The following is an 84,354-nucleotide window of genomic DNA, read 5'->3' on the forward strand; positions in this document are numbered from 1 at the left end:
TGTTTCCGGAAAATGCTGAAATGGATAGTGGGGGATTTTATGAAAGAAATAAAGATCAATTCGAAAGTCTATCTTTTGTAGATTATAGTAGGGAAGAAAATTACAATTATACTTATGATGTTATGTACTCTCCATATGGGGAAAAAGACATTGATATTAACTTGGAAAGCTTATCTACTAAAGTTGGGTATAGTGGAGACTATCAGAAAATTGATGATGAGAATACTCGCATTTACTTAGCAGAAGAGCAACAATTATTCGAGGAAGATGACCGTAAAAGAACAGTGTATCGTTTCTTTAGTTATATAGTGCCAAAAGGTGGGAATGTTGGTATAGAATATATTTATTCTTTTCATTGTTTTAATGAAAAAGAATGTAAAATAGATCCCAAGAAAGAAAAGGAGAAAGCTTTGATGCTTATGAAGTCGGTTGAATTTATAAAGAATGAATGATTGGGGTGAAAAGGGTGGATAATGAAGAATTACTGAATACAAAATTATTACGTGCAAGAATTATGAAAATAGAATATGACAATTTAAGTGCCAAAGAATTTAAAAATGAGGTTAAGCGTATTTACTTTGAAGAAACCGGAGAAGAATTGCCATCCGAACTAACCATTTATCGGTCGGATCAGGAGCTGAAAAAGGATCAGGAAAATAAAGTGGATTCGGGTTTTGATGGAACTGTAATACATTTTCACAGTGTCGACAACCAAATTAACCAGGCAATTACAATCACAAGAGGCAGTGAATCCAAGGAAAAGGATAACTGGCGGCCCCTCGACTGGGGCAATAACTTAATGGGAATTTATGTAGGTGCAGGGGATGGTCAATTTAATGATGCAGAAAAGTTTTATAAAACAGTCAATAAAAAAATAATGGCAAGTAATAAAGTGAGTCTTCCGGATTTAAAAAAAATAGGGTTTGGACATTCCTTAGGTGGTAATAATATTGTACTTCTACAATTAATGCCTCAGTCTGATGAAAATAGGTTTGATGAGGTTTATACTATTAATGCTGCACCACCAACTATTTATCAACTTGCGAATATTGATTCCGATTTTTATGATAGTTTAAAATTAAAATTTGATATTATCAACCGAACTGACATGTACAACTTACCTCCAGACCAGCTCAAATCCTTCACCGAAGAATACTACAAGAATAAAATTGATGAATCATCTATCCACATCGACACTTCTGAAGAAGATATGCTCTATGCTGCAAGTGTTGTCCGAGGCTTTATGGGTATTGGTGAACGCGAGGAGTTCATTGATACAAACCCTGATGTTACGACCATTCGTAATTTAATAGGAAAGATACCCGATAAAGATTTGCAGACAGTTCAAATGTTTTTGGCAGGGTTTTCGGATGATTATAATGAAGACGGATTCGATGGATTTATGCGAAGTTTAACCGGCTTTAATCCAGAAGTAGTGGATGATACATTGTCAGCAATAGATGAATTAAAAGGGTTGCATTTGAATATAGCGAATGCGTATAAAGATGTGGGTGAATCCATTGATGAAGTTAACCAAGCGGATTCATTTTGGGGTAAGCTTAAAGAAGTAGCGGGTTTTCCAGTAGAGTTGGCAGGGATTAACTTTAAGCTGCAAAAAGACAATTTTATTGGAAGTGCGAATCTTTCGAAGCATTCGTTTAATTCCATTTATAAAGGCGTCTACATGCTTTTGGATATGAAGGAAAAGGTGCCAGAATTACTTAGTAATGTTGAGGTGCTCTATCATAATTTAGGACCGATTGCTCAAGCTTTTGTAGATGTTGGATACATAACCCAAGAAGATAAAGATGACCTGTTATCGGCCGTTCATAACATAGAAACAGCATTAGAATCGATTTCTACGAAGTTGGATAAATTGAGTACTTTAACCCTAAATGATTTATTAACAGCTGTGAACCCTACATACTACCTAGGAGAACTAATTGAAGTGTTCGAAACACTTCGTTCTATTCAAAAAGACGTTGATACGATTATGGATGCCGTATCAGAGATAAAAGAGTTTGATACGAGTTTCCTAAAGAACTTTGAAGTGAGTGCCCATGCCCATGGATTAGAAGCAGTAATAAATGCATTGTCCAAGAATAAAGCTATTTCCTATTCTCATAATGATATGTATATGTCCAAAGGTGATGGAGCAGAAAAGATAAGAGTGAATATTTCTTCAGCTATTCGTATTTATCAGAAAGGCATGACGGTTATTGAAGACAAACATCACGCCATAGATAAAATGAAAAAATTATACGAATCAAAATTTGAAGATGATTATTCAGACAGACAACGAAATATCATGCGGAAGATTAACGATATGGAGGGTAATCCGAAGCAATATGATTACTTGCTCTATCGTACAGGGAATCCAGGGAGTAAAAAAATGCGAAGTATCAACGTTCAGGAAGATCTTCCTTCACTGCCTACCAGTTTTTCACTTTCATTTCAACAGCTGATTAACAATATGGAATACGAACTTGAGAAAGAGAAAGATTTAGTAAAGCGGATAAGAGATTCTATTGAAGATTACTTTAAAGAAGAGGAAAGAATAGCAAAAATGTTTGATTATGCATATGGGGGTTGATGGTTAGAATGAGCAGAATGCGTATGGTTTATAATTTTGCGAAATCTGTGAATCTAGATAATAATAGATACACTTTTTATAATCAGACAGATAAATTAAGAAGATTAAACACAGATATCGTATCATATATCAAAAATGAGTTAGAACACTCTGATGGAGATATCGTGGATAGTATAAAGAAGGAAATCATAGATCATCAGCAGCAAAGTAATATAAAAATTGATCATTTAGAAGATGACATAGATAAAATGTCTAGAGACTATACAGATCATGTGAATGATATGAGGAAACAAAATATCACTGTTTATTATGATTATGAAGAACCTTCCAGCTACTCCTATTCAAGAATATGGTGAAATTTAATGAAAAACATAAGAATTAGTGAATTCATGTTAATTGAATCCATCAATTCTTGTGTTTTTTTATTGTTATTCTATGCCTCTTTTCTACATACGAGGGTAGAATAATAGTAGTTAATAAACTATACTTTTTCCTATTCATCTAAGAGTTCAAATACTCCTTCCACTTTCTTTGCTATATGGGATGAAGGGGGCTAATGATGGATTGTAATTCCTATTAAAATGACCTAATGTTTTACAGTATAAATTTGTAAAAAATAAAGCTAGCTAAAAAATAATTTATGATTATAATAAAAATTGTAGGTATATATTTTTAGGAGGAATGGAACAGTTGAAAAGATTGGTCGTAGTTTTTATGTTAGTTACATTGATGGTAGGTATTAACCCGCTTCAAATCTTTGCGGCCCCAAATGAACAAGAGCTTACAACGTATTTAGATGAAATTAATTGGACAAAAGAAGAACTTATTGACTACTTAGAGTTTTACGAACTTACATTAGATGATTTTAGTACGCTAGAAGAGTTAACGGATTTTTTAGGAACAGCGATTACGGAAGAGAATTTAAATGATTTACTAGAGCAATACGAGTTAACACTAGAAGAATTGACGGATCTGTTAGTGAAAAATGGTGAACTAGAGCAAGGCCAAGCTATTGGTGATGTGTTTAAATTTATTGAAGATTTAGATGCAGTTATTTTTATTGAAACCCCAATTACGGACGAGAACCTTCAAGCGTTGTTGGATGAATATGAGCTTACTTTAGAAGAATTAGAAAGTCTATTGTTGGAAAATGATGATTCATTAGAGAACTATGAATATATCGAAGACCTCGACATGGCTATTTATTTATACCAAGATGTTGATTTAAGTGAGCTTGAAGCTGAGCTTCAGTCGCTATTTTCAGAGTTTGGTTTAACGGATGAAGAACTAGAAAGTCTTTTTGATCATTTTATGAATATTGATTTCCTTGATGTTGCTTTTGAAGAAAAACTATTGGAATTAGATGAGAGATTATCAGCATTTGGTGATTTTGAGAGTGCAGAAGAATTAACTGCAGAACAAATAGCTGAATTACTAGATATTTTTCAAGATTTGCTAGAGTTAATGGAATTAGATGCGAAGTATTATCTAGTGTCTGGTGATGAGAAAAACCCTATCTCTTTATCTACTCTAATGCAGATGACGGATCCGGATGGCTTTGATTTATTAATAGAATTGTATAACTTAGAAGGTGGCTTTTTAGCTGATGTGATTATTACGGCAGAAATGTTTGGCTCCGAAATATTAGACGGAGTGACAGAAGATATAAAAACGGTAGAAACGATTGTTAAAGAACAGCCACAACAACAAACGGTTAAAACGGTGAATGGTGCAAAAATGCCGAATACCGCTTCTAGTTATTTAGATAATGCTTTAATCGGATTATTCATTACTCTATTTGGAATCTTTGGATTAAGAAAGTGGAAAGAAAAATCGGCATGAGGAAAAGAAAGAAGAAAAAGAGAAGTGTGAAGTACTTCATTCTTCTCTTCCTCTGCTTTACCGTTATTGGAACTGGTTTGTGGTTCACTTCAACAAATACCTACAAGTTTTTAAAAGGCTACTTGCTCTTTAAAACAGAGTATGCAAACGAACCGATTGCTGAAGTTGCAGTAGATTCAGAAGTTAGTAGTGCGAGAGAAAATGATAACGACAAAACCTTATACCCTACGCGTCCAGAAAAAGGCGAGGAAATGGGTGTGTTACGTATTCCGAAAATTGATGCAGAGCTACCTATTTTTCATGGATCAGATGAGGATGAACTCGCTAAAGGTGTTGGACACTTTGCTGATAGTGTTCTACCTGGTGAAGCAGACAACGCAGTACTATCTGGACATAGAGATACCGTCTTCAGAGAGCTAGGAGAAGTCGGCAAGAATGATCTATTAATTGTTACAACATCAGCAGGTGAGTTTACGTACAAAGTGCGAAAAGTAAGGATTGTTGATGCAGATGATCGCACGGTTATCGTTCCTAAACCACGGGCAACGCTAACTGTAACCACGTGTTATCCATTTAACTTTATTGGTGATGCACCAGAGCGATATGTATTGGTGGCAGATTTGCAGAAGGAAGAGTTGGTTGATTAAGTTGATTCTACAAAGACTGTAAGAATCTCTCTTATAATCATCAGACTTAGTATTTATTTGAAGTAAAAGGGAAATAACCATCTCCATTATTATTAGAGATGGTTATTTCTTTTTGCATAATAGTATTGATCAACAAGCACAATTACAAGGTCATTCACAGCATATGAACTATCTGAGCATTGGTATATGAACCTGTTGATTTTTTATATGGTTAACACGATGCTTTTCACACTATAAAAGTATTAGAACTTGGAACATGCTGTAATTAACATCTTCATTTTTATGGATTTTTTTGAATATTCTTTAACCTTAAAATATAATATTATGTAAAAAATCACATTTTTAAGGAGGAAGTTAATTGTGAGGAAAGTTGTTTCAATGTTAGTGTTAAGTTTATTAGTAATAATTACTCCACTTTTTTAGAGGAGAAAAAGATGTAAGTGCATCTTGTTATAACCCTTGTAGTGTAGAACAAACAAGTGACTCCACTGAAAATAATACTATTAATAAGGATAGTAATATAGATAGATCAGTAACTATCCAGTGTGGTGGTGGAGCTCCTGTTGGTTGGAGTACTGTTAGAGGTGGGAGATCGTATAGTCATACAACTAAGGCTGGAACTAAAATTTATACTAGATCTGGCGGTAATACTCGCAACAATTCAGATTTTCATAATACTATAGCTCCTGGAACTTCCTATACAAAATACGTGAAACCTGATGGATCAGTAACATTTGTCAAAAAAAACAACGCAAGGTATGTTAGCTATTATAGAAGTCACAGCGGAAGTGAACCCACACTTCAATTTGGTAAGGAAAAAATCCGTTATTGTTAAGAGGTGAAATACTATGGGAAATTCAAATTGGAAAATTTGGAATCCATCAAAATACAATCATGGTAAATACTTAGAAAAATTAGAGTTAACCGAATCGCAAAATGGTTTAGTAATTAAAGTCGAGAGTGATAGACACATTTTCAGTTTTATATATGACCACTTAGAATGTGGTAATTACGTCGAAGCCTTTCGTTTTGTAGATGAAATGAAGGGTAGTTATTTACTCAAAGAATTATCTTTAGCAAGGGAAAAGTATCTAGAGGAAAGTAATAAAAAGTGGTATTTATATAAATCTACTAACTCTGATTTTATAAACTGGTATAACAATCTACCTGGACCAGGAACCGATATTTATAATATTGAACATCAAGTTATTTTAACTTCAGAAACAACATTTGAAATACTAAGTAAATATGAACCTAAAATAATAGTAGAATATAAAAAGTAAATAAATTTGGCTCATATGCCAAATTTATCTACTTTTTTTCTACCAGAAGTGACGATGTACTCGCAAATTAGCAATTATGAGAATTGGATAAAATCATTAATGGGAAAGGGTGAAATGGAAATATAGAAAGTGTCGTACCTTGAATCTTGTGGAATTTGGAAGTTAACCATTGGAACATGCTATAATTAAATCGATCAGTTCAATCTTCACTATTATTTAGTGAAGTAGTGAGGAAGGAAGGGGATTTCTGCCCCTAACCTTCGTTGTTGAGTTAAGAATCCTTATCAGAACGCTTCCGACGTTTCTGTTTAGGATTCTTTTTCTTTTTGTAGCAAGGATTCCGGTGGTAGCTTATCATACTTATTGCTTCAAAGTGTCATGGAAAGAAAAAAGCTACCCTTTATCAGCTTTGTTGGGCTAACTTTGTGCAGTTGAAAAATATCGAAAATACGAGGTTGTGAGAGCGTTTTATTGTTTTCGGGTATTAAAGTCTAGTAAACTAGCCCGAAAGTTACAAACCAACTTTCAGACTAGCCTGATCACGCCTTAAACAACTGCTATTTATTAATTGCTATTTCATTTAAAACGAATTTTTCAACAACTTTCGCAACACCATCATTCATATTGGTATCTGTAACATAATCGGCTATCTTTTTAATATCATCTGGTGCATTTCCCATTGCAACACCGAGACCAGCAAATTCGATCATCGCTTGGTCGTTATAACTGTCCCCTATAGCAATAACCTCTTCTCGTTTGATTCCCAACTCTTTGATTAAGTGGTTTAGACTTGTCCCTTTTGTTACCCCTTTTTCTGTAAATTCAAGAAAATAAGGTTTGGAACGCATCACGCTATATTCATTTGCTAATTCTGCTTGAAGCTTTGTTTCAATTACCTTGAGCTTGTCTGGATCACCTACCATTAAGGCCTTAACGACTGGTACTGAAATGCTTTCTACAAAATTTGTTACTAGTTTTATTGGCAGACCTGTAATTTCTGACTCAATTTTTGTATAGGGATTATCGTCTTGTGTAATAATTTCGTCTCCTACATAGGTGTGAATAAAAATGTCTTCACGACGGCTCAGTTCATACAGTCTTTGAACATCCTGAACAGACAAAGTACTACTGAACAAGTCTTCATTGGAGTGGCAATTGATTATTTTTCCGCCATTAAAGGAAAGAATACAGCTACCATATTCCGCCAAAGAGAGTTCCTCTGCAATGGCCTTCATACCAAATGTAGGACGGCCTGATGCTAATACCACTTTTATACCATTCTCTTGTGCCTTCATCAAAGCTTGCTTTGTGCGACTTGATATCGTGTGATCATCACGAAGCAACGTATCATCTAAATCTAATACAATCATTTTATATGACATTTATATTAATTCCTTTCTATTTACAATCTTGACTTTAATTTTACTAAATTTTATAAGCAAAAGGGAGCAAAAATCGAAAAAAGTATTAAGCAATAATATAATAGGATGAATAATTTTGACTTTAAGAAAAGGGTGGCTCTGGCTTCTACTAAAATATTGCAAGTAGGTAAGGTGTGAAGTATTTATTTATATATCCAGTAGAAAACTATGATTTGTCACTAACCCGTCCACAGTAAATATCGTAAATGGTAGACCGATTTTCACAAAAATATTAACAACTTTGAATCGAAAAACCAAACTTCTGCTTCTAGTACTAATTATTTGTAGTGTCACTATTTTCTAAGTGAATGAGCCTATAAAAATAAAAATGGGATAGTACAATTTTACTGATTTTAACAATTATTGTAATTATTTCTTTAACGTATGTTTAAAGTATGGTATTGGTATATTATGGGATGTAACGTTTAGGATTAAAATGTAGGCTGACAGACTTTGTCTTCTTTTATTCTAAGCAGGTAAGTTATAAGCATAACAACCCAAAAAACTAATTAGACAGGGGAGAGTAATTTATGGCAGGAAATATTCGTGTGACACCAGCCGAGCTAGAAGCTATGGGAGATCGTTACGCAATGGAAAGTGGTCAAGTGGAAGATCAGATTGGACGTCTTGATCAAATGATTGGTAATTTGAACGATATGTGGGATGGCCAATCAAGTGAAGCGTTTAGTGATCAATATCAAGAACTACGCCCTTCTATTGATCAAATGAAGATACTACTTTTGGATGTATCTAATCAATTGAAAAAGACATCTGCTGCTCTTCAAGATGCTGATGCACAAATCGCAGGTCAAATTCGAGGTTCTTAATTTACCCCCTTGCGAGACAATCATTGTAAAAGGAGTGCTTATAAAAAGCACTCCTTCCTAATCTGAGGTGAGTGCAATTGTATATTAATATCACCATTGACCTTCAACGGTATAATCAAGAAAAATTTGATTTGAGACTATCAAACTATCACTCTATTAAAAAAATGATTGATATCGTTTGGCAGACAAAGCAGCTTGGTTACCTACCTAGAGAAGGGTGTTGGGTCAGAGTGGTCAATAAGCAAAAGATAGTTTCATCGACGCAACGTTTAATTGATGTAGGTATTACAACAGGAGATCGAATTGAAATACTATGAAGGAGTTAAATAGTATGTCGGAAAATGCAATTTCCTATTTAGAGAGAAAGTTAGAAATGAGTATAAAGAAGAATGACAATGTAGTTACCTTTGTGTTTCAAAGGGAAAAAATAAAATTGGATGAGCCATCAGAGATAGCCTTTTTAAAGGATTTAAATAATCAGTACACAAAGCAAATCGAAATGATGGATGATAAATTATATATTCATAATTACTTACCTGATTCTTATGTTGATTTTTATCAATTACTTGATTTTGATGTGAAAGACAGATTGGTTACAGCATACCAGTTAATAGAAAAAGTTAAAAACCATTCTTTGTCTCGTGCTCATGCAATTGTTTGTCCTGAGAACCTCATTTTTGATCAAGGTCTAACTCCTTACTTTTTACATTATGGAGTAAAAGAAAGTCTTCCTCCCTACGAAAAGGACCCAGAGCAATTAATCGCGGAGACGAAGGCAACCGTTGCAACCATTGTTGATAATCAATATACATTTGATCAGTATTTAAATTATCATGAAACTTTAAAGTTAAGTCCAATTGCATTGTCTATACTGTCTGCGGAAGATTTGATTGATTTAATTAATATTATCATTGATGAAATTAATATTGAAACTGAAAAATTAACACAAGTAGTAAAAGTAACCAAAAAGAAACGGAAAGCAAACCGTTACATATTCTTTGCTATTTCATTATGTTTTACAACTGCACTTATTTATAATATTTACTCCTTATTTTTTCTTCAACCGAAGCAAGCAGATGCGATTGCTTCACAGGAATATTTTATTTCTAATGAATATGATGAAGTTATTAAAAGACTTCAATCCTATGATATTGAAAAAATACCAAAAGTAGTTAAATATGAATTAGCATTATCTTATGCATATAATGAATCCTTAACCAATGAACTAAAAGAAAAGGTAGGGACTACAGTTACGCTACAAGCTGACCCGTTACACTATGATTATTGGATAAACATTGGACGAAATAAAGCGAGTGAAGCTATAGAAATAGCAAAATTCTTAGAAGATGAGGCATTAATTGTATTTAGTCTGCTAAAATACCAGGACCAGTTGAAAGCCAACCAGGAATTGACTGGTGAAGAGAGAGAACAAGAGTTAGATAAGATTGAGAGAGAATTAGAAGAAATTGAGAAAGAATCCAAGGAAGCAACTGAAGCATAAATGTAATTTTAAAACTTATAACTATTTATGTAAACCATAAAACAATGATTCGTAGTTGTGCAATAACGTTAGAGGTGGTGACAAGATGGACGCTTTGTGGTTGTTTTATCAAGACACGTATCAGCAGGTGTTCCTTCATTCAGATAGAAAAATAACAATCGGTTCTGAGCTGGAACATACATTAACTATATCAAAATTCCCAGCATCTCATGATCCGTTTCAAATCGAGTATGTGGACGGTGTCTACCACCTCATACAGGATAGTATGAGAGGAATAATCATTGAGTTAGATGAAGCCTATACAATCACTGCAGGCGATTTAGAAATAACTATTTTTGTTTCTCAATCTCCAACTTACAGTTCCTCCTATTACATAGGACATAAAGAAGAAGTGAATTTTTCTATTGATACAGAGAATAGCGATTTGCAAAAAGACCCATTTCTTGTCGGAGAAAATGGTTCTTTTATCATTTATAAAACAAATGATACATGGGAATTAGAAACAAAAAATAATGTATTTATTTATAAAAATGGGCATCGAATCGTTGGGAAAACTAAAATTAGTGTTGGTGATATTTTATTTTGGCCACTAATGACGATTACATTTACAGAAATTGATGTTATCCAAGTGGAAAGTAATCGGAATATTGACTCTAAGCTAATCGAAACGAAGTTGCCTCAGTCGGAAATGCAAAAAAAATATCCAATTTACCGTAGAACTCCTCGTATGTTACATGAGTTGCCCGAAGATAAAGTGCAATTATCTTTTCCAAGTCAAGAGACTGAAGACAACAGAAGAAGCCTATGGTTAATTATATTACCTCCTTTAATGATGATTATTGTCATGGCAATTGTTGCCATCGTTATACCTAGAGGGATATATATTATTATTTCAGCGGTTATGTTTACAACAACAATTATCACATCGACTGTTCAATATTTTAGGGAAAAAGGAAATCGTAAACGTTCTGAGGAGAGGAGAAAACGGGTTTATACACTTTATTTAGAAAATAAACGAGAAGAACTCCAGAAACTTTCTGATAGACAAAAAGAAGTTTTGAATTTTCGTTTTCCTCCCTTTGAACGAATGAAATATCTAACTGAACAAATATCCGATAGAATATGGGAACGGACACCGGAGAGTTCTGATTTTCTTCAGTTTAGACTTGGTGTAGGTACAGTTCCAGCTAGTTATAACATTTCCGTGAATGCTTCCGATATGTCCAACAGAGAAATGGATGAGTTATTAGAGGATTCTCAGAAGTTAGAACGTACATATCAAGAAATTAAAAACCTTCCAATAACTGCAAACCTTGCGGAGGGTGCCATTGGGCTTATTGGAAAAGAAGCTATTTACAAAAACGAATTACATCAATTAATTGGTCAACTTGCTTTTTATCACAGTTATCACGATGTGCGTTTCGTTTTTATTTTTAATGAAGATGAGTACAACGATTGGGAATGGTTGAAATGGCTTCCTCATTTTGAACTGCCACAAACGTTTGCCAAAGCATTTATATATAATGAAAGTACGAGAGATCAGTTGCTTTCGTCTATTTATGAAGTTCTTAGAGAACGAGACTTGGAAGAAGATAAAGAGAATTTACGCTTCTCACCACACTTTGTCTTTTTTATTACTAATCAGCAGTTAATTTCTGAACATGTGATTTTAGAATACTTAGAACGAGAACATCAGCATCTAGGTATCTCCGTGGTTTTTGCAGCAGAAGCGAAAGAGAGTTTTTCTGATAATATTCATACGTTGATTCGTTACATAGATGACTACCAAGGTGATATTTTAATTAAGCAAAAAAAAGCAGTGCGAATTCCTTTTGAATTAGATCAACACCATCAAGAGAAGAACGAAAATTATGCGCGGATGTTACTTACGCTAGACCATCAGGTTGGGATGACCAATTCTATTCCATCTAGCGTTTCCTTTTTAGAAATGTTAGATGTAAAAGAAGTTGATGATTTGGCTATAGGAAACAATTGGTTAACTCACGAATCAGCAAAGTCTCTAGCTGTTCCAATTGGTTTAAAAGGAAAATCGGATTTGGTTTATTTGAATTTGCACGAAAAAGCGCATGGTCCACATGGCTTGCTCGCGGGAACAACAGGATCGGGGAAAAGTGAGTTCTTGCAATCCTACATCCTGTCCCTTGCAGTTCATTTCCATCCACATGAAGTTGCCTTTCTACTGATTGATTATAAAGGTGGAGGAATGGCACAACCCTTTAAAAATATTCATCACCTCCTAGGGACAATAACGAATATTGAAGGAAGTAAAAACTTCAGCGCTAGAGCCTTAGCATCTATTAAAAGTGAATTGAAAAGACGTCAACGCCTTTTTGATAAGTACGAAGTCAATCATATTAATGATTATACAAAGTTATATAAACAGAGGAAAACGGACGATCCGCTTCCTCACTTATTTCTTATTTCCGATGAATTTGCTGAATTGAAATCAGAAGAGCCAGAGTTTATCAAAGAATTAGTAAGTGCAGCGAGGATTGGTCGAAGCTTGGGAGTTCATCTTATCTTAGCTACACAAAAACCTGGTGGAGTTATAGATGAACAAATATGGAGTAATGCGCGTTTCCGCGTTGCTTTAAAGGTGCAAAATAATGAAGACAGCAGAGAGATATTAAAAAATGGAGATGCTGCTGCAATAACTGTTACAGGTCGAGGGTATTTGCAAGTTGGAAATAATGAAGTATATGAACTTTTTCAATCTGCGTGGAGTGGTGCTTCTTATCAAAAAGAATCATCCTTTGATGAAGAAGAAGTTGCGATAGTAACAGATCTTGGTTTAATTCCCTTGTCAGAAGTAGCTGCTGAGAATAACCAAACAAAAGATGCTGTAAGTGAGATGGAAATTATTGTGGATAAAATAGAAAAAGTCCAAAGTGAGATGCAATTAAGAAAGCTATCAAGTCCTTGGTTACCACCTTTATCCGACCGTATGTACCAAAATGATTTTGTGGAAGAAGAAGAAAATACTATTTCTTTTTCGGTCATTGACGAACCTGAAAAGCAAAGTCAAACCGTATATAGCTATAAAGTGTTAGAAGATGGCAATGTCGGTATTTTTGGTTCATCTGGATATGGGAAGACACAAACTGTCATAACTTTATTATCTGGGCTTGCCAACCGCTTCGAGCCAGAAGCAATCCATTTTTACTTACTTGATTTTGGGAATGGTGGTTTACTACCACTTAAACAATTACCTCACACAGCGGATTATTTCTTAATAGATCAGGAAAGAAAAATTGATAAATTTCTGAGCTTTATTCGTAAAGAATTATCAGATAGAAAAGAGCTATTCCAGTTTGAAGAAGTAAGCTCTATTAAAATGTATAATAAGATAGCTGGAAAAGCATTACCGTTAATATTTGTTGCCATTGATAACTTTGATGTTGTCAAAGAGGAAATGTTTGAATTAGAGACTCAAATCAACCAACTTGCTCGTGACGGTCAGTCTTTAGGAGTTTATATGATTATCACTGCAACAAGAGTAAATGCAGTGCGGCAGTCAATCATGAACAATTTAAAAATGAAGGTCGTACATTATTTAATGGATCATGCTGAAGCAAGCGGTATTATAGGTCGTACTCCTTTTGCTCCAGAAGCAATTCCTGGTAGAGCAATAATCAAAACGGATGAAGCATATTTCTCACAAGTATTACTGCCTACTAATGGTGTAGATGACTTTGAACAGTTAGACGAATTAAAAGAAAATGTTAAGCAGTTAATAGAAACGTATAAAGATGCTTCTAAACCTGAACCAATTCCGATGTTACCTTTGACATTAACTTTGGATAGTTTTGATGATTATATAAAGGATACGGAAACAACTGGGTTACTTCCAGTTGGATTAGACGAAGAACACGTAAAGCCCCTATATGTTGATCTCAATAAAATGATGCATTGCCTGGTCTTAGGTCAAGCACAAATGGGAAAATCGAATGTTTTAAAAGTACTCATTCGCCAGGCTATAAAACATGTGGACCATCCTATTGCTGTTTTTGATTCTATTGATCGAGGATTGTCGGGTTTAATGGGAGAAGAAGCAGTACAGTTTGTTAGTAAAAATGAACAGATTTTGTCATGGCTTGACAAAACAGAAGAAATTCTATATCAGCGGGTAGAAGAATATCAACTCGATATCGAACATGGTGGAGCACCCTCCACTTATACACCAATTCTATTTGTGATAGACGGTTATGCTAGGTTTGTCCAGACGGTCGAAAAGGGGATACAAGATCGACTCCTTAAATTCATGAAAGATTATGGACATCTGGGCTTTAATCTAATTGTTTCGGGAAGTAATAATGAACTGTCAAAAGGTTACGACCCTTTAATACTAGAAATTAAGCAAATACGACAAGCTATTGTATTGATGAAGAAATCAGAGCAAACCCTATTCAACCTACCATTTGATAGAAAAGAACCGGATCTAGAAGTTGGGTTTGGTTATTATGTAGAAAACGCTAAAGAAAAGAAAATAAAGGTTCCACATATGGTTACCGAAGCAAAAGTAGAAGCTTGAATGGATTAATATTCTACCTGAATGGTGCCATTTTGTAATGCAAATGCAAAGTGGCATTATTTCTACGCTGATAGATTGTTTATTTTCGGCTTAGTAGTGAAATGCTCGACAGGATATATAGTCGAAAAACCTTAAAGGGGTGAAAGTATGAGCTTTTGGTCAACTATTATGGGCTTACAAAATGATATAAATCAACGAGCAAATAGTGTAGAAGAAAAAATATCAAGATTACGGGATGCAAACGCAAAAATTCAAAGAGAACAAGAGTCAATGTTGCACGAAATTAAGATGATTAAAAAACCAAACTTAGGAACAAACTGGCGTGGTGAATTTGCAGATCAATATGAAAACGAACGAGAAGATGCGTACGACATTATGTGGAGGACGGGTCATTTTAAATACGAATACTATCAGACCTTAATACAAACTAGACTTGTCTCGTTAGAGGTGGAAAAAAGTTCACTCGATTTTCTGAACGGTATGGCCAATCAAGCAAGTAATCTACTAAGTTACGGGGAAGAAGCTTATGATAGGGTAGAAGATAAAATCAGTAATATTAGAAGGGGGCTCTTCTAATGGTAAGAATTAAGTTAAATCATGCAGAAATTATGAGGAAATTAAATCAAATCCAAAATACAACTAGAACACTTCGACTAAAAACTCCCCCCTCTTCGAAATTAGAAGACAATCGCCTGGAATTTACAGACAAGTGGGAAAAACGCGAAGCCAATCTCGTTCAGCTTATAGATGAATATGTGTCAATAGTTGAAAAGAACGTGGTTGATACTGAGGCTAATGTGACATCATTGAAAGATCAGGATGAAGCTATAACAAGGTGAAGTAAGATAATCTGGATTCCAGAGATAGAGCGAAAACGAAAACCCTTGATTAGTATATTAATCAAGGGTTTTTTAAAACTTACTTGACAAGTTACTGATAATATAAGCTGCAGAATATAAAAGGAATGAATTCGTTTTATCCCCCCAAGTTAAAGATGTAAAAAAAAGCTAAATAAAGTAAATATTTTATCACAAAAATTGTATGCTATATGAGATAATGAAAGCGCTTGCTAATCTTTAGAGTGATGGATGTTGGTTGATTTGAAGGTTTGAGACATCCTTAAATATGCAAAGGAGGTTTTTTATAAAGATTAATTAAGTTATTCAAGGTATTCATCTCCCTAGAACTCCACCAGGACATACATAAACCTCTATGAATTCATCTGCAAAAGTGCAAATTCAACTCTAAAATTGTTCAAAAGAACGAGAACTAAATAAAGAAAGGATAGGTTATAAACATGATAATAAAAAGAAGAAAAGCTAAGGCCATTATTGGCTATCTTGCTGTTTTCTCCATACTGTTTGCCTCACTTGCACTTATGGATATAAATGAGTCTAAAGCAGAGGTGATTACCAAAACAATTACGATTGATGGAAACGATGTAGATGAATTTAACCGGTTCAAAGGTTTCGGGACGGTCTCAGGGAATAATACCTCTCGTTTACTGCTAGATTATAAAGAAGAGCATCCGGATCAGTATTGGGAAATTATGAATCAATTATTTAATACAGAAACAGGGGCGGGGCTCGCACACGTGAAAGTAGAGCTAGGCGGTGACATTAATTCCTCTTCAGGAACGGAACCGGCAACGATGCGTTATCAAGATGAGCCAGCAAATGTGCTCAGAGGAGCTGGATTCCAATTTGCGGCAGATGCAAAATCAATCAATCCGGAAATCACAACCGAAATTTTGCGTTGGGGTGAACCACGCTTTTCGTGGAATGGTGTGGCATCTGGGGATTATGAAAACCGTTACCAATGGTATAAGCAAACGATTGATGCCGTTTATGACGAGTATGGTTTTAAACTAGATTATGTTGGTATTTCTCAAAATGAAAGAGCACAGAATGGTAATAACAGAGTAGAAGTGGATTGGCTAAAATATTTCACTTCAAAAATTAAACAAGAGACCAATTATGAGTCAGACTATGAACATATTAAACTAGTAGCGGCAGATGGCTACCGCGACACCTCATCTATTAGCCGTGTGCTACTAGATAACCCTGATTTAATTGATGAAATTGATGTGATCAGTGGGCACTATGATTTAAATGGGTCAAGTGAGCTTACACAATTACAAAATAAGTTGAAGTCTGAAGGTAAAAAAACAAAAGAGGTTTGGGTATCAGAGGGTGTATCTCCAATGATCAATGCCAGGTACCGTGAGAATATGCAACCAAGTTATGATGGAGTTGGCGGTCCATATGGGGTTGTCGATATAATTTCTAGAATAATTTCCGTTTATTCTTGGACGGGAGAAACCGAAAATCCGCTGCATGCAGTTTCATTTGATTTCCAACCATCTGTAGCAGCTTTTTATCAAGGTTCTCAATATAATCCTAAACACCTCATTAGTGCGTTTGATCCATGGTCTGGTTTTTATGAAAAAGATGCTGGTGTACAAGGTGTTCGTCACGTGATGAACTTTGTTGGATATGATGACCACACTACACCTGAAAACGAGCGTTGGATGTATGTAAAAGGAGCGACATATAGTGATGGTTCTGAGGGAGATGGTGGTGTTCAGGTTGACACGAGTACACATAACTATATGACGTTAAAAGATCCTGAAACGGATGACTATACAACCGTGTTTACAAATAATACAAATGATACACGTAGTTATACAATGAATGCTGAAAATTTAAATGGTAAAGAGAATGCGACCGTCTATGCTTGGGAGACGCGAGGGGCAGATGCGGGACAAGCTTATGATGCGAATTGGTTTAAGAAGGTTAACGAAATTACACCAGTTGATGGTGTATATGAAGTGGAAGTGAAACCATATTCGGTTGTAACCATATCAACCCTAGATAAAGAATCTGAAGTGAACGATTTTGAATATCAATCACAACCTGTTGATGTATCTGAAGACACAATCCTATCCTTACCATATACGGATGACTTTGAATACGATGAGTATCCTGTCGATAATGAAGGTAGAGATTACGTCGATCGTCGGGGAGGTACACCAAGATTCACGACAGATCAGGTTGGTGCTTTCGAAGTTGTAAAAAAAGCAACGGAACAGGTAACTAGTGGAAGTGCAGCACGTACAGATTTAGATATTCCAGATGCAAATGCGCATGGAAATATGCTTCAACAAAAAATGGCCCACGATATTATTGGAGCTGAATGGGCAGTTTGGGGTGGAACGGATGGAGCTGCATCAAACAGTAACCCAAACACAACGCTCGGTGATTTCCGCTGGGTGAATTATAAGGTTTCATATGATTTTTTGCTAGATACACATACACCTGAAGTAGAAGGTAGAAGTAACTATGCATTGATTGGTGTAAGGCAAGTAAAAGCTGGTGGAGAAGATTCCCATGCACCGTATAATGCACGTGTTTATTCAAATGGGAAATATGAAATTCTAAAATTGGGTAGCGTTGTGAAAGAGGGAACGGTGGAAGACTTTAATAATAAGATTTGGCATAATTTAGCGTTTGAAGCGAAGGAAAATGTTTTCACACTTTATCTTGATGGTGGAGAAATAGATACCTATACAGATGAAGATTCAACTGTAATGGCTGGACGAGTTGCATTAGGTTCAGGTTATTATGAGACACTGATTGATAACTTAAGAATAGATCCAATTGAGGGATATGCATATGAATCTGATAAATATGACAGTGCTCAAGGGAAGTACTTTGATACAGAAGAACAAGCATTAAATAATACGGACACATTAAACCCGATTGGTTACGTTGGTAATTGGAGTTTTACACAAGCAGGATATGCACATTTCAATCGTACACAAATGACTGCTAGTGCAGATTTTCCTGTGTGGAATGGAGTAACGATAGGACACCAGGACACAACGGATGAACAAGGGACGTTAAATAAAGTATTTTATTCAGGTAGCTGGGGATCAAACAGTGGAAATGCTTGGGGAAATGACGGAGATTCCTTGGAAATTACATTTAAAGGAAATGAAATTAGACTCTATGGTGAAACGAATCCATCAAATGGAACAGCAGATGTATATTTAGATGATGAGCTAGTAGGTGAAGCAAACTATTTGAATAACAGTTCGATTGTGAAGGAAGTTTTCTCAATAGAGAATCTAGAAGAAGAAGAACACACCCTAAGAGTTGTGGCAAAAGAAAGCTATACTAGTTTTGTAAGAGCAGAAGTAGAGACTACCGAAGAAACTTCTCTTGAAGCGGTCACTGGTTTAGCTCCAAGCAATATAGTTACTATAGCAAATGATTCCGAAGTGGGCGACTCGGAAAATACAGTATATGCCTATAGAGAAAATGGGAATGCGTGGGGCTCTAATAGTACCAACGCTTGGGCGGACTTTAACGATAATCCATATATAGTAGTTAATTTCACTGGCACAGGTATTGATTACCTTGTGGGGTCTGGAAATCAGACAGACTATAAATTTGAACTTGATGGTGAAGAAGTCGGCAATTTTGGTCCAGGTTCTGACGACGTGAGATATTCTGTAAGAGATCTAGAAGAAAAAGCTCATACGTTAAAAATTTCATTGGGAGACAATGAAATAGAAGAACAATACATGGATTACCGAGGTGTTACTATCTACAGTACGTCTGAAACGGAAAGTTCAAACAACAGTATGATTTTCAATTTTTCTGGCACAGGTTTTAATTTATTCGGAGCGACTCCGGATGCATTACTAGACGTATATATCGATGGTGAATTAGTTGATGAAGAATTTAGAGTCCATTCTAGAGGAGACAGACAAACATCCTACACGATTCGCGGACTGGAAGATACAAATCATACTGCTAAAGTAGTGGTTAAAGGCGGAACTTTTGTATTTGATGGAATGGATATAATAACTGGTATTAATGATGTGGAAGATGGTGGAGACGAAGAAGATGATCAAGATGATACAGAGCTTGCCGAGGGTGAAACAGGAGAGGTATTCCCTGGTTATACCGTATTTGTGAAAAATACAGATACTAAAATAAAGATGCCTGTTGATTTACCTAAAGGTACGACACTTAAGGTTGAAAAAGTCGAAGCAGATAGTGCAAGCGAACAAGGACTTGAGGTAGCTGGTGATGTGTATAACTTTGACTTTAGCGAGTCACACGCTGGTAAATACCTATTAACTCTGGGATATAATCAAGCTTCCTATAATGCGGATGAAGTATCCATTTACTATTATAATGAGTCAAGTGAAGAATGGGAGCTCCTTGGTGGAGAGGTTGCAGATGGTACGATAACATTGGAAGTGAATCATTTCTCTACGTATGGTGTTTTTGCTGAGACTGAGATAGAAGACGAAGACGGAGAAGACGGCCAGGACGGTGAAGACGGTCAGGACGGTCAGGACGGTGAAGATGGCCAGGACGGTGAAGACGGTCAGGACGGTGAAGATGGCCAGGACGGAGAAGATGGCCAGGACGGAGAAGACGGTCAGGACGGTGAAGATGGCCAAGGCGGAGAAAATGGCGAGACCGGAGAAGATGGTCAAGACGGAGAAGACGGCCAGGACGGAGAAGACGGTCAAGACGGAGAAGTTGACAAGGATGAAGAAACTGGCCAAGGCGGGGATGGTGATACAAATTCGGGTAAAGGTGATGGATTACCTGAAACAGCTACATCAACCTTTAACTTACTAGTATTAGGCTTATTACTACTTGTGTTAGGAACGCTAGCTATTTGGTTTCAGAAAAGGAAAAGAGCTTAAAAAAAATAAAAAGCTGAGGCTGTCCTATAGGTGACAGCTTCAGCTTTTCCTTTTGCCAATCTTTAGTGCTCCATTAGATGAACTTAGATTCTATTATAATGTTAATGGATTAAGAACTGTTAGTGTAAATCAATGGACCTATTAGGGCTTGTTTTATTATGTTTAACAATATTTTATATCAAAAGGATAAGTATCATTTTATATGATATTTTCGTTTTGAGCTTGTTCCTCACCATCTATTATTTGATAGAAAGCGTTTCTCATAGCTGTTTCATCTAATCCCATATTTATACGGTAGTTTTCTGGATCTAAAATACGGTAATGTTCAGTGAATTCATGTTGTTGTAATTTAAAATCTTTCCGAACGTCTAAGGTGCTCCAAAAGACGGGATCACCATGGGTACGTGCCCGTGAATATAAGGATGACATATTTTCACCTTCCTTTCACAATATGTTACCATTATGCCCACGTTAACAAGACAATAAACATCATGCTGTTGGTTGTTAGAAAATTGTAATAGTTTGCTTCGATTGGTTCAGTTAATGGTTGGTTTGTTTTCTATATAGTTTTTATATGGACAAAAAATAACCAGCCTAAATATAAAAAATGATTGTTATAGTTTTAAAAAAGTAGTAATATTTTACTATTATAATGAAAAAAATGAATAAGGTGGAATTGGACAACTATGAGAAAACTGACTATGCTTTTTTTGCTTATTTTAATTAGTGGATGTGGTATGAAAGAACAAACAGAAGATGAGTCCCAACGAGCAGAAGCCATTGTGGAAGAGACTTCAGAAGCAGTTGAAGAAGTGAAGGAAGAAAAGTCTAGTCGTTCCAATGAATCGTTAGAAGATCTCCTAACCGAAGTGAATTTAGAAGCTAAGTTAACAGAAGTATGCTCTAATTTAAAAATTGAAATGACCACAGCTTTCCTTGAAGCGGATAGCCATCGACCTTCAATTGTCGGTTTTTGTCATAACAATGGTGATGTTTCATTAGAACAAGAGCCATCCTATATTGCTATTGCTAACTATGATGAATCAACTAAAGTATGGGCTGTTGATGTACGAGAACATGAATTTATGTATCAGCCATCTCGGTTTGCGGGTATTTTGCAACTTGATGATACAAGTGAGCGAGTTGTCATCCAACTTTATGAGGATCCAGCAACATTTGGCGGAACAAGTGCTATAGTAGTTTCATCTGAAAATAATAAAATTGTAATCGAAAGAATCAATAGTACTGTTACACAATTTGGGGAATTTCGTACAGAAGGAAATGAAGTTATTATAGAGGACGACCATACAACGGAAAGTTATACGTATTCTGAAAACAGTGTTACACATACAACTCATGTAAATGAAGTGACAACTGATGCAGATATTAACATTACTTATAACAAAGTCAACGATACACCTCTCTTTGCTACTTTTCAAAGCGGAAAGATATTAGATGTTGAAGTCGGTGACATTATTAGTTTTCAACCGGATAAACCACTTTCGCTGGTTGACTTCCAAATTAGAACATCCTTGAAAAAGTTACCTGACATCCCCGATACTTTCGTTGTGGGTGAAGGTGATATTGGTGAAACAATAGAGTTTGGTGAATATCCATATGATGAAATGATTGTATATTATGTAGGTGATCCATACTGGTTTACATCACATGAATACCTAGCAGAATTAAATAAAGGAAATATGCCAGGTTCAAAGGTGCAATTATCTACTCCTAATTCAGAGATTAAAACAATACTTGGTGATGAGAATTTATTAAGTGAATATGGTCTATCTGGTGCGATGAATTTGGAATATGAGCAGTTCGTTTATGCAATTCCGTTTTTAGAGGAAGAGGGAGATGTAATTTACAGTGTCATTCGTAAACTTCCTTTTGGCACGAATTTAACTGGAGATGATTTTATCGAAAGCTGGGGAGAACCAACTAGTACAATGACCAATATGGACTCTGTAGATGAATCTTTGATTTTACATTATGCGCTTGAAAATGACCATTATGTTCATATATATCTTCATGGTCCATCGACAGATGCTAAAGCAGAGAAAATTAACCTATATTAAAGCTGAGGAGAGGACGAGGTTAAAGCTTGTCCTCTTTCTTATGTGAAAATGGTATGATATTAAGTAGGTAGGGGGAATATCATGGATACAATCATTTTTGATGTAGATGATACGTTGTACGATCAAGCATTAACTTTTAAAAAGACATACAAGAAAATGTTTCAAAAACCACTTTCAGAGGAAGAATTGGACAAGTTATACATAACGAGCCGGAACGTTAGCGATGCATTATTTGATAAATGTGAAGCGGGAGAGGTTTCTATTTTAGATATGCAAATTCGCCGTATTACGGAGGCTTGTGAGTTATTTGATATCGTTTGTAGTGAAAAAAAAGCGCTCGAATTTCAACAAGCATATTTAGAAGAACAACAAAAAATTAATTTGTTCCCTGAAATGGAAGCATTGTTGAATTTTCTGCTTAAAGAAAACAAGCAGCTCGCTCTCCTTACAAATGGCGAGGGTAAGCACCAATCGATGAAAATAAAGCAACTTGGTTTAGAGCAATGGATTCCTGCAGAACATCATTTTATTTCTGGAGACCTAGGACATGCTAAGCCTGATCGAGAGGTCTTTCATATTATTGAAGAAAAGCTTCAACTAAATAAAAAGCAAACGGTTTACATTGGTGATTCGTTTGACAATGATATCATCGGTGCCAAGCAAGTAGGGTGGCAAGCGATATGGATGAATCATCGAAAAAGGGCCAAGCCTGAAGGTGAAATTGAACCAGATAGAGTAGTATATAACGTAAAAGAATTATTAGAGGTATTTTGTTAAAGAAGCGAGGGAAACATTTTCCTGCTTCTTTTTCTTTTGCGTAAAAGTTTAATCGATGGCTTGCTGTTTTCATAATAATTATGTAGGAAGCAAAGAACCGTTTTTTTACTTCTTTGGGTTGAAGTTTTTTAAGATATAGTATAAAATCAAAATTATTAATTAATTGAAATCGATTGCGCAATATTAACTGAAGTAATAATGGTAATGCGGTTTATTTTTTTGTTAATTTGTGCAAACGATTTCACAAATAATAAGGAGGATGGTTAATGATGAGGAGGAGTACAAAACGTAAGTTGTCCATGTTCATGATTGCGATTATGTTTGTTAGTTTGTGGACACCTTATTTACAGGTTCAACAAGTAATTGCTGCAGATTCTTCTAGCACAAACGAAGTTAATGATTCAGTTACGAATGATCGCACTGTACGTGTGACTTATATTCGAGAGGATCAAACGTATGACGGCTGGAATATATGGGCTTGGAATACAGGAGTAAAAAATGATCAGCTTTATTTTGATTCATACGAAGACGGTGTTGCCGTAGCAAATATTGCCGTAGCGCCTGAAACAGAACAATTCGGGATGCTGATTCGCAGTACAGAGGACTGGGAAACGGCTGAAAAGGAATTTGCTGAAGACCGTATTATTCAAGTAAATGAAAACGACTCCCTTACAAAGGCTTACATAACGAGTGGGGAAGAAGAGATTAGAATTATACCAGATGGATCGGCTCCAGTTATTGACCAAGGAAATGCGACTTTCTTTTATCGTGATAAAGAACTTTTTAAGAACGATGATATGGATTCAATTGAAAAGATAGAGTTAAAGTTTAATGGAGAAACACACGAAATGACATATGAGGCAGACAGTGAAAGGTTTGTATATCAGTATCAAAATATTCCTAATGGAGAAAATGCCTATACGTACCTTGTTACAAAAGATGGGGAAACATCGGAGGTCAATGATCCTTATAATACTATTGGTGGAGTATCAACCATTGATTTTCAGAAGGCTTCATTAACAGTTTCTGGTTCCGTTACTCCGGCAGCTATTGACTATAATGAAAACGCTGTCTTATCTGTCGATGTTGATGGGTTATCAGAAAATCTTAACGTTTCTAAAATTATTGCAGATACAACTGCGTTAGGTGGGACGGATAAACTAGAAATTGATCCAGAGTTAAACGAAGTTACGATTGCTGTGGATGACAATGTAACTGCTGGAACAAAGCGTATCCCTCTTACAGTCGTTGATTCATATGGAAATTACTATGAAGGAACAACACAGGTAGACATTAAAACAAGACAATCTGTGGGCGAGTCTGATTTTGATTGGGACGAGTCTATTATTTACTTTATGCTAACAGACAGATTCTTTGATGGTGATTCATCTAATAATGATCCATATAATCTAAATTATAATACAGATTTGCGTGGCACCTATCAAGGAGGAGATTTTAAAGGTATAACGGAGAAGTTGGATTACCTTGACAATCTTGGTGTAAATACGATTTGGATAAGCCCTATTGTGGAAAATATAAAACATGATGTCGGAACGGATGTAGATGGTCAGCCATATTATGCTAACCATGGCTACTGGGCAAGTAACTTTGGTGAATTAAATCCACATTTCGGAACGATGGCTGATTTTCATGCCCTAATTGACGCGGCACATGATCGAGATATAAAAATAATGGTGGATGTGGTATTAAATCATACGGGGTATGGTTTAAAAGATATCAATAGTCTTCCTGAAGGGGATCGTCCTGCGGGCTATCCTACGGATGCTGAGCGTAGTGTATTTAGTGACTTACTGCGTCAAGGTTCGGATGTTGGAACGGATGAGGTGGTTGGAGAATTAGCAGGCCTTCCTGATCTGAAAACTGAAAATGCGGAGGTGCGGAAACAGATTATTAATTGGCAAACAGATTGGATTGATAAGGCAACAACAGCAAATGGAAATACTATTGACTACTTCCGTGTCGATACGGTTAAGCATGTGGAAGATACAACTTGGATGGCGTTTAAAAATGCTCTGACAGAAAAAATGCCTGAACATAAGATGATTGGTGAAGCATGGGGAGCAAATATGAACAATGATTTTGGATTCCTTGATTCAGGTATGATGGATTCTCTTCTTGACTTTGGGTTCAAAGATATTGCCCATTCTTTTGTGGATGGTGACTTAACTGGAGCGAATGATGATCTAGCTGTTCGTAACGGTGAAATCGATAACACAGCTACACTAGGTCAATTTCTTGGAAGTCATGATGAAGATGGATTTCTCTATTCATTAGGTGGAGATGAAGGAAAGCTGAAATTAGCTGCGTCTCTTCAAGCGACGGCAAAGGGACAACCAGTTATTTATTACGGGGAAGAGCTTGGCCAAAGTGGAGCTAATAATTATCCGTATTATGACAACCGTTATGACTTTGCATGGGATGATGTAGAGGGCAATGATGTTTTAGAACATTATACGAAGATACTAAACTTTAGAGGAGCACATGCTGATGTGTTTGCTAAAGGGGATAGAGGTTTTGTTGGTGGCTCTAATAACGACGAATTTTTACTTTTCTCACGTAATTATGAAGCTGAATCAATCTATGTTGGTTTAAATGTCGCAGACGAAGCAAATGACATTAAATTGATCGCTGATTCAGCAGATGCTGTGATAACAGATCATTATTCTGGTCAAGTTTACCAAGCTTCAGAAGCGGGAGAAGTATCGATTTCGATTCCTGCTAATGCGGATGGTGGTACAGTATTGTTAACCGTAGAAGGTGGTGCGATTACAAACGCTGTCTCCGCTAGTGAGGGAGATGACGGAGGGGGTGAAAATGGAGTGAATCCAGTTCCGGATAACAACATTCGTATTCACTACAACCGAACAGATGATAACTATGAAAACTTTGGGGCTTGGCTCTGGAATGATGTAGCCTCACCATCAGCTAACTGGCCAACCGGTGCCACGATGTTTGAGAAAACAGACAGTTATGGATCCTACATCGACGTACCACTTGCTGAAGGTGCAAAAAACATCGGGTTTCTAGTGATGGATATCACGAAAGGGGATGCTGGTAAAGATAGTGGTGACAAAGGGTTTACTATTGCATCACCTGAAGTGAATGAGATATGGATTAAACAAGGTTCAGATGAAGTTTATCCGTATGAACCAGTTGATTTACCAGAAAATACTGTTCGTGTACATTACGTTCGTGATCAAGCAGACTATGACAGTTTTGGACTTTGGAATTGGGGCGATGTCGTAGCTCCTACTGAAAACTGGCCAACAGGTGCAACGGATTTATCAGGTGTGGACCAGTACGGCGCATATGCGGATATAGAACTCACAGAAGAGGCAAAAGAAATTGGTTTTATTGTTCTTGACGAGTCCAAAGGTGATGCTGGTAAAGATGGTGGAAATAAAACATTCAATCTACTAGATAAGTATAATCGTCTATGGGTGAGACAAGGTGATGATACTGTTTATGTTTCTCCTTATTGGGATGTTGCATCTGGTCTAACATCTGGTGAGGTAGTCGCTGAAAATACAATTCTATTAAACTTTACGATGACAGAGGGTTTAACAGAAGAGGGCTTACTTGCTGACTTATCCATCAAAGATGCAGATGAATCAGTGGTTGAATTAGAGAGTGTTGAAATCACAGGAGACAAAACGGTGGAATTAAAAGCAACCTTTGATCTGAATAAACTTCCTTTATCGATTACCTATGCAGATAGAACTGTTACGGCTAATAGTGGCTGGCGAATGCTTGATGAAATGTATGCCTATGATGGTAGTGACTTAGGGGCAACGTATAATAATGGGGGAGCTATACTAAAATTATGGGCTCCAAAAGCAAGCCAGGTAGTTGCGAAACTATATGATAAAGACGATGCGGCTACACAAATTGGCAGTATCCCATTAACACTTGGAGAACAAGGAATTTGGTCAGTAGAGATTGATCCAAGTGACCTTGAAGATGTTTCTGATCTTGACGGATATTACTACCAATATGAAGTAACCAATGATGGCGTAACAAAAAAAGTTTTAGATCCTTATGCAAAATCAATGGCAGCCTTTACCGTTGACACAACAGGTGAACCAGGTCCTGACGGAGACGATGTAGGTAAAGCAGCAATCATAGATTTGAATGGTACTGACCCTGAAGGATTTACCCATGCAACCATTGATGGTTATGAAAAACGGGAAGATGCAGTCATATATGAAGTTCATGTTCGTGACTTTACTTCCGATCCTTCTATACAAGGAGATTTAAATGCAAGATGGGGTTCTTATAAAGGCTTTATTGATAAGCTAGATTATATTAAATCACTAGGAGTTACACACGTTCAATTACTTCCTATTATGGCGTGGTATTACGGTGATGAGACAAACATGAACGAAAGAGAACTTGATTACTCAGCTGGCGGTAATGAATATAACTGGGGATACGATCCTCATAGTTACTTTTCACCAGATGGTGCGTATTCTGAAGATCCAACAGATGCTGTACTACGAGTAAAGGAAACAAAAGAATTAATTGATGCCATTCACGAAGCTGGAATGGGTGTTGTGCTTGATGTTGTCTACACACATATGGCTCAAACAAGCACATTAAATGATATCGTTCCAAATTATTATGCATTCCAAGATAGTGCAGGTAACTTCCTGGGCGGTTTTGGTAACAACCTTGCTACCAATCACAAAATGGCTGAGAAGTTGATGATTGACTCGGTTAAATATTGGTTTGACGAATATAAAATTGATGGCATGCGTTTCGATATGATGGGTGATGCAACCTATCCTTCTATCCAGAATGCTTATGATGCGGCTGAAGCAATCAATCCTGACGTGCTATTTATTGGTGAAGGCTGGAGAACATTTGCTGGTGAGGAAGCTGATCCAACGCTTGCTGGTATGGGAGCAGATCAGGATTGGATGGATAAAACGGATGATGTTGGCGTATTTTCTGATGAAATTCGTAATGAGTTAAAATCTGGTTTCGGTTCAGAAGGGGAGCCAAGATTCCTTACAGGTGGCGCAAGAGATATTGACACAATTTTTAACAATATTAAAGGTCAACCATCTAACACACCAGCTGATGATCCTGGCGATATGGTCCAATATATTGCAGCACACGATAACTTACCGTTATATGATGTAATCGCCCAATCTATAAAAAAAGACCCTGCTATTCCTGAAAATGATTTAGAAATTCATAAACGGATTCGAATTGGAAACTCGATGATACTAACGTCACAAGGTACTGCTTTTATCCATGCTGGTCAAGAATATGGCAGGACAAAGCAATGGTTAGATGAAGGTGTACCTGAACAAAAATACCATGAATTATTAGATGAAAATGGCGATCCATTTGAGAACCCTTATTTCATCCATGATTCCTATGATTCTTCGGATGTAATCAACAAGTTTGATTGGGAAAAAGCAACGAACAAAGAAGTATATCCGGTTAATACAACAACGAAAGCTTATACAGAAGGATTAATTAAATTAAGAAAATCAACCAATGCTTTCAGGTTAGGTGAGAAAGACCTTGTAGATCAAAATGTATCATTACTTGAATTTCCAGAGATCGATGATTCGGATTTAGTCATCGCTTATGAGAATGTATCTACCGATGATACTGGTGTTTATTCCGTATTTATAAATGCGGATAACAAGGCACGGACTTTAACGCTTGGAGACTATGATTTTTCCAACAGTATGGTTGTAGTAGATAGTGATGAAGCTGGAACAAAAGCTGTTTCAGAAGAATCTGGTTTTACATTAACTGAGAACTCGCTAACATTAGATCCTTTAACAACGATTGTTTTTAAAACAATAGAAGAGCCAAACACAGAAGAACCAGGCGAAGAAAAACCGGAGCCGGAAGAAACTGAAACAGAAGAGCCAGGGACTGAGGAACCGGAAACAGAAAAACCTGAGAAGGAAAAAACAAACAAAGAAAACAGTAAAGTGGATATAATTGATAAGGAAGCAGATTTAGTTCGAAATGATACAAATAAGGTTTATGTTTATCAAAAAAATACAAACCTAGTGATGATTAGCAAAGAAGTGCTAGCTAACTTAGAAGATGATTACTCTATCGAAATATCAGATGGAAAAGTAAAGGTTAAGATTCCACTTACTCTTTTACCAAAAGATAAAGATGTCACTTTCGAATTTGGAAAAGTAACGAAGATAATCTCTAAGAAAAACAAAGATGCGTTAAGTGAATTAATTGATTTCACTATAACTGCTGATGCCGAAGAAATAAGTGATTTTGGTGAAACTCCTGTCACGCTTACCTATACAGTGAATCCGAATAAGGTGACAAACTGGGAAGATTTAACCGTAGTCTATATGGACGAAAATGGAGATCGAAAAGAAATGATTAGTCCAGTTTCTTATAATAAAAAGACTGGTGAAGTAATAGCTAACGTAACACATTTTAGTGCTTACGGTTTATTTGAAATAGCTAGTAAAGACATTGAGGAAGCTGGAGTGTTACCTGATACTGCAACAAACCTATTCAATTGGCTTGTATTGGGTTCACTATTATTAGTTGCAGGTATCGCTATTTTTTATGTATCAAGAAAAAGGACCGAGCGCCCCTCTAATTAATAGTAAATACAACTAGTTAGTATGATATAGAAGTTACTGCAAAATTGTAAAATTGTATTTCCAGAAGAACCTCCTAATTGGCAATTGCCGTAGGAGGTTTTCTTCGTCACTAAGAAAACTGTAATACTGCACATGAACATCCACTCTTTTTTCTATAGTCAAGGTTATAAGAAGAAGCGTCTGTTTCTTAAAAATAATACACAAACCTTTTATGAATAATTGTAGTATGAATTTTATTATAAAATCTATGAATTTGCAGGTGATTCAGTGGAAACTACTCTTTTGATAAAAAATGCTAGAAATATAATTACCAAAGTAACTTATCGAAAAAGTCGACCGAAAAAATCAATAATCAAAGAATGGAATTAGATAGTTAAGATAACGTATTTGGGTGTCTGTGCCTGAAGAATCTAGAATGATCTTCTCTGGCCAGACACCCATTTAATTTCTAAAAAGTATATTAAAATCTCTTGAAAGCTAACTTTAAAGGACTTTTCTTACTCGTTTCTGGTTCCTTGTTAATTTTAGAGAATATTTTATTAAATATATTCTCAATTTCAGGGTAATTAGCTTCCTCAACAGGGTTTACTTTTACTAAAGAGCCATTCTCAACGATGCCTTCCACGATGACGTATTGTTTGTCATCTTTGTCTTTACGCTCAAGTGCCAAAAATTGACGATGGTTCCTAACGAAATTACATACTACCATGTACTTTCCATACGTATCCGGTTTGCTAGGATCCCCAACTGAAATGTTCACTGGTTCATCAAAAATCGGTCTATCTAATCCATTTCTTGTTCGTTTATAGTCGTTGAAATCAATCACATTGGCTTTCTTTGACATAGTAAACTCTCCTCGCTTTTTGGATTAGTCGTAATGAATATTGCGATCTAACAGAAGGTAATGAGAAGGCTTATGTTGATTATACCACTTTAGCATTTAAAAAAGGATAGCCGTATGTTTGAATTTTTAGATAATGATTCCAATAGTACTATTTTATTTAAAATATCTGGCCTTAGGCAAATGAAAAATAGAGAGAAACTCTCTTGTAAGTTATATTTCCATCGTGTTTAATGACTGTTCCAATAGGGTATCTTTTTATAACAAATTATTTGAAACAAAATAATACATTTTTCGAGGTGGACATATGACAGTAAAAGAAAGTTACTTACTAACGAAAGAAGACATGGTTAATCCTGATATTGTCCCTGACTGGGTAATTAGAGAATATAATACATTTCATAATGTCGTAACAGACAAAACGTTTCCATGTTATTTCGGAATGGGCGCGGAAAAGAAAGGGGAGTTACGGTATTCTTATATTTCACAAGATGATTGGTCACAACTCCCACAAACATTAAAGGAGTTTAATGGGCTATTTGATGAGTCTAAACCGTTTATCCGTCACGGCTTTTTCTTATTTGTTGAGCCAGAACAAGAAGAAAAGTCACTCGAATATTATCGTGATTACTTTTGGAATATTCTACAATATCTACATGAACAGGACGATAAGCCATGGCCAGCTGACTATCCAAAAGATCCAGACCACCATCTCTGGGCATTTTCATTTGCAGAAGAACCTTACTTTGTGTTTGGTAATGCACCGGCGTATAAGCAAAGAAAAACAAGAGACCTTGGCAACAGCTTAGTATTAGGATTCCAACCAAGAAAGATTTTTGAAGGATTAGAAGGTACTTCAAAGGGAGGTAGCATGTCTCGTGAAAAGGTAAGGGAGCGCGTCGAGAAGTGGGACAACTTACCTAAGCATCCAAATATTAGTCATTACGGAGATTATGAGCATCGTGAATGGAAACAGTATTTCATTGGTGATGACGTGAAACCAATCGAAGGAAAATGTCCTTTTCATCATAAAGATAAGTAGTGAGAAAAAGCAGCAGATGCGCTGCTTTTTTTAGTGTGAGACTTGGACAAACTGTAAGTGGACAGGTGTTTGGGATTGATAGCACAAGAAATCAATTATATTTATTTCTGGGGTTTCCACTACACATGATAGGGAAACCTGACAATTGTTTAATGCAGCTTTTGTAGAGGAACTTCTGTGGGAAGTTGACTAGTCAATGAGAATTTTTTCGGAAATTATTAGGAAAATGTATGATGAGTGTTGTTCAATGTATGAGCAACCAATACTAGTTATTGGTGAAACAAATGTTTCGGGGATACATATATATCACAAATTATAGAAACATATAAATAGCTGGGAGTGGGCTTCATGATTATCCATGTATCGGAAATAGGTGAAGGGGAGATTAACAGTGATGAGTAACTTCAAATATTTAATGAATATGGCTCCAAAGGTGTTTCAAACTATTTTAAATGTTTCTCTTATTTACTTAGCGGGCATTATCTCATTTTTATTAATACAGGAATTGGTTATTTTTTCTATGATACTGTTTTCGGAAAGTGCAAATGATTATAAGGAATTCCTTGCTAGAATTCTTATTTTGTTTTTATATTTTGAATTTATAGCCATGATTGTAAAATACTTTAAAGAGGATTATCACTTTCCACTGAGGTACTTTATGTATATTGGAATTACTGCAATGGTTAGGTTAATTATAGTTGACTATGATAATCCACTAGATACACTATTGTATTCACTTGTGATTTTAGTGCTCATCATTGGTTATTTTATTATGAATATCACACCTCTTGAAAGACCTGAAATTAAAGGTTTAGTAAAAGAAAAGAAAGAAGAAAATTAATTGTGAAAAGGTTAGTTAGGATATAGCACCTATTGCATCTACGAACATAATTAACTACATTATCCTAAAATGACTTAGGTTAGGAAGCAAGAACCGTCCCCTTGCTTCATTCATACCGTTTAAACTTAGTCATTGAAATAATCCCGAGTATGGGACCTATGGCTAGGGCGGCAAAGGTCCATTCCCATCCAACAAAGTTTTGCAAAACTGATATGAGGTTGATGGAGAAGATAGTGATGAGAAAGCCAACACACATTTGGAAGGTTAATGCTGTTCCAAGGTATTCAACATCTGCAAAATCTGAAACGGCTGCTGAAAATTGTGCGGAATCAGATATAACAAATATCCCCCAAATAATCGATAGCGTAAAGGTTAACCAAACAGAATGACCGAACGTAAAGCCAATCAATATGGAGGAAGCCGCACTGATAGCCATAGAAACAATCGTTAATCGTGCTCTTCCAATTCTATCCGCAAGCAATCCTCCAACAATACAACCAATCGCACCCGCAATTCCAATCGAAATAAAAGAAGTTAGCCGCATGAATCCTGAAGAAAGTCCAGGAGAGTGGCTTTCGAAACTAGCTGCTAGAAAGAGAGGGAGCCATGTCCACATCGCATATAGTTCCCACATGTGTCCAAAGTATCCATAGTTTGCTAGCATAACTGGTTTATTTGATGTTACTTTTTTTAATAGTTTAAAAGAAAAGGTAGATTGATTTGCTGTACCAGGTGCATCTGTTAGTAAGCCATTTACAATGGCAGCTGCCATTAAAGCTAAAATAGAACTTGTAATGATGATTAGTTGCCAATTTACAGACGCAAAAAAAATCATAACAACATGTGGTAAGGATGACCCGATCGTTAATGCCGCAATCAAGATACCAATCGCAAGTCCACGTTTTGTTGGAAACCATTGCGATAGCATTTTTACAGCTACCGGATAGACACCAGCAAGTATTACGCCTGTTAGAATTCTTAGTATTATACCTACTAAGGCAACATCAACAAAGATGAGAAGTCCATTTAAAATTGCTCCAGTTAACGCTGACAGAGCAAATATTTTTCTAGCGTTATATCGATCTGCTAGACCGAAATAGGAACTGATTAATGCGCCAAAAACAAACCCGATAGGAACAGCTACAGATAGCCATGCTTCCGATTTTGAATTTAGGCCCCAATTGTTAGATAGTTCTGGTGCAATAACCGTCGCACTAAACCATAGGCTTAATGCGAATAATTCTGAAAGTCCAATCCATAGTAATGCTTTCCAAGCCCCTGGATTCATTGTTGTATCACCCTTATAGAAATCGGTATTGTTTGTATAACTTAAAAAATATCCATATACAGCCAGAGGTTAGAAAAGGTTTTAGTAAGTCTCTTATTATTCTAAAGCATAGTATAATTTTGTTTATAAGTGTAGTCAACTGTAACTGACACGGGGATTAATGTTGAAACAAGTGCATAATACTTTATCTTTTTAGCAAAAATGGCAATAATGGTTCTATTATGAAGTGAGGTGTTAAAAATGAAATGCAAAATAAATAGAAATGCAGCAAAGGTTCTAAAAGGTTGGCTTGAAAGTGACGGGGTAGAGGGTAAAATGGTTCGTGTCTACGTCACAGAAATGCATGGAAATCATGCTCACTATGATGTGATGTTAGATGAACCGACAGAACACGATGAAATTGTTAAGACAGACAAAGATATTGACGTGTTGTTAGATAAAAGAGAAGATTTCCTTGATGGCGTTTGGGTCCAATATTTTTATATTCCTGAAGAAGGATTTATGATTAGTAATTCTTCTAAAGGACATCCACCACATCATCACCATTAACAAAAAAGCAAGGGGACGGCAATCATCTCCTTGCTTATCTTAGATCAAACATAGCAACTGTAGAAGTGGGGTCTTGAAGTAATGGATAGTTTCCACTTGCCAATAGAGTCGGCGGGATGTTTGGACATGCTTCAACAAACTTGTTTTCTTGACGGAGGATCATCGCATATTGCATTTGTTTGTGAATTTCTTTAGGTGTGTTTCCGAGAGGATATTGTTTTTTCTTTAGTGATCTTTTTGCTAGCTTAATTGCCTGAGGTAATGGAGAGCTATCTAAATACCAGCTAGTGGTTGGAACGATCATCGACATGAAACCAGCTATTAGGATGAATAGAATAAATAGCATGGTTGCTATTGTCATTGGTTGAAAAAAAATCAATACGAGTGTAGCACTAAAAAAAGTAAACATAACTGGTTTTTCATATTTATAAAACACGGCAACACACCCGAAAATAGTAAAAACGCTCATAACAATGTATTGGATTTCACGGGTCCAAACATTATTGAATACAAAGTAAATTAACATTCCAAGTGTCGCGAATATGAGAAAGAAAGATAATAAATAGTAGGGAATATAAGGTTTTCTAACCTTTTTAAATGAAGATTTTTCATAGACAAGTTGACGCCATTTAAGGAAATTCTGTTTGAATATATGGTTGGCTTTCCATTTTTCTGAGCGGCTTTGAAATTGTCCTTCACAATGTACAATCGATTCGAGCAAAAAGTAAAAACCTTGTTCATCCTTCTCTTTAAATAACCATTCTTTTATAAATTGATCGCTCTTTTCTAGCTTTGCTGGTGGTCTTTTCCATGTGAAGCGGAACGTTTCCCCTGCATTAATCCTTGACGGCACTTCCTTGATTGAAATTAAACCGCGATGCTGTAAAGAAAAGAGACTTGTGATGATGTCTTCTTCATACAACTTCGCATCATTGCCAACAAAGCTTACAAGTAAAGGATCTGTCTTTTCCATAAATGAGAGTAGAGCTTTTTTATCCACTGCTCGCTTGCTTCGGTTAGGGTGAAAATAAATCAACCCAGCTCCAAGCCCTATTGTCATTAAGATAGCCATGACTAAAAAAGGAACTTTACTATTGTAGTTATCGTCTAGGTTGTTATAACGCCACTGTAGGGAGCTTTCTGAAACAATCAGTTTTTCTTTTGCTTTTTTCTCTTTATCAACTGGCCGATTAGTTAATTCTTCTGCTGGAAAAAGTAGTCTGAAGTTATGAGACTCTGTTGTGGAAGCAACATTATAGTGATAATGGATGGCGCCATCAACTTTTTGAATACTTGGTTGTTTTTTGGAATGGAAAAAGAAAAAGGTTGCCTCTGATATTTCATTAGAAGGTGTATAAAGCTTCATTGTAAGATTGTGTAAATCCTTTGGGTTACTATTTTCAAAAAAAGAATAGTTTAAATCTGCGACGTCATTATACTTAGTAATCGCACCATCAATTTCATAACTGTAGACGACTTTCTTTGGTTCATTTTCAGCAGAAAGGTTAATGTAATATTGATTGTGTGCCTTTGTTACATTTAATGGTTTTAATTTATCAGAGCCTAATACTATATTATCTAACTCGCTCGCATCATAGGCTGTGAAGTTTTTTATTTTTGAATTCCTTGAATGTGTGATTCTTTGATGAACACCATTAAAAGTGTAGTTGTAAATTTCTTGAACTTTAATTATTCCTTCTGCGTCAATTCTAGCCTCGATATCAACATGATCCATAGTGAAAGAGCCTTCTTTATTTGAACAGCTAACCAAAACAAAAACAGTTAGAAGCAAAAATAAAACTCCAACTATTTTATTCAATTTTTATCACCCTTTTCGGTCCCTTATGAATGGATTGAGGACTTGTACTAATCCTTTTCTTTTATAATTATGATTAAAGAAGGGTTATCATGTGTTATTTCTTTCATCTTTACAGTAATATCCAAACGTAATCGTACGTAAGATTACTAGTAAGCGAAAGGGTGGATGAATGATATGAAAAATGCAGGGTTAGCTGCGGTATTATCTTTTCTAATATGTGGGCTTGGTCAAATTTATAATGGTCAGATTGGTAAAGGGATTGGATTTATCGTAGTCTACGCGATTTCTTGGGCGTTAATGGTAGTCCTAATTGGGTTTATCACAACGCCAATTCTATGGATTTGGGGGATGATTGATGCGTATAAAGTAGCTGAAAAGATTAATCAACAACAACGTGTGACTTCTACATCTGTTTGATTCAGAGCTTGTTAAAAAGCTTTAGTTGTTTAAGTTAATGGATGCTATTTAAATGTCATAGCAATGGAAGGTAATATCTGCGAAGATGTTAACCGTTATTTAAGTTATTTTTTGGTTAGCACTACTATAGGATTTCAGGTGCATTAATTTTCATTATCAATATAAAAAAGGAGTGGATGTCCTGTGACATTCACTCCTTTTAAACAATCTTTAAATTAAATTAGTTTTTCAATTTCACTTTCTTCTTTTAAAATTTCAATAACAGAAGCAAGTTTACTTTGTTGTTTTTGATTTGCTATTTGGTTTCTAATTTGTTGTTCCACTTCTTCTAACGCTGGAGCTTCTCCTTCACCTTGTTGACTTACTAGTTGGTCATAGTAGGATTTAACTTCTTCATCTGTTACTTCTACTTCTGGAACTTCCTGTTCAATATATTGATTTAATTTAATTTCATATGCTAATTGATTTCTTAGTGATTCTTCTGTCATTTCTAGCTCTGTAAGCTGTGTCTGGAATTGATCTTCACTTTTAAACTGAGACTTGATTTGCTCAAACCTTTCATCAACCTGTGAATTAGGTGCTTCAATTCCAAGTTCTTCCGTTTCTTGACGTAGTAACTCTTGTTCTATTAAACTACTTAATGTTTGTTCCTGTACTAAGTCGGCATTCGTTCCGTCCTGTCCACTTTGATTAAACATCATTAACGTTTGATTATACATAGTATTATATTTACTTCCCATAATCTCTTCACCATTAACTGTAGCGACAACTTCATCTTCTGCTACCCTTTCTAACTCTGTGTTATCAGAAGAGCTACTTTCTTCAGCTGTTTGTTGTGTATCATTTTCTGAGTTTTGTGCATTATCTTCATCATCACTACAAGCAGCTAGAAGCAGGCTTAAAGAAATAATCACTATAATAAATAAGAATTTTTTCTTCATAAAATATCCCCTCTTTCTTTATTATTTATATCTAAAAAAATTTTTCCTCATTTAGTAAATGTATAAACATGAGAATCATACGAATGTCAAAAAAGCGTCTACCTATTTTTTAGTAGACGCTTTATAAAAAAATATTCAGATGGTGCTTCGCTTGAATTAGAATTATACAGTGTCCTGTTTTTATAACTTTCAAAAGTTTCGCATTGACTTTCTTAATGATTGAATATTTTTTTGAATATAGGTTCTACAACTGTATAATCACCCTCAGCAACTGGTGTTATCTCAACTAGACTTTGATTTTCAACAATTGCTTCGACCAATAAATAAAGTTCTTCTGTTTTGTCACTCCGCTCTAAAGCAAGAAATTGACGATCGTCATGAACTAAGTTACAAACTACCACGTACTTACCTTGTGAAAAGGGATTATCTGGTTCTCCGATTGTAATAGTTACTGGCTCATCAAAAATCGGTTTGTCTAATCCATTTCTTTCCCGTTTATAGTTGCTGAGACTAATCACATTACAACGCTCTGACATCATATAAACGACCTCCGCCTTTTTTTGGATAAGTGATGGTATAACTTTAAATGGCTACTTAGAAGGTATGAAACAGTAGATCTAAATATTACCAATTCGGAAAGGAGAACGTTTTTGTCTTTTTCTATTATTGATTTAATCAATTTCATAATACTAATTTTATCGTCACCTACAACAAGATATAGTTTGATAAAATCACTTCTAAACTATATCTTGCCGCAGATGATTGAATAAGGTAATTATGAAATTAATTCAATTAGCATTGGTTATTAGATTAACTTATCGTACTATTGATGGATATAAATAAGCTACTTTTGTAGGAATATTAGTTAAAAAATAACAAATTCTTCTATTTATCCTTTGAATTTTGGTATAGTTGTTATTAAAGATATTGTAGCAATAGCGAATGGAGTTGAGATAATGAAATCAAATGAATTAGCTCTTAAGAGATGGCAAACGATGCCAAGTCATATTAGGAAGAAACTTGAAGACAATGTCTATTGTTCAACGTGTGGAGTAACAACAATTGTAGATTATTATGTAGATTTTGCAGACTATGCCATCGTTTTAAAAGGCAATTGTAAAAGTTGCAATCATAGAGTTGCAAGAGTTATTGATTAGTAATCGGCTAAATAGTCTAAAAAACTAAAACAAGAAGTAGTCCTTCTGTTTTAGTTTTTTAATTGGAATAGTATTTATTGGTTACTGGCGCTTAGGTTATTATGAACATAAACTTAATAAAACTAGTATTAAAAAATTACAATTCTATGACTTGGCGCTTCATGTCTGAACCTAAGTTGGAAGTAAAATACGAATTGTCGTACCTTGATCCGGTTTGCTTTCCACATTAATAGAGCCACCATGTAACCGTATTAATTGTTTTGTTATTGCCATACCAAGCCCAGTTCCCATAGTAGAATCATTTGTATTTGTACCGCGATAATAACGCTGAAATAAATTTTTAAGTGTTTCTTTATCCATTCCTATCCCGTTATCTTCAATTACAATAACAATCAAGTGCTTTTCTATAAGTGAAACTGATATCGTAACTGTAGTTCCAGCTGGATTATGCTTGAGAGCATTAGCGATTAAGTTATCTATGATTCTTTGAAACCATTTAGGGTCTATAGATGCTAGAATAGTTTCAAAATATGGATTGAAATTAATCTCAAAATTATTATTGGCTGGGTCATTGATAAAGTTTATAATTGTACGGCGTAAGCAATCGTTGATGTCTACTTTTTCTCTTATAATTGGTAGAGCTTGATTTTTTAATCGATAGGTTAGTGTTAAGTCGTCTAAGAGTTGTTTCATATAAATTGATTTATCTGCAATGATTTTGGCGAAATCTCTTGTTTCTGCTTGATTCCAAGTGTATTTTTCAGATTCAAGCATTTGTGCATAGCCTGATATGGAAGCGAGTGGTGTCTTTAAGTCATGAGAAATACCGCTTATCCATTCTTCTCTAGTCTGGGTTATCTTACTACGTTGTAGCTCATTTTCTTTTAAAGTATCTGTTAAGTGAGAAAGTGTAGTGACAAAATCTTTATATAAACGGTAGTTCCTTTTTAACTTACCTTTTTTATTCAACATAATAGGACGCTGAACATTATCATGTGGTTGTTCATACACACCATTTCCAAGGTTTTGAACCCATCTCATCATAGTGATTAAAGGTACTCCGAACTTACGTGCATACCAAAAGGTACCAATAAGTAATAGAAGAAATAAGAATAAAAAAATAATTAGAACACTATTATTCATAGTGTTGAACAGGTCTTCTTCTAAAGTGTAATTATAATTAGGACTATAAGTACCTACAATCATCGTTTGTTCGGTACCATAATCAGTATGAACAGCAACAGAACTTTCAGTGTTTATTGTAAAAGATAGAATATCCTGAATGGAGTATTGATTTGGTTCTTTACCGGCACGGTATTCATCCAATACCTCTCCTGTTGAATTAATCAGTTGAATCCAACCATTTTCTTTTTTAATTTCTTGAAGCATAGCGGTGGAAAGATCAAGAGAATGATTTTTCCAGTCTACCTCGGATTTAACTTCATTAAGTATCCTTGTCTTTTTATTATCTCTAGCGAATATTACTAAAGGGGATTTTGAATCCAGTTCATCTAATTGCCAATATGTATATTCTGTATTTTGATTTTTATTTAGTAATGTACTGAGTTCGCTTTTATTAAACTGTTCAGGGATTTCTTCCGGTGTATTATGGGATCCGATGACTTCCCCATCTTGTGTTAAAACAAGTAGCCAGCCATTCTGGTTGTTAATCAATGCTATGAATTCGTCATCAAACGAAGCCTTTCTATCTGCTACTGTAATCCTACTAGAAAGGTAGGCACTACTCGCTTCAGAAATATCTTTAGAAATCTCATTTCTGTGTTCTGAAAATCCCAAAAATGCAAAAACACATAAAAGTAGAAGAGAGCAAAGGGTGAAAATAAGAATAAGCTGAATGAAGAATTGTACAATAAAACGTTTATGTATGTTCATGATTTTCACCATTTGAAACCAATTTATAGCCAAGACCTCTTACGGTAATAATGTGAAGTGGATTACTAGGGTTAGTCTCAACTTTTTCTCGAAGCTTCCGAATATGTACCATAACCGTATTATCCTCACCAAGAAATTCTTCCCCCCAAACATTTTCATAAAGTTGACTTTTACTGAAAACCTGATTTGGATGTTTACAAAAGAATAGTAAGAGCTGAAAAACTTGAGCTGGTAATTCGACCTTTTCACCTTTTACAATGACCTCGGCGGAAGTGGTATCTAAATGGATTTGTCCGTATTGGTAAATAGTATGAGACTGAATAGTTCCCAGTCCTTTTTGGCGACGTAAATGTGCATGTATCCGAGCGACTACCTCCAGTGGATTGAAAGGCTTGGTAATATAATCATCGGCGCCTAGGGCAAAACCAGAAAGTTTATCAAAATCTGTTGATTTAGCTGTAAGGAAAAAAATCGTTGCATTGGTGTTTTCCCTTATTAATGGGCAGATTTCAAAACCGTTACGGTCTGGAAGCATAACATCTAATAAAATCAAATCATAGCGCCTCGTTCTACACAATGAAAGAGCCTCTTCAGCAGTCGATGCTGTATCAATATATTGGAAGTCTTCTTTTACTAAAATTGTTGTAAGCATATGTAAAATTGCAGTTTCATCATCTACTATCAATAACCGTGCCGCTTGCATTGGGACACTCCTATCATTTTTTATTATAATTATATTAACACTTTTTTGACCAAATAATAGGATTTAAGGAAAAATTAAGGTAAGCTTTCAATCAAATTAAGAACGATAATCTATAATAATAGTTAATCGATAAAAGAGGTGAAAGAATGAAAAAGATGTTTAAATCGGTCGCCACTATTATAGCGTTTTTGATGATTGGAAGACATGCCGCTGAGTTTGTAAATACCTATTATTGGTGGTTTGCTGCGCTGTTTCTTGTAAGTCTTACAGGGCAGTTATTCACAAACATAATAGAAAATAAATCAAGTCAGTCCTAATTAAAAACATCTATTATTTGAACAAGAATGGGGAGAAATTATATGTATGTACTAGGTAAAAATGAATTTTATGGCTTATTCAAAGGTGTAAAGTCAATTATAATAATTGCGATTTTATTAGTAACCTCATATTATTCAGCAAAATTTTCAGAATTACTAATGTCAGGAATAGAACTTACAGCAAGAGAAGCAAAAAGTATTCATACTGCAGGTCTCTTAGCGCTAATAATATTTTTTGGCCAGTTATTTGTTATGAGTATTTCACACGATACTATAAACAGGGAAACACATGAACGAACAATTCGTTTTTTGGTAACAAGAACGTCAAGATCAGCTATTTTGATGGGTAAGTTTTTCGGAAGTTTGCTCTTCTGGTTTGTATGTTTAGCTGTTTCTTTCTTACTGATTAGTATCTATTCTCACAAATTAGATTTGTTTATATTTTCTCAGACTATGAGCTTATTAACCTACCAACTAGCACTAACAATCCTACTTTCTGTTCTTATTCCCAGACCAGGAGTTACAATGTTTCTTGGTGTTATTATTGGAATAATATTTCCTATTATAGGATTCTGGATCACCTTCACCTCGAATATATGGCTAACTTGGATGAAGTTTATGACGCCATTTTATTATTTGGAACGAGATGACTATACTTTTTTTGTGATTATTTTACTGGCGGGCATGATGCTCTTTATTGCTAATTTGATTTTTAGAAGGAGGGAATGTTAATGCTTGCTATCGAAACTAAACAGCTAAAGAAGTCATATGGATCGTCTCTAATTGTTAAAGGAATTGATTTAATTGTGGAGCAAGGAGAAATTTTTGGTTTTCTCGGCCGGAATGGAGCAGGTAAATCAACGTTTATTAATATGCTAACTGATATTAGTAAGCCAAGTTTTGGCACATACGCACTGTTAGGTGAAGAAGGACCAAATGATCAAGTGAAGAAGCGGATAGGGGTAATGCCGGACTATTCCACTTTTTATAGTTCTTTGACTGCAATCAAGCATTTGAAATTCCTATCATCTTTATCTGGAAAGCACGTAACAAGTGACAGGTGTAAAGAAGTTCTAAAGTTTGTAGGTCTGGAATCTGATATGAACAAAAAAACTTCTAAATATTCATTTGGAATGAAAAAAAAGCTTGGTATTGCACAAGCCATTATTCATGATCCAGAGCTCATTTTTCTTGATGAACCAACTTCAGGTCTCGATGCTGAATCCGTTATACATATTCATCAATTAATTCATAATCTAAATAAAAGAGGGAAGACAATTTTCATGACTTCACATAATTTAGATGAAGTACAAAAGCTGTGTTCGAGAATTGCAATTATGAAAGAGGGACAGATTGTTAAAATTGGATCGATGGATGAATTAAGGTCCTTTTATCAGTCGACGATTACAGTGAAATTAAAACATTCTCCAATTCCAGAGTCTGAAGAGATGCATTTGCTACAGTATTTGAAGGCAGCGGGTTCCAATTTAGAAATAAGCAACTCTTACATTATGATTGATGTAGAGAATGAAAACAAAATTTCCCAGATTATTCGTGCCTTTACTAGGTGTAAGGTGGATGTATTTCGTGTTGAAGTAGAAGAAGCATCGCTAGAGGAAATTTTTTTGGAAGAATAAAAATAGTAATTCTTATAACTGTTATAAATTTATAAAGAGGTGCTGTAAGTATTACACTTGCAGCACCTTATATCTTTTGTAGCAGCTACTAAAAAATGGGGTGGAAAGTAATAAAACGATTAATATATTTATAGTACTTACACAAACCATCTAACTTTGAATGAAAGTAAATTGCTCTTATCTTAACATGTATTCATCATTACGAAGAGATTTGGTTTCTTCCATCTAATTTCGCTTGATATAAAGCATGATCTGCTTGTCTTAAAATAGCATCCATCGTAGTGGTTTCACTTGGAACAATAGAAAATAGCCCAATACTCACTGTTACATACTTAGAAACAGATGAATTTTCGTGTGGTATTTTCAATTGTTCAATTCGTTGGTGAAGCTCCTGAGTGAAGTTTAATAAATCAACTTTGTCCGAATTTGGTATAACACAAACAAATTCTTCACCACCATACCTGGCTGCGATTCCTTCTGGTAACTCTGCCACTTTTTTGTTAATCGATTGTGCAACTAGTTTTAAACATTCGTCACCTTGTTGATGTCCGTACAGATCGTTGTACTTTTTAAAGTAATCAATGTCTATAAATATAATAGATAATAGAATCATTTCTTTCCAACAAATCTCAAATTGTTTTTTATAGTATTCGTCGAATTGTCTTCGATTGGGTATATTGGTGAGTCCATCAACTAGTGCCATTTTTTTAAGTTGGTCATTAAGTGTTTCTAGTTTCAAGTGAGAATGCATAATTTGTCGAGTTCGTTGTTCCACCTTGGTTTCAAGTTCACTATTTAGTTTCGATAAATCTTTGGTCAAATCCTCGGAAAGATCTAGCGAAGAGGAGAGTCTTTTCGATAATAATAAAGAAAAACAAAGAACAAAAATAGCTATTCCGATAGGATAAAAGTTCAATTCAGGATATTTTAGAATGAAACCGAATAAATCAAAGAGAATGGAAGCCATCAATATCACTATTCCGGTAAGGACGTAAAAGCCCTCTTCACGCTCTCTTCTCAGCGCCTTAATGATAACAAATAGTACATAAGATACACCTATTATCATGAAAATTTGAAAATATATTAAAAAAGAGTAGTACGTTTTTGCTTCGGTAACAATGGTGATTATATCGTAAAAGATAGCCACATAGATACTTAATAACGTAAACCATTTGTAACTATCTTTAGGATATAAGCTATATAATACTATGGCCACTAAAGGTACATGACTGTATAGGCTAATGTATTCTAATTTCATGGCTAGCTCCCAATTAATGTTGGGGAAGATTTTTGTTAAAAAGACATCACCAACCATTAAATAACGAAAAGCTGCGACTAAACAAAATGCTCCAAAATAGAAGAAGTAAGATTCAGTTTTTCTAAAAAAACCTAGTCCAATGTGATAAATTCCAGATAAAATTAGAACACCAAGTAAGATAGATTGGCTGATGATTTTTCTGGAATGACTATTATGAATTTTCTCATAATCTCCTATAGTTATTGGCTCCCACATACCCCCAGCATAATTGTGAAAGTTGGATATCTGCAATGTCATTGTAAATTCACTATCATCTGGTGAAAAATAAACAACTTTAGGATACTTTTGGGCGATACTTGTTTCCTTATTTGTTCCAACTTGGCCGGTTTTAGCTACCAATTGGTTATCAATCCATAAATTATAATTAGAATACATAATAGGAAGTTTTAGTCCTAGTACACTATCTGTATGTGGTAAAGAAACTCTTAATCTAAAAGTAGCAAACCCTTCTTTGGGAAGGGGGTTACCGTTTACATTGTAAGTGTGCCAATTACTAGGCAAATATATGGTTCCGGTTTGTTTAGTTGTTGTATTTGTTTGGAAATCAATAGGATTAAGTAGTTGATTCCAATAAAAGTCCCATTGTCCATTTAGTTCAATTAATGTTTTTTCTTCATTCCATTCAGTAAGATCTAACTTACCGTTATCCGCGAGATAGTTGTCCTCATCAGATTGACTGGAGCATCCTTGTAGAATGATAATCAAAAATATAGACCAGCATATAAATTTTAACTTCATATCGATTCCTCTTCCTATTGGTAAGATTGACCAATCTTTAAATCTAGGGACATATGGTTATGTAATAGTTACCTAGAAGGAAGAAGAATAAAAGTTGAATGAGTGCTAGAATATTCACTTCCCGAAAATAATATTGAACGTTAGAAACATTTTCCGTCGATAGGATAATAATACCACAAAAAAGAAGCAAGGAACCGTCCCCTGCTTCCAATTTACCTAGTTTGATATTTGCTCACAGACAGAACCCACCATATTAATCCAAATTGCATAGGTAACCTAATCCATAGGGCAAGTGATGGCAAATTATAATCTTCGGGGGTAAGTGCCATATAAATATTGACTGGAAAAATGAGAACTAAAAAAATCGCGGTATAGATACCTGCTTTTCTTCTTGTTGGCAAATAAAGCAGGCATAGGGCTAATAAGATTTCAATTATCCCAGAAAGATAGACAATTGCTAATGGAAAGGGTGTCCATTCTGGCAGGGCGTTTATGAAAAAATGATCTAAAAGAAAGTGACCTAGTCCAGCCGAAATAAACAATCCAGCAAATAAGTATAGGCCAATACGCTTGTACATTACACATGCTCCTAATTAAGTGAATTAATCTTCTGAATCTATAATTCCATCTTAAAGCGCCTAATTTTAGCTTGCAAGTTTTGTTGCTTGTCGATAGATTACCCTATACTGGCATAGGAGCGATAACAATGGAAGGATGTAATGGTATCACACTAAAAAAAGTAAAGAAGGAAGCAAGGAGGATATTCCCCTGCTTCCTTCTTTTTAGTCATCTAGGTCATCGAGTGAGATGGTCATTATCTCCCCAGTGTAAGCATCAATTTCGATATCGACTTCATTTTTATCGGTTATCATTTCAATTTCATAGTACAGATAACCGTCATCTTCGTCTAATTCGAATTCGATAATCTTCCCGTCGATTTCTGCTAGTGCAATTTCTTTTGCTTTATCGGCTTTAATTGGTGTGTTTTTATCTGTAGTTGATTTTGTTTCAACTTCTTCTTTATCATTGGCGCTATCGTCAGCGTTATCTTTTAAGTCATCACTACTATCATCTGGAGTAACATCATCTTGTTGGTCATCTGTTTTTGCATCGTCGCCTTGGTCATTCTTAACAATCGTTCTTTCTTTTTCATCTAAATGCAGAATCTCACCAGTATTCGCATCCAACTGTATTTCGTAACTACGATCGGACCCTTCAATTTCAATCTCGTAAGTTGGTTTATTGCCATCATCGTTTAATTCAATTTCCGTCACTTCTCCGGGAAATTGGATTTGTGCTTTCGTTTGTGCTTCTTCCTTTGAAAGGTTAGCAGATACAGGTGAAGCTGACAGTTGATAAATAGCTAATCCAGCCCCGATTAGGACTATCGCACATACAATGGCTAGAAATGTTTTATTTTTCATTTCTTTTTCCTCCTTTTATTTGTTACTTATAGCATAAGCAACTTATATGAGGGGACGATGGGAGAAAGATTAGAATTTGATGAGAATTATATTAAATTTTCCCATTAACGAGGTAAATGAACAGTGAAAACAGATCCTTCCCCTTGTTTACTAGTCACTTTTATAGTACCCCCGTGTTTATGAATAATATCAAGTGCAATCGATAAACCAAGACCACTTCCTCCTGTATGTCTGCTACGTGCTTTGTCAACGCGGTAGAAACGGTCAAATATTCGCTTGGATTCAGCTTCACTTAAACCTTCCCCAAAATCTTCGATGGCGATTTGTAGTTCTTGGTCGTTATAATTAACCGTGACATGAACGTCTTGTTCACTATATTTACAAGCGTTATCGGTTAAGATGTAAATCGATTGGCTTATTTTTTCTTTATCAATACTAATGTGTAATGGCGCGTTATCAGTCATCATAATAATTTTTCTGTTATGCGCTACAGATAGTGCTCGGACCACTTCCTGTATCAATGAAATAATGTTGGTATTTTCAAATGTAAGATTCTCACTCTGTTGATTTTTTGCAAGTACAAGCATTTGTTCCGTTAAATGTTTCATTCTTTCTGATTCAGAGCGGATGGCTAGAACAGCTTCTTCAAACACTTCAGGCTTTTCTTTTCCCCAGCGTCCTAGCAATTGTGTGTAACTACTGATGACAGCAATTGGTGTTTTTAATTCATGAGAAGCATCGGAAACGAATTGTTCCTGACGTTCAAAGCTTTCGGTCAATCTACCAATCATTTGATTATAGGTCGTTCCCATTTGATATAGTTCATCCTTGGAACGGTTATTTATCGTGATCTTTTTCCATTCTCCCTGTCTAGGGTTATTCGTCATGGCTTCGGTAAGTTGGTGAATTGGTTTTAACACTAAATTACTTAACCATCGACTAGCGATAATGGCGGGAATAATCATAATTAAGGAAGCGAGTAATAAGACAATTAAAAGCGTGTCCATTGTTCTATGGAGAGAGACTAAATGTTCTGTTACTTGAAGTGTCATTACATCCCCGTTTCCCCAAATAAATGGTATGGAAATGACCGCATGCCGTGTGCCATCTTCCGCTTTAATTAGTTCTGTTGATTCTGCACGAACAAAGGAAAATGGTAAGTTGTAAAAGTCGGCTTGTTTGGAAACGGATTGGACTACATCCCCTTGTTCATTGATGATGCGAACCATCCCGTTAGCAGGAATGTAGGCTTTTAACAATTGATGCTGATCCGCTTGCTCTTCTTGGTTATTAGCGAAAGCCTCCATCATACTGTTCGCTTGTGTTTGGACACGGTCAATTTCTGCATCTATGGATGTTTTGTAAAATAAAAAATAGATAGCTGTGTTTATTAATATGATAACAATTACCATGATAAGCGTTAGAAATAGTTGCATTTTTGTTCGAATTTTCATAGTTTCTTATCCTTCAATGAATAACCAACTCCACGAACGGTATGAATATAGGATGTGGCAAAGGGGGTGTCAATTTTTTGCCGCAAATAACGAATATATACATCAACAACGTTTGTGTCTCCAACATAATCATAACCCCAGACATGTTCGATTAATTGATCACGCTGTAATACTTGGTTTTCATTTTTCATTAAGTAGATGAGTAAGTCGAATTCTCTTGGAGTTAGTTCTACTGATTGTCCTTCTCTCGTCACTTCACGTGTTTGTATATTTGCAGAAAGATCCCCAACCGATAACTGTTCTGAGGGTTGGACAGACATATTCCGTAAATGCACCCGAATCCGTGCTAAAACTTCTTCAATTTGAAACGGTTTTGTTATATAATCGTTTGCGCCTAAATCCAACCCAGAAACTTTGTCGTGAACTTCATCACGGGCTGTTAACAAAATGATGGGTGTCGTCTTATCTTTATTTCGCACTCTTCTGAGCACTTCTAAACCACTTAACTGTGGTAACAAAATATCTAATAAGATAAGGTCCCAAGATTGAGCTTTAATGTTAACTAAGGCATCATTCCCATTATTAGCAATCATCGTTTGATAACCTTCATAACCTAATTCCAACTGAAGCACCCTTGCGAGCTTTTGCTCATCTTCCACAATGAGTATGTTGGGCAATGTAATCAGCTCCTCTGCTTCCTTCTTTTCTTTAAGTGTATAATAAAAAAGAAGAAAAACGATAACCCAAAAGTAGTATTTAAGTTAGAAGTTCTAACTTGTTCATCTTCTATTAAGGCACTGTTAAAGTTAGTTTAATGTATTAGCTATATATCTAAGCGAGGAGAAAGAGTTATGAAAAAGTATAAAACTTTAAAGTTTCCAAGAAGTTTGTTAATGAAGAAGGTATATAAAACTAAATCAAACTCCCGATGTCAATGATGATTATGGGTTAATCAGCTACGGTTCCATTGCTGATGAATTAAATAGATTTTAGTGCCATAATCCTATTAAACAACCGTTCCCTTGAAGAAGACAATTGTTAAATAGAGAATCCCTATAACTGGAAGTGTTATTTTTACTGCTAATACTAACATTAAATTTTTAGAAAACAGTCCTTTCTTAAAACGTCTTTAAAAGGATAGATGAAGCAAGAGTCCTAATGTCTTTTTTTTATCAATCCAACTATAAAGAGTAAGAGAGGCAGTATTATCCCAAAAGTAATCGAAACGGAAATCCAGGTACTGTTTAAGAATTGACTTGTTGCAATCACGTTCTGTGTTACGTGAGCAGCCGATACTAACAGCAAATAAGTTAGTGGAATCGTCAATGTTTTATAACTCTTTAATTGGAGTGTTTGGCTGAGACCTATAGCTAAAACATAAAAACAACTCGTAATTTTAAAGAATATAGTGAAAAACCAAATAATAGCAACGAGAATCTCAATTCTTTCTAAAAAATCAGCAATACTGATTTTCTTACCTAGAGCATAAGTCGGATAAGCATTCCTGGTCGTTATATCAGGACCTAATACGAGTACACACATGATGGTGATCAGTGTAAGTAGTAATCCGCCAATAAATACACCAATTAAAAAGTTTTTAGGTGCTTTTCGGTTTGTAACATTGTTCATAACGGCTAATAAAATGACTATTTCCAAAAAGGGATATCCCATTAGAGGAAGTGCTCCAGCTAGTGTGCTAGAAATATCGGTTTGAAGGACGGGTTGTATATTCGTTATATCAGATTCAGGCATAACTAAACTGATTAACAATAAGATTGCTATGACAACGTAAGGGAAGAATATTTCGGCTGTTCTGGCTATTACTTCTATTCCCAATCGTATTGCTGATAGGCATGTAATAATGGAAAGTATCATAATTACTTCCAGTGGAGTCTCAATGAGCATTTCCGTTGTAATAAAGTCCCCCATTACACGCAAATTGCCAATCGCAATTTCAAACACATAAATCATAAACAAAATGGAAACTATTTTGCCAATCCATTTACCGAATAAATATTCCATCTGTTCGTATAAATTTTTATTCGGATTTTGTGTGTAGATGCGATTGTATAATAACACCATAATCATTGTGAAAAAGGTGATTAGTAATACGGAAGCCCATCCATTTTGTTTGCCATAACCTGTTGCTATTGCGGGAACAATGATAACCGCTGTTCCTAAAATATTCATAATGATGAGAATAGTAAATTGTCTACCGCTTATTTGCACTGATTGATTCAACGTAAATCCCCCGATGAGATAAAATACCTATCTGCCTATAGATCACTTAGGTTGAAAAGTTTTTAGTAGATTAGCAATGGGCTTTGTAACTGGTTGGAATACTTGATCAAGTATTTTACTTGAAGAAGGAATTGGCAACCCTATACTTAAACTAATAACTAAATAAAGAGCAACAATGCATCCTCCAATAAAGACTAGTTTGTCTTTTTTTGACTTGTGTTTTTTTACTTGTTTGTATTCCACTCGAAATAGGATAAGAGAGAGTAAGGAGACAGATATTGCCATTAGCATCCTTTATTCATCCTCATTTTTATTCTTTTTAATATCATTAACAAAGCTATCTGTTGTCGTCCCAGTTCTTATAATCTTCATATCAGTGTTTACAACAATTTCAAGATTTATAAATTCTTCTTGCCAATTTTTTCCCCATGTTTGCCAACGTTTTGGTTCGAAACGTCCTAATACTTCACCAAAACCAAATATGTCACTGTTTAACTCTTGTGCCTTTTCTATACTTCCGTTCACAATATCAACTAATTTCTTTTCTATTTTTTTTTCTATGTCTTGAATCGTCTTTTCATCATTAATATCGATTGTACAGGAGATCTCCGCAATATTTGCTTCACTTTTTACATCAATAACAATTTTTGGTTTTTTATCTTCCTGATATCCTGACAATTCAGTATTTGTCTTTGTAATTTCTAAGGAAACTGTTCCTTCTTTGTCACATTCTACCCAGCCCACTGTATTTGTGATGTTATCCGTAATGTAGTTAAAGCCTTTACTTTCACTTTCGTTTAACCAACCAACGAGTTGATCATTGTGGAACACACCTATATTATCAACGTGGAGTTGTGTAGGTGGATGAATGGTCTCTACATTTTCAAGACTAGAACCGGTGTCAGGATCACCTGTAATGTATAAGCCAGTTAATACCGGTTCTTTACTCTTACTACTTAAGGTGGCAATAAGTTCGTCTAATGTGACAACTTTTGTTGGCGCCCAGTTATTTTGTGAGGTTCTAAGACTAGAAACAATTTTGTTTGCTGGTGATTTTTCTAATGGAGTTAATACGTTCAATAGGTCTTCGGCGCGCATGTCTTTTGCTACCGAAATGGAAAAGTCAGTTCGCATTTCATGATCTCGAGAGATGAAATCCAAAGCTGGTGCAAGACCTGCTTCAGCTAACTCTTGTCCGAAAACAACCATCCGAATATGTGATAAATATAATTTTCTTGGTGTACTTTGCGTTAATCGTCTTAGTGCTTCAAAAATAGTTTTTCCATTTTCGGAGTACGTAGAAACAGGTACTCTAGAAGAAAGTTGGTCGCCGGCAATTTCACCAGGGTTCATCACTTGGGCGGTGACTCTAAACCCTTCTTCATGCTTATCAATTCCGAGTGCAGTTGTAATTGCTAGGTCGCTAAGTTCACGTGAACTCCAACATCCTCCTAAAAAAATAGACATAGAAAAAACGAATAGAATAGTTATCCATTTGTATTTCATATTCCATAACCTCTTTACTTTATTATCTAGTCGGTCTAGGTTCCTCCGTATTTGCTCGCTGTTTATCATTCTGGTTAATTAATTTTGGTCTGCGATTTTGCATCCACAAAGGCATTCGGATAAGTGCATCTTTTTGATCACTAATTGACAATGGAGCCATGGGTGACAAATAGGGTATCCCAAAAGAACGAAGGCTAGTTAAATGAAGAACCATTATAATTAATCCAAGTATGATGCCAAACAAACCAAAAGTACCTGCTAATATGATGAATATAAATCGTAACATTCTTACGGAAATCGCCATGTTATAGGTTGGTGAAACGAAACTACTTATGGCAGTAAGTGACACGACAATTACCATGGTTGATGAAACAATCCCTGCTTCCACAGCTGCTTGTCCCAAAATTAATGTTCCGACAATTGATATTGCTGAACCAACAGCTCGAGGTAAGCGAATCCCAGCCTCTCTTAATATCTCAAATGTTACTTCCATGATTAGAGCTTCAACTAGTGCTGGAAAAGGTACACCTTCCCTTTGAGCAGCTATACTTATTAACAGTTCCGTTGGGATCATTTCTTGATGAAAGGTTGTTAAGGCGATATAAGCTGATGGTGTAACTAAAGCTAAAAAGAAACAGAAAAAACGAAGAAGTCTAATTGCACTGGATATGTCACTTCGTTGATAGTAGTCTTCACTCGATTGGAAAAAATCAATAAATAATGCAGGCACTAGTAAAACGAAAGGTGTTCCGTCAACTAAGATCGCAACTTTTCCTTCTAACAAACCTGCACAAATCGAATCTGGTCTTTCCGAGTTATACATAACAGGAAATGGGGTGTACGTTTCATCTTGAATAAGTTCTTCAATGTAACCACTTTCTAATATCGCATCAATGTCTATTTTATTTAGACGTTGTTTTACCTCTTTGACAATTTCCTCGCTGACAATACCATTAATATAGGCAATGGCTACATCGGTGTTGGTTCTTTTTCCAATCTTCTGGGTTTCCATCCATAAATCCGGGTCCTTTATTCTTCGTCTGATTAAAGCGGTATTGGTCTTTAATGTTTCCGAAAAGGCATCCTTTGGTCCCCTTACAACTTGCTGAGAACTAGGTTCTTGAACCCCCCTATCCTGCCAACCTCTTGATCCAATCCCAAAGCCTTTTGAAAATCCGTCTAGCAAGACAATCGTATCCCCTGAAAGAAGCTGTTCAAATATAGCTTTATAAGTAGTAACTTCATTGACCTCAACACTGGTTAGTGAAGAGTTTTTAATGAGGGCAAATAATTCATTTTCATTTGATATAACTTGTCCCGTTTTAGCTTCTCTAATGTCAATCATCAACGTATGCATAATAAAATCATTAACAATATTTTTATCAACGAGCCCGTCGGTGTAAAGCACAGCAGCTTTAATGGAAGTATTGCTACCAATGTTTATTTCTCTGATTACAATATCATAGCTGTTTCCTACGGTTGCCTTTATGGCAGCTAAATTTTCTTTCAATGTTTTATCTAATTTTTTGTCATGTTCTGAAGAAATATTTTCTACTGCTTTTCTTTTGTTTTTGTTGCCCTTGATAAGTTTAGACAGTTTAACCATACCGAAATCCCACCTACTGTTTCTGAACGTGAAATAATTATATAAGTAATGATTAGTAGTCTTTACATAAGGTGTTTTTTTATCCAAGGAAACAGCAGAGCAATTCTTTTGCTTCAACAATTTTTTTTTGTCTTTTTTTTCGACAATTGACATTAGGTTCGATTGCTAGTATGAAAAAAAGTAAAAATTGATTTAAATCAATTTCTTAAATACAAAGAAACTTTAAGATAAAAGTACAAATAAAAAGGAGGAAAACGATATGTCAAAAGCAGTATTCCAATTAGAAGCTTTAACTTGTCCATCTTGTATTAAGAAGATAGAAACGACACTTAACAAAACAAAGGGTGTAGAATTCGCGAAGGTATTGTTTAACTCAAGCAAAGTAAAAACAGAGTTCGATGAAAGTCAAATAGAAGTGAGTGAAATAGAAGGAAAGATAAGTAAATTGGGTTACCCAGTATTGTCAGCTAAAATTTCATAGAAGAACAAAAAACTGTGCTTCATTTTAAAAGGAGGAGAAAGGACATGATTCCATTTGTTCATAAACATAAAAATCATATTACCGCAATCACAGGGATTTTAATTGTATTGGGTTTTATTAGTGGATTAATTTGGAACGGTGAAATCAAAAATGTAGCACTCGTTATAGCTACGATTATTGCAAGTACTCCTATTTCGATCAAAGCTTTCCAAGCACTTAAAATGAAAGCTTTTAGCATTGAATTACTGGTTACAATCGCTGTTATAGGGGCACTCACCATAGGAGAATACGTGGAATCAGCAGTTGTTACTTTTTTATTTTTATTTGGTGGATATTTGGAAGCCAGGACATTAGAAAAAACTCGTTCGTCATTAAAGGGTTTAGTTGATATGTCACCCCAAGAGGCAAGCGTTATGCGAGACGGAAGACAAATCAACTTAGCTATTGAAGAAGTAGTGGAAGGGGATCGCGTCGTAATTCGTTCGGGAGGAAAAGTTCCTGTCGATGGGGAAATTGTTGCAGGGAACGCATCCTTGAATGAATCAGCGATAACAGGTGAGAGTAAACCCTCAACAAAAAATGTAAAGGATAACGTGTATAGTGGAACAATAGTAGATAGTGGTTATATTGAAATTGTTGCTGAAAAAGTTGGAGATGACACAGCATTTGCAAAGATTATTGAACTTGTTGAAGAAGCACAAGAATCCAAATCCAAAACAGAAAAATTCTTGGACAAATTCGCTAATATTTATACACCAGCTGTTGTTGTGTTATCCATATTCGTTTACGTGATTACAAGAGACCTTCATTTGGCAATCACATTCCTAGTTATTGCATGCCCAGGTGCTTTAGTGATTGGTGCTCCCGTTTCAACCGTTGCCGGTATTGGCAATGGTGCTAAAAATGGTGTGCTTGTAAAAGGGGGAGAAGTGATGGATAACTTCTCTAAAGTCGATACGCTTGTATTTGATAAGACAGGTACGCTAACCAAAGGAAAACCGGAAATCACTGATATTAAGACATTTGCTAAGCAAGATTCTAATGAATTACTGAGATTGGTTGCTGAAGCAGAAAGGATCTCAGAACATCATTTAGGTAAAACAATTGTAAATGAAGCACATGCGAGAGGAATTTCACTTACGAGTGAAGCTATCGAGGGGGAGGTATGGAAAGGAAATGGAATTGTTGCAAGTATCGATGGACACAGCTTAATCGTTGGAAATCGTAAGTTGATGAATACAAAAAGTATTGCTATTTCTGCAACTGTAAATACTTATGCAGAAGCTCGCGAAAAACTAGGGAATACTGCAATTTTTACGGCGATAGACGGAGAAATTGTGGGTATCTTCTCTATTTCAGATCAAATCCGCGAAGATGCGAAAGAGGCACTTGCTGAAATGAGAGAGAATGGAATTAAACGAATTATCATGTTAACAGGTGATAATAAGTGCACAGCTGAACTAGTTGCTAATCAACTTGGAATAGATGATTTTCATGCAGAATTGCTGCCAGAAGACAAAGTAAAGTTTGTGAAAAAGTTAAAAGAAGCCGGTCACGTTGTTGCGATGGCGGGAGATGGAATTAATGATGCACCAGCAATTGCTACTGCTAATATCGGTTTAGCGATGGGCGAAGGTGGTACAGATATTTCGATGGAAACAGCAGATATAGTTCTGATGGCTGATAAATTAATGCAATTCTCGCACGCATATTCACTTTCCAAAGTAACGATACGAAACATGAAACAAAATACGTACTTTGCAGTAGGAATTGTATTGGTACTTTTAATTGGCGTTCTTATGGGATCTGTTCATCTAGCATCCGGTATGTTTATCCATGAAGCGAGTGTTTTACTTGTCATTGTTAATGCAATGAGACTAATGAAATTTAATGAAAAGAAAGTCAAAGTCCAGAAAAAGTTGCAAACTATTCATGTTTAAAACAACAGGGACTAAGTATTAAATGTTAAAATTTAAATAGCTTAGAATATTGGATTGCGAGGTGAAGGAAATAGAAAATAAGGAAAGCCAACAGGCATGTAATCATACGATCGGTTCACACAAATCCTGTATTTCTTTAGTTCCTATTTTTAATCATTTAGAATCAGAACAAATGGATGAAATATTAATGACGGCACAGTCTGTATCGTATAAAAAAGGTGAAATCATTTATCAAGCAGACAATCAATCAACCTCCCTTTATATTGTTAATAGTGGGAAAGTTAGAATTTTTAGGCTATCTGAATCAGGCAAAGAGCAGTTGGTACGAATTCTAAATCCAGGTGATTTTACAGGTGAGTATGCTTTGTTTAGTGAATCAACCCATGAATCTTTTGCCGAAGCAATGGTTGATACAGCTGTTTGTATGATTAATCGTACCGATTTACAAGCGTTTCTTTTAAAGTACCCATCTATTTCTTTAAAAATATTAGCTGAGTTCTCTACTAGACTAGAACAATCAGAAAAACAAAGTACCTGGTTTGCGACCGAGAAAGTAGAAACAAGGATTGCCCATTACTTAATAGAAGGTTTAGCCGGTGGTAATCACTCAGAGGTACTAGAGTTACCGATGAGTAAAAAAGATTTAGCTTCTTATTTGGGAACGACTCCTGAGACCATTAGTCGAAAATTAGCTGATCTCGAAGCTCAAGGCCTAATCAAATTAAAGCCACATAAAAAAATAGAGATTATAGATGTAGAGGGACTACTTTTAGTTTAGCGATTATAAACTGGAAGTAGTTTTTTTCTAACCACACCAAGTATAAGGAAGGTAAAATAGTATGGAAGAAAAAGTCGGGGTGTGTTTCATTTTCAATACACCAATCTATTGCTCAAGTGGTTTTCTTGTAGCATAGGAAATTATAGATTTAGTGGCCTGTGGATAACTGACTACCAGCATGTGCCACGTCCAGCTACAGCGCCTACCCGAGACAAACATCTTTGTGGTAAATAGCACCACATAGCTGTTTGTCTTAATTGCCCTAGGGTGAGTAAGGCGCTCCGAGCTTTTGTTCAGGGTGTATTTGCCAAAGATAAGAAGCTGTATTGTTTTAAGTGTTACGAGGAAAAGGGCTAAGAGATTAACATATGTCTAAAACGCATTGTTGCATGAATCAATTTCATAATACTAATTTTGATGTTATCTAAGACAATATATAGTGGGATAAATCAATTTCTAACCATTGTCTTAGATGACGGAATAAGGTAATTATGAAATGGACTCACATAAATATTACAGCTAAGAAGTAGCAAAAACCTCCCAAATGATACCTAAGTGATACAAGTCACTACATTCCTAATTGATAATGGTTATCATAGGTTTATAACGATTTGGAGGTGTTAGGTGATGAATGAAAAAAGTACGGTTGTAGAAGTCGATGTGCGTGAAGATATTAAGAACAACATCGAGCCTTTTAAAAAAATAATGGATGCAGTGAAAACATTAGAGCCTAATCAACAACTTATCCTACACGCACCATTTAACCCGTTTCCTCTTTATAAAGTGTTAGGAAAAAAAGGTTTTACACACCAATCTGAACAATTAGAAAAGAAACATTGGAAAATTATATTTACGAAAAAGGAAGTAGATAGACAATGATTTTAGATAATCGAGGAATGCAACCACCACAACCAATGATGCGGACACTAGCAGCGATAGAAGAACTTGAATCTGGTCAGCAGCTGACGATCATCAATGACCGAAGACCAATGTTTTTATTTCCGGAGTTAGAGGAACAAGGCCATGCATATGAGGTAGAGGAACAAGCAGACGGAAGCTATGCCATTACAATTACGAAGCATGGTGTGTAAGGATGAACGGTTTAAGTGTTAACAAAAAATCGGAAACCAATATTAAGCTCCCTCTGTCTTTTATCTTTTTTGGCTTAATAGCTTTCGTCGTTTCTCAATTCATTTTCTTTATTAATAGTGACGCATTAACAAATGGGGTCTTTCGGTTGCCGGAAATTTTAATGGGAGCTCATTTTTTACTTTTAGGTTGGATAGTTATGGTGATTATGGGGGCGATGTATCAATTAGTTCCCGTTGTCTTTCTTACCCCAATTTGGAGTGAAAAGTTGGGGGTTGTACAGCTGATTATTACAACAGTTGGTATTATTTCATTTTCTTTATTACTAGGGTTTAATATCAGTATTGCCGTATATGGTGCGGTGATTTTAATCATTGGTATCCTGTTATTTTTATGGCAAATGATTATGACTTTAAAAGGTCAAGAAAATAAAAATATCTTAACATTATTTGTAATGGCAGCTTTAGTCTGTTTCTTGATTACGATTAGTGCTGGATTAGCATTGTCATGGACGATTGGATTTGGATCATCTATTAATTATACTGCTATATTACACTCTCACATTCTGCTAGGTGTGGCAGGTTGGTTCACATTATTAATATTTGGGTTTTCATATAAGCTTGTGCCAATGTTTAGCCTAAGTCACGGTTTTAAAATGAAAGGTTCCAAGTGGGCGTTTTTTAGTTATATATTAGGTTTAGTTGTTTTAATCGTTTCGTTTTGGTTGGAACTACCTGCACTTGCTACCGTAGGCTGGTTCCTATTGTGGATTGGGTTTACATGTTTTTGTTTAGATATAATCGAAATTATAAAAAAACGATTGAAAAGAAAGTTGGATCGTCCATTTATATTTTCATTAATAGCGATTGGATATGGTTGGCTGATCCATACACTGGTTGTTATATTTCGGATAATCGGTATTCATCAAGATGGAATATGGGGTTGGATGATTTTCTTATACATTATTTGTTGGATTATGTTTAGCATCTTAGGTTACTTGTATAAGATTGTTCCTTTTTTATGGTGGACGTATAAATATTCAGCACAAGTAGGAAAAGGTAACGTACCATTATTGAAAGATATGGTGAATGAAAAAGTAGGTGTTATACTTTTTAGTTTATTTTCGATTGGTACTTTCGGTCTAGCTTTTTCTGGGATAATGCAAGTTAGTATAGCTGTTCAATTATTTCAAGGTTTAATGCTTTTAACATCTATTGGATACTTAGTATCGATTGTCGATGTAGTGAAAAAATAAGGAGGTATGTGAGATGAGTATTGCAAATCAAGTAAAAGAAGCGCTTTACAGTGTAATTGACCCAGAACTTGGTATTAACATTGTTGACTTAGGACTTATCTATGATATTGAAGTAAATAAAACGAACGATGTATTTGTAACCATGACATTAACAACTCCCGGGTGCCCACTTCACGATAGTATTGTAGGTGGTGTTGAAAGTGCAATTTACTATATTAATGAAGTTGGGAAAGTAGATGTACAGCTCGTATGGCAACCAGCATGGACACCTGAAAAAATGAGCGATCAAGCGAAGGCAATGTTGATGGGGTAATGATGGTTTAAAAAATAGATACAAAGCAAAAGAGGTAATCTTTCTAAAAATAGGGGATTACCTCTTTTTACTTTTTATTGTTAATCAAACGTTTGTACAATATTATATAACCTCCTTCGCTGTGGGGAAGTTAACTAACTAACACTATTTATAATTGGAAGTGCTAGCTATTCTATTAACATATCTATTAGTTTTATATACAATAACTTTAGTACAAAAAAACAGGATTTTCTACAAAAACTTCATAAATCCCCCCTAAAAATTTAACATGCATCCGTAATAATAGTAGATTACTAAATTAAATATAGATAAAGGCAAAGCCATTGAAAGGTGGTCACGCAAAGCTAAAGGGACTAAAAGGTGCATGAAGCCTATGTCAGCCAGCTGTCATATTTAATACTTTATGGTCTAAAGTAATTATTTTATTCAGAAAAGGGAGAGATTATTTTGAAAATGAAGCAGATGTTAGTAACAAGTCTTTTTGCAATTGGTTTATTGTTTACGAGTAATTCTGTATATGCTGCAGTTGACACAAATGAAATTAATGAACTGGACAATGTAAATATAGAAGAGTCGGAAGGTACTGCAGGTTTAACACCAGACAGTTTTTGGTACTTTTTTGATCAAGCTGTAGAAAACTTTCAATTATTAATGACGACCGATTCAGAAAAAGAATCAGATCTTTTGCTACAACTTGTTAAAGAACGTTTATTAGAATCAGAACAAATGGTAGACGAAGAGAAAGACGAATATATGAATGAATTAATCGATGATTATTTATCTACTTTGGAAAAAGCACAAGAAGAAGTGGCAGAAGTGATAACAGATGAAGCAATCGACGATGAAGTGAAAGAAGAATTATCAGAGCAATTAGAAGATTCTACTACAGTAACAGATGAAGTAGCTGAAAAAATTGAAGAAGAAGAAAAAGAAGAGTTTGAAGAAAAACAGCAAGAAGCTTATTTAGTAGCAAACGTAGTAAAAGATATTGATCCTGAAAAGGTAAAGAGTTTACGTGAACAAGACCTTGGATTCGGACAAATTGTTAAAGTTGTAACTTTAGCTGAGGAAAGTGGCAAAACAGAGGATGAAATCATTGCTTTACTACAAGAAGGTAAAGGGTTTGGTGAAATTGCAAAAGAGCTTAACATTCACCCTTCACAAATTATGAAAAAAGTAATCGATAAGAAACAAAAAGAAATGGAAGAAATGATGGAAGAGGCAGTAGCAGCTGGCGATGAAGAAACTATCAATCAACTATCAAGTTCACTAGAAAATGTGGAAAATCAAAAGATTGCTTTCAATATTTCAGAAGAATATGCTGAAATGGAAGAAGAAGTTAAAAAGGAATTAACTGAGATAGAAGAAGAATTAGCCTCTGGTGAACTTACACAAGAAGAAGCTGATGAGAAAATTAGAGAGCTTAACCAAGAATCAGAAAAAGAAATAGCAGAGTTAAAAGAGGAAGCAACAGAAGAGCTTGCTGAAATGGAAGAAGACGAAGAAAAAACAGAAGCAGAAAAAGAAGTGGCGGAAGAAGCTAAAAAGGTAGCAAAAGAGGCTAAAGCGGAAGCGAAGGAAAAAGAATTAGCTGCGAAAGAAAAAGCCAAAGAAGCACGAGAGAAACAAAAAGAATTAGAAAAAGAAAAACGAGAGCAAGCCAAAGAAGCTGAGGAAGAGGCAAGAGAAGCAGCAAAAGAACAAGCTAAAGAAGCACGAGCGAAACAAAAAGAGTTAGAGGAAGAAAAGAAAGAAAAAGCTAAAGAGGCTGAAGAAAAGACTAGAGAAGCAGCCAAGGAAAAAGCTGAAGAAGCACGTGAAAAACAAAAAGAATTAGAAGAAGAAAAGAAAGAAAGAAAAGCCAAAGAAAACCGTGAAAAGGCTAAAAATGGACAAGGAAATAAAGAGGAAGACCAAGATTAATTTTAGTTAAGAGTCCCGGGATGGGACTCTTCCTTTATATTTAGCGAAGAGATAAGATTTTCCGGATGTGGATAATATGTAGAAGGGAGTGTAAACAAAAATGTTCAGCTCCAGTGCCTTCGCTTTTGTTATTTTATTAACAGTTTGAATTAATAAAACCCATGTTTTGGTTCTTTACCCCTCATTAAAAAAATCGTATGCTTAGTTTATTAAACAACTGTTTGATAAGGGGGGATACTATGAAAGAGACAGAAGTAACAACATACATATTATCGGCAGCAAATGGTGATGAGATTGCTAGAGAAAAATTAATTAATCACTATAAGCCCTATATTATCAATACAGTTGGACACATATGTAAGAGATATATTACGTGGAGCGATGAAGAGTCTAGTATTGGGTTACTAGCTTTTAATCGTGCGATTGAAACCTATGATGTGAACGCTAATAAAACATTTTTAAATTATGTCTATTTGCTTATAAAACGAGAATTAATCGACTACTTTCGTCGCGAGCAAAACAACGCGCATATACCGATAGAAGTTGATGCAACAGATAACCAGCTCACTACAAATGTATATGATATTGAGAAATCGATGAATTCTTATAAAGAAAGTGTTCAAAGAGAAGAGTTAATAGAAGAAATCCTCGAGCTTAAAAATACTTTACTTCTGTTTCATATTGAATTTGAAGAACTAGAGAAGTTTTGTCCCAAACATCGAAAGACTAAAATGAATCTATTGAAAATAGCAGATGACTTCATACGCGACTCAGAACTAGTGGAATCTTTTTCAATGAAAAAACGATTACCAGCAGCGAAGTTAGTAGAGAAATATGGACATCGTCTGAAAACAATAGAGAGGCACCGGAAATATATCATAACGCTTATCATCTTAAAATTACATCCTGAATGGCAGCAACTATCGCAGTATATTGAAATACCACTTGAAAGTGAGGACAAATCATGAAGTCAAAAACGTATAAAGGCATTGTTGTAAACGTAACGGATGAAAAAATTTCGTTGTTATGTAAAAATGGCGACTTCAAAAATGTGCCTCGCTCTAAAAGTGAAATACCTAGAATCGGCCAATCTTACACACATATAGAAAAACAGAGTTTTCAATTAAACAGAAGTGTAAGGTATGTGTCGCTAGTTGCCATCGTGTTTTTAACGTTAATTGGTTACTATATGAGTACATTTATTAAAGAAGAGGAATCCTATCTATTTGCTGTAGATATTAATCCAAGTATTGAGATATATACAGACGAGAACTTTCAAGTAACTAAGATGGAATTTTTAAATAAAGATGGAGAGATTGTTGTAAACGAGCTGCGTAATAAAGGCGCAAAAATTACTAGTATCTTAGAGGAGATTATTACGGTTGCTATTAATGAAAATTACTTATCAGAGACAGAAAATGGATTGGTCAATTTAACGGTTATTCCATTAGAAAATAAAAATGAACTTAAATTAGATGAAATAGAAGAGACTGTTCGTAACTCATTGCGAACTAACGTCATAACTGCTGATGTATCTGTTGATAATGGAAGTAAAGATCTAATCGAAGAGTCTAGAAAGGTAAATCTTTCTATTAATAAGTATCAATTATACAAACAATTTAGACAAAAAGGAATCGATGTAGACGTAGACAACTTGAGAGAAAATCCTATCGCTTCGTTTATGGACAAGTTTGATGAAACGAACACAACTATTCAGCAAGACGCAGATAATAACGAAAACGAAGATAAGAGTGAAAATATATTAAACTCGAAAGACAATCCTACTCAAAAAGCAAAACAAGAAGATAACAAAGAAAAAAGTAACAAGAGTACTATTGATCAAGGAAAACAAGAAAATAAACCGAGTGAAAAAATAGAAAAGAATAAAAAACAGAATAATCAAAGCGAAAACCAAAAAAGTACTAACAAAAAAGTCACAGAGAATAAGAATACTGGTGTAAAAAAAGAGCACAAACCTATTGATGCTTCACAACAAAACAATAAAAATCGTCATGAGAAAGATAAAAAAACACAAGAAGCCGTTAATAATGAAAATGAACGAAGTAATGCAAATAAAGATAATCAACAACCTCAAGAGAAAATAGCTAGTCCTGATAGTGTAAATGGAAAAGAAAAAGCGAACGAGGTTAATGAGAATCAAAAAAATGTAAACAAAAAGACAGAAGCTGGTAATCAAGAACAGAGTAAGAAAAATGAAGAAAACCCTAAAGAAGTGGAAGTAGAAAAAGGTAAAGGGCGAGACGATGAATAAGTAAGAATTACCTTTGGAAGTGTTTAAAAGTAAAGATAAGCGGATGGTTGCCTACGTAAAGCAATACAGTAAAGCTTACGTAGGCGACCATTTTTATTTTTTGATATTTACTTAACTCCTTTGCCAGTATAGATCGCCTTAGCCCACCTTGATGAAGCGGTTGCTTTAACTATTCTCCAGTTAGATAAAAAGTCAGAAATGAAATCGCACGCAGAAAAAGTGTTGTTCTTTTTCCAGGAAACGTTCTTTGTGAGCGAGGAGGCTAAGGTGCTGCCCACGGAAAGGGAGTATTTTTCCGTAGCGCTCGATTTAACACTTATCTTAGATAGAATGCAAGGAAGTTACGATAAAGTAAGTGCAGACTTTATATTTTATCTGTCGAAAACAACAAGCTCTTTGAAAAAAGACTTAAACAAAATGATTGTCAAGATGCTTTTGCTATTTACGATAATTCAATTCCCAGGTTATCCCATAAACATCCTTTACGACACCATAAGTAGCTCCCCAAAAGGTATGCTGTAAATCCATTTTCACTTCGCCATTTTCAGATAACTGTTCATATACAGATTCGATTTCTTGTTTGGATTCTAACTCAACTACTAGCCATATATTGTTTCCTTGTTTAATCGGCTCAAATACGTCTGCGAAATAAATGACACAATCCTCATTAATATGAAGCTCAGCATGAATATATTTTCCATCATGCCCCTTGAACATTTCTACATCATCAGCCGTTTGTGTATTCTTAACTTCTCCACCAAATACGTGGTGATAGAAAGCTAAAGGTTCGTGGCAATTTCTTAAGTATATATGAGGTAATAATTTTTTCATGTTCACTCGCTCCTTTTTTACGGATTTTCAAAATTTATCCTTATCTATATAATAGCTGACCATTCTATAGATAGTAAGTCTATCAATGAATATATTTACAAATTTTTAAGAAACTTCAGATACATTATCTGTTAAATTAAAGTCGAATCTTGTTGAAAAATGTAAAATAACAGAGTAATATAATAAATAGTAGTTCAATAGATCATAAATTGAATAAAGGATGATAAAGGCAAACTATTCGAAAGAGTAGGACGCAAAGCTAAGGGTCTAAAGTGGATGAAAGTACTACTATGATCGCCTGGCTACCAATCTTTGCCTATAACTTGTCATGGGCATTTTTCGGCGATCCTTTGCTTCACAGGATCGTTATTTTTATATTCGAATCTTCAGAATTTATTTAAAATCATCGAGGTGAAATAATGGATAAAACAACAATTATCGGTTTGTTATTAGGGGTTATTGCTATTGGAGCGGGGATGGTTTTGAAAGGTGTAAGTGTATTAGCATTATTCAATCCAGCAGCACTTTTAATTATTTTTGTGGGTACTGCAGCATCTGTTTTAATAGCCTTTCCAATGAGTACGATCAAGAAAGTCCCGGCTCTATTTAAAATTATATTTAAAGAAGAAAAAAGCAATGATATGTTTGCCATTATTGATTTATTTACGAAATGGGCTGAAACTGCAAGGCAAGAAGGTATTCTATCATTAGAGCAAAAGTTAGATGATGTAGATGATCAATTTTTAAAATCCGGGCTACAACTAGCAATTGATGGCCAAACACCAGAATTTATACGAGATGTTCTATTAGAAAAAGTTGATGCGATGGAACAAAGGCATCATAAGGGAGCTGCAATTTTTACACAAGCAGGAACTTATGCACCAACTTTAGGTGTACTTGGTGCTGTAGTTGGATTAGTTGCAGCACTCGGCCACATGGATGATATAGAAGCATTAGGTAAAGCGATATCGGCAGCTTTTATTGCAACTTTGTTTGGGATATTTACTGGATATGTATTGTGGCATCCCTTTGCGAATAAATTAAAGGAAAAATCTAAAAATGAAATACTTGTGAGACATATTATGATTGAAGGAATATTATCTGTAGCCAATGGTGAATCACCTGTTGTAGTAAAAGATAAATTAGGTTCGTACCTATCACAATCTGAACTAGCAAAAACTAAATTTAATGAACAGGAGGGAGAAAGTGCGTAAAAAGAAGCAGCATACAGAAGAGCATGTTGATGAATCTTGGTTAATTCCATATGCGGATATGTTAACTCTTTTATTGGCACTATTTATTGTATTATTTGCTATGAGTGAGATAGATGCGCAAAAATACAAGGAATTATCTCAGGTTTTTAAAAGTGAGTTTGCTAGTGGAAATGGTACGGAAGGAGAGGGGGTGGGAAGCTCGACTGCTCCTAGTGAAGACGTAGAAGAAACAGAAGTATCAAACGACTCCGAAGTAGATAAAGGTATAGAAGAACTATATCACCTTCAAGTTTTGCAGGACGAGATTAATCAATATATTGGTGAGAATAATCTTGCAAAAGTACTCGGGACGGAATTAACAGATGAAGGTTTGTTGATTGTAATTCTAAATGATGTTTTTTTCGATTCGGGCAGTGCCAAGGTTAAAGCGGGTGGAAGGGAGATTGCTGATGAGGTTGCACAGTTTTTATATACGGATCCTCCCCATCAAATTGTGGTAAGTGGTCACACGGATAATCAACCAATTCAAAGTAGTGAATTCTCGTCTAATTGGGAATTAAGTGTCATGCGTGCAGTTAACTTCATGCAGTTATTATTGGAAAATGAAAACTTGGGTCCTGAACGATTTAGCGCCAAAGGCTATGGAGAGCAAAAACCAACTGTCTCTAATAGTGATGAAGCCAATAGAGCAAAAAACAGACGAGTGGAAGTCCTAGTTCTTCCAAACTATGAAATTAATACTGGAGGAATAGAAAAAGAATAATATGTAAGTGTCCAAAAAGAGCCTATACAAGGCTCTTTTTTTATAGCGTAGGAAGATTATAGATTTAATGTCCATGTCTAGTGGACGCTTGACTATTAGCATGTGCCGCGTCCAGCTACAGAGCCCTACACTTTTTTCTGGACTCCGAATTACTATACGTTAACTTCATATCCGCTTTGGGTATAATTGAAGTATACGAATCAGATAATAATATATCTAAGAAAAATTAGATGGAACTTTGAAAGGGTCCAATAACATAGTTGATAACGGACATATGGAAAGGAATGTTTTAATTGAAAAAAATAGCAGTTTTGACTTCTGGTGGAGATTCTCAAGGGATGAATAGTGCGATACGTGCTGTTGTGCGAACAGGTATTGCTAGTGGATTTGAAATGGTTGGAATTAAAAGAGGGTATAAAGGTCTTATGGAAAATGATTTTATTACATTAGACTCAAGAGCAGTTGGTGATATTCTTTATAGAGGCGGGACTTTTCTGCAATCTGCCCGGTCAGAGGAATTTAAAACGGAAGCAGGACAATCTAAAGCAATTAACAATCTAAAAGAAGCGGGAATTGATTATTTAGTTGTTATTGGTGGTGATGGAAGCTATCGAGGTGCCGCAGCCCTTCAACAACAGGGTATTAAAACTTACGGACTCCCTGGAACGATTGATAATGATATCCCGTTAACCGATTATACGATTGGGTTTGATACGACATTAAATGTTGTCACAGATGCAATTGGTAATTTAAGAGATACAATGAGTAGCCATGAACGCGTAAGTGTAATTGAAGTAATGGGAAGAAGTTGTGGTGATATTGCTCTTCATGCCGGGATTTCAAGTGGTGTTGATGCAGTCATTATTCCTGAAATGAAATGGGATATAGAAGAAATATCAAAAAAACTTGTACAAGGTTTTGAAAATGGTAAAACACATAGTATTGTAATGGTAGCCGAGGGTGCAGGAAAAGCGGAAGATATAGCGACTATAATTAAAGAAAACACAGATCTTGATACAAGAGCTACCGTTTTGGGACATATCCAAAGAGGTGGTACACCGTCTGCATTTGATCGTGTATTTACGAGTAGAATGGGATATAATGTGATTGAATTAATTGAAAAAGATATATCTGGTGTTGCTTTAGGAATGGAAACCAATGAAATTACATACCATACGTTTGAAGAAATTTTTAATCATGAAGATAAGGTGGATAAAACCTTATATAAAATCTTTAAAGACCTTGTTTGATTTAAATAAAAAAGAAAATACAGACAACAACTCGGTAAAAGACGAGTGTTTGTCTGTATTTTTGTATGAATACGACCTAGGCACTTTTGTTCTCATTTAACTGCATGGTAGTAATGCATGTGTTATCATTTTCGAATGTGGAAACCTCAGACTGTGCCGTTTTTCCGTCATGCGTAAAAGTTACACGATACGTTTTATCGCGTGGTAACCATAAATCGACAAACCCATTTGATTGGGATTGTGTTGTTTGATCAAGGATTACGTTTCCTTCTGTATCTTCAATATATACACTAAATTCTTCATTAACCATTTCTCCTTGGCAACCTGTCAGGCTATGGACTGCACAAGGGTGTGTATTCTCTACATATGGAGCAATCGAGACAAAAAATTCATCTTCAGGTAAGCTATAGGTTGACTCGTTTGCGTCTTTATCGGTTACAACAAGTTCTTGTGATGTGATAGAAGCGTTTTCGTTTTCTTTCTTACCTACGCTATAATCATGCACCAATTGCTTAATGTCTTCTGTCTTGGTTTCGGTTTGTGTATTTGTTTTACCGTTTACTGCAAACAAATAAGCAACTAGCGCTACGGCAACTAAACCAGTTATTACAAAAAGCTTTCTTTTCATCTTGTATGCATCTCCAGTCTCTCTTTTAATATATGATTTTATAATGTTTCAAAAGCAGGATATAATTAATATCTAACAAATCACGTGTATTTATTCACAAACATTATTTTACCACATTATCTAAACAATTTTCTATTGATTTTAAAAATATTTTAGTAGCATTTTAGAGTAAGTCATTTTAAATCGTCTTCGAAGTTAAAGAAGCAATAAAACTAAACTTTAAAAAAGAAGATATTCTGATTTAATACCTGCCAAAGGACTCATAAGACTTCTATAATAGAAAGAAATGAAATATAGTAAGGGATAGGCAAATAATTAGTTACTCCTATATTAATTTAGGGTACACAACCTATCTAACATTATTTTAAAAATATAATCATAGATTACGGTTTTTTGAGTAGGCAAAAGGAGAGGTTTCTTTGGAAAGTAGATGGGAAAGTGCAAAAAAGTCTTTATCGAACATCTCTATTTCAGCAAATCCAAACAATCAACCGGTAACGATAAATGGAAGCTCTGATGACCTTAAATGTATTGGTGTCGGTACGGATGCGGCAGTGTTCCAATATCTATATGCACCGGAATATGCGTTTAAAATTTATGCTGATGAGAAACTAGCTAAAATTAGAGCTGAGGAAAGTGTGTATGATAAGTTAAGGGATTCCCGTTATTTTTCTACATGTTTTGCTGCGTATCCTAACTATCTTGTTTTAAGTTTTGAGGAAGGAACAACATTGTATGATTGTCTCCTGCAAGGAATTCATATTCCAGAACTTGTTGTTCAAGATGTAGAGAAAGCTAGAGAATATGCGCGAGAAAAGGGATTGAACCCACGTGATATTCATCTGAAAAATATTCTATTACAAAATGGTAGAGCGAAAATGTTGGATGTCTCCGAATATATACAACCAGGAAATGACTACAGGTGGGAACATCTAAAAAAAGCATATGATTCTTACTATCAACTAATTGATGGTAAACCAGTTCCGTTTTGGTTACTGGAGACGGTTAGAAAATGGTACAACCAATGGAATAAGTATTCCACTTCATTTGATGATTTCATGAAAGGTGTCCTCAAAAATACAACGTTCAAAAAATAGAATGTCCTTGGATGGACACTCTATTTTTCATTGTTATTTAACTTAACTTTTATTAAAAAAATAGAATATTAAGCTCACCACATTTCCCCTACGGCTTCTCTTACCATCACAGGTTTTAGATTTTCTACGGCCTTTGTGAACCCTTCATCAACAGATTCTCTACCTCCTTTTTCAAATTTATAGTGAATCTAGTTGTCTACCATGGCTTCTCTCCACATAGTTTTTGTTGCTAAATCATAATAGTCTTTAAAAGGTTTTATTTATGATTTCGAACTTATCAATTATTATCTCAAACATTTCGTCATAACCGCAATTACTTTCAAATAATTCTAATTATTCGTATAATTAACACAGGATCTCATTTTGAAAGGGGGATTCAAAAGTTAAATGATTGGAAAAATCTAATTTTATTGCATGAAGTATGTAAAAAATGTAAAAACTACTAGGTAGTAAAGCCAAAAACATCAGAAGATAGTCTTATAAAGAAATTCTATTATGCAATAAGAAGGGATGTTTTTATGAAATATTACGGATATCCTACTCCTCAGGGATTATATCACCCGGAAAATGAACATGATGCATGTGGTATTGGGATGATTGCCAACATTGATGGTACTAAATCTCACAATATTGTTCAGCATGCCGTTACAATCCTTTGTAACTTAGAACATAGAGGTGGACAATCAGCTGATATTAGTACTGGAGATGGTGCTGGGATTTTAACACAAATTCCACATGCCTTTTTCCAAGACAAGTGTGAGGATTTAGATATTGACCTTCCGCCTGAAGGGGAATATGGCGTGGGTATGGTTTTTCTCCCTCAAGATCCAGGAATTAGAAGGAAGAGTGAACAGGAAATACAAAGCTTGATTGAAGCAGATGGTCACCAGTTCCTCGGTTGGAGGACAGTACCGGTAAATGATGCATATGTTGGAGATCTTGCTAAGAAAAAGAAACCGTTTATTAGGCAACTGTTCGTTTCTCCAGGAAAACAAATCAAAGACCAAGAAGAATTCGAAAGAAAGCTTTATGTCATTCGTAAGCAAGCTGAAAAAAAGTTGCAAGGTTTACATGAAACGGAACAAGACCAAAACACGTTTATTTGTAGCTTGTCAACGTCAACCATCATTTATAAAGGCATGCTAATACCGGAACAATTAGACTCTTTTTACATTGATCTTAATAACCGTGACTTTAAGTCGGCACTTGCTATTGTGCATTCACGTTTTAGTACAAACACATTTCCTAGTTGGGAACGGGCACAACCTAATCGTTATATTGCACATAACGGGGAGTTTAACACGATAAGAGGTAATGTAAATTGGATGAGAGCAAGAGAGTCTCTTTGCAAATCAGCATTTTTTCCAGAAGAAGACATCAACAAGATTCTACCAGTCATTGATACAGATGGCAGTGATTCAACGATGTTTGATAACTGTTTTGAATTTTTACATTTGTCCGGTCGTTCGCTTGCTCATTCTGCAATGATGATGATTCCAGAGCCGTGGGTAAATGACGAGAGAATGGATAAAGAAAAAAGAGCTTTTTATGATTATCATAGTACGTTAATGGAACCATGGGACGGTCCAGCGGCTATCATCTATACAGATGGCAGAAAAATAGGAGCTTGTTTGGACCGAAATGGATTAAGACCTGCACGATATTATGTAACGAAAGACGGTATGATTGTTTTAGGATCGGAAGTTGGCGCTTTAGATATTTTACCAGAGGATGTCCAGTATAAAGATAGGTTACAACCAGGTAAAATGCTACTTGTTGATTTGAAAAAAGGGACGATTATTCCAGATGAAGAAATTAAAAATCAAGTGGCGACTGAAAAGCCTTACCAAGAATGGTTATCCGATTACAAGCTTAATTTAGAGGATCTAAAAGTTCCAAAGCATACTAGTCAGCCGATTAGTAAGGATGAATTAGTTGAGCAGCAAATTGCTTTTGGTTACACAACCGAAGAGTTAAATAAAATTTTAAAACCGATGGTTACAGATAAAAAAGACCCAATTGGTTCCATGGGATATGATTCACCACTAGCCGTCCTATCAAACCGGCCACAACTACTATATAACTATTTTAAACAGTTGTTTGCCCAGGTGACGAATCCGCCAATTGATGCAATTCGTGAAGAGATTGTTACGGCTGTGGAAACAACCATTGGAAAAGAAGGTAATCTAGTAGAACCGCAACCAAAGAGCTGTAGGCATATTCGTTTAAAAACACCGATACTTACAAATACAGAGTTAGAACAATTACGTCAAAATGAATTGGAAGCTTTTCAGTCTAAAACAATATCGCTCCTATTTGATGTAAAAAAAGAACAACAGGATCTCGACAAAGTACTAGACGAGCTCTTCGCGAAAGCAGATGAAGCGATTGATGAGGGTACTACCCTACTAATTTTATCTGATCGTGGAATTAATGGAAAACAAGCAGCTATCCCAGCTTTACTTGCTGTTTCGGGTTTACACCATCATTTAATTCGCCAAGGGATTCGTACGAAAGTCAGTATCTTAGTAGAAACAGGAGAGGCGAGACAAGTTCACCATTTCGCTACTCTTTTAGGGTATGGAGCGGAAGGGATAAATCCATATTTGGCGTTTAGAACGTTAGAAGGTTTAATTGAAATGGAAGATCTTCGTGGTGTGACATTAGCCGAAGTAGTGGGGACTTATATTAAATCAGCTACAAATGGTGTCATAAAAGTTCTATCAAAAATGGGGATATCAACCATTCAGAGTTATCGAGGTGCTCAAATTTTTGAAGCAGTTGGTATTCAACCCGATGTTATTGAAAGATACTTCACAAGAACTGCTTCTCGATTAGGTGGAATTGGCTTAAGCACCATTGCAGAAGAAGTAGTGATGCGACATAAAAGCGGCTATAGAAGGGACCGTGGCGGCGAAAAAGGCTTGGAATCTGGTGATGACTTCCAGTGGCGCCAAAATGGTGAAGACCATCAGTATAATCCACACACGATTCATTTGCTTCAATCATCTTGTCGTTTAAATAGCTATAAGTTATTTAAACAGTATTCCAGTATGATTGATGACATGGACAAAAACTTACAATCATTACGCGGATTGTTAGGTTTCAAAAAGAGAAAATCAATACCAATCGAAGAAGTCGAATCAATCGAAAATATATTCAAGCGTTTTAAAACAGGGGCCATGTCTTATGGTTCGATTAGTAGTGAAGCACACGAAGCACTAGCGATTGCCATGAACAGAATTGGTGGAAAGAGTAATTCAGGTGAGGGCGGGGAACATCCTAATCGCTTTACACCGGATGAATTTGGCGACTTAAGGCGGAGCTCTATCAAACAAGTAGCCTCAGGGCGCTTTGGTGTTTCTAGTCACTATTTAGTAAATGCGGATGAGATTCAAATTAAAGTTGCACAAGGGGCAAAGCCAGGAGAAGGCGGCCACCTTCCAGGTAAGAAAGTTTATCCGTGGATTGCTGAGGTAAGAAATTCAACTCCGGGAGTCGGATTGATTTCACCACCTCCACATCATGATATTTACTCGATAGAAGACTTGGCAGAACTAATTTACAACTTAAAGATTGCTAATCCCAAAGCACGGATAAGCGTTAAGCTTGTTTCTGCAGTTGGTGTTGGAACGATAGCTGCTGGGGTAGCAAAAGGACGAGCAGATCTTGTTCTAATTAGTGGGTATGACGGTGGAACAGGTGCTGCGCCACGCACGAGTATTCAACATACAGGAATGCCTTGGGAAATAGGACTAGCTGAAACCCATCAAACGTTACTAATGAATAAATTGCGTGACCGGATTGTAGTAGAAACGGATGGGAAAATGATGACTGGTCGAGATGTAGTTATTGCTGCCTTGCTTGGTGCAGAGGAATATGGTTTTGCGACCGCACCACTGGCTGTTGTAGGTTGCATTATGATGCGTGTCTGTCATTTAAATACGTGTCCAGTCGGTATCGCTACCCAAGACCCAGAACTAAGAAAGAAATTTGCAGGTAAACCGGAGCATGTCGTTAATTTCATGCGGTTTATTGCCAAGGAAGTCCGTGAATTGATGGCACAATTAGGCTTCCGTACGATTGATGAAATGATTGGTCGAACAGACGTATTGGAGAAAAAAGAAGCGATTGACCATTGGAAAGCAAAAGGTGTTGATTTATCTGCCTTGCTCTATCAACCGGATGTGCCGAAAAGTGTTGCACGTCATCAAACTGTCGAGCAAGTTCATGGATTAGATAAAACACTTGATCAGCAGGAGTTAATTCCATTATGTAAAGATGCGCTTGAAAGTAAACAACCGATAAAAGCATCTCTAGGAATCAGGAATATTAATCGAGCAGCGAGTACGATGCTAGGAAGCGAAATCACCAAAAAGTACGGAATCGAAGGTTTACCAGAAGATACGATTCGTTTGAAATTCAGAGGTTCAGCAGGGCAAAGTTTTGGTGCGTTTATTCCGCGTGGACTAACGATCTATCTTGTTGGAGATGCCAACGATTACGTTGGAAAAGGGTTGTCAGGTGGTAAAATTATTGCCAGACCATCGCGTAAGTCTTCGTTCACACCGCATGAAAATACGATTATAGGTAATGTTGCTTTTTATGGTGCTACCGGTGGCGAAGCCTATATTTATGGCCTTGCAGGTGAACGTTTCTGTGTTCGGAATAGTGGTGCAAAAGTGGTTGTCGAAGGCGTTGGTGATCATGGTTGTGAATACATGACTGGAGGGCGTGTTGTTGTCCTAGGTGCAGCTGGGAAAAACTTTGCAGCTGGAATGTCCGGAGGTATCGCTTATGTACTTGATGAGGCTGGTTCTTTTCGGGAAAAGTGTAACCAGGAATTGGTTCAACTCGATTCCATTACCGACGAAAAAGAGGCAAAAGAACTTTACGACATGATAGAAAAACATGTGGACTATACACAAAGTACCAATGGGCAACGAATCGTTGAAAATTGGAATTCTGTTTTACCAAAATTCGTCCGAGTTATACCAAATGATTATCTAGAAATGAGAGAAAGAATTCTTTTACTAGAAGCAGATGGATTAACGAAAGATGAGGCGGCAATGAAAGCATTTGAACAAGGAAATGAAATTGTTGAAACAATAAAGTAATGGAGGGAAACGATGGGAAAGATAACTGGTTTTAAGGAATATAAACGACAGTCAACGCCCGAGCGTGAACCTTTAGAAAGATCAAAAGATTGGAACGATTATAAAGTTCCAATGTCTGACGAAGAGGCGAAAGTGCAAGGAGCGCGTTGTATGGATTGCGGCGTGCCAACGTGCCATACCGGAACGGATATAAACGGTCAAACTTCGGGTTGTCCGGTGTACCACCTTATTCCTGAGTGGAATGACCTTGTTTATCAGGGACAATGGAAGCAAGCATTGGAACGTGAACTTAAAATGAATAACTTTCCGGAGTTTACAGGGATTGCTTGTCCAGCTCCATGTGAGGGAGCATGTGTACTTGGCATTAACGAGCCTCCTGTTGCGATTCGATCGATTGAAAGGTCAATTATCGAAAAAGGCTTTGATGAAGGCTGGGTTCAGCCAGAACCACCAACAATCCGAACAGAAAAGCTTGTTGCGGTTGTTGGTTCTGGGCCTGCTGGTTTGGCTGCTGCTGCACAACTCAATAAAGCTGGTCATAACGTTACCGTGTTTGAACGAGATGATCGAATTGGTGGTCTATTAACTTATGGAATTCCGGAAATGAAACTATCTTATGATGTGGTTGAACGTCGTGTTGATATACTCGAAAAAGAAGGAATCACTTTTCGGACGAATGTAGAGATAGGTAAGGATTACCCGGTGGATGAACTCCAAGATGATTTTGATTCGGTTATCCTTTGTGGAGGAGCTACTAATCACCGAGACTTACCTGTTGAAGGGAGAGAGCTAAAAGGTGTTCATTTTGCAATGGACTTTCTTCATGCCAACACGAAAAGTCTCTTGGATTCTAATTTGGAAGATGGAAATTATATTTCAGCCAAGGATAAAGATGTTATTGTTATTGGTGGGGGCGATACTGGGACAGATTGTTTGGCAACCAGCATTCGCCACAATTGCAAAAGCTTGACTCAATTTGACTACAATGAGAAAAAGCCTTCCGTGCGAGAAGATAACAACCCATGGCCTGAATGGCCGGTGATTCATCGCGTGGAATACGGACATAAAGAAGCTGAAGCTGTACTCGGATCGGATCCTCGTGCGTATACAGTTGTAACGAAAAAGTTCGTAGGAGATGGGAATGGTCACGTAAAAGAGGTTCACACGATAGAAGTGGAGCAATATGTTGATGAAGATGGGAATAGAATTAAAAAAGAAATACCAGGAACAGAAAAAATATGGCCTGCTCAGCTTGTTTTATTGGCGATTGGTTTTACGGGTCCGGAACAAAGTCTTATTAAAGAAATTGGTGTAAAGACTGACCCAAGAACAAATGTGAAAGCAGACTATGGTCAGTACAAGACGAGTGTTGACGGTGTATTTGCTGCTGGGGACATGCGTAGAGGTCAAAGTTTAATTGTTTGGGCAATTAACGAAGGTAGAGAAGCTGCAAGAGAGTGCGACCGTTATTTGATGGGGTCAACACAATTGCCTTAATTTAGAAAGGCCTACTTGGGGTATGTTAGACTCCTTGAGAAAGGAATAGTTTAAATAGAAATACTTAAAAAGATGTCAGGAAACAATCATGTGTTAACCATGATTGTTCCAGGCATCTTTTTTTGGTGGTTTCAAGGCAGGGATAAAGCCATCACATAGCGAAATTGTTTAAGTGAAAAAATTCATGCGTGAAAATAGAAAAATTGTTGAAAGTCTGGTCGGAAAACTATGAACCTAAGGATAATTCTATGGTAGCTGGGTTGCCCAAAGCATTTTTCCCTAGAGTGAGATCGGTCGCATGGAGTAATGCACTTATTTTCCATTTTTATCCAAAATATATGTGCGATATCGTTTATGTGGATTATGTGAGTGGAGGGAATACGTAATGAGAAAGTATTTGAGATTTTATTTAGTATTTTTTTTAATTGCATATATTTTTTTAATTAGTGTTACTGGATGTCAAGGAAGTACGGAGTCAATGAAGAATAATGACTCAGAAATGCCAGTACAAACGGAGATTGAACAAGAAAGCAAAGAAACGTATAAAATTTTACATGTAATGAGTTATCATACGCCTTGGGAATGGACAGAAACACAATTACAAGGATTTAAGGATGCAATGGAAAATGAAAATATAGAATACAAGGTATTCGAAATGGATACGAAAAATTTTAGCACGGACGAACAGAAACAGAAGAAAGCTCAAGAAGCGATGGAACTGATTGATTCATGGGAACCAGATTTATTATTTACTGGAGATGAGGATGCACAAGAATATGTTGCACGCCATTATGTCGGGACCTCTTTGCCAATCGTATTTAGTGCTGTAAATAGAGAACCAAAAGAATACGGTTTTGATGGTGCGGAAAATGTAACTGGAGTCCTAGAACATGAACACTTTATCCAGAATATTAATTTATTAAAAGAAATCGTTCCAGATGTACAAGATATTGCTGTTATATTTGATGACGATCCAATTTGGCAACCAACGGAACAAAGAATGAAAGAGTCTATCTCGGAAGTCGAATCAGTTACCCTTCATTCTTGGGATTATATCGGTTCGTTCGACGTATATAAAAGTCGCATCAAGGAATTACAAACAGAAGTAGATGCAATTGCATTAATAGGAATTTTTACGTTTAAAGATGAGAATGGTGTTAATGTTCATTATCGAGATGTATTGAAATGGACTGCTGAAAACAGTAACCTTCCTGATTTCAGTTTTTGGAAAGACCGTGTTACGTTCGGTACGTTGTCAGCAGTGAGTGTTTCTGGTTATGAACAAGGTCATGCAGCAGGACTTTTGGCAAGACAAATCTTAGTAGAAGGAAAAAGCCCAGGTAGTTTACCGATTCTTCCCTCAATGACTGGGGAACCACTAATAAACAAGGCTCGTGCAGATGACCTAGGATTAAAAATTAAGAGCAAGTCTTTGTTAAGTTCAGAGGTTATCACTGAGTATGGCTGGATGGTATCTAATGAATAAGTTAAACAATAAGATTTTATTGGTTCTGATTACGATTTTATTAATAACGATTGGCACAAATAATCTTGTTAGTGGGTTGTTTTTTAATCAAGAATATGGGAAGGCCATAGAGAAAGAAATGTTTTATATTGGTGGTGGAATCAAACAACAATTAGAACGTATCTTATCTTTAGGAATAAATATGGAGGACATATTTAAATTTGATGAGATTTGTCGAGATGTGGTTAGAAAAAATCCTGAGGTCTCTTATGCTTTTGTATTTGATAGGAACGGAAATATGCTATTTCATGGTGATGAGGAAAAACCTACGATTACTGAATGGAACGAAGAGGAATACGAGCAAGCTTTGCGAAGTAATCATGAGTCTCAAATGGAGATTAGTGTTGACGGGAAAGATTATAATTCCGCGGTCGTACCTGTTGTAAATGAAATGAATACGGTTCAAGGTGCTATTATTATTTCTGTTTCAAATGATTATATTGCAGATAAGACAAAGAAACTTATCTATTACTCGATTCTACAGGCAGTTTTATTTTTTGCGACTTCACTTATTTTATTGGCTACAATTCTTAGGCGGTGGGTTACAAGCCCCCTACACAATATTACGACCATTATGAATAATGCAGGTGCTGGTAATTTAAATGTCAGGGTGAACATCAAATCAAATGATGAATTCAGGCTATTAGGTAATACATTAAACCAAATGCTTATGAAAATTAAAGAACTGATGCATGCACAAGAAAAAGCTACCCAAATTCAGATGGAATATGTATCTGAACAGGAACGAAGTCGAGTATCGGAATTACTAAGAGATGCTATGTACACACTAAGTTCGACATTAGATGTACACAAAGTACAGCGTTTTGTATTAGAGCATCTAAAGGAATTTGTTAAATACGACCGTGCAAGTCTGTGGATGTATGAAAATGATAGATTGGTAATGCAGACATGGATGGATGTTGACGATAGTTTACCTGAAATTAGCGATGCAGATTTATGTTCTTACTCAGAGCGCTTAGAACGAGGAGGCCAATCAATCTTGTTAGAGTGTGATAATCAAGATAATTTTATGTTGGTCACGCCACTTCGCTTGCGTGGAAATTTGATAGGTATCGTATTGTTGGAAAGAGAAGGGTTTGAATTTGAGCAAAATGAAGTGGATTTAGTACTTAGCTATATAAGCCAAGCTATTGTTGCAATGGATAATGCGATGATGTACTTTAAGATGGAAAAAATGGCAGTTACGGATGAGTTGACTGGTATGTATAATCGTCGTTATTTTTATAAGTTAGTACAAGAAGAATATGAAGTAGTGCAAATGAGTAAAGAGCCAATGGCAGTTATCTTATTCGATATTGATTATTTCAAAAAAATTAACGATCGATATGGTCATTTCGCTGCCGATGAAGTGCTTCGAGGATTGGCAACTATCATGGCTGATACAATAACTTCCTATCATAGCATAGCTCGTTTTGGAGGAGAGGAATTTGTCCTGCTTTTAGCGAAAACAAATGGACAAGGAGCAGAACAAGTTGCAGAAACAATAAGAAAGAAAGTATCTGAACACACATTTTCTACTATGCAAGGGGATATAAATATATCGGTTAGTTTAGGAGTAGCAGAACTGAAAAGAGAAGATAATGTGCAGTCATTTCTTCAAAGAGCAGATGAGGCTCTATATATTGCTAAAGAAGATGGACGAAATCGTGTAGTCTTTAAAAGGTTCTAAAACAAATAGAATAAGAAATTTATTAAGATGTCTTAAATGCGAAAGATAGTGAGTTATCTTCGGGTTTTTAGACATCTTTTTTTGTAAATTTAAAAGAAAATATGGTTTATAGAAAACGGCTGTTAATGCTTTGGTTAATGGGAGGATTCTAAAGGTTGTCAGAGAAAATACTTTGATAATTTTGTTAAATATATTTAAATTTTATTAGCTTTCTATGAAGTGTTTGTAAGTTTATGGTAAAAGTGATTTTTTTCTATGGAAATTATGATTAAATGTACGTAGTTCTACAAGGGAGGTAAATTTAGGTGAAACAAGTAGAGTTGATGGATGTTTCAAAAGCTTACGAAAAGCAACAGTATGTTTTAGATGAAATTAACTTATCAATTGAAGAAGGAGAATTCTTTGTACTTGTTGGACCATCTGGTTCTGGAAAAAGTACGTTACTTCGGATGATTGCGGGGCTTGAAGATATTACAGATGGCACACTGAAAATTAATGATAAAGTTGTTAACCATCTGCCTCCAAAAGATCGAAATCTTTCGATGGTATTTCAAAATTATGCTTTATACCCACACTTAACCGTCGAACAAAATATTCTATTTGGTTTAAACGCAAAAAAAGTGAATAAAAAAGAACAGCAGAAAAGACTAAAAGAAACTGCAGAAATGATGGGCTTACGTAACTATTTAAAACGTAAACCAAAGCAGCTTTCCGGTGGTCAAAGACAACGTGTAGCCTTAGCAAGGTCTGTTGTTAGTGAATCACCTTTATGTTTAATGGACGAACCGCTTTCCAATTTGGATGCAAAACTTCGCGCGCATATGAGAATTGAAATCCGTCGCCTGCAAAAACGGCTAGGGCTAACCATGGTCTATGTAACGCATGACCAAGTGGAAGCGATGACTATGGGGGATCGCATCATGGTACTCGACAACGGAAAGATTCAGCAAGTAGGCGAGCCTATTACTTTGTATAATGAGCCAGCTAATTTGTTTGTAGCATCCTTTATCGGATCACCAAAAATGAATATGGGCAATGCGGCAATTATTGATCAAAAACTTGTAATTGAAGGTGTACTTAAGATTCCAGTGGATCCAGCTGATGTCGCAACTTTAACTAAGAACAATGGTCTTACTGTAGGAATTAGAGCTGAGCATATTTTTCAAGGAACAAGTGAAAATACAACACACGAGCTAGAAGTGATAAATGTGGAACAATTAGGCAATGAAACACTACTTACGTTTGAGATTGGTAAGGAGTTATGGACCGCAAAATGGCTAGGTCAATGGCGCGTCGACGTTGGTGATAAAGTACCTGTACATATATCAACGAAAAATATTAGCTTCTTTGACACAGAATCGGGCCAGTTAATGAAACCAGCTTCCATTATAAATGAACAAGAGGTTGTTGCGATATGAATGAAATGACCATTCATAGAGAATCATTAGCTACAGTCGATTTCGAAAAGGTGAAAAAGAGACAACGTATGGGTAGTTTTTTTAAAGGGATATTATTTCTCCTGCCGTCTATTGTGTTATTTAGTGTTTTTCTTTTTTACCCAATGGTCCGAACAATCTATTTAAGTTTTTTCTTAACAGACAATAGTGGTGTTCCAACCGTATTTGTTGGATTAGATAACTTTACGAATATCTTTTCATCACCAATATTTCAGCAAAGCTTACAATCTACCATTCTATTTGTACTTTACACTGTTCCGGGTGCTATATTAATTAGTTTGTTTCTAGCAGTAATAGCGAATGAAAAGCTCAGAGGAATAGGTATTTTCCGTACGATGTTTTCTTCAACAATGGGTATTTCAGTTGCAGCTGCGTCTGTATTTTGGATGTTTTTATTTCACCCAACAATGGGGTGGTTAAATCAATTGCTTCAGGTTGTTGGTCTTGACGGAATTGGTTGGTTAACTGATCCTAAGTGGGCACTTTTATCTGTATCGATATCAACTGTTTGGATGAACATTGGTTTTACTTTTTTAATTTTGTTAGGTGGTCTCCAGTCGATTGATTCTTACTTATATGAAAGTGCAGACATTGACGGAGCTGGTTATTTTTATAAATTACGTAGGATTACCATTCCAATGCTGTCACCAACGTTGTTTTTTGTTGTGACGGTTACGTTAATTAATGCTTTCCAAACGTTTGGGCAAATTGACATGTTAACAAGAGGTGGCCCTCAAAATGAAACCAATTTAATTGTCTATTCGATTTATCAGGAAGCGTTTATGAATTATCAATATGGTACAGCCAGTGCGCAAGCGATTATATTATTCCTGATTATCTTAGTAATCACCATTGTGCAATTCAAACTTGGGGAAAGGAAGGTTCATTATCAATGACGATGCCACTTCACCAAAAGGTTATTTTTTATCTATTGCTTTCTATATCGGCAATACTCATTTTTGCACCTGCAATTATCGCATTTTTAATGAGCTTTATGCCGAGCCAAGATATTTTGACGGGGAAAATAATACCGACTTCATTAACGTTAGATAATTATGTACAGGTATTCGATCGCTCCCCTCTTTTCAACTATTTAATTAATAGTTTTGTAGTATCGGTTGTCATTATGCTTGGGCAATTAGTTTTAGCGAGTCTTGCAGCCTATGCCTTTGTATTCTTGAATTTTAAAGGTAGAGATGCATTGTTCTTTATTTTTATTGCAACGATGATGGTTCCATTCGAGGCATCCATTATTCCGAACTTCCAAACAATTCGGGATATGGGCTGGATTGATAGCTATACAGGATTGTCGATTCCTTTCTTCGCGATGGCATTTGGTACTTTTTTATTAAGACAAAATTTCAAGCAAATACCAAAGGAACTTAAAGAAGCTAGCGAAATTGCAGGCATTGGTGATTTTCGATTCTATTTAACTGTGGTTTTACCTGTCGCAAAAACTAGTTTAGTAACCCTAGGCGTATACGGTTTCTTAACTTCATGGAATATGTACCTATGGCCATTACTTGCGACGACAAATGATAGTGTTCGAACGGTTCAAATTGGTTTGAGGCAACTACAATCACAAGAGCAATTAAATGAATGGGGAGTGATTATGGCCGGGGCAATCATTGTGGTACTCCCAACATTAATTCTATTATTTTTAGGTCAAAATAAGTTGCAAAAGGGATTAGCAGAGGGTGCATTAAAATAGCGGAAGTACTAAAGGCCTTCGCACAAATCAGGATATTTACTGACAGCTTTTCATGTTCAACTGAAAAATTTCTACATCTCGTTAACGAGATGAACAACAACCAATAGGGAGTGTTTCGAAATTGAAAAAAATATTATTCGTTTTATTCATGCTTGTATTTGCAATCGTTATTTCAGCATGTAGCTCAGCTGATGCAACAAATGAAGAAAAATCTGGGGAAGAAAATAAAAGTGAAGAGCCATCCACAAATGAAGAAAGTGAAACAGAAGAAAAAGCTAGCGAAGAGCCGACAACAGTATCATTTTGGCACTCTATGGGTGGAGCAGCGCAGGAAGCTTTAGATGAAATCGTTGAGAATTATAATGATTCTCAAGATGCCATTCAAGTAAATGCTGAGTACCAAGGTACGTATGACGAAGCTCTAACAAAGTTTCACAGTGTTGCTGGTACGGACAGTGCACCAACGATGATGCAGGTGTTTGAAATTGGGACAATGTCGATGATTAACAGCGGACATATAGAACCAATCCAAACATTGATTGATGAAGATGGGTATGACATGAGTGGTTTAGAAGAAAATATTGTTAACTATTATAAGATTGATGATCAGTTCTATTCTATGCCTTTTAATTCTTCGACACCGGTTATGTACTATAACAAGGATGCATTTGAAGCAGCTGGTCTAGATCCAGAGGCGCCTCCTGCAACATACGAAGAAATTGAAGAAGCTAGCAAAGCGATCGTCGAAGCAAATCCTGAAATGAAAGGTTTTGCACTACAAGCATATGGTTGGTTATTTGAACAGTTATTAGCTAACCAAGGTGCACAATTAATGAATAACGATAACGGACGTGGCGACACGCCAACTGAGGTTGGTTTTACGGATGAACAAGGTAAATCAATATTTAACTGGGTGAAGCAAATGATTGATGACGAAACGTTTGCAAATTATGGAACGAACGGTGACAACATGATTTCTGGATTTTTAGCTGAAGATGTATCTATGTTTATTCAATCATCGTCAACTGCAAGAGATGTTATTGATAATGCTCCATTTGAAGTTGGTGTAGCGTTTATCCCTTATCCTGAAACAACGGAACGTGAAGGTGTGGTTATTGGTGGAGCAAGCCTATGGATGATGAATGGTGCAGAAGATGCACAACAAAAAGCTGCATGGGAATTTATGAAATATTTACAAACACCTGAAGTACAAGCGGAATGGCATGTAGGAACTGGTTACTTTGCAATTAATCCTGCAGCATACGATGAGCAGATTGTTCAAGACGCATATAAAGAAATGCCACAATTAAAAGTAACTGTAGAACAATTACAGTCAACTAAATCCTCTATTGCTACACAAGGTGCAATCATGGATATGATACCTGAAGGTCGTAGAATTACAGAAACAGCTCTTGAAACAGTATATAACGGTGGCGATGTAGATGAAGCCTATACGACAGCTGTTGAACAACTTAACGCAGCAATCGAGAAAGCAAATACAGCAAGGGGAGAATAGTCTTCAAATAAGAGGATTAGGCAACAGCTGGCTGTTGCCTAATCCTTAATGAACGGGTAATAACTTTATGAATAAGATAACTGTCAGTGAATATCTGATTTGTTCAAGGGCCTTTAGAAATACCATCAGTGGAGGATAAGATCCCTCCCTGATGGAATTTTAATTTTATAAAAATGATATTTATCAGAAGTGTTTATACTTTAAAATTCTATATGGTTATTGGTACAAGGCTATTTTCTAAAAGATTGTTGTTTATTACTAATTTTATATAAAGTCCGCATTAACTATATCGTAACTTCCTCGCATTCTATTTAAGATGAGTGGTTAATTCAGCGCTACGGAAAAACACTCCCTTTCCGGGGGCAGCACCTTAGCCTCCTCGGTCACAAAGAACGTT

General features: G+C 35.7%; 66 protein-coding genes and 2 riboswitches. Of the genes, 46 read left to right on the plus strand and 20 right to left on the minus strand.

Going from position 1 to position 84,354, the window contains the following annotated elements:
• The 6 genes from QQS35_RS08790 to QQS35_RS08815 all read left to right on the plus strand — a co-directional run.
• Nucleotides 1-452 (plus strand): hypothetical protein (locus tag QQS35_RS08790; protein WP_285931614.1); only part of this gene is annotated, 452 nt, incomplete at its 5' end.
• 14 nt (nucleotides 453-466) lie between these two features.
• Nucleotides 467-2,593: a DUF6792 domain-containing protein gene (locus QQS35_RS08795; RefSeq protein WP_285931616.1), complete on the plus strand. Its 2,127-nt coding sequence runs from the start codon at nucleotides 467-469 to the stop codon at nucleotides 2,591-2,593.
• Nucleotides 2,594-2,601: 8 nt separating this feature from the next.
• Nucleotides 2,602-2,949, plus strand: coding sequence for a hypothetical protein (locus QQS35_RS08800; protein ID WP_285931617.1), 348 nt, complete (start codon nucleotides 2,602-2,604; stop codon nucleotides 2,947-2,949).
• A gap of 334 nt (nucleotides 2,950-3,283) precedes the next feature.
• On the plus strand, nucleotides 3,284-4,435 hold the full coding sequence (locus tag QQS35_RS08805; protein WP_285931618.1) for a processed acidic surface protein: 1,152 nt from the start codon (nucleotides 3,284-3,286) through the stop codon (nucleotides 4,433-4,435).
• Complete coding sequence (locus QQS35_RS08810; protein WP_285931691.1) at nucleotides 4,432-5,082, plus strand: class D sortase; 651 nt, start codon at nucleotides 4,432-4,434, stop codon at nucleotides 5,080-5,082. The genes QQS35_RS08805 and QQS35_RS08810 overlap by 4 nt, the downstream gene beginning before the upstream one ends.
• An 848-nt stretch (nucleotides 5,083-5,930) precedes the next feature.
• Nucleotides 5,931-6,365 carry a hypothetical protein gene (locus tag QQS35_RS08815; protein WP_285931619.1) on the plus strand — a complete coding sequence of 145 codons (435 nt, stop codon included), beginning with the start codon at nucleotides 5,931-5,933 and terminating at the stop codon, nucleotides 6,363-6,365.
• Between the two features lie 557 nt (nucleotides 6,366-6,922).
• Here QQS35_RS08815 and QQS35_RS08820 read toward each other — a convergent pair.
• Nucleotides 6,923-7,747, minus strand: a complete 825-nt coding sequence (locus QQS35_RS08820; protein ID WP_285931621.1) for a Cof-type HAD-IIB family hydrolase — start codon at nucleotides 7,745-7,747, stop codon at nucleotides 6,923-6,925.
• Nucleotides 7,748-8,316: 569 nt separating this feature from the next.
• Between QQS35_RS08820 and QQS35_RS08825 the strand changes: the two genes are divergently transcribed.
• The 7 genes from QQS35_RS08825 to QQS35_RS08855 all read left to right on the plus strand — a co-directional run bounded on the left by QQS35_RS08825 (nucleotide 8,317) and on the right by QQS35_RS08855 (nucleotide 20,397).
• Nucleotides 8,317-8,613 carry a WXG100 family type VII secretion target gene (locus tag QQS35_RS08825; protein WP_285931623.1) on the plus strand — a complete coding sequence of 99 codons (297 nt, stop codon included), beginning with the start codon at nucleotides 8,317-8,319 and terminating at the stop codon, nucleotides 8,611-8,613.
• Between the two features lie 77 nt (nucleotides 8,614-8,690).
• Complete coding sequence (locus tag QQS35_RS08830) at nucleotides 8,691-8,930, plus strand: EsaB/YukD family protein (protein ID WP_285931624.1); 240 nt, start codon at nucleotides 8,691-8,693, stop codon at nucleotides 8,928-8,930.
• 14 nt (nucleotides 8,931-8,944) lie between these two features.
• Nucleotides 8,945-10,114 (plus strand): type VII secretion protein EssB, encoded by a 1,170-nt coding sequence (essB, locus tag QQS35_RS08835; protein WP_285931625.1) that lies wholly within the window; start codon nucleotides 8,945-8,947, stop codon nucleotides 10,112-10,114.
• 85 nt (nucleotides 10,115-10,199) lie between these two features.
• Nucleotides 10,200-14,666 carry a type VII secretion protein EssC gene (gene essC, locus QQS35_RS08840; RefSeq protein WP_285931627.1) on the plus strand — a complete coding sequence of 1,489 codons (4,467 nt, stop codon included), beginning with the start codon at nucleotides 10,200-10,202 and terminating at the stop codon, nucleotides 14,664-14,666.
• A gap of 147 nt (nucleotides 14,667-14,813) precedes the next feature.
• Nucleotides 14,814-15,242 (plus strand): DUF5082 family protein, encoded by a 429-nt coding sequence (locus QQS35_RS08845; protein ID WP_285931628.1) that lies wholly within the window; start codon nucleotides 14,814-14,816, stop codon nucleotides 15,240-15,242.
• Nucleotides 15,242-15,505 (plus strand): YwqI/YxiC family protein, encoded by a 264-nt coding sequence (locus QQS35_RS08850; protein WP_285931629.1) that lies wholly within the window; start codon nucleotides 15,242-15,244, stop codon nucleotides 15,503-15,505. The genes QQS35_RS08845 and QQS35_RS08850 overlap by 1 nt, the downstream gene beginning before the upstream one ends.
• 458 nt (nucleotides 15,506-15,963) lie before the next feature.
• Nucleotides 15,964-20,397 (plus strand): LPXTG cell wall anchor domain-containing protein, encoded by a 4,434-nt coding sequence (locus tag QQS35_RS08855; protein ID WP_285931631.1) that lies wholly within the window; start codon nucleotides 15,964-15,966, stop codon nucleotides 20,395-20,397.
• Between the two features lie 198 nt (nucleotides 20,398-20,595).
• Here the strand turns inward: QQS35_RS08855 and QQS35_RS08860 are convergent, their stop codons facing one another.
• A complete protein-coding gene (locus QQS35_RS08860) occupies nucleotides 20,596-20,826 on the minus strand; it encodes a hypothetical protein (protein ID WP_285931633.1) in 231 nt (76 codons plus the stop codon).
• A gap of 257 nt (nucleotides 20,827-21,083) precedes the next feature.
• On the opposite strand from QQS35_RS08860, the gene QQS35_RS08865 reads away from it, so the two are divergent.
• The 3 genes from QQS35_RS08865 to QQS35_RS08875 all read left to right on the plus strand — a co-directional run bounded on the left by QQS35_RS08865 (nucleotide 21,084) and on the right by QQS35_RS08875 (nucleotide 29,878).
• Nucleotides 21,084-22,475: a hypothetical protein gene (locus QQS35_RS08865; RefSeq protein WP_285931634.1), complete on the plus strand. Its 1,392-nt coding sequence runs from the start codon at nucleotides 21,084-21,086 to the stop codon at nucleotides 22,473-22,475.
• An 81-nt stretch (nucleotides 22,476-22,556) separates the two neighbouring features.
• A complete protein-coding gene (locus QQS35_RS08870) occupies nucleotides 22,557-23,252 on the plus strand; it encodes an HAD family hydrolase (protein WP_285931635.1) in 696 nt (231 codons plus the stop codon).
• A gap of 269 nt (nucleotides 23,253-23,521) precedes the next feature.
• Nucleotides 23,522-29,878 carry a pullulanase gene (locus tag QQS35_RS08875; RefSeq protein WP_285931692.1) on the plus strand — a complete coding sequence of 2,119 codons (6,357 nt, stop codon included), beginning with the start codon at nucleotides 23,522-23,524 and terminating at the stop codon, nucleotides 29,876-29,878.
• A 460-nt stretch (nucleotides 29,879-30,338) separates the two neighbouring features.
• Here QQS35_RS08875 and QQS35_RS08880 read toward each other — a convergent pair whose 3' ends face one another.
• Nucleotides 30,339-30,722 carry a hypothetical protein gene (locus QQS35_RS08880; RefSeq protein WP_285931636.1) on the minus strand — a complete coding sequence of 128 codons (384 nt, stop codon included), beginning with the start codon at nucleotides 30,720-30,722 and terminating at the stop codon, nucleotides 30,339-30,341.
• 304 nt (nucleotides 30,723-31,026) lie between these two features.
• Between QQS35_RS08880 and QQS35_RS08885 the strand changes: the two genes are divergently transcribed.
• Together QQS35_RS08885 and psiE are read left to right on the plus strand one after the other, a co-directional pair.
• Nucleotides 31,027-31,761: a YqcI/YcgG family protein gene (locus QQS35_RS08885; RefSeq protein ID WP_285931637.1), complete on the plus strand. Its 735-nt coding sequence runs from the start codon at nucleotides 31,027-31,029 to the stop codon at nucleotides 31,759-31,761.
• A gap of 394 nt (nucleotides 31,762-32,155) precedes the next feature.
• A complete protein-coding gene (psiE, locus tag QQS35_RS08890) occupies nucleotides 32,156-32,602 on the plus strand; it encodes a phosphate-starvation-inducible protein PsiE (protein ID WP_285931639.1) in 447 nt (148 codons plus the stop codon).
• A gap of 106 nt (nucleotides 32,603-32,708) precedes the next feature.
• On the opposite strand, the gene QQS35_RS08895 is transcribed toward psiE, so the two are convergent.
• Entirely contained in the window at nucleotides 32,709-33,890 is a 1,182-nt protein-coding gene (locus tag QQS35_RS08895; RefSeq protein WP_285931640.1) for an MFS transporter, read from the minus strand.
• A 240-nt stretch (nucleotides 33,891-34,130) separates the two neighbouring features.
• Here QQS35_RS08895 and QQS35_RS08900 point away from each other — a divergent pair, with 240 nt between their 5' ends.
• On the plus strand, nucleotides 34,131-34,439 hold the full coding sequence (locus QQS35_RS08900; protein WP_285931641.1) for an iron-sulfur cluster assembly accessory protein: 309 nt from the start codon (nucleotides 34,131-34,133) through the stop codon (nucleotides 34,437-34,439).
• 34 nt (nucleotides 34,440-34,473) lie between these two features.
• On the opposite strand, the gene QQS35_RS08905 is transcribed toward QQS35_RS08900, so the two are convergent.
• The gene (locus QQS35_RS08905; RefSeq protein WP_285931642.1) at nucleotides 34,474-36,258 is read right to left on the minus strand and encodes a DUF2207 domain-containing protein; all 1,785 of its coding nucleotides are present in this window, start codon (nucleotides 36,256-36,258) and stop codon (nucleotides 34,474-34,476) included.
• Between the two features lie 165 nt (nucleotides 36,259-36,423).
• On the opposite strand from QQS35_RS08905, the gene QQS35_RS08910 reads away from it, so the two are divergent.
• Complete coding sequence (locus QQS35_RS08910; protein WP_285931644.1) at nucleotides 36,424-36,675, plus strand: DUF5683 domain-containing protein; 252 nt, start codon at nucleotides 36,424-36,426, stop codon at nucleotides 36,673-36,675.
• A gap of 215 nt (nucleotides 36,676-36,890) precedes the next feature.
• On the opposite strand, the gene QQS35_RS08915 is transcribed toward QQS35_RS08910, so the two are convergent.
• Together QQS35_RS08915 and QQS35_RS08920 are read right to left on the minus strand one after the other, a co-directional pair.
• Nucleotides 36,891-37,616 carry a SurA N-terminal domain-containing protein gene (locus QQS35_RS08915; protein WP_285931645.1) on the minus strand — a complete coding sequence of 242 codons (726 nt, stop codon included), beginning with the start codon at nucleotides 37,614-37,616 and terminating at the stop codon, nucleotides 36,891-36,893.
• 212 nt (nucleotides 37,617-37,828) lie between these two features.
• The gene (locus QQS35_RS08920) at nucleotides 37,829-38,155 is read right to left on the minus strand and encodes a hypothetical protein (RefSeq protein WP_285931646.1); all 327 of its coding nucleotides are present in this window, start codon (nucleotides 38,153-38,155) and stop codon (nucleotides 37,829-37,831) included.
• 417 nt (nucleotides 38,156-38,572) lie between these two features.
• On the opposite strand from QQS35_RS08920, the gene QQS35_RS08925 reads away from it, so the two are divergent.
• A complete protein-coding gene (locus QQS35_RS08925) occupies nucleotides 38,573-38,773 on the plus strand; it encodes a hypothetical protein (RefSeq protein WP_285931647.1) in 201 nt (66 codons plus the stop codon).
• A 171-nt stretch (nucleotides 38,774-38,944) separates the two neighbouring features.
• Here QQS35_RS08925 and QQS35_RS08930 read toward each other — a convergent pair whose 3' ends face one another.
• Together QQS35_RS08930 and QQS35_RS08935 are read right to left on the minus strand one after the other, a co-directional pair.
• Nucleotides 38,945-40,666, minus strand: a complete 1,722-nt coding sequence (locus tag QQS35_RS08930) for a sensor histidine kinase (RefSeq protein WP_285931648.1) — start codon at nucleotides 40,664-40,666, stop codon at nucleotides 38,945-38,947.
• The gene (locus QQS35_RS08935) at nucleotides 40,653-41,369 is read right to left on the minus strand and encodes a response regulator transcription factor (RefSeq protein ID WP_285931649.1); all 717 of its coding nucleotides are present in this window, start codon (nucleotides 41,367-41,369) and stop codon (nucleotides 40,653-40,655) included. The genes QQS35_RS08930 and QQS35_RS08935 overlap by 14 nt, the downstream gene beginning before the upstream one ends.
• 146 nt (nucleotides 41,370-41,515) lie before the next feature.
• Between QQS35_RS08935 and QQS35_RS08940 the strand changes: the two genes are divergently transcribed.
• Genes QQS35_RS08940 through QQS35_RS08950 form a run of 3 tightly spaced genes read left to right on the plus strand, consistent with a single transcriptional unit; the run spans nucleotide 41,516 to nucleotide 43,323 of the window.
• Complete coding sequence (locus QQS35_RS08940) at nucleotides 41,516-41,686, plus strand: hypothetical protein (RefSeq protein ID WP_285931650.1); 171 nt, start codon at nucleotides 41,516-41,518, stop codon at nucleotides 41,684-41,686.
• A gap of 42 nt (nucleotides 41,687-41,728) precedes the next feature.
• A complete protein-coding gene (locus QQS35_RS08945; protein WP_285931651.1) occupies nucleotides 41,729-42,418 on the plus strand; it encodes an ABC transporter permease in 690 nt (229 codons plus the stop codon).
• Nucleotides 42,418-43,323: an ABC transporter ATP-binding protein gene (locus tag QQS35_RS08950; RefSeq protein WP_285931652.1), complete on the plus strand. Its 906-nt coding sequence runs from the start codon at nucleotides 42,418-42,420 to the stop codon at nucleotides 43,321-43,323. The genes QQS35_RS08945 and QQS35_RS08950 overlap by 1 nt, the downstream gene beginning before the upstream one ends.
• 199 nt (nucleotides 43,324-43,522) lie before the next feature.
• Here QQS35_RS08950 and QQS35_RS08955 read toward each other — a convergent pair whose 3' ends face one another.
• From QQS35_RS08955 to QQS35_RS08995, 9 genes are all read right to left on the minus strand, one after another.
• The gene (locus QQS35_RS08955) at nucleotides 43,523-45,379 is read right to left on the minus strand and encodes a sensor domain-containing diguanylate cyclase (protein ID WP_285931653.1); all 1,857 of its coding nucleotides are present in this window, start codon (nucleotides 45,377-45,379) and stop codon (nucleotides 43,523-43,525) included.
• Nucleotides 45,380-45,591: 212 nt separating this feature from the next.
• Complete coding sequence (locus QQS35_RS08960) at nucleotides 45,592-45,957, minus strand: DoxX family protein (RefSeq protein ID WP_285931654.1); 366 nt, start codon at nucleotides 45,955-45,957, stop codon at nucleotides 45,592-45,594.
• 204 nt (nucleotides 45,958-46,161) lie between these two features.
• Nucleotides 46,162-46,803 carry a PepSY domain-containing protein gene (locus tag QQS35_RS08965; RefSeq protein ID WP_285931655.1) on the minus strand — a complete coding sequence of 214 codons (642 nt, stop codon included), beginning with the start codon at nucleotides 46,801-46,803 and terminating at the stop codon, nucleotides 46,162-46,164.
• Nucleotides 46,804-46,907: 104 nt separating this feature from the next.
• Complete coding sequence (locus tag QQS35_RS08970; protein WP_285931656.1) at nucleotides 46,908-48,257, minus strand: HAMP domain-containing sensor histidine kinase; 1,350 nt, start codon at nucleotides 48,255-48,257, stop codon at nucleotides 46,908-46,910.
• Entirely contained in the window at nucleotides 48,254-48,940 is a 687-nt protein-coding gene (locus QQS35_RS08975; protein ID WP_285931693.1) for a response regulator transcription factor, read from the minus strand. The genes QQS35_RS08970 and QQS35_RS08975 overlap by 4 nt, the downstream gene beginning before the upstream one ends.
• 472 nt (nucleotides 48,941-49,412) lie before the next feature.
• Nucleotides 49,413-50,498, minus strand: coding sequence for a GerAB/ArcD/ProY family transporter (locus QQS35_RS08980; RefSeq protein ID WP_285931657.1), 1,086 nt, complete (start codon nucleotides 50,496-50,498; stop codon nucleotides 49,413-49,415).
• A gap of 42 nt (nucleotides 50,499-50,540) precedes the next feature.
• Nucleotides 50,541-50,789 carry a hypothetical protein gene (locus tag QQS35_RS08985; protein ID WP_285931658.1) on the minus strand — a complete coding sequence of 83 codons (249 nt, stop codon included), beginning with the start codon at nucleotides 50,787-50,789 and terminating at the stop codon, nucleotides 50,541-50,543.
• 3 nt (nucleotides 50,790-50,792) lie between these two features.
• Nucleotides 50,793-52,004, minus strand: a complete 1,212-nt coding sequence (locus tag QQS35_RS08990) for a Ger(x)C family spore germination protein (RefSeq protein ID WP_285931659.1) — start codon at nucleotides 52,002-52,004, stop codon at nucleotides 50,793-50,795.
• A 22-nt stretch (nucleotides 52,005-52,026) separates the two neighbouring features.
• Entirely contained in the window at nucleotides 52,027-53,610 is a 1,584-nt protein-coding gene (locus tag QQS35_RS08995) for a spore germination protein (protein ID WP_285931660.1), read from the minus strand.
• A 259-nt stretch (nucleotides 53,611-53,869) separates the two neighbouring features.
• Here QQS35_RS08995 and QQS35_RS09000 point away from each other — a divergent pair, with 259 nt between their 5' ends.
• From QQS35_RS09000 to QQS35_RS09045, 10 genes are all read left to right on the plus strand, one after another.
• The gene (locus QQS35_RS09000) at nucleotides 53,870-54,091 is read left to right on the plus strand and encodes a heavy-metal-associated domain-containing protein (protein ID WP_285931662.1); all 222 of its coding nucleotides are present in this window, start codon (nucleotides 53,870-53,872) and stop codon (nucleotides 54,089-54,091) included.
• Nucleotides 54,092-54,135: 44 nt separating this feature from the next.
• Nucleotides 54,136-56,031 (plus strand): heavy metal translocating P-type ATPase, encoded by a 1,896-nt coding sequence (locus QQS35_RS09005; RefSeq protein ID WP_285931664.1) that lies wholly within the window; start codon nucleotides 54,136-54,138, stop codon nucleotides 56,029-56,031.
• A 61-nt stretch (nucleotides 56,032-56,092) separates the two neighbouring features.
• Nucleotides 56,093-56,809, plus strand: coding sequence for a Crp/Fnr family transcriptional regulator (locus tag QQS35_RS09010; RefSeq protein WP_407933953.1), 717 nt, complete (start codon nucleotides 56,093-56,095; stop codon nucleotides 56,807-56,809).
• Between the two features lie 627 nt (nucleotides 56,810-57,436).
• Nucleotides 57,437-57,688 carry a DUF2249 domain-containing protein gene (locus QQS35_RS09015; protein ID WP_285931665.1) on the plus strand — a complete coding sequence of 84 codons (252 nt, stop codon included), beginning with the start codon at nucleotides 57,437-57,439 and terminating at the stop codon, nucleotides 57,686-57,688.
• Nucleotides 57,685-57,900 carry a DUF2249 domain-containing protein gene (locus QQS35_RS09020; RefSeq protein WP_285931667.1) on the plus strand — a complete coding sequence of 72 codons (216 nt, stop codon included), beginning with the start codon at nucleotides 57,685-57,687 and terminating at the stop codon, nucleotides 57,898-57,900. The genes QQS35_RS09015 and QQS35_RS09020 overlap by 4 nt, the downstream gene beginning before the upstream one ends.
• A 2-nt stretch (nucleotides 57,901-57,902) precedes the next feature.
• Nucleotides 57,903-59,153 (plus strand): hypothetical protein, encoded by a 1,251-nt coding sequence (locus tag QQS35_RS09025; RefSeq protein WP_285931668.1) that lies wholly within the window; start codon nucleotides 57,903-57,905, stop codon nucleotides 59,151-59,153.
• A 13-nt stretch (nucleotides 59,154-59,166) separates the two neighbouring features.
• On the plus strand, nucleotides 59,167-59,466 hold the full coding sequence (locus QQS35_RS09030) for a metal-sulfur cluster assembly factor (RefSeq protein WP_285931669.1): 300 nt from the start codon (nucleotides 59,167-59,169) through the stop codon (nucleotides 59,464-59,466).
• Nucleotides 59,467-59,769: 303 nt separating this feature from the next.
• Nucleotides 59,770-59,858: riboswitch (cyclic di-GMP riboswitch) on the plus strand.
• Between the two features lie 61 nt (nucleotides 59,859-59,919).
• A complete protein-coding gene (locus tag QQS35_RS09035) occupies nucleotides 59,920-61,389 on the plus strand; it encodes a DUF5667 domain-containing protein (RefSeq protein WP_285931696.1) in 1,470 nt (489 codons plus the stop codon).
• A gap of 239 nt (nucleotides 61,390-61,628) precedes the next feature.
• A complete protein-coding gene (locus tag QQS35_RS09040; RefSeq protein WP_285931670.1) occupies nucleotides 61,629-62,357 on the plus strand; it encodes a sigma factor in 729 nt (242 codons plus the stop codon).
• Nucleotides 62,354-63,661 (plus strand): anti-sigma-I factor RsgI family protein, encoded by a 1,308-nt coding sequence (locus tag QQS35_RS09045; RefSeq protein ID WP_285931671.1) that lies wholly within the window; start codon nucleotides 62,354-62,356, stop codon nucleotides 63,659-63,661. The genes QQS35_RS09040 and QQS35_RS09045 overlap by 4 nt, the downstream gene beginning before the upstream one ends.
• A 438-nt stretch (nucleotides 63,662-64,099) precedes the next feature.
• Here QQS35_RS09045 and QQS35_RS09050 read toward each other — a convergent pair whose 3' ends face one another.
• A complete protein-coding gene (locus QQS35_RS09050; RefSeq protein WP_285931672.1) occupies nucleotides 64,100-64,492 on the minus strand; it encodes a VOC family protein in 393 nt (130 codons plus the stop codon).
• A 218-nt stretch (nucleotides 64,493-64,710) separates the two neighbouring features.
• A riboswitch (cyclic di-GMP riboswitch) is annotated at nucleotides 64,711-64,802 on the plus strand.
• Nucleotides 64,803-64,911: 109 nt separating this feature from the next.
• On the opposite strand from QQS35_RS09050, the gene motA reads away from it, so the two are divergent.
• From motA to pfkA, 3 genes are all read left to right on the plus strand, one after another.
• Complete coding sequence (gene motA / locus QQS35_RS09055) at nucleotides 64,912-65,706, plus strand: flagellar motor stator protein MotA (RefSeq protein ID WP_285931673.1); 795 nt, start codon at nucleotides 64,912-64,914, stop codon at nucleotides 65,704-65,706.
• Nucleotides 65,681-66,469: a flagellar motor protein MotB gene (motB, locus tag QQS35_RS09060; RefSeq protein WP_285931675.1), complete on the plus strand. Its 789-nt coding sequence runs from the start codon at nucleotides 65,681-65,683 to the stop codon at nucleotides 66,467-66,469. The genes motA and motB overlap by 26 nt, the downstream gene beginning before the upstream one ends.
• 293 nt (nucleotides 66,470-66,762) lie before the next feature.
• The gene (gene pfkA / locus QQS35_RS09065) at nucleotides 66,763-67,719 is read left to right on the plus strand and encodes a 6-phosphofructokinase (protein WP_285931677.1); all 957 of its coding nucleotides are present in this window, start codon (nucleotides 66,763-66,765) and stop codon (nucleotides 67,717-67,719) included.
• A gap of 76 nt (nucleotides 67,720-67,795) precedes the next feature.
• Here the strand turns inward: pfkA and QQS35_RS09070 are convergent, their stop codons facing one another.
• On the minus strand, nucleotides 67,796-68,347 hold the full coding sequence (locus QQS35_RS09070) for a CueP family metal-binding protein (RefSeq protein WP_285931679.1): 552 nt from the start codon (nucleotides 68,345-68,347) through the stop codon (nucleotides 67,796-67,798).
• 419 nt (nucleotides 68,348-68,766) lie between these two features.
• On the opposite strand from QQS35_RS09070, the gene QQS35_RS09075 reads away from it, so the two are divergent.
• The 9 genes from QQS35_RS09075 (at nucleotide 68,767) to QQS35_RS09115 (ending at nucleotide 83,957) form a co-directional block, all read left to right on the plus strand.
• Nucleotides 68,767-69,444, plus strand: a complete 678-nt coding sequence (locus tag QQS35_RS09075; RefSeq protein WP_285931681.1) for a protein kinase family protein — start codon at nucleotides 68,767-68,769, stop codon at nucleotides 69,442-69,444.
• Nucleotides 69,445-69,962: 518 nt separating this feature from the next.
• Nucleotides 69,963-74,561 (plus strand): glutamate synthase large subunit, encoded by a 4,599-nt coding sequence (gene gltB, locus QQS35_RS09080; RefSeq protein ID WP_285931682.1) that lies wholly within the window; start codon nucleotides 69,963-69,965, stop codon nucleotides 74,559-74,561.
• A gap of 12 nt (nucleotides 74,562-74,573) precedes the next feature.
• On the plus strand, nucleotides 74,574-76,058 hold the full coding sequence (locus QQS35_RS09085) for a glutamate synthase subunit beta (protein WP_285931683.1): 1,485 nt from the start codon (nucleotides 74,574-74,576) through the stop codon (nucleotides 76,056-76,058).
• Nucleotides 76,059-76,443: 385 nt separating this feature from the next.
• A complete protein-coding gene (locus QQS35_RS09090; RefSeq protein WP_285931685.1) occupies nucleotides 76,444-77,544 on the plus strand; it encodes an ABC transporter substrate-binding protein in 1,101 nt (366 codons plus the stop codon).
• Nucleotides 77,537-79,273, plus strand: coding sequence for a diguanylate cyclase (locus tag QQS35_RS09095; protein ID WP_285931686.1), 1,737 nt, complete (start codon nucleotides 77,537-77,539; stop codon nucleotides 79,271-79,273). The genes QQS35_RS09090 and QQS35_RS09095 overlap by 8 nt, the downstream gene beginning before the upstream one ends.
• Before the next feature lie 305 nt (nucleotides 79,274-79,578).
• Entirely contained in the window at nucleotides 79,579-80,691 is a 1,113-nt protein-coding gene (locus QQS35_RS09100; protein WP_285931687.1) for an ABC transporter ATP-binding protein, read from the plus strand.
• Nucleotides 80,688-81,626, plus strand: coding sequence for a carbohydrate ABC transporter permease (locus QQS35_RS09105; protein ID WP_285931688.1), 939 nt, complete (start codon nucleotides 80,688-80,690; stop codon nucleotides 81,624-81,626). Before QQS35_RS09100 ends, QQS35_RS09105 begins: the two co-directional genes overlap by 4 nt.
• Complete coding sequence (locus QQS35_RS09110; protein ID WP_285931689.1) at nucleotides 81,623-82,441, plus strand: carbohydrate ABC transporter permease; 819 nt, start codon at nucleotides 81,623-81,625, stop codon at nucleotides 82,439-82,441. Before QQS35_RS09105 ends, QQS35_RS09110 begins: the two co-directional genes overlap by 4 nt.
• A gap of 121 nt (nucleotides 82,442-82,562) precedes the next feature.
• The gene (locus QQS35_RS09115; RefSeq protein ID WP_285931690.1) at nucleotides 82,563-83,957 is read left to right on the plus strand and encodes an ABC transporter substrate-binding protein; all 1,395 of its coding nucleotides are present in this window, start codon (nucleotides 82,563-82,565) and stop codon (nucleotides 83,955-83,957) included.
• The last annotated feature ends 397 nt before the right edge of the window (nucleotides 83,958-84,354 follow it).

The sequence above is a fragment of the Aquibacillus rhizosphaerae genome (genome assembly GCF_030282825.1).
Taxonomy (GTDB): domain Bacteria; phylum Bacillota; class Bacilli; order Bacillales; family Amphibacillaceae; genus Aquibacillus_C; species Aquibacillus_C rhizosphaerae.

What these genes read in the sequence shown, in the direction of transcription:
- QQS35_RS08800 (WP_285931617.1), top strand. Translation starts at nt 2,602, where the DNA reads ATGAGCAGAATGCGTATGGTTTATAATTTTGCGAAATCTGTGAATCTA.
- QQS35_RS08810 (WP_285931691.1), top strand. Translation starts at nt 4,432, where the DNA reads ATGAGGAAAAGAAAGAAGAAAAAGAGAAGTGTGAAGTACTTCATTCTT.
- QQS35_RS08815 (WP_285931619.1), top strand. Translation starts at nt 5,931, where the DNA reads ATGGGAAATTCAAATTGGAAAATTTGGAATCCATCAAAATACAATCAT.
- QQS35_RS08820 (WP_285931621.1), bottom strand. Translation starts at nt 7,747, where the DNA reads ATGTCATATAAAATGATTGTATTAGATTTAGATGATACGTTGCTTCGT.
- QQS35_RS08825 (WP_285931623.1), top strand. Translation starts at nt 8,317, where the DNA reads ATGGCAGGAAATATTCGTGTGACACCAGCCGAGCTAGAAGCTATGGGA.
- essB (WP_285931625.1), top strand. Translation starts at nt 8,945, where the DNA reads ATGTCGGAAAATGCAATTTCCTATTTAGAGAGAAAGTTAGAAATGAGT.
- essC (WP_285931627.1), top strand. Translation starts at nt 10,200, where the DNA reads ATGGACGCTTTGTGGTTGTTTTATCAAGACACGTATCAGCAGGTGTTC.
- QQS35_RS08845 (WP_285931628.1), top strand. Translation starts at nt 14,814, where the DNA reads ATGAGCTTTTGGTCAACTATTATGGGCTTACAAAATGATATAAATCAA.
- QQS35_RS08850 (WP_285931629.1), top strand. Translation starts at nt 15,242, where the DNA reads ATGGTAAGAATTAAGTTAAATCATGCAGAAATTATGAGGAAATTAAAT.
- QQS35_RS08855 (WP_285931631.1), top strand. Translation starts at nt 15,964, where the DNA reads ATGATAATAAAAAGAAGAAAAGCTAAGGCCATTATTGGCTATCTTGCT.
- QQS35_RS08860 (WP_285931633.1), bottom strand. Translation starts at nt 20,826, where the DNA reads ATGTCATCCTTATATTCACGGGCACGTACCCATGGTGATCCCGTCTTT.
- QQS35_RS08865 (WP_285931634.1), top strand. Translation starts at nt 21,084, where the DNA reads ATGAGAAAACTGACTATGCTTTTTTTGCTTATTTTAATTAGTGGATGT.
- QQS35_RS08870 (WP_285931635.1), top strand. Translation starts at nt 22,557, where the DNA reads ATGGATACAATCATTTTTGATGTAGATGATACGTTGTACGATCAAGCA.
- QQS35_RS08875 (WP_285931692.1), top strand. Translation starts at nt 23,522, where the DNA reads ATGAGGAGGAGTACAAAACGTAAGTTGTCCATGTTCATGATTGCGATT.
- QQS35_RS08880 (WP_285931636.1), bottom strand. Translation starts at nt 30,722, where the DNA reads ATGTCAAAGAAAGCCAATGTGATTGATTTCAACGACTATAAACGAACA.
- QQS35_RS08885 (WP_285931637.1), top strand. Translation starts at nt 31,027, where the DNA reads ATGACAGTAAAAGAAAGTTACTTACTAACGAAAGAAGACATGGTTAAT.
- psiE (WP_285931639.1), top strand. Translation starts at nt 32,156, where the DNA reads ATGAGTAACTTCAAATATTTAATGAATATGGCTCCAAAGGTGTTTCAA.
- QQS35_RS08895 (WP_285931640.1), bottom strand. Translation starts at nt 33,890, where the DNA reads ATGAATCCAGGGGCTTGGAAAGCATTACTATGGATTGGACTTTCAGAA.
- QQS35_RS08900 (WP_285931641.1), top strand. Translation starts at nt 34,131, where the DNA reads ATGAAATGCAAAATAAATAGAAATGCAGCAAAGGTTCTAAAAGGTTGG.
- QQS35_RS08910 (WP_285931644.1), top strand. Translation starts at nt 36,424, where the DNA reads ATGAATGATATGAAAAATGCAGGGTTAGCTGCGGTATTATCTTTTCTA.
- QQS35_RS08915 (WP_285931645.1), bottom strand. Translation starts at nt 37,616, where the DNA reads ATGAAGAAAAAATTCTTATTTATTATAGTGATTATTTCTTTAAGCCTG.
- QQS35_RS08920 (WP_285931646.1), bottom strand. Translation starts at nt 38,155, where the DNA reads ATGATGTCAGAGCGTTGTAATGTGATTAGTCTCAGCAACTATAAACGG.
- QQS35_RS08925 (WP_285931647.1), top strand. Translation starts at nt 38,573, where the DNA reads ATGAAATCAAATGAATTAGCTCTTAAGAGATGGCAAACGATGCCAAGT.
- QQS35_RS08930 (WP_285931648.1), bottom strand. Translation starts at nt 40,666, where the DNA reads ATGAACATACATAAACGTTTTATTGTACAATTCTTCATTCAGCTTATT.
- QQS35_RS08935 (WP_285931649.1), bottom strand. Translation starts at nt 41,369, where the DNA reads ATGCAAGCGGCACGGTTATTGATAGTAGATGATGAAACTGCAATTTTA.
- QQS35_RS08940 (WP_285931650.1), top strand. Translation starts at nt 41,516, where the DNA reads ATGAAAAAGATGTTTAAATCGGTCGCCACTATTATAGCGTTTTTGATG.
- QQS35_RS08945 (WP_285931651.1), top strand. Translation starts at nt 41,729, where the DNA reads ATGTATGTACTAGGTAAAAATGAATTTTATGGCTTATTCAAAGGTGTA.
- QQS35_RS08950 (WP_285931652.1), top strand. Translation starts at nt 42,418, where the DNA reads ATGCTTGCTATCGAAACTAAACAGCTAAAGAAGTCATATGGATCGTCT.
- QQS35_RS08955 (WP_285931653.1), bottom strand. Translation starts at nt 45,379, where the DNA reads ATGAAGTTAAAATTTATATGCTGGTCTATATTTTTGATTATCATTCTA.
- QQS35_RS08960 (WP_285931654.1), bottom strand. Translation starts at nt 45,957, where the DNA reads ATGTACAAGCGTATTGGCCTATACTTATTTGCTGGATTGTTTATTTCG.
- QQS35_RS08965 (WP_285931655.1), bottom strand. Translation starts at nt 46,803, where the DNA reads ATGAAAAATAAAACATTTCTAGCCATTGTATGTGCGATAGTCCTAATC.
- QQS35_RS08970 (WP_285931656.1), bottom strand. Translation starts at nt 48,257, where the DNA reads ATGAAAATTCGAACAAAAATGCAACTATTTCTAACGCTTATCATGGTA.
- QQS35_RS08985 (WP_285931658.1), bottom strand. Translation starts at nt 50,789, where the DNA reads ATGCTAATGGCAATATCTGTCTCCTTACTCTCTCTTATCCTATTTCGA.
- QQS35_RS08990 (WP_285931659.1), bottom strand. Translation starts at nt 52,004, where the DNA reads ATGAAATACAAATGGATAACTATTCTATTCGTTTTTTCTATGTCTATT.
- QQS35_RS08995 (WP_285931660.1), bottom strand. Translation starts at nt 53,610, where the DNA reads ATGGTTAAACTGTCTAAACTTATCAAGGGCAACAAAAACAAAAGAAAA.
- QQS35_RS09000 (WP_285931662.1), top strand. Translation starts at nt 53,870, where the DNA reads ATGTCAAAAGCAGTATTCCAATTAGAAGCTTTAACTTGTCCATCTTGT.
- QQS35_RS09005 (WP_285931664.1), top strand. Translation starts at nt 54,136, where the DNA reads ATGATTCCATTTGTTCATAAACATAAAAATCATATTACCGCAATCACA.
- QQS35_RS09015 (WP_285931665.1), top strand. Translation starts at nt 57,437, where the DNA reads ATGAATGAAAAAAGTACGGTTGTAGAAGTCGATGTGCGTGAAGATATT.
- QQS35_RS09020 (WP_285931667.1), top strand. Translation starts at nt 57,685, where the DNA reads ATGATTTTAGATAATCGAGGAATGCAACCACCACAACCAATGATGCGG.
- QQS35_RS09025 (WP_285931668.1), top strand. Translation starts at nt 57,903, where the DNA reads ATGAACGGTTTAAGTGTTAACAAAAAATCGGAAACCAATATTAAGCTC.
- QQS35_RS09030 (WP_285931669.1), top strand. Translation starts at nt 59,167, where the DNA reads ATGAGTATTGCAAATCAAGTAAAAGAAGCGCTTTACAGTGTAATTGAC.
- QQS35_RS09035 (WP_285931696.1), top strand. Translation starts at nt 59,920, where the DNA reads ATGAAGCAGATGTTAGTAACAAGTCTTTTTGCAATTGGTTTATTGTTT.
- QQS35_RS09040 (WP_285931670.1), top strand. Translation starts at nt 61,629, where the DNA reads ATGAAAGAGACAGAAGTAACAACATACATATTATCGGCAGCAAATGGT.
- QQS35_RS09045 (WP_285931671.1), top strand. Translation starts at nt 62,354, where the DNA reads ATGAAGTCAAAAACGTATAAAGGCATTGTTGTAAACGTAACGGATGAA.
- QQS35_RS09050 (WP_285931672.1), bottom strand. Translation starts at nt 64,492, where the DNA reads ATGAAAAAATTATTACCTCATATATACTTAAGAAATTGCCACGAACCT.
- motA (WP_285931673.1), top strand. Translation starts at nt 64,912, where the DNA reads ATGGATAAAACAACAATTATCGGTTTGTTATTAGGGGTTATTGCTATT.
- motB (WP_285931675.1), top strand. Translation starts at nt 65,681, where the DNA reads ATGAACAGGAGGGAGAAAGTGCGTAAAAAGAAGCAGCATACAGAAGAG.
- QQS35_RS09070 (WP_285931679.1), bottom strand. Translation starts at nt 68,347, where the DNA reads ATGAAAAGAAAGCTTTTTGTAATAACTGGTTTAGTTGCCGTAGCGCTA.
- gltB (WP_285931682.1), top strand. Translation starts at nt 69,963, where the DNA reads ATGAAATATTACGGATATCCTACTCCTCAGGGATTATATCACCCGGAA.
- QQS35_RS09085 (WP_285931683.1), top strand. Translation starts at nt 74,574, where the DNA reads ATGGGAAAGATAACTGGTTTTAAGGAATATAAACGACAGTCAACGCCC.
- QQS35_RS09090 (WP_285931685.1), top strand. Translation starts at nt 76,444, where the DNA reads ATGAGAAAGTATTTGAGATTTTATTTAGTATTTTTTTTAATTGCATAT.
- QQS35_RS09095 (WP_285931686.1), top strand. Translation starts at nt 77,537, where the DNA reads ATGAATAAGTTAAACAATAAGATTTTATTGGTTCTGATTACGATTTTA.
- QQS35_RS09105 (WP_285931688.1), top strand. Translation starts at nt 80,688, where the DNA reads ATGAATGAAATGACCATTCATAGAGAATCATTAGCTACAGTCGATTTC.
- QQS35_RS09110 (WP_285931689.1), top strand. Translation starts at nt 81,623, where the DNA reads ATGACGATGCCACTTCACCAAAAGGTTATTTTTTATCTATTGCTTTCT.